The organism is Paraburkholderia jirisanensis, assembly GCF_054782355.1.
The window spans coordinates 778938-893477 of sequence record NZ_BAAGSQ010000033.1; the positions used below are offsets into that span (position 1 = coordinate 778938).

Below are 114540 nucleotides of genomic sequence, written 5' to 3' on the forward strand. Positions count from 1 at the left end.
GGGCTACGTCATCAAGGAATATTTTTTCAATTACTACCATCACACGGCCGACCTCGAGATCAATCTCGGCACCGGCACGCATCGTGTGCTAAATTCCCAATCGGAACCTTGGACAGTGACGCTGGTCGATACCGGCCCCGAAACGATGACGGGCGGTCGCCTCAAGCGTGTCGCGCCGTATCTAGGCGATGAAACATTCTGCCTGACCTACGGCGACGGACTTTCGAACATCGACATTTCCAGCGAAATCGAATTTCACCGCAGACATGGAAAGCTCGCGACAGTAGCGGCAACACAGCCGCCCGGTCGCTTCGGCGTGTTGAATATCGCCGCCGACAATCAGGTCACGAGCTTCGAGGAGAAGCCCACCGACGAAATCGGCTGGATTAACGGCGGCTTCTTCGTGCTCGAACCCAAGGCAATCGACTACGTCGAGAACGATGCGACCTCGTGGGAGCTAGCGCCGTTACGCAATCTTGCTAACGACGGCCAATTGGCGGCATACCATCACCATGGCTTCTGGCAGCCTTGCGACACGTTGCGCGACAAGCGGCAACTGGAAGCGCTTTGGGAAAGCGGCAAGGCGCCGTGGGCCACGTGGAACAAGGCGTGAAGCGCTAACGAACGATTCGACTGAATGAACGCTGATCTGAACAAAGGCACGCGCAAAAAATTGCCGATACGCCAGATTCTTGGTGTGGGCATTTCTATTGTTTGTCTGATACTGGTTTTCCGAAAAGTTGATTTCAACCAGTTGCGTCTGGCACTTGAAGACTTCAGGTGGCACTTTATCGCGCTTGGACTGATGTCTCTTGCCGTCGACTACGCGCTGCGAATCCAGCGCTGGGCCGTGATGCTGCGAGCAGGCGGAGCAACAGTGTCCGGATGGTCGTGCGCCGCGCCGTTTTTGGGTTCGATTACGCTCAACAACGTGCTCCCATTTCGCGCCGGCGATCTCATTCGCGCACTGGTGTTTCCATCTGCCATCGGAGTGCGGCGGGTCACTGCGACGGCCAGTCTGCTGCTTGAGCGGCTTGTCGATATGCTGACGCTGCTGATCAGCCTTGGCATCGGACTATCGCTCAATCCCGTTGGAAAGATGCCTGAATGGCTTGGACGCAGCGTCGTCGCGCTTGCAGTCATCGGTTGCATTGCACTCGTGCTGATCGTTACATTGAACAAGCCGATCGTACGCCTCCTGCACTGGCTTCATGGGCGGTTCTCTCGAGCCAGTCTACAGAAGCTCTCGAACCCATTGCTCGTACTTGCAGACCTGACACGCGACATTGGCGAAATGTCCCGGCCACGCGCACTTATCGCCTTAGCGCTCCTTTCCATGGTCATCTGGGCCGGTGAAACGGGCCTGTTCCTGGCGGTGCTGCGTGGACTCAACATCGATGCAGGTTTTCCGGCTGCCTTGACAATCATGGCGATCGCTACGCTGTCAACCCTTGTACCCTCATCACCTGGTTACGTGGGTCCCTTCCATCTGGCCGCTTACTCCGCGGCGGTAATGTTGGGCGGCTCGGCGGCTGAAGCGGCCAGTTTTGCCGTTTTGGCCCACCTCGGCCTGTGGCTGCCGACGACCCTCGCGGGAAGCATAGCGATTCTCGCCAAGCCAGCACTTTTCAAAGGGCGCGCTAGTACGCAGCCCGATGCATGAATTTTTTCGGATTTCTATCAAATGAGCAACGAACATGATGTGGTCATTGTCGGCGCTGGCTTTACGGGTCTGACGGCTGGCCTTGACCTCACCCGCGCAGGGCGCAAAGTATTGATCATCGAAAGGGACGACGCGCCTGGTGGGCTCGCTGGAACATTCGAATTCAAAAACGGCGTGACGATCGAAAAGTTCTATCATCATTGGTTCAATAATGATGTTTTCGTGCCGGAGCTCGCGCGCGAGTTGGGTATCGAAGACCAGATCGTGACGCTGCCTTCGCGAACCGGAATGTATTTCAACGGCAAGCTGTGGCGTTTGTCCACTCCACTGGATCTGTTGAAATTTTCTCCACTCTCACTTATTGATCGCATCCGTCTTGGCTTGCTTGTGTTCAAAGTTCGCCAGATCAAAGACTGGCGGACCATTGAGCATCTGTCCATCCGGGAATGGCTTGAGCCCCTTTGCGGCAAGAATGTTTTCCGTATCGTCTGGCAACCGCTCATCGAGTCGAAATTCTCGGTGTTTGCCGATGCCGTCAACGCAGTCTGGTTCTGGAAGAAGCTCGTGTTGCGCGGTAGCACGCGTGACAAGCAAGGCGGTGAACAACTCGCGTATTTTAAAGGTGGCTTTGGACGGCTCGCTCAGGCAATGGCCGACGAAATCGTTCGACGTGGCGGCGAAATTCGTTACGGTACGGATGTTACCGGCGTACGCACTCAAAATAGCCGCGTTGTTGCGTTGAACACGCCAGACGGTGCCGTCGTCGCAAAAGAGTATTTGCTGACACCTTCCTTTGCGGTTATCGCAAAGATTTTTGATGGCGCTGCTGACCCGAAATGGCTTGATTCGCTCAAACGGGTGAATTATCTCGGCAACATGTGTCTGGTACTGCAAATGGACCGCAGTCTGTCCGATACATACTGGCTAAACGTGAATGACCCGGGTTTTCCGTTCGTCGGCGTAATTGAACATACGAACTTCGATGCGCCTGAGAATTATGATGGCAAGCACATCGTATTCATCTCACGCTATCTCGCGACGCAAGACCCTGTCTGGTCATACGGAGACAAGGAGTATCTCGATTTTGCGATCGAGCACTTGCAGCGTATGTTTCCCGAATTCAGCGAATCCTGGGTCGAGGAATTCCGCGTTTGGCGTGCAGAATACGCGCAACCCGTTACCGAACGCGATTATTCGAAATACGTACCAGGTCAGGCAACACCTTTCAGTAACGCCACCATTTCCACCATGGCGCAAATCTATCCCGAAGATCGAGGTACGAACTACGCGATCCGCGAAGGGCGCGCAGTTGCCAAAGCGATCAACGCCTGTCTGTAGCAAATATGTGCGCATGACAGCGCGCCACCAAGCGCACCGTCATGCGGCTTTGCCTCTCGCCCGGAAGTGGTAAAGGTCGAATCAAAGAAGCGGCCCCCTGAGATCGAAGCGATGTGCGGAGCGGACGACTACACCGGGACGATGTTCACGTTGCATTCAAAACGACGGGCAATATAGCAGCCATCCCGGCGCCCCTCGACCGAGGTCTGCATGGATACGCCTCGGCAGGCGTAGCGAGGTCTTGACGATGCCTTGGTCAATTGGCCCGACCGCAATTCTATATGCGCCAGTTAAATGCCGTCACAACTCTATTCGTTTCACATCAATTTGATGTCATAATCGGCCGATATCGCTCTTTGACTTACACGCTGCTCTTAATAGTGGGTATCAGCGCTGACTGTTCGGCGCAAGAGAATCGCGTGCATCAGCACGACAAGCAGCTCCTATGATTGCATGCTCTTGACCGACAGGTCTCGAGCGGACGTGCTGCCGAATCATTGAAGAGCTAGAGTACGAAAACTGATATGTGTCGCTGGACGCTGACACACCTGGTCACACGCTTCCGGCGCTGTCGCTTCTTGCGTGCTTTTGCTGATGTATTATTCGCTGACCGCGCCCCTGCGCTCAACTATCAATATGTTCAGGCGCTAAGCCGACCAAAACATGAACGACCCAAAAAAGGGGACACTCGCGCCCACCCTGCTCACGCTTGGCGTGCTCGCCATTCTCCTATTCAAGTTCGGCCGCTACATTCAGGGCAACAGTTACGACTTGATGCAGCACTTCATTCTCGTCGACGAATTGATGAGATACGGAACCGTGCTGCCCGGCGATATTCAGTCGATGTCCTACTATCCAGCAGGATCTCACTGGATCGCGGCGGTTGTCGGCTGGGCTGCCGGCATGTCAGGAATCGTCGCTATCACGTTCGTATCGATCGCGTCTGTCTACTTCTCTTATGTGTTGATCGTGCGCCTCGTCGGTGCGAGTTCTCCTGTGCGTGTGCTTCTGCTGGCAGGCGCTTTCGTCGCGCTTAAATTCACCCGCTCAATGATTGGCTGGGAGGTAGTGCTCAACTATTTCTACTCGCAGCTCGTCACCGATGTGCTCTACTTCGGCATACTGCTATGGCTCGTTCGCACGCGCACGATCTGGCAGCAGGTTGTCGTACTACTCGTGGTCAGCTGGTTCGCGATGTGGGTGCACTCGCTCGCGCCACTTCACCTTCTGGCAACGGGCTGCGTGTTGATGGCCTTCCAGATCATCGAGGCGTGGAGAAAACGCACAGGCATACTCGCACCAGTTACGGCGCTTGTTGCGTTGCTGGCCGGCGCAGCGGTGATCGCGGTCAAAAATCCGGCGTTTCGCGCGATGCGCAACATCTCGACAAACGACGGCTGGCTCACATTCGGCTATAGCAATTTCGCGGCCGTCGCTGTCGTGTGCGGCTTCTTCGGCCTGTGGAACCTGTGGCGCTGCTACCGCGAGCGCGGAGAGCGAACCGACGCTGTCATCGGCTGTGCCATGGTTGCCGCCGTCTGCTTGGTGTTCTTGCAACTCGCGGCGTTAAAGGTCGAAGGCGCAGGGTCGGCTTATGCCGTCAAGAAACACATGTTCATCATCGTGACGCTCGGCATCATGAACGCCGTGCGCGTGTTCGCAGCCTTTATCCCATCTCCGAAATGGCAGATGCCAGCGTGGGCGGTCGCGCCCGTCTTAGCGGGGGCCGCGTCGCTGACCGTGCTGCATAGTTTTTCCACGCCCGTTGGGCCGATTGTGCGCGCGCTGGCATACGCAGACCACGCCATTCGGTACGAGTTGCCAAACTTCAAACCGGGCGATTTCGTCTCTGATGTCGACGGAATTCCTGTGATGGGCAACGTCATGGTGTCGATGGGACCGTTCAAGCATCCGTTCGATGAGCGTGTCAGCTCGTGGGTGGTCGGTACACCAATCAGGGACGCCGCAAAGTTCGCGATGGTTCGCAACACGCCCGTCGTTGATCGGGCATGCAGCACACAATACGCCGCATCGCACGAATACACGATCATCGATCCAGCATGCCTGCGCATCTATCGCCTTGGCGACACCCTAACGTTCAACACGAACGGCACTGGTTGGAACTTCGCATCGAATGGATGGAGTGGCCCAGAATCGTGGGGTAGCTGGACCAACGGAGATGGAGGAATCTTGAACATGACGCTTGCCGATCCGGTGCAAGGACCGCTCATGCTGACGGCTGACGGCATGGTTTACGTGAACGAGAAGCATCCCTCGCAACGCGTTGACATCGTCGTGAACGGCACAAATATCGGAAGCTGGACCTACACGCACGAGGCGCCCACCGGAAGTCGCTCGGTCGAGATTCCCGAAAGCATTGCGCGTTCGGGAAAACTTAACATCGTGTTCAAGGGGATCGACGCTGTGTCGCCGCTGCAACTTGGCGATTCAGAAGATGGTCGCGTGCTCGGGCTCGGCATCAAGTCGATCAGGCTAACAGCGCACTAGCGCACTCGCCTTGCCCTGACGAATCCGTCAGCGTAAATCGATCGCTGGTTGCATTCTGGACGGCGCTCCGATCTCGCCATTCGATGCGAGGCCATGCAGGCCCTCTGTGAAGAGACAGACCATGCATACGCAACATGCGATATACGCATGCCATTGCTCCGTGCCTCGCATCGCAGTTCCAGCCCACTTTGCAACTGGCCGCGAACGCAATGATAGTCACAGCTCGGCAGCTCGAACGAACAGCCGGATTTCCTCGACGAGGCGCGTATCGCCGTTTGGCGTGCGCCACAATTATCTCGCCAGCCAGCGGCCTGCGCGTTATTTACCTCGATGTTTGAGCGTGCCACCCCGAGAACATCGCAAATCCGCTTCACTGGTCGTCCCAGCAAGGAGAAGATATCTCATTCTCCGTGGCCTTCTAGCTGATGTCGCAACGTCTTATCAGCTCTAGCGCACCGCCTAGTTCGAACGCCGACACCACTTCTTCGCTTTCGCTCACCGCCGAGCAGACTGCCGCCCTAATGCAGTTCGCACCGCTGAAACAGTTGATTCAGATTGGTGCGACGCAATCGCCCACCATCGAGACCGTCTCGCCGGCTCCGAACGATCGTCTGCGTCTCATCCACCAACCATCGCCAGCGGCGCTCCGATTGCCGCCAACTTCTCTATTACCTCGCCCCCGTTGTTGGTCATGTACGAATGTAATTGGCCAAATTTTGAGAAATCGTTTGATGTTAAAAGTAGGCACATATGCCATGAACCCATCGATACGATGAGTCACGTACACCGTAATGAAGCCATTGATGACGAGAAATAAATATAAGCCCTTGTTCCCTAAAGAGCTTCCTTGCACAAAATCCCAACTCGCTTACTGAAGCGAAAATAACGACCGCGGCAGATAACAACACCAGGTGCAGCAGTCATGCCCTGCGGTAGCTGAACAAGTCCGCAGCATCGACCGACATCCATCGTCAATTCCACTGCGTGGAAAAATAGCGACGCACCATCTTGAAAGTCCAATTGTCAAACAGGATTTTACACCTTAAACTTGACAATATTTCCAAAGCAAGCCTCATCCGGAATGCCACGGTCGGCTGCCGGTCCTAGGCGAGCGGAGGCATTCATCGGTCGCGATCTTAACAACGAATATGATGGCCATTAGACATATCACTCCGTTTCGCCAATTGGCTAGCGCATACTCTGCGCTCTTGAGCATTAATCACAACATCTTGCAACTTGCTCATTCACAGCGAAAGGCGCTGGGTGAAGTTCGGGATGCGATCTCATCAACCTCCCCACAACAGGAGGTTGATGTACTCCGGCAACAGCTGACGACGCTCGAGCAAACGCTCGATGCACGCATAGCAAGAGCGCTCCGAGAGCATATCTACTTGCCGCAGCCCTCGCACTGGTCCACGGATAAGCCTTTTTTGCCGTTTTCCACTTGCAGTGCTGCAGACTTCTTGCATCCGCGATACGCAGAGATTTGTGGAGTCTTGGACCATGGTTTGCAATTTCATCGCAAACTTTGGGAGTGGATTTTCGTGTTTCATCATCTCGACCAAGCGGGTGTACTGAAAGAGGGAAATCGTGGAATCGGCTTCGGTGTCGGCCAAGAGCGCTTACCATCCGTATTCGCTGCTCGCGGCGTGAGCGTGCTGGCAACTGATGCTCCGCCAGAAATCGGCGTTGCGAGCGGCTGGACGGAAACCGGTCAACACAGCGATAGTCTTGCAGAACTCAAGTTCCCGAAGATTGTCTCGGACGCCATGTTCGAGATGAACGTGTCACATGGTTTTTGCGACATGAACGCGATCGACGACCACTTAACGGGCTTCGACTTCACCTGGTCGTGCTGCAGCTTTGAACATCTTGGCTCGCTAGAAGCCGGTATGCAGTTTGTGATCAACAGCGTCGAACACTCCCTGAAACCCGGGGGTGTCGCCGTCCACACGACAGAATTTAATCTGTCGTCCAACGATGAAACAATCGAAGAAGGCCACACCGTACTTTACCGGCGCCGCGATCTCGAAGAGCTAGTCGAGCGTCTTAGGAAGGCTGGTCACGAAGTTCAGCCATTCGTTGTCGCGCCGGATTCACATTTTTTGGACTTCTACGTCGATCTGCCGCCGTACGCTGATGCACCGCATTTGAAAATTAAATTCGGCCGTCATGTGACGACATCCGCCGGCATAGTGGTACGGAAAAAAAGCTGACGTTTAGCGGTGGACGGCAGCACATGTCCCGCTGCCGTCGCACTCTCGGTATTGCTCAGTCCGTTTCCGAGGGATTATAGGATCGATACAGCCAGCCGGGTCTTTTGCCGCCATCGGGCCCAGTCTTTCTCGCACGAATAAAAATATACTGGCCAAGATCATGCTTGCGATACTCGATCAGATGACCAAACTTTGCCGCATCCAAATGGGCATCGGCCTGATTAAGATGGACATCCGCTGAGAATATTTCATCGGCCGCAAAGCCTAGATATCCAGACCAGCTTTTCCAAATGGCCTCGATAAACGTCCAATTTTCGGATCAAGAACAAACTGCAGTGATAGCTTATTTTGGCTGTCAGCAAGATGCGAATTTGTATCCCAACCAAGCCGAAATAAGCGCCTCGGATACTCGGTGGAAAACGTATTACGACGCCCTTCCGGAGGCGATCCAGCAATGCATTCCGCCCCCGCCGGGCCATGACGTCTGCGGCACGCAGCCTCGCTCAGGTCGTAGCTATAACGTTTGAACTGCGCGGAAATTTGCGCAAGATGCGTTTGCCGGGCAATTCGATGAATCGATAGGTAATTGACGCTAAAGCGATCGTTGCAAACATGAAACCGATTAGGAAAAAGGCGTTCGCATAAGGCATCTTGGTAGCGAGCACCACGCTTATCAAATGAATGGCGAGCTGCAAAGGGAAGTGAACCAAATAGATCGAGTATGATATTGTTCCCAAGTATATGAGTGGGCGAATCCGCAGCAATGCAGTGACCGTTGCGCCGCGCATGGCGCCAATAATAAGTGCTGGGAAACACACCGCGGCTATCGAGAGGTCTGAGTTCGCAGTGAAGTTGCCTTTCGTGCAGTAGTACAAAAATGCGAAAACTGATGCTATGGACATCACATCGCAAAAACCTGCCTTCAATCGGAGACGGGCAACGACGCGCCGATCGAAAGAGTGAAGCGCGACACCCAGAAAGAATCCAACTAGCGTACGAAAAACGTCGTTATCGATTCCGGTAGTAACGGCGTTACTGATTAGTCCATTATGTATAACAATCGACGCGGATAGCACAAAAATAGCAGCCATAATGGTCGATGCAATCTTTCGTGGCGCAACTATTGACATCAAAAAGACCGCGTTGGCGACAAACTCAGTGGATATGGACCACGATGGCGCGTTGTATGAAAACCCGCGCTCGAGCCCAGTTCGATTCAGCAAAAGCAGGTTGAGGGCAAAATCACGCTTGTCATTAAATGTATAGATGAACGCCGGATCATGCAGGCGATTTACGAGGACCCATTGCAGAGTCGCCACAACACACAGCATCGCCAAATGCAGCGGGTAGATGCGGGCAATGCGATCTCTAGCATTGATCAGAAATGCCCCCGCCCTACCGTCGGTCCAGTAAGTTCGTGCCAACACGAAACCAGAGAGCACGAAGAAAAAGTCGACTAGTAAGAGACCATGTCGATAAAAGGGCGCCATTATGTTGGCGAGCGGCGAAGCATTAAAGTGATTCGTGTAATGCCAGCCAATCACGCCTATCGCGGCAAGTGCCCGAAGGCTGTCGAGTTCGGGAAGGCGGGGCTTCGGTTGGCTCATCTGTGGTCTCTGACTGATCAGGTGGGATTTTACGCGAGATAGTGCCGCGCAGCACTATCCGGCGCTTCTGCGTGGTTGAGATTCAGCCAGCGTTCCACATTGACGTGTGACACATGCACTCGCCGATGATGGCGGTGTCTGCACCCATACGGCAAGATAGTCTCGGAATACCTACGCTCTCACAAAATCCACCCGATCTACAGACAGAGAGACTTCCTTTTCGCAAAAAAGACGAAGCTCTGTTCTCGTTTCAATTTTACTTACTGCAAAAGGGATTTCGATGACATCGCCGACGTGACGAGCTAAGTCGATTCCCAATTCACTTAGGATCAGACCTCCATTTCTCGAACACACGTCGAAGCGAGCGGCTCCCGTCTTCGCATCTCCACGTCGAAGGTGAGCGCGGGCCAGCCAACGCCCCTCTGGGATGGTCACATATGGCCCATGGAAACCCCAAGCATTGCTAGCATTGCGAACTATCAACCCCTGATTATCTCGGTGGGCAACAGGACTGAATATCGGCTCCCCGGCGGCGGAATAAGACAAAGATGCAACATCGAACTGGCTAGCCTCCCATACATTCGCAAGGATGGTGTCCGATGAAGGCTTTAACTTCCCCTGCCAACCGGTTAAGCATAGCGCCTGCTCGAAATATTGGACTGAAAATCCCAGTTCCAGCCATCCGTGATTTCGGGTCGCCCAAAGTGCCTCCCCGGATAGCCGTACACCCCACGGCATTGGCAATGCATCAGAGATCGGTTCCCCTGCAAAAAAAACTCTCCCGTTCGGCCTGACCATTTTATGAAGCGCTCTTAGCAATCTCAGATGGTCGTGACAATGATGGAAACACTCGAAGAACAGTACGGCATCAAACGGGGGGCCACCGTATGTCTCTGCCCAAAGAAAATCTGCATTCACAGCATTTATTGAGACGCCCTCTTTTGCAGCGCGCCGCGTGATTAGGTCACAAAACCGTGGTTCGAGATCAACAACTGTTACGTCAAGACCGGCTTTTGCTAAAGCGATTGAAGTGTTTCCCCATCCAGCCCCAAATTCGATAACGCGCGACCCGCGCGGTAAATCCATGGCGCGCAGAATTGAGCCGATTGCAAGATACTGCGTTCCGACGGTCAGAGTTCCACCAATGTTGTACGGATATGGCTGATTTACGGCCTCGTCAACATCAAACGGAATCGACTCGTTTTGCAGGGAGTAAGGTTTCCCAGCTATCTTTTCGTACAACTTCCACTGGAAATCAATGTATTCACCGCTGAAGGGGTCGTCGGGTAGGCCATCTGGCACGACCAACTCGTACTGATTCAATGAGTTGGCCGCCTCCGCGTCATATGTCACCCCCTTCCCGTGCTCGGATAGCATCTGATCGAGTTCGTCGAGTCTTATGGTTTGTTTCATGGGCGGCCGCTTGAACAATTCGGTTGACAGGAATCGCAGATACTACATCAAACGCCGTCGCGTCTGGCTCCGGGATGCTCGCACGATCTCAAGATCGTCAAAAGCTTGATAATCGACATCAATATGCAAAATAAGCTGTCAACATGCGGGCCCCCTTCCACCCTTGGTGCACGTTCACATCGTCGTAATGGCGCGGCTTCGTGAAGGCATAGTTGTACCGCACGACCAGGTGCTTGTACTCGACCGACGCACCAACTAGCGCGCCGACTTCGAGCCGAGGCGAGTGGTGAAAATTCTGCACGGCGCCCGCCGGCCCCCACCATGTCGTGTTGTGCAAGCTGGTGGCGCTGACGTCCCATAGTCACCTTCCGGCATAAAGGAGCCGGGTATTTCCGGCATGTACGCGCCAGCAGAAGTGATCAGAAACGGACATCGTGATGGTTTCAAGAATGGGCCGTCTGGCTGCCGTTTGCAAGGTTGGGAGTATGCCCGGGCAGGTGTCGTGGACTGCGATACGACTTACCGTCCAGCACAAGGCAATATGCGTTGTGAGCATCCGGTCGAGGGTGGCTGAAGCCAGCAGACGGTTGGAAGGAAACGCCTGATCCCACTCGGTCAGGTCAAGGTTGCTGGTGACGATGGTGGAGGCAGTCTCGTAACGCTCGGCGATCAGCTCGTGCAGATCCTCGTCAGCCGGCGGACGAAGCGGCTTGAGCCTGAAGTCGTCGATGATCAGCAGCTCGACGCGCACGAGACTCACAAGCCGGCGCTCATAGGCGCCAGTGGCACACGCAGCATTCAGGCTGGCTGTGAGCTGGGTGCAGGTAGTGAACAGCACATCCGCATCTTGGCGCACCGCGCAGTGGCCCAGCGCCTGCGCCAGATGGCTCTTTCCGGTGCCACAGGGCCCGACGATCAGCACGGGCGCGTGTTCGCCGAGATACCGGCCACCGGCCAGGTCGTGCACGAGTGCGCGGTTCAGCTGCGGCAGCCGCTCGAAGTCGAACTGCTCGAGCGTCTTGCTGGTGCGGAACGCCGGCCGACGCATGCGCAGCGCGAACTTCTTCTGCTCGCGACGCGCCACTTCGTCCTCGATGAGCAACACGAGGAAGTCGACATACGAGAGCTTCGCGTCGATGGCCTGACGGTTGCGCGCCTCGAGCGAATCGAGGATGCCGGACAGGCGCAGCTGCTTCAGGTGCGGGGTAAGGGCAGGCATGGGCTGCATGACGGACTCCTTGAGTCAGTGACGCGCGTCGGCGTCGGGAGCGAACAGCGATTGCGCGTTGCAGGCGAAACGCGCGCCGGGAACATGGACGGGCTCGCCCGCGGCGCCCGTGTCGTTCAGCGGATGCCGGTCGAAGCCGCCGGCAAGGATGGACTTCACCGTGTGATAGAACGGACTGCCCTGGGCGAGCGCACGCGCGCAGGCCGCTTCAAGGCGAAGCGCGCCCGTAGGTGTGCTGCAGACGCATGACGCCCTGTGCGGCACGCAGGCGCTCGAGAATGTGATCGGACAGCAGCAGGTCGATGAGTCCGGTGCACGCGGGGCCAACGCGGATGGCCAGCTCGAGGCACCACTGCCGGTCGTGTGCTAGAAACGCGAGGGCCTCGGGCGGCAGGTGATCGCGTACCGTCAGGCGTTCACCAGGGTGGCGGCCCCGCACATGGGAGGCGACCAGCCGGTAGTCGTCATAGAGGCTGACCGAGGCATCGGTCGCACGCAGCCACAGCGTCTTGCCGACCAGCGCAAACGGCGCCGAATACAGCACACGCTGATGGGCGACGTGACAGTCGCGATGCACCGAGACCTTGTGCCGGGTGCCCAGATCGGGCGCGACCGGCGGCAGTGCAGCATGAGTGGCCGCTCGAGCTCGAACAGCGCCAGCGGCGCCTTGCGCGTCGTGCCGTGAGCGATCCAAGGGGAGCTTATCGTGACGCTCACCTTCAGCACCTCAATTTCGAGGTCCCGTTCAGCGACCAACCTCTTCAGCAGATTGTTCTCCAGCTCCAGCGCCTTCAGCCGCTTCACATCATCGCTGACCATCTCGCCGAAACGCTTGCGCCACGCGTAGATCGACGCGTCGCTCACACCGTGGCGCTCCGCCACCTCGGCAATCGGTGCACTATCTGCTTCCCGCAAAATCCTAACAATCCGCTCATCGCTGAATCGACTCTTCTTCATGGCGCGCTCCGCATGGATGCACCATTATCCTAGTCGGCCCAGAACAAATCGTTTTGCGCGAGTCGGTCTTATGCAATTGCACTGCTGGCGGTGGTGCAGCCGAGCAATTCAACAAGAACAAGGGCGTAAAAAAGCCGCAGTTTTCTCGGGATCATGCGCAGGTTGTGACCGGCGCCGCATAGAACCGCATTGATCGCGTCGCCCAGCGCGCCCTTAAGCCAGTTCCGGCCGAGTTTGCCATCGGCCTTCATGTGTCCGATGGCTGGCTCAATGGCACTGCGCCGCCTGATCATCGCGCGCAGCGTGCGGGTGATGCCGCGTCGCAAGCCCGGATCGTAGATCTTCACGCCGTCGATTGCGGCACCCTTGTAGCCGCGATCGACAATGGCGATTTCGGTTCGACGTCGCTCAGGATCGCCGCCTGCTCCAGCGCCTCGGCCAGCGTGTGGCCATCCTACGGGTTGCCCGGCATCGAGCGTGCGCCGACCACCAGTCCTTCCTTATGCGTGGTCGTGATCGACACCTTGACGCCAAATTCGTACGGCGTGCGCGCCTTTCCCTTAGCCAGGCACTCGACTTCCGGTGCATGCAGCGCGTAGAGCTTGTTTTTGTCCTTCTGCTTTTGCGACAGGATCCGCCTTGTGCGGCCAATCAGTTCCTGCAATGCCGTGCTGTGGCGATCGGCCCACCATGCGTCGAACTACGCTTCTTCAAGAACATCGTCGTCCTCGCAACGTAAGGGGTGTGCCAGTCGGACAATCTCACCCGTCGCGACAAGGCGCGACGAAGCTCCCGTTCTCACATGGATCGAAACTCAGCTACGTGCATCTACTGGTACCCAAGCTTCGTACCATCGTGCTTCCAGCAGAACACTCTTGATCTGCTCTGCGCTTTCCGCCCAAGTAAGCCATGGCATACCCGTCGAGACAGGTGCCTGCCCTACTCCGTGTAGGCGAATCCATCCTTTGACAGCGTCAGCCAACGCCTCGGCCGAATCTCCGCTGAAATAATATGCATGTTCCCCCGCCACCTCTCGGAAAACGGGCATATCACGCGTGATAATTGGCAAACCTTTCTGCGCGGCCTCAATAAGCGGCAGCCCAAAACCCTCGCCATTAGAGGCAGTCAGCAGAACCGTCGAAGCCTCATAGACCAGTTCAAGGAATTCGTCGCTCGCGTCCTGCATCCAGAAAAGGTGTTTATTCTGCTCTTGATGCTGCTCAAGCTTCGTCGCAAAATCAGCCAAGCCCCACCCGGCTTTTCCGACAATGGCGAAATTGACATCGATATTCTCCGCCCAAAGCCTCTCAAACGCGGCGACAGCCTGAATGTGACCCTTGCGCGGCTCGACCGTGCCCACCATTAAAATGGTCGGCCTGGACCGCAGTGCTTGCAGGATCCGATCTGCGTCAGGCGGCAAGCCCTTCGACGGCTGACTGCTTTCGATGTCAGCGCCCAGATGAAAATAGCCGAGCTTAAGATCACGTAGGCGATTGACAGGCGCAGTATCGAGCCACAAGCGCAAATCATCGGCGACCGCACGCGAAATGCCGATCAAGCCATCCGACACATGCGAAATAGTCTTGAGCCACGGCGGGAAACATAAGGCGATAACTTCGGGGAACCAGTCTGGATGCATGACCGGAAGCAGATCGTAAACGACGAAATAGATCTTCACTCCGCGCCGACGTTGCTGAACAAACCACTGCTCTGCGGGCGGCACGCAATCTGCCACGAGGTCAAGGCCAAGGTAGATATCACCCTGCTGCGTGTCCAGCCATTCGTCAGCGTCGTCGACAGGCGTCTGCCCTACCCCGACCGTACGCCAGAACTCGTTGGCGTACCGATACGCCATCACGCTTCGATCCAGCCTGACGGGTCGAACTTGCCAGCCCGGCGGCGGCATCTTCAACAACTGAAGCAAAATAGACCGTGTGACACGCTGAATGCCCGATTTCGCGTCGACATGGCACAGTACGGACACGTCGACGAGTAACTGAGGAACCCGCCCCGCTCTCTGGTTGGCAGCGATTGCAGCCGCACTCACGAGAAAGTCGCCCTCAGTGGACGGCAGACCAATCTTCCCCAAGGCATCGATCAGACGACGATAACGGCTCGTTGCAGGCACATTCACATCCGTTGGCGCTCTCGATGCCGCAGGATCACTGAGCGCCTCCCTTGCCGCGCGGGATGCAAATGCTTCTTCAAATGCCTTCAGCGCGCGCTGACCTGTCTTGTCCCAAGAAAACTTGCTAGCACGCTCGATGGCGTTTTCGCGCAACGAGTGCCAGAACGTTTCGTCGACAAGCGCCCGTTGCATCATTCTCGTTATCTGCGACAAGTCCAGAGGATCAAACAGCGCATCTTCACGACAGATGACTTCCGGAATACTTGTGGTACCTGATCCGATTACCGCTGCACCGCACGCCATCGCCTCTAGTGCAGGGAGGCCAAAACCCTCGTGCAGCGACGGGAAGACAAACAGTTGACAAAGGTTGTATAACGCAATGAGCTCTTTGTCTGAAACATAGGCGGCAAGTACAAGCTCATCTTGCGAAAGGCCATTTGACTTCGCCAGTTGATACAATTTTTCCGAATTGGATTCGGTCGCCTGGCAAACCATGAATAGCTGATACTGCTTTCGCAATTCAGCAGGCAAACGCGAGTATGCGACGATCAACCCGTCCAGGTTTTTGCGTGGCTCGACGATGCCCGTGGTCATCACGAAAGGACGCGTGATGCCGAATTTAACGAGGAGCGCCTCTCGCTCAGCTTCAGCGAGCTCGATTGGCTTGAACGCATCGGAAACGGCGGTCGAGATATTGGTTATCCGTTCGCGCGGGACGCCCAGTTCAGTCGCAGCCTCTTCGCCGCAATACGCCGATATCCCGAGCAAAACGTTGGCGCGCTTAAGCGCCTCAATCTTTCGCATGTAGTGCTGCTTGAAACCCGCATCGATCAGATACTTGTCAGGGTTCAGATACGGGATCAAATCGTACAGCGTCACCGCTGTCAGCGTTTCGGGATAGAGCCTTTTGATCGACGTGACGGAGTTGTCGACATAGCCTTCGAAGAGGCTGCTGATATGAACAATGTCGGGCTCCAGTTCGGCAACCGCATGTTCTCGAATCATTTCTGCGGCACTGGCGCGCCAATCGTCGATTCCTCGGTACAGCGTCAACGGCGGCAACGAAAAGACGGCAATGCGATCTGCCGGTAATAGATCGACGAACGCGTGTCGAATTATCTCAACGGAGTCGGGAAACAGGTCGTTCAGAACAATCCAAACTTCGTGATCCCCCGCATTGCGCACAATGGCCTTAGCCAAAGCCATGCTATAACGTCCAATTCCTCGCAATCTGCTAACAGACTGGCAACCCTGTAAGTCCAAAACGATTCGCATAGTTGTTCTGGCGAATATTAATTAGTTATTGATGTCTGATTTCTTGGACTGCAACAAATCCTGATAGACCGTCTGCGCTCGCGCGGTCAATTGCTCAACCGATTCGACGGCCACCGTCGCAGGCGCGGCACCGAGCGCCTCGTTTCCGGCGATGCCCACCAGTCTTGCACGCAGTCCAGGATAACGTCGCAGCGTGTCCGCCACACGCTGCTTCAACGTCGGATGAGCATGTAAAAAAGTTGCTCCGCGAACCAGCACAGGGCGAGCTACGCGCTTGACGCCTTGTCGCGAGAAGCCCACCGACTTCATGCTACCGATCACTCTACGAATGGGCCCGGTTATCCGCCATGATGTGCTGTTCATCAGTGCATCCACCTGCTGACGCGCGGTGTTTGCAGTTACCTCTGCAGACGCGGCGCGTGCCTGAGCATCGACGGCAACCGCCTTCAGTTCAATCGAAGCCCGTTCGGAGCTACGCAACGACTCCTCTGCGGTTCGAAGCTTTTCGCGCCACAGCACTGCTTCCTTTTCTGCCTCAAGAACTCTCTCTATCAACGCATTCACGTCTTCCTCCTCGTCCTTTGAGACTGATAGTGGAGAAGCGCTCACGAGTGACTCGGCGATTTTTATCAGGTCGGAATCCTGATTTTTGAAAGCAATGATCGCATAGTCCGGCGCCTGCATCAGATTCTGATCCAACGCGGACACGACATTGTTGATAACTGTTGCACCCAGCAACTCGCCCGGCATGAGCCGCAGATTATTCTCCACTTCGCCTTTGTTGACAGGCACGACAACAACCCGTCCAAACCCAGAATACTCGGCAGCAAAACTAAGCAGCAACGATGGGATAGGCCGTTCGTGCGTTGGGTCGAGATAGAAAGTGCACGCACCCACAACCAGATTCGCCGGATTAGGTGTCTCTAGCAAAATGGCACCGCCATCATCCACGACCCTATGCGCTTCCTTAAGAAATTCCAGCAACTGGGTAAATCCAAGATGCTCGACGACGTGAAACGCACTGACTAGAGCATAGGCACCATCCGGTTGTGAGCGCAAGTGCTGCATCGCATCGGCTGCGAACACCGAAAGCCCCCTATCGACGCCCGCCCGCACGAAGTCCTCGTTCAGATCGAGCCCCTCAGCGGGCACACCACGCTCTGACAGCAACTCCAGCCACTCTGCACGGCCACAGCCAACATCTAGCATCTTTTTCGGGATACGGGCCGCGAGAGCCTCAACGATCGGCAAGTAAATCCTCTGGCGCCGTTTTATGACGTCTCGATCGCCGCGGAAGCGGTCTTCCAGTGCGCGGTAAAAATCATCCGTGACCATAGCGTGCCCGACTCTTCCTAATCCTGATAATGTTCGACGGTGAGCGTCGGCTCCAACCATGCGCAACCGACGAACCTCTTTCTTGACATGTTTAGTACCTGGAACACTACCGCAAGATCACGCCACTCGTAGTTCTGGCCAACGTGTGAGTGGCCTGCGTGCAATGCCGTCGCTATCGAATACGATCCTTCGCCCAGATTCATCGGAAAAAGAAACTGATATCGCATCCGATCGCCAGCCACTAGCGACGTAGCGGAGCGTTCCAAATGATGGGTGTTTGTTCCAAAGATCGATTGACCAAGCCGGTCTTTTATCATGTAACCGAGCACCAGTTCCTTGATATCTGCATGCACAGCAACATCGATTTCCAGCCTGACAGGACTGCCCACATCAATAACTTCAGCGGGCGTACCTTGTGCATCCACAATGCGAATGCTTGCAATTGATGCTTCCCCCGATCCCGACACCGTCTGCGATTTACCTTCGCTTGTCGTGAGCTGACGCACTGAGAGTGCTTCCTTGTCAGCTAGCAGCGCGTTGTAATAGTCAAAGATTTCTTCCGGTGGACCTTGTTTGACGAGCCTTCCTGCATTCAGCAGGATCGCCTTGTCGCAGATCGCCTGAATTGAAGACTTGTCGTGAGATACGATCAGCAGCGTCGTACCCGCTTCGCGGTACGCTCTGATCCGGTCGAAACTCTTGTGCTGGAAATATGCATCTCCAACCGACAAGGCTTCGTCGATGATCAGAATATCCGGTCGATTGAACGTAGCTACGCTGAACGCGAGCCGCATCTGCATCCCACTCGAGTACACACGCACTGGTTGATCGATGGCATCGCCGATCTCGGCGAAATCCTCAATCTGCTGCATATGCGCGTTGATCTCATCTACGGAATGGCCGAGCAGCTGCCCGGCCATAAGCACATTCTGGCGCCCGGTAAAGTCCGGATGAAATCCCATCCCGAGTTCGAGCATCGCCGCCACGCGCCCCGTCATTGCAATCGTGCCGCTTGTCGGTTGCGTCGTTCCGGTGATCATCTTGAGAAGCGTGCTTTTGCCGGCACCATTGATGCCCACAAGGCCCACCGCCTCGCCTTGCTCGACCTCGAAGCTTACGTCCTGCAGCACCCATTTCGTTTTATGGCGAGTGATCGGAACAGGCGAAAGCCACTCCAGCAGTCGGCCGAATCGCGAAGGGTACTGCTTATAGGCCTTAGCAACCTTTTGTACGGAAATACTGCCCATTTGCTCTTGATCCGCGTATCTACGTGGCTTGCGCTGTCGACACACTGTGTCGACGCGCCACATATGTTCTTTGACCACCACTCAGCGTGTAGCCGTGACGCGCTGCCCGTCGCCGCTTGGCTGTTGCAAGCCATGCGCCCCTCGCTTGAACAGCTTATGAGGAACGCACTTCAGCCTTTGACCATCCAGTCGATAGTCGAGCGAATATTGATCGGTTGCACATGGGGAACAACAGCGTGCAATTTCTTCGAAGAACCAACGAGAATCTTGACTTCGTTCTCTCGCACAAACGCCGGATTCACCCGAACCTCAAGGTCATGACCTGACGCTTCGCGAGCCATTTGCAGCACTTCCTGCAGCGTATAAGGCTGTCCGCTGCAGATGTTCACCACTTCCGATGCGACGTCCGATTCAAGCAAGGCGCGATAAAACCGCGCCACGGTCCGCACATCGGAGAAGTCTCGAGCAACGTCGAGGTTGCCCAGTTCGATAACCGGGCGACGATCGACAAAGTGCGAAACGATCTTCGGGATCAAAAAGCGGGACGACTGTCCCCGCCCCGTGTAGTTGAAAGGACGCACCATCACGATGGGCAACCGATCAAACCACGTCCTGACCAGGCTTTCCATCGCCAGCTTGCTTGCGGCGTAGTGGTTGACCGGCGCGGGAATCACACTCTCGTCGATCACACCGCCAGCGTTGCCGTACACATTGGCGCTGCTCACTACGAGAACCTTCTCGGGACGATGTCCAACGTCCGCGCACGCCTGTAGCAGATTCAACGTCCCGATCACGTTAACGTGATACATATCCAGCGGAACGTCATGTGCGACGAAGCTGATCGCCGCGAGATGAACGATAAATCTCGGGCGGACCTCCTCGATTACCTTGCGGCAGTCTGCCAGCGACGTGATATCGAGTTGGCGTTCCGATTCGCCAGCGACTTCACCAACGCTGGTTCCCAATACGGTGCATCCGGCGCGCACCAGCTCGTCGCGAACATATGCTCCAGTAAAGCCATTCGCGCCAGTGATCAGAACGTTGTGCATGGCGGCTTAGAACGAGAAGCCAATCTTGTTTCGCTGCAAATCCGACTCGACCATCAATTTGCAAAGCTCTTCAAGTGACGTCTTCGCCTCCCAGCCGAGTTCCGCCTTCGCCTTCGACGCGTCACCGATCAGCAACTCGACCTCAGCCGGCCGGTAAAACTTCGGATTCACACGAATCAGAACCTTGCCGTTCGACGCGTCCACGCCCTCTTCGCGCTCCGCCTCGCCACGCCACTTGATCTCGATGCCAACCGCGCGAAACGCCATCGACACGAAATCGCGAACTGTCTCCGTCCGGTTGGTTGCGAGCACATACGTGTCCGGCCGCTCGACCTGGAGCATCTTGTACATACCGTCAACGTATTCCTTGGCGAAACCCCAGTCGCGCTTTGCGTCAAGGTTCCCAAGTTCCAACACGTCCAGCTTGCCAAGCGAAATCTTCGCAACGGAATCGGTGATCTTGCGGGTCACAAACTCGCGGCCACGCAGCGGTGACTCGTGATTGAACAGAATGCCGCTCGAGCCGAAAATATCGTATGACTCACGGTAGTTGACCGTGATCCAGTGCGCATACAGCTTCGCAACGCCGTACGGGCTACGCGGATAGAACGGCGTGTCTTCCTTTTGCGGCACCGCTTGAACCTTGCCGAACATCTCGGACGTAGATGCCTGGTAGAAGCGGATCTTGCTGTTGACGATACGAATGGCGTCGAGAACGTTCAACGCACCCACCCCGGTGATCTCGGCGGTAGTACGGGGCTGCTCGAACGAAACGCCAACGAAGCTTTGTGCGGCAAGGTTGTAGACCTCTCGCGGCTCGGCCTTCTCGATAAGGCGAATAGTTGCGCCGAGATCGGTCAGGTCATGCTCGACCAGATGAAGCTTCGGGTGATTCTGGACACCGAGGTCTTCGAGGCGCCAGAAGTTGACCGAACTGGTACGACGGTACGTACCGTAGACGTCGTAGCCGCGCTCCAGCAGCAATTGGGTGAGGTACGCTCCGTCTTGTCCTGTGATGCCAGTCACAACTGCGCTCGTCAATTCCATCTCCTTAGAAAGCTCTCGGTGCGATAACCGCACCGCACGTTGGTAACGCCAGACTCGACAGATTATAGCCGACGCCCTCTTCCTTCCCTCTGAACAAAGGGCGCGCAAACGCGCGCCGCACCTACAGCTCGTCGACCATTTCTGCCGCGTGCCGCCGGAACAGGTGCAAGCCAAACATACATAGCAGCAGCCCCACCACGAACACGGGCCACACCACGCTCCAGTCTGGCCACGCTCGGTTCACGAGAATAGCCTGATAGCCCATGATCAGATCGGCCATCGGATTGAACGCGATCAACGCCCTTGCACGCTCGGGAAGCGCATGCCAGGGGTAGACGACAGGCGTAAACCAAAACCAGAATTGCAGAAAAATCGTCATAAATTGCCCAACGTCGCGAAAAAATACGTTGAGCACGCCAAGCGTGATGCCGAGGCCGATACTGAATACGATCTGAACAATGAGCAGCGGAACAATAGCAATGAACGGCGTACCCGGAAAATTGCCGCTGAAAATCAGAAAAACCGTAAACAAAGAAAAGATAATGACGAAATTAATCAGCGCCGAGATCGTCACGATTACAGGTAACGCGATCCGGGGAAAGCTGAGTTTCTTGAGCAGATTCGCGTGCTCGATGAATACTCCTTGCCCTCGCGACACGATTTCGGCAAACAGCCCCCAGGACAATATGCCTGCACACAGATAAATGCTGTATCCGAACGTGCTTTGAACACCGGGCATGCGCGACTTCATCACTTCCGAAAAAATGACTGTGTACACGAGGATCATCGCGAGAGGCTGCAAGACCAGCCACGCTGCACCAAGCATGCTGGTTCTATAGCGTGTCTGAAACTCGCGCTTTACGCTGCCAATGATGAAGCCCCTGTACCTGAACAGGGCGCTCAAAAGTCCACTCAAGTCAAGTCCTTAATTGAATGTCGCGACGGAAGAAAAACCCAAAACCAACAGGAAGGGACGCCCCGTTCCTGCGACCCGCTATTGTCGGTTACTGTGCGCGTATTGAGCAACTACGGGGCACGAGCGTGGCGGATTATCGCAACGTCGAACCGTCATCCACCGGCTGCAGGCAGCGCTGCAGTTCTGCGTGCCAGTGCGGCGCAGCGATACCAAACACGCTCGCAAGCTTTTCGTTCGACAACCGCGAGTTGGATGGTCGCCGCGCTGGGGCAGAATACTGCGCGGTTGTTATCGGCACGATTTTCGGTGCTGCACTGGGCGATGTGTGTGCAAAGATCGCCTCAGCAAACTCGGCCCAATTCGTAGCGCCCGAAGCTGTCATATGGTAAATGCCCGCGCGTTCCGTCCACCATGGCAATGCTTCGCCGTGCAACGTGGGCGCTGTGCGCAGCATACGCGTTGTCATCTCCGCGATCGTTCTGGACCATGTTGGCGCACCGAACTGATCCGCCACCACGGACAATTCCTGACGCTCAGCGCCGAGACGCATCATGGTAAGCAGGAAGTTCTTGCCGTGCAGACCATATACCCAACTCGTACGCAACACCACCCATGCACCACCCACCTGCTCGATAGCACGCTCCCCAGCCAGCTTGCTCTGTCCGTACACGTTTAGAGGCTGCGGACTGTCGGACTCAACGTATGGGCCGTCTTTCGTACCATCGAAGACGTAGTCGGTTGAATAATGAACGAGCAACGCGCCAACGCGACGTGCCTCTTCTGCGAGAACGCCCGGCGCTATGCCGTTTATCTGCATTGCCAGTTGCGGCTCAGCTTCCGCTTTGTCCACCGCAGTGTAAGCGGCACAATTCAGAATAACCGTAGGCTGGATTTCTGCGATCGCGCGTCGCATTTGCGCGAAATCCGTTAGATCCAACACACGCCTGTCGGCCCCTACGACGATGCCCAACCCGGAACACTGCTCGACCAGCGCGTTGCCCACCTGCCCGGTTGCGCCGGTCACAAGAATGACGGGATTAGTGCGTTGGTTCATAGGTATAAATTGCAGACAGTCCTCAATCCGCCCACTGAATTTACCGGTCACTCGGGCGCCGAGTCCAGATTATAGAGGTGTCTTGCTTACAGTCCGGCCGTAGCTCAAATACGCGATGCCTTCGCGGAGCAGACTGCCACGAACCTGCCCCCCATCAGTAGCGATCGATCTCGGCAAGCCGCTGACCATTCACATCCTTGGTGGCCAGAATTGGAGCCTCGACGATAGGCCATTTGATTGCCACATCCGGATCGTTCCACAGCAGACATCGCTCATGCTCCGGATACCAATAGTCGGTGGTCTTATAGACCAAATCGGCCATATCAGACAGCACTAGAAATCCGTGCGCAAAGCCGGGAGGAATCCAAAGTTGCCGCTTATTGTCCGCGCTCAAATGCTGCCCCGTCCATTTGCCAAAATTCCGGGAGCCTTCACGCATGTCCACCACGGCATCGAACACCTCTCCGCCGATCACCCGCACCAACTTTCCTTGCGCATGTTGAATCTGATAGTGCATTCCCCGCAGCGCATGCTTCACCGATCGCGAATGATTGTCCTGCACAAACTCAACGCCGGCCTGCACGTGCTCCGCAAACTCACGCGCATTGAAGCTTTCCCAAAACAAACCCCGAGCATCACCGAACACCCGCGGCTCGATGACCTTCACTTCAGGCAGCGCCGTCGCGGTTACTGTAATTGCCATACCACCCTGTTCGTCAAAAGATTCTGCAGATATCGACCGTAGTCGTTCTTCGCGAGCGGCGCTGCCAGCCTCAACAACTGCTCCGCATCGATCCAGCCTTGCCGGTACGCGATCTCCTCCGGACACGCAACCACCAGCCCCTGGCGTTTCTGCAGTGTCGCAATGAACATGGCCGCGTCCATCAGCGAGTCGTGCGTGCCGGTGTCGAGCCACGCATAGCCGCGCCCCATGATCTCCACGTTCAGCTTGCCGGCACGCAGATAGTGGGAGTTGACGTCGGTGATCTCATATTCGCCACGCGCCGAAGGCTTGATACTCGCCGCGACGTCGCAGACGTCGCTGTCGTAGAAGTACAGGCCGGTCACCGCATACGACGAACGCGGCTGTGCCGGCTTCTCTTCAATCGATACCGCGCGTAGCTGCGGGTCGAATTCGACCACGCCGTAACGCTGCGGATCGTTCACGTGGTACGCAAACACCGTCGCGCAATCGGTTCGCGCGTTGGCGTGCCGCAACTGCAGCGCGAGGTCGTGGCCATGAAAGATGTTGTCGCCCAGCACCAGCGCGCTCGGTGCGCCGCCGAGGAATTCGCGGCCAATCACGAACGCCTGCGCAAGCCCGTCCGGCGACGGTTGCACCTCATACCGCAACGACATGCCCCACCGCTGGCCGTCGCCCAACATTGCCTCGAAGCGCGGCAAGTCCTGCGGCGTAGAGATGATCAGCACCTCGCGAATGCCCGCCAGCATCAACGTCGACAGCGGGTAGTAGATCATCGGCTTGTCGTACACCGGCAGCAACTGCTTCGAGATCGCATGCGTGATCGGGTAAAGCCGCGTACCCGATCCACCCGCGAGAATAATGCCCTTGCGTTGCATCCCGATTCCGGTCAAACCGCCCCCGCGTAGTGCGTTTCCATCCAGTGCCGATAAGCGCCGCTCGTCACGCCAGCGGTCCATTCGGTATTGGCGAGATACCACAGCACCGTCTTGCGCATGCCGGTCTCGAACGTCTCCGCAGGCCGCCAGCCGAGTTCGCGCTCGATGCGTGTTGCGTCGATTGCATAGCGGCGGTCATGTCCCGGACGGTCCTTCACGAATTCGATTTGTGACGCATACGGTGCACCGGAGACCGATGGCCGCAACTCGTCAAGTGCACTACACAGCGTATGCACGACGTCGATATTCGCCTTCTCGTTCCAGCCGCCGATGTTGTATGTCTCGCCGGGCACACCTTGCTGGAGCACAGTGCGGATTGCCGCGCAGTGATCGCCGACGTACAGCCAGTCGCGCACGTTCTTTCCATCGCCATACACCGGCAGCTTCTTGCCCGCCAACGCATTGATGATGGTCAGCGGAATCAGCTTCTCGGGAAACTGGTAAGGACCGTAGTTGTTCGAGCAGTTCGTCGTGAGTGTGGGCAAACCATAGGTATGGTGATACGCGCGCACCAGATGGTCCGAGGCCGCCTTGCTCGCCGAATAAGGGCTATTCGGTGCGTACGGCGTATGCTCGTTGAAAGCGGCGTCGGTAGCTTCGAGCGAACCGAACACCTCGTCGGTCGAAACGTGCAGAAAGCGGAACGTGTCTTTCGCCGCGCCGCTGAGTCCATTCCAGTAAGCACGGGCTGCCTCGAGCAGCGTAAAGGTGCCGACCACGTTGGTTTGCACGAACTCGCCGGGCCCATCGATCGAGCGGTCGACGTGACTCTCGGCCGCGAAGTGCAGCACGGCACGCGGCTTGTGGGTGGCAAACAGCGCGTCGAGCGTGGCGCGCTCACAGATGTCGGCCTGCACGAAGATGTGCCGCGCATCGCCTTCGAGCGACGCAAGCGTCTGCGCATTCCCCGCGTAGGTCAGTTTGTCGATGTTCACGACTGGCTCGTCGTTCAGGCGCAGCCAGTCCAACACAAAGTTGGCACCGATGAAGCCGGCACCACCGGTCACGATAATCATGCTATCCCCTCGGTTGAGCTCGCCACGCAGTTCGACCGACAAACTCACCACGAACTTTGGTTACTCCCGAGCTCGTGTTGGCCGATGCCAAGGCTTCAAAACAAAGTATTATGTCACGCGATATCGTGCAGTCGACGTGCGCGCAAGGCGATGCGCACGCTCGTGCAGCGAAAGGGCATCGGTACACGTCACGCGAATGGGCACATCGGCATTAGGGCCTGGTCTCTCGCCCGCGTCGGTGCCTTTGCGCACATGAAACGACTCGCAGCAAGCTTATCCGAACCGACTGTAGATGACCATTTTCAAGAGGCCTCCCCCCCTCGCCTTCGGCGACCTCCAAGGCTGCCACACCGAATACAAGCGCCTGCTCGCCAAAGCCGCCCCATCCGACGACACGCCGTTGTGGTTCGCCGGCGACATCGTCAATCGCGGCCCGGGCTCGCTGGCCACGCTGCGCGACCTGATCGCCCTCGGTGAGCGTGCGGTAACCGTCCTCGGCAACCACGATCTGCACCTGCTATCGGTGTCGGCCGGCATCCGCAAGTCGAAAAAAGGCGACACGATCGACGAAATCCTCGCCGCGCCCGACGCGCAGGACCTGCTCGAATGGGTGCGCCATCGCCCGCTCGCGCATTTCGAAAACGACACGCTGCTGGTCCACGCCGGCGTTCCGCCTCAATGGGACGCGACGCTGACCATGGAACTCGCTGACGATCTGCAACGTGCGCTACGCGCGCCGAACTGGAAAGAAACGCTCGCCGGCCTGTACGGCAATGAGCCGAGCCGCTGGAAGTCCGGCCTGAAGGGTATCGACCGCCTGCGTCTGACCTGCACCGCGTTGACCCGCATGCGTTTTTGCAATGCCGACGGCCAGATGGACTTCACGTCGAGCGGCGGCCTCGATTCGGCACCGAACGGCTATATGCCCTGGTTTGAGGTGCCGGGACGACGCACCAGCGACGTTACCGTCGTGTTCGGCCATTGGGCAGCGCTCGGCCTGCTGATGCGCGATAACGTCATTGGGCTCGACTCGGGCTGCGTTTGGGGCAACAAGTTGTCTGCAGTCACACTCACACCCGACCCGGAGCATCGTGCGCTAACCCAGGTGGAATGTGCGGGATGCCGGGCCGCCAACGACGTCGAATAGAATTGCTGCAGAAAATGAATGGGCCGCAGAAGCGACTATGGTTGGCGCGCCAGTTGACCCCGGTTGCACGCACGAGGGTCCAGTTCGATTGTCCGGGCACCGGTACCCGACGCTACAGCGTTGGCAGCGAGTAGCAGCGCCAACCTGCCCACGTCGACGGTCGGTCCGTCGACACTGAATTTGACAGCGGGCGCGGTCCACTCCTTGCACTTCGTATCAATCCAACTTTCTGTTGTCGTAGCCGTGCTGCGATTCAGATTATCGTGAATGACATCGGCGTGAGCACTTGCAGATAGTCCAACGAAAACCAGACTGGCAAGACTGAGTATTTTCATGATCTTTTGCCTTTGGTTCTCGCTGAATAGCAGCAATATTAGCCGATTCGCGTGCGGCGCCCTACTCCTTGATCCGGAGCTCAACGCTCCTGCGCAAGCCCCGGCAACAACCGCGCACAAACCCCCGGCGAATACGCTTCGATCATGTCCTGAATCGGTGCGTGATGCCCATATGCAAACGTCGCGATCAACAGCAAACCAAACGCCGCAAAGCGCGGCTTGAACAGCGGCACCTGCGCGCGCACGAACATGCGCACGAACAGCACCGCGACAGTCGCGCCCAGCAGCCATCCCGCGACTACTTCAGCCACCGTATGCGCATCGTCGAATACGCGCGCAACCGCGGTCAGCGCGCCCACCAGCAGCCCGATGGTTACACCGACGCGCGCATTGCCGCCCAGGCACCGGCATAGCAGCGTGATCGCAACGGTCCACACCGCAGTGGAAAGCGTCGTGTGCCCGCTGATCATCCTGAATCCAATCGACGAGATCTCGACGCCGCAGCCGGCATACAGAATCTTCGTCGCGCCGACCAGCGCCATGCCGGCCGCCAGCAGCAGCATCCAGCGCGCCGCCATATGGCGTGCGGAAAACCACAGCCAGATCGCGCAGGCGGCGGCGATCGGCAATGTCAACGCGGCGTCGCCCACACTGCTCAGGGCGCGCCACAAGTAGAAGTCGGGGTCGAAGGGCATCGCCGCAGTGTAATGCATCGGGCACCGTCACTCTGTGCGGTGCAACACGGCGCCCTTGTTTTGCATGGAGCCGCTGCGCGGGCAGCGGCATGTACAGCCTTACTGCGCGAAAGGCCGGTCTGGCTGAGGCTGGTCTGCCTGCGCGTCCTGTATGTCTTGCGCGTCGCGTATGTCGTTGTCGCGAGTGCCCTGGGCAGCCCCCACCAGCACGCCCCGCGTGTCCCGCCCAGCGCCACCCTGCAACTGCGCGAGCGCCGCGCCCACCACCGCCTGCGCCTCGGCGGCCAGCACACGCCGTTCTGCACCAGGCGCAAGCGCCTCGCCCACATACACATGCGCGGTCAGCGGCGCGCCGCGCAACAGCGCATCAAGCGACTCGCCCAGCGACAGGTCGCCAATATACGCAGGCGCCGTCGACTGTTTACCGTGCGCATCCTCGTAATACAGGCACAGCGGCTGCACCGGCCGCGCAGCCGACACCGCCGCCTGGAACAGGTTCGAGTGAAACGGCAGCAACTCGACGCCATCCGATGTCGTGCCTTCCGGAAACACGCAGATCGCCTCGCCTTGCTCGAGCCGCTGCGCCAGCTCCTGCATGATGCGTTTCGCTTCGCTGCGCTTTTCGCGCTGGATAAACACGGTGCCGAGCTGCGCCGCGAGCCAGCCGACCACCGGCCATTTGCGCACTTCGGCCTTCGATACGAAGTGCGTCGGCCGCCACGCATTGATCACGTAGATATCGATCCACGAGATGTGATTGGCAATGACGAGCACCCCCGCGTCGATCCGCGCGGCATCGTTATGCACGACAAGGCGCATGCCGGCGATCTGCAGAAAACGCAGCGACCACTTGCGGTTCAGTTCGTCGCGCTCGTCTTTCGACGCGCGCGGGAAGCGGGTCGCCACGACCCACATGCCGTACAGCAGGTGGGCCACCAGTCGTATCTTGCAAAGCGCGAGCTTCATCGTCAGGTTCTTCCGTAGGCTTCGCGTCAGCGCTGCTCGAATGCCAGCTGGCCGGACACGACGGTCGCCCGCACCCGTGCCGGCAGTTCGTAGCCGAGGAACGGCGTGTTGTGCCCCTGGCTCTTCAGCGCGCGGGGCTCGACGCGCCAGTGCGCGCCGCGCTCGAACACGCACAGGTCGGCCACGCCGCCCACTTCTATACGGCCCGCTTTGTGCCCTTCATTGAGCTTCAGCACGCTGGCCGGCGCAGAGGTGATGTGCTTTAACGCCTGCGCGAGCGGCAGGCCGGCTTCGTCGGCCCACTTCACCGTCAGCGACAGCAGCAGTTCGAGGCCCGTCGCGCCCGGCGTCGCTTCGGCAAACGGCAGCAGCTTTTCGTCGTCGTCGACGGGCGTGTGGTCCGAGCAGATCGCGTCGATCGTGCCGTCCGCGAGACCGGCGCGAATCGCGTCGCGGTCGCGCTGCGCGCGTAGCGGCGGGTCGAGCCGGTACTGCGCGTCGAAATAACCGATGTCGACGTCGATCAGATGCACGTGGTTGATCGTCACGTCGCAGCTGACCGGCAGCCCTTCGGCTTTCGCCGCCCGCATCAGCTCGATGCCCGCAGCCGACGACAGATGCGACAGATGCACACGCGCACCGGTCACGCGCACCAGTTCGAACATCGTATGCAGCGCGATCGTCTCGGCCGATACCGGCACGCCGGATAGCCCGAGGCGCGAGGCGAGCGGACCGCTCGCCGCCACGCCGCCCTGCGCGAGGTAGGCGTCCTGCGGGCGCAGCCACACGGTGAAGCCGTACGTGCTCGCGTACTGCAGCGCGCGCAGCAGCACCTGGGTGTCGACCACCGGCACGTCTGCCTGCGAGAAGCCGATGCAGCCCGCTTCGGTCAGCTCGACCATCTCGGTGATCACCTGCCCTTTCAGGCCGACCGTCAACGCGCCGAGCGGATACACGTGCGCCTGGTTCAGGTTGCGCGCGCGGAACTTCAGCATTTCGACGAGGCCGGGCTCGTCGAGTACCGGGTCGGTATCGGGTGGGCACACCAGCGTCGTGACGCCGCCGGCGAGCGCCGCGGCCATTTCGGATTCGAGCGTCGCCTTGTGTTCGAAGCCGGGCTCGCGCAATCGCGCGGACAGGTCGACGAGACCTGGCGTGACCATCAGCCCGTGTGCATCGATCGTCTTGGCCGCGTGGAACTCGGCCGGCGCGCTGCCCAACGCGACGATCTTGCCCGCCGCGATAAATACGTCCTGCTGTGTCTCGGTGCCTGCCACCGGATCGATCAGCGTGCCGCCTTGAATGTGAATCTTCATGCGCTGCCTTCTTCTGCGTTGTCTGTTGCGTGCTGAATGTCTGTTGCTGCTGCGCTTTGCATGCCGTAGCGTCGGGCTTCGATCGTTGCGGGCGCGGCCGATCGTTGATCGTTGCGCGCGCAATCAGTCGTGGTTGCCCGCGACGATGCCCATCACCGCCATGCGCACCGCAATGCCGAACGTCACCTGGTTCAGGATCACCGATTGCGGGCCATCCGCCACCTGCGAATCGATCTCGACGCCGCGGTTCATCGGCCCCGGATGCATGACGATCGCGTCGGGCTTCGCCAGCGCGAGGCGCTCCGGCGTCAGGCCCCAGCTCTTGAAATACTCCTGCGCCGAAGGCAGCAGCGCACCGCTCATGCGCTCGTTCTGCAGGCGCAGCATGATGATCACGTCGACGTCTTTCAGCCCTTCGTCGAGGTTATGGAACACGCGCACGCCCATTTGCTCGAGGCCGCCCGGCAGCAGCGTGCGCGGGCCGATCGCGCGCACTTCCGGCACGCCGAGCGTGGTCAGTGCGTGGATGTCCGAGCGCGCCACGCGCGAGTGCAGGATGTCGCCGACGATCGCCACGCGCAGGTTCGTAAAATCGCGTTTGTAGTGGCGGATCGTGTACATGTCGAGCAGGCCTTGCGTCGGGTGCGCGTGGCGCCCGTCGCCGGCGTTGATCACGTGCACGTGCGGCGCGCAATGTTCGGCGATCAGATACGGCGCGCCGCTCGATGCATGACGCACCACGAACATGTCCGCATGCATCGCCGACAGGTTGTTGATCGTATCGAGCAGCGATTCGCCCTTGCTGGTCGACGACGCGTTGATGTTCAGGTTCAGCACGTCGGCCGACAGCCGTTTGGCGGCGATCTCGAAGGTGGTGCGGGTGCGCGTCGAGTTCTCGAAGAACAGGTTGAACACCGACTTGCCGCGCAACAGCGGCACCTTCTTCACTTCGCGGTCGGTCACGCTGACGAACTGGTCGGCGGTATCGAGAATGTGCGTGACGATCGCGCGCGGCAGGCCTTCGATCGTCAGCAGATGTTTGAGCTCGCCGTTCTTCGTGAGCTGCGGGTTGCCTTTCAGGAAGCCGAAGCGAAATCGCTCGGCGGCCTCGGCTTGGGAGGTTGAATCCTGATTGACCGGATTAGGCTTGTTCATCGTGTTCCTGAATCAGACGTGCCAATGTGCTTGAGGCTTTGTTGCTTGACGCATTGTTGCTTGAGGCATTGGCATGCGTTACGCGATAGTGCGCGTCGGCGCCCTTGCCGTGAATTGCATGGCGCCCGACGTAAAAGCGCGTGCTCAATCGGCACGCGCTTCGGTATGAAACGTGAAATGCTGATCGCCCGCGTCGCCGTGGCGCGCGAGCACCAGCGTCGCATCGGCCGGCACATCCACCTCCGCGCCGACGAAGCGCGCCGCCACCGGCAGCTCGCGCCCGCCGCGGTCCGCGAGCACCGCGAGTTCCACCGCGGCCGGCCGGCCGTAGTCGTACAGCTCGTTCAAGGCCGCGCGCACGGTGCGACCGGTATACAGCACGTCGTCTACCAATACGATGCGGCGGTTGTCGACCTCGAATGGCAGCGAGGTGGGACTCGCCTGCGTGTGCAGGCCCTTTTTCGCATAGTCGTCGCGATGCAGTGCGACGTTGACCACGCCGAAGCTCGGCAGGTTCAGGTCGCGCGCCAGACGCTCGGCAAGCCATGCGCCGCCGCTGTAGATACCGGCAAGCACGGCGCCGTGCGGGCCGGCCGCGGGACCTTGCAGGCCCTCGCCGTATGCGGCGCGAATCTGTTCGAGCACGGCGCGATACAGCGCCTCCGCGTCAATGGAACTCATGTTCGTCGCTCAGTGTTGGGGCTCAGGGCCGGCCGACAGGCCGTCCAGATATTGCTGCAGGATAATGCAGGCCGCTTCGGCATCGAGCATGTCGGCGCGCGCCGTGCCCGCGCGTACGCTCGATTCGGCATCGACCGACGAGTAGCGCTCGTCGACCCAGCTTACCGGCAGATTGAAACGGCCATTCAGTTGATTACCGAAACGTTTGGCCTGCTGCGTCATTGCGTGCGGCGTGCCGTCCGGATGCATCGGCAAGCCGACCACCAGCGCGTCCGGCCGCCACTCGCCGATCAGCTTGGCTAGCTCAGCGAAACGATATTCGCGGTTGCGGTTCGGCACGACCACGAGCGGCCGTGCGCTTTTTGTCAGGGAATTGCCAACCGCCACGCCGATGCGTTTCTCGCCGTAGTCGAACGCAAGCAGCGTCGACTCACGTCCGGGCGCACCGCTCATGCGTGGCCCGCCTCGCCGGAGAGCATCGACAGCGACACGCCGAGCAGCGCGAGCGCGGCTTCGAAACGGTCTTCAGCCGGCACGTCGAAGACGATCTTCGGGTCGGATTCGACCGTCAGCCAGCCGTTCTTCGAGATCTCTTCCTCGAGCTGGCCCGCGCCCCAGCCGGCATGGCCGAGCGTCAGCAGGAAGCGCTCCGGGCCCTTGCCGTTGGCGACCGCTTCGAGCACGTCTTTCGACGTGGTCATCTCGAGCCCGCCCGGCACCTGCATCGACGACGTGTAGCCGCTGCCCTGGCCCGCGTCGTGCAGCACGAAGCCGCGCTCGGTTTGCACCGGGCCGCCGAAGTACACGGGGACATGCAGCAGAGGTTCGATTTCCAGCTTCAGATCGATGCGGTTGAACAGCGCTTCCAGATCGATATCCGTGGGCCGGTTGATCACGAGACCGAGAGCGCCGCGCTCGCTGTGATCGCAAAGGTAGATCACCGTTCCCGAAAAGGTCGGATCCGCCATGTTGGGCATGGCGATCAGGAACTGGTTGGTGAGGTTGATGCGATCGGAACTCTTGGACATAGGTCAAATTCTAGCAAAGACGAGTGGAAGTGCAGACAGCGCGCATTGCGTGCGCCCCATGCCGCGCCAAGGCCGATGCGCGCACTCCACGAACCGCAGCTCACACTGCACTCTATCACGCCCTTACGGGTCGCCGACGCGCCGTCTGCGGCATGCCGCACGCTGCGTGTACGGTGTTGCTGGCGAGCCTTTTCGGGCTATGCGGTTTGTGCGTGTTGCACGCGGGTGTTGCACGTGTGTTGCACGTGTGTTGCCCGTGTGCCGCACGTGTGTTGCACGAAGGCATCACGCGGCGCTGCCGCCCTGCTCGATCGCGCGTGTCAACGCGCCCAGTGCGCTGCCCGATTGCGGCGGCGCAATGCCCGCCGCGATCTGGTGCAGCATCGCGCGCAGCGCCTGCGCGGCATGCTCGAGCGCGACCGCGGCGGGTGCTGCCACCACCACGTGCGCGCGCACAGCCGGCGTCGTTACGCCCGCATGCGCGCGCCGGCGCCACGCAAGCCCGAGCGCATCGGCCAGCAACGCCACGTGCCCGAGCCCGAGCGCATCGGCCGATGCACCGAGCCGGAATGCGGCATCCCCGGCCTGCAACGCTGCGCCGGGGTCGGCCTTTTGTGGGTTATCGGCAGCTTGCGCGTGTTCCGATAGGGCGGCGATCGATGCATCTGCGGTTTGCAGGAAATCTTCGTATGCGAACGCGTTGACCGTCACCGCGCCGAGGTCGCGGGTAGCGGCCGCAGGCGATGATGCTGCAAGCGTTTCCACCTGGGCGGCGCCCGCCTGCGCCGCGCCCGCCTCCCATAACGCTTCGGATGCCGGTGTGCCGGCTACGTGCCAGGCCACCGTCAGACCATAGTCGCGCAGTAGATCGACATGCTCGGTGTCTTCAGCCGCGGCGCCGAACAACGCGTAGTCGCGCCACAACAGCGCGAGCGCCGTGCGCACCAGCGAACGCGGCGCCAACGTGATGCCGTGCGCCTGATCGGCCAGCGCGAGGTTGCACCTTGCGAACAGGCGCCGCGCATCCGCGTCGCCGGCCAGGTAACCGCTCACGCGCAGCGCGCGGGCGCAACCCGCGGCAAGACGCCAGAAGTCGTAAGGATCGGGGCCGGTGAGCTGCGCAAAACAGCTCTCCAGTTCGTCCAGCGCGGCCGATAACACCAGCGTTGCGGCCGACATCGCGCCGCCATCGGTTTGCGCACGCAGTACCGGCAGCAGCGCACCTTCATAGCGCGCCCGCAGATGGGCAAGACGCTGCGCGGGTTGTGCGTGCAGCGTGACAGGCGGAATCGGACGGCCGGCCAGCGCGAGATCTTCGAGTGCGACGGTAAAGCCGGGCGTGTGTTGCGCGACCTGCGCCGACAGCTGGCGATAATGCGCATAGAGCGATGGCGAGCACGCCAGCTCGCGCAGGTTGCGCCGCTGCAACGCCGCTGCGAAGGCTTCGAGCGCCGCGCCGAACACCGCGCGTAACGCGCTCTGCCCAGCCTGCTGGTCGGCGGCGAGCGGTGCGGCCAGTAGCAGCGCATCGGCGAAGCGCAGCGCCGCAAGCCAGCCCGCTGCGCGTAGCGCATGCACGGCATGCAGCAACGGCAGCGCGGTGTCGTGCTGTTCGCGATAAGCAGCGATTGCATCGGCGAGCGCGCGCTCCGCTGCGCGCACTGCGCCGCCGCGGGGATTTGGTAAAGCTTCGAGAATGTTGCCGGACGCGGGTGTTGGTGTCATGGGCATGTTTGGAGGCGCTCGCAGAGGCGCTGGCAGAGGCGCTCGCGGTATCGATTGCGACATCTATCGCAGCAGCAACATCGCCGCATCGATCGCATTATCCGCTTGCGGTCATGCCGACAGACCGAACCCGGGCTGCCTCGCTGTTACGCGCGTTGCTCGGGTTCCGCTCAGGCCGCCACTCAAACCACCGTTATGACCGGCCGGTCTGCCGCATTGAATACCGACGACCTGCGCCCGGAAAACCTGCCGACGAAGCATGCAGACCACGCACGCCCACGCCCCATGCCGACGAAACCAGCCGGCAACGAGCGGTCAGATCTGGACCATCTCGAAGTCTTCCTTACGCGCGCCGCATTCAGGGCAAGTCCAGTTGATCGGGACATCTTCCCAGCGCGTACCCGGCGCGATTCCCTCTTCTGGCAAGCCGGCTTCTTCGTCGTAAATCCAGCCGCAGATCAGGCACATCCAGCTTCTATATTCCATTCTTGTTCGCGTCGAAAAGTCCGTGGAAACGGGAGCCATGATGGTACCGTGTTGCCGCCCCCATGCCTAGCGATTGAAGTGCCAGAAGCGCTGTAAAAGCAGCCATTTTGCATCGCACGTTGCACCCGGTCGGCAGCCCGGCATTTTGTCCGCCCACAAGTACGCGGCGCATGCAAAAAAATGCCCCGGCCTATGATAAAGCCGCATAATTGAGGCGGCCGCGCGACAAGCGGCCCCTCTCTGTTCTCAATTACAGTGCGCCACCTTTCATGCCCAGCGAGACTCCCCCGATCGTTCTCACTTTCGGCCTTTCCGACCCCACGGGTGGGTCCGGCCTGCAAGCCGACCTGTTGACGCTTGCCAGCATGGGCTGCCACGGCGTCACCGTGCTGACCGGCTATACGGTGCGCGATTCGGCCAACTGCGACGAAGTGACCGCCCTCGACCCGGAAGTCGTCGCGACCCAGGCGCGCATGCTGCTGGAAGACATGCCGATCGCCGCCTTCAAGGTGGGCGCCGCGACACGTGCCGAAGTGGTCAGTGCGATCGCCGAAGTCGTGGCCGACTACGACGACATCCCGCTGATTCTCGCCCCCGATTTCACACTGGACGACGAGCACGTACTCGCCGCCGACGAATTGCGCGAGACGATTGCCGACCTGCTGGCGCCGCAAACCACCTTGCTGGTCGCCGATCACGCCACCTTGCTCGCACTCGCCCAGCCGGACGGCGATGCTGAAGCGCCAACGCTGGACGCGGCGATTTCTCATCTACTGTCGCAAGGTTGCGAGTACATCCTTTCGATGGAAACCGGTACGCACCGGCTCGTCAACACGCTGTACTGCGAGGAAGGCCAGTTGCGCCAGGACCTGTGGGATCGCGGCCCGCAGCGCGTGACCGGCATGACCGACACGTTGGGCGCGGCGATCGCGGCATTGCTGGCCAACGGCCAGGAGCCAGCCGAGGCGGTGCGCGAAGCGCAGGAGTATCTGTTCCAGGCGATGCAGAACGCGTTCCGCCCTGGGATGGGCGCCTATCTGCCGGACCGCTTTTTCTGGGCACGCGACAACGACGAAGATGCCCCGCCGGCGGACGCCAAAGGCGCAGCGCCAGGCGAAGCCAGGCACTGAAGCAGCGAGCCGTCGTTCGATACGGCACCAACGCCCGCGCATAAAAAAACCCGCATCGCTGCGGGTTTTTTCTTTGAGGGGCACGCCTCGCGGCGCGCCCCTCTCATGCATTTCGACGTAAAGCCGAAATTACATGTCCATGCCCATGCCGCCCATGCCGCCCGGCATACCGCCGGCAGCCGGTGCATCTTCCTTCGGCAGTTCGCAAACAGCAGCGTCCGTCGTCAGCAGCAGGCCAGCGACCGAAGCGGCGTTTTGCAGCGCCGTACGCGTCACCTTGGTCGGGTCGACCACGCCTGCTTCGACCATGTCGACGTATTCGCCGGTCGCTGCGTTGTAGCCGTAGTTGCCCTTGCCTGCCGACACAGCAGCCACCACGACGCTGGCTTCTTCGCCACCGTTCGCGACGATCTGACGCAGCGGCTCTTCCATCGCGCGCAGCACGATCTTGATACCTGCGTCTTGATCAGCGTTGTCGCCCTTCACGCCAGCGATTGCCGCGCGAGCGCGGATCAGTGCAACGCCGCCGCCTGCCACGATGCCTTCTTCAACGGCTGCGCGCGTAGCGTGCAGTGCGTCTTCGACACGTGCCTTCTTTTCCTTCATTTCGACTTCGGTCGCAGCGCCAACCTTGATCACTGCCACGCCGCCGGCCAGCTTGGCCACGCGTTCTTGCAGCTTTTCACGGTCGTAATCGGACGTTGCTTCGTCGATCTGCGTGCGCACTTGCTTCACGCGCGCTTCGATGCTTGCTGCTTCGCCAGCGCCGTCGATGATCGTGGTGTTTTCCTTACCCACTTCGATGCGCTTTGCTTGACCCAGCTCAGCCAGCGTTGCCTTTTCGAGCGACAGGCCGGTTTCTTCTGCGATCACCTGGCCGCCGGTCAGGATCGCGATGTCTTCCAGCATCGCCTTGCGACGGTCGCCGAAGCCCGGAGCCTTCACAGCAACCGTCTTCAGGATGCCGCGGATGTTGTTGACCACCAGCGTAGCCAGCGCTTCGCCTTCGACGTCTTCAGCGATGATCAGCAGCGGACGGCCAGCCTTGGCGACTTGCTCGAGTACCGGCAGCAGATCGCGGATGTTCGAAACCTTCTTGTCGTGCAGCAGCACGAACGGGTTTTCGAGCACGGCAACTTGCTTGTCCGGGTTGTTGATGAAGTACGGCGACAGGTAGCCGCGGTCGAACTGCATACCTTCAACCACGTCCAGCTCGTCTTGCAGCGACTTGCCGTCTTCGACGGTGATCACGCCTTCCTTGCCGACCTTGTCCATCGCTTCAGCGATACGATCGCCGATCGACGAATCGCTGTTCGCCGAAATCGCGCCAACCTGAGCGATTTCCTTGTTGGTCGTGCACGGCTTGCTGATCTTGCGCAGTTCTTCGATTGCGGCAGCCACGGCCTTGTCGATACCGCGCTTCAGGTCCATCGGGTTCATGCCCGATGCGACGTACTTCATGCCTTCGCGAACGATCGACTGAGCCAGCACGGTTGCCGTCGTCGTGCCGTCGCCGGCGTTGTCGCTGGTCTTGGAAGCGACTTCCTTGACCATTTGTGCGCCCATGTTCTGGAGCTTGTCTTTCAGCTCGATTTCCTTCGCGACCGAGACACCGTCTTTGGTGATCGTCGGGCCGCCGAAGCTGCGCTCGAGCACCACGTTACGACCCTTCGGGCCCAGCGTGACTTTGACTGCATTGGCGAGAATGTTCACGCCTTCGACCATCTTGGAACGTGCGGAATCGCCGAACACGACGTCTTTAGCTGCCATCTTCTAACTCCTTGAATTCTCTTGAATGAACTGGACGCGAACTTACTTGTTCACCACAGCCATGATGTCTTCTTCACGCATTACCAGCAGTTCCTGACCATCCACCTTGACGGATTGGCCAGCGTACTTGCCGAACAGCACGCGGTCGCCGACCTTCACGTCGAGCGCGATCTGGCTGCCTTTGTCGTCGCGCTTACCCGGGCCGACTGCGAGGATTTCGCCTTGATCCGGCTTTTCCGCTGCGGCTTCGGGGATCACGATGCCCGAAGCGGTCTTGGTTTCCTGATCCAGACGCTTGACGATCACGCGATCATGCAAAGGACGAAGGTTCATACATACTCCTCTCTTGAATTGAGACTGAAGAACGCTGAGGAAAACCCAACCGGCGAACCCGGCCAGGCAAATTTGTTAGCACTCGCGTGCGGTGAGTGCTAATTATATGGAGGGGCAGTGACAAATTCAAGAAGCGTCGTCAGGGTTGACTGACGGCTGGGGGCGTACAAGCTTGGACTTTGCGCGCTTTAGCCTGAGCCTCGCGGTTGCGGTCAAGGCCTGCAGAAAAGCGGCTTTTCTTAACAAAAACATCGACTTAATATCGGCCCGAGGGCACGTGGCGGCACTGCGCCGACGAGCCCGCCAATCTACTCACTGCTACGCCGGGCCGGCCGCTACGTCGCGAGGCACCCAGGAAAAACCCTGACCGGCGCCAAGCTTACGGATACCCTACCACCATGAATTCCCGGAAGGGCTGTAGTGGTCCATCCAGTCGTACTGGCCGCGATCGTCGGGCCACGCCCAACGCCGCGAACCGGTGCTATCCGCTGTTTCACCTGCAACGGGCCGTGGTACGGCCGGGGTTGCCGACGAATCGCTTTCGATACCGTCTTTAAAACTTGAACCGTCTTTCATCATAAAACTCCGGACACTTGATATTTGCCGCTCTACGAGGCGATATCGCGGGACAACTTTGGCGGCACTCGATCTCCGCGACCTTGCACCTGGTCGTCGCTTGCACGTTGCCCCCAGCGCTGGGCAAGAACTGAACAGGTCATCAGCTGAATCTGGTGGAACAACATGACGGGCAGCACAATCAGGCCGGCATGAGAACCGAAGAATATTTTCGCCATCGATATACCGGCCGCCATGCTCTTCTTGGATCCGCAAAAGATAATCGTGGTGCGGTCCGCATCGGAAAATCCCAACAGCTTGCTGGCGTATGTCGTTATCAAAAGCGCCATGGCCAGCAATATCGCGTCGATCAGGATGACGCTGGCGAGCGACCGGACCGACAGCATGTGCCACAGGCCCCCGTTGACAGCCTCGCTGAACGCCACATAGACAATCAATACGATCGAGCCCTGATCGACAAACTGAAGGAGCCGCTTGCGCGCGTCTATCCATTTGCCGATAGAGCCGCGCAGCAATTGCCCAAGGGCAAATGGCACGAACAGCTGGAGTGTGATGTCGCCTATCACGTGCAGTGACGAGCCGCCATTTTTTGCCTGACTGCTCACAACCAGACTCACCAGCGCAGGGGTAACGAAGATCCCAAGCAAACTGGATGCGGAAGCACTGCAAACCGCTGCCGGGACATTTCCCTTCGCCATCGACGTGAACGCAATGGAAGATTGCACCGTTGAAGGCAAGGTACAGAGAAATAGCACACCCAGATATAACCAGGGCTGTACCAGTCCTCCGAGAATGGGGTGCAGCGCCACGCCAAGGAGCGGGAAAAGTACAAACGTGCTGCAAAAGACGGCAGCATGAAGCTTCCAGTTGGTGGCGCCGGCGACTATTGCTTCCCGCGAAAGCTTTGCACCGTGCAGAAAGAACAGCAACGCAATCGCCGCATCCGTCACGCCATTAAACACAACTGCCGCCGAACCGCGGCACGGAATAAGCGTAGCGATGACAACCGTACACACGAGGGCCAGCGTGAACTTGTCTGGAAGCAGTTTGCGGAGCGCCATTTCTTGTCCTTGACGAAGAGTTGTTGTCCATCACGCCGCCCCACACTGACGTCACCCTTGAGATCATCTGGCCGGCACGAAAACAGGGTACGGCCGGTTTGACGTTCAATCAATTAACCCGGCCAGCGAACCATTACACCGGGTGTCGTGGCGAGGCGAGGATCGAACCAATGACGGAAGGTGCGCAGGACGAGGGGAAACCGGACGCAAGAGGTACGCGGCAATGCGGCGGACGGATTGCCGTCCTCCGTGCGCGCCCATCCAGCTATCTGAAGTGATTGCGAAACGTCACCGCCGCAATGACCGCCACGCAAGGCAGCAGCAGCAACGCGCCCCACGGCAAATCGTTACGCTCGATCACGACGAACCAGTACATCCAGGCTGCGCCGAGTGCGAGCACGCCGAGGCCGATCACCCAGGTCAGCGCATAGAGAACAGCGGGCGATGGCCTTTTGGCCGATTTATTTTTTCCCGGTGTGGTGGGCATCGTAATTTCTGTGTTGAGGCGTGAATACGGGAGACCAAGAGGGCAAAGCATTGGGCAACTGCAGCGCAGCCAGACTGAAACCGTGCGTACGTCTTGTCGACGGCCAACGCCTGCGCGGCGCCCGCCCCATGGGCTCGCAATCCACCAAGATTACCCGAAGACCCCCCACCCCGCCATTTCTCTCTTCCACCGAATCGCGCCCGTCGCCAGCTTCGGTTTTTACGAACCGGCGCTGCGTTGTTTACAGATTTATTCGATCTGCCGACACCCCGACACTAGAGCCTCCCAACCACCGCGGAACTGATCCGCTCAAGGAGCCGCACCATGCGCACCTATCCTCGCAACAGCCCTGAAGCCGCTGCCCGCATCGTCGCCCTGGCGCTGACCGCCGACGGCCACGTGTGCAGTTCGGAAGATCGCGCGCTCGACCGGCTCAACGTCTCGCGCGAGCTTGGGCTGGCGCCGGGCGACTTCCCGCGCATCGTCCAGACGTTGTGCGAAGACCGGTCGCTCGCACCGGCGTCGACATGGATCGATGCGTTCGGCGACATCGAACCCGACACACTCGCCACACTGATGAACGAAGTGGACGACCCCGCACTGCGCCGCAAGGTGCTGCGTCTATGCGTGGCGGTCGCGGTAGCCGACGACTATCTGGCGGACGGCGAAATCGCGCTGCTGGCCGCGCTGCTCGAAGCGTGGCGCCCGCACCGCACGGCGATCGCGATGTGAAGCAGTGAAACGCACGCGGCGGCCCGCACCCGCAAGCTCCGCTCAGCCGCGCGCGGCCGCCAGCACCCGCAACGCCAGCGGATGATGCTGGCCGCGCCGCGAGCGGATCGCATGAATCTCTTCCAGCACCCCTTGCGCGCGACCGAGCCAGCGCAGGCCGCGCAGCAGCGACAGATCCTCGGCGCCGAGCTCGGCCAGCGGAAACACTCCCAGCCCGCGCGCGGCAAACACCGCCAGCAACGCGCTGTCCTCAAACTCGCCGACAATGCGCGGCCGGATGCCCTGCGCATCGAACCAGCGATCAAGACGCGCGCGCAGCGCACCATGTCCCGTCGGCAGCAGCACCGGCAAATCCGCCAGGCAATGTGGAAAGTGTTCCTTGGCCGTCTTGCGCACCAGCGCAGCGGGTCCATACCAGTCCACCGGCGACTCCACCAGCCGCTCGCTGGAAAGCCGCAGATCGGTGTTATGCGCCGCCGGCTGGCACGCGAGCACCAGGTCCAGCCGATGCAGCGCCAGTTCCGACAGCAGCTCGCCGTATTCGCCTTCGTGGCATAGCAGCCGCAGCGATGGCGTGTCGAGCACCGGTGCGAGCAGCGCGTGCGCCGCGAGCTTCGAGATGCCGTCAGACAAACCCACCGCGAGCCGCGCGACCGGCTCATTCATCGACTCGCGTACGTCATCGAGCAGTGCCTCGCCGAGATGAAAGATCTGCTCGGCGCGCGCAAACGCGGCCTGGCCCGCCTCGGTCATCGCGACGCCGCGTCCGGACGGCTTCAGCAACTGGCGCCCGAGCGCCTTCTCGAGCTCGCGCACCTGTGCGCTGATGGTCTGCACCGCCATCTCGAGGCGCTCTGCCGCACGGGCAAAGCCACCCTCTTTGACGACGATCCAGAAGTAGTACAGATGGCGAAAGTTCAGCATGCTTTCCTCGCTTCATAAGCTGCGGCGAAACGATCGTTCGACAATCGCTTCCGCTTCTTCAGATGGTGCTTCGAAAAAACCGAAGTAACACTGCGATTATGTCTGATTTGTCCGAAGCGCCAACAGGCCGAAGATGGCGGCTATCGCGCACCGTTCGCGCCCTGTCAACTCATCGATATCCGCACACACATGGACTATCTGCTCGCTCTGGCTGCCGACCCCGCGGTATGGGCAGCCCTTCTCACGCTCGTCGTGATGGAGATCGTGCTCGGCATCGACAACCTGATCTTTATCTCGATCCTCAGCAACAAGCTGCCGCCCGAGAAGCGGGCCCGCACGCAGCGCATCGGCATTCTGTGCGCACTGGTGCTGCGGCTTGCGCTGCTCGGCACGGTTGCATGGATCGCGCGTCTCACCGCGCCTGCGTTCGAACTGTTCGGCCATGCGTTTTCGTGGCGCGACGTGATCCTGCTGGGCGGCGGCCTGTTCCTCGTCTGGAAGGCAACCCACGAAATTCACCAGCACGTCGCGCACGACGATAGCGCGCCCGGCACCACGGCCACTGCGGCCGGCACACTGACCGCGTGGGCCGCGGTCAGCCAGATCCTGCTGCTCGACCTGGTGTTTTCGGTGGACAGCATCATCACCGCGGTCGGCATGACCGAACACGTGCCGATCATGTTTATCGCCGTGATCGCCGCGGTCACTGCGATGTTGTTCGCTGCCCGGCCGCTCGCTGCGTTCATCGATCGCAACCCGACCATCGTGATGCTCGCGCTGAGCTTCCTCGTGGTGATCGGCATGTCGCTGATCGCGGAGGGCTTCGGCACTCACGTCCCTAAAGGCTACATCTACGCGGCGATGACGTTCTCCGCTTTCGTCGAAGGAATGAACATGCTGGCGCGGCGCGCGAGGCTGCGGCGCACGGCACGTGCATCAGAAGCCCCTGAGATTCGCAAGGATAGCGCCGGCAGCGCACCAGAAAACGTCGCCCGCTATGAAACGCAGCGCTGATGCGCGCTCCCGACAGCTTCGGTTTTTACGAACCAGCCCATCGATGAATCCCGGTGTTTCCGCTGCGCACCGGACCGTAGATTGAACGGTATCGCAACTGCAGCGGATGTCCCGCCAAGGAGCAAGAAATGAAGTGTCCCGTTTGCAAAACGCCCGACCTGCTGATGACCGAGCGCCAGTCGATCGAGATCGACTATTGTCCGACCTGCCGCGGCGTGTGGCTCGATCGCGGCGAACTGGACAAGCTGATCGCACAAGTGGGCGATACCCCGGAAACGTTGGCTAACGCACGCTCGCGAGACGACGGCACGCACTATGCTCAGTCACAAGCGGGGCGCCATCATGAAGACCGGCGCGAAGACCGACGAGACGAACGCCGCGAACATGACTATGCGCGCGACCGCTCGCATGACGGTTATCGCAATGAGCACGGCCGCTACCGCAAGAAACGCTCGCTGTTCGACATGTTCGATTTCGACTGAAGTTCGCAACCGGCATCGCGTGCCGGCTGCCAATCTTAAAGCCCTCGAGCTCTAGCCGCCAGGCCCTTGGATCTGGCTAGAGCTTTTTTCCGGCCGGCGTGAGCCGGCCTCTTTTTTGTCTGCTCAATTTGCAAGTTGCGCGCGCAACGTCGCAACTTCAGCCGTTACAGCGTGTCATGCGGCGCGCGCCTCGATGATGAAGAACGGCGTCGCGGTTCGAGTCACGCTCGCCAGACGGAAGCCCGCCGCGGCAAACAACACGTTGAACTCGCCCAGACTGCGCTCCTTGCCGCCGAGCATCACCAGCATGTCGAGGTCCATCAACGGCGCAGGTCCCGGCTTGCCGATTTCATCGAGCAACTGCTCGGCCACCACGAGACGCCCGTCCGCCTGCAGCGCGCGCCGGCAATTCTTCAGGATCTCGATACACGCCGCGTCGTCCCAGTCGTGCAGGATCAGCTTGAGCAGCAACAGGTCGCCCGGCGGAACCGGTGTATCGAAGAAGCTGCCCTGCACCACCGAAAAACGCTGCGACAGATCGAGTTGCCGGGCCGCTTCGGCCGCACCCGGCACGATATGCGGCAGATCGAAAACCACGCCCGCAAGCGCAGGGTTCTGCTGCATCAGCGTATGCACCAGCGTGCCGTTCGCACCGCCCACGTCGACTGCGGTCGCCACCGTGCGCGTATCGATCAGTCGCGCCGCGGCCTGGTTGAATGCCCACGAACTGCTCTTCATCGTTTGCTCGAATGCAGCCGTTTCGCGCGGCGATTTCGCCATGTGTTCCCATGCGCTGCAGCCGAGGGCGGACTCCGCCTGCGGCTGGCCGGTCGCAATCGCATCGCACAGTTGCCCCCACGGCAGCCAGTGGCCCGGTCCACACAGCAGTTCGGCGGCGCCGCGCAGCGAATGCGGATGATCCTTGTGCAACGTGTCGAGCAGCGGCGTCGCCGCGAATTTGCCGTGGCCGTCGTAACTCAAGAGTCCGATCGATGCACACACGCGTAGCAGCCGGAAGGTTGCGCCGGCGTCGATCGCTTCAGCCTCCGCTATTTCGGCTGACGTCGCGCGTCCGTCACGCAGATGCTCGGCGAGCGAATAGCGCGCCGCCGCGTGCACAATCTGGGAAATCTCGAAGCCGATGATCATCTGATACATGCGCGTGAGATCGTCAGCGGAACCGAACATCGACGGCTCTGCTGCGGTTTGCGGCTGCTGTGTTTCGGGCATGAAGATGCGTCCTCTGTCGTTGAGCCTCGTCGGGCCGGCAGCTGGAATGCGGCCGGTTCGGGCCTGCGCCCGTCGCGATCGACAGCGATGGGGCATCGACGACGCAGTGCGCACGCCGTCAGCGCATAGAACAGCCCACCGGGCCGCGATATTCCGGAGCGCCCGTCAAGCGAATCCGGACACACAGTTCGCAATGTTCACGCCGGTCGTGCGATTCCGAAACTTCAGTGCTCGCGCAAAAGCCAATGAAAATGGCGACAGACAGAATGCGGCAAGCCAAAAACACGCACCGGCGCTGCGTGAACATCGCCGGCACCCTGCAGATACAGTTCGGCGCCCGGCGGAGGCGCGACCACCCAACCAACACGCGCCATTTCAATAAAGAGGAGTCGATTGTGAAATTTCCGGTCCAACGCCTGTTCGCATTCCGCTCGCTGGCCGTATGCGCAGCGTTAGCCGCATCGGCTGTCAGCGTCACGACGTTCGCACAAACCACGCAACCGACGGAACACGCGACGCGTGCAAGCATCCGTAAGGCAAACCATCGTCTCGAACACGACGTGCGGGTCGCGCTGAATCACGCGAAGATCGAAACCGCCGACGTGCGGATCGTCGCGCGTACCGGCAAGGTCACGCTGGACGGTACGGTGCCGGACAACAGCATGGTGCAAACGGCAGGCACGACGGCCGGTACGGTGGCCGGTGTGACGTCGGTGCAGAACCAGCTGACGATGCGCGAAAAAGGACATTGATGCGGCACTGATAGAGCGCAGCCTGCGGGCTGCGCTCTACTTTTCGCAAACATAAACAGAACGGTCAAACATTAAACTTGCACGCCATCGCGCAGACTGCCCCGCACGCCGCTAGAATCGGCCGCTCTGTCACCCTGATTCAGGAAGTTGTATGCGCGCGAAACTCAACGGCACCGAGATCTTCTTCGACGTCGACGGCACAGGTCTGCAGTCCGCCGAAGGAAAACTGGTGGACAAGCCCGTTATCTTCGCACTGCATGGCGGTCTCGGCTTCGACCACGGCTATCTGCGCCAGGGTCTCGGGCCGCTGCGCGAGCACGCGCAAATCGTCTACGTCGACTTGCGCGGCCAGGGGCGCTCCGGGCGCCCTGACCTGAGCACCTGCAGCCTCGAACAGATGGCCGACGACGTCGCTGCGCTGTGCGAGTCGCTCGGCATCGAGCGCGCGTTTATGTTCGGCCATTCGGCGGGCGGCTTCGTTGCGATGCACGCAGCGCTGCGTCATCCGCAGCGTGTGGCAGGCTTGATTCTCTGCGGCTCGTCGCCCACCGTGCGCCCGCTGCCGGACGACGAGGGCGAGCCCGCACCATCCCTCGCATCGCGCGCCAGCGCCGACGAACTCGCGCACGCGGCACGCGTTTTCGGCGGCGACGTGACGGCAGAAAGCGTGAGCGCGTTCTTCGATGTAGTCGGTCCGTACTATCTCGCGCCGCCGCATATGCACCTGTTCAAGCCGGTGCTCGAAGCGTCGACGATCACCATCGAAATGATGCAGCACTTCATGCATGCGATCGCACCGGGTTACGACTTGCAGCCATCGCTCGCGCAGATCGCGGCGCCGACCCTCGTGATGGTCGGCCGCTACGACTGGGTCTGTCCGCCGCGGGCCAGCCGCGCAATCGCGCGCGGCATACCCGGGGCGCAACTCGTCGAGTTCAGCGAGTCGGGGCATATGGTGTTCGTTGAACAACCCGCGAAGTTCATCGATGCCGTGACGGCTTTTGTCGCTGCACATCCGGCGAACGAAGGCCACGCGATTAGCGGCTGATATGCGCTTGCGCTGAAGCCGAAGGCGGACGCCCTCAGCCCTCGATCGCCTTCGCCATTTCCGTCGTGCCCTTCCAGCCAAGTCCTGCATAGAGGCTACGCGCGGCCTCGGTCGCATGCAGGATCGCGAACTGCGCGCCGCGCCGTGCAAACTCCGCTTCCGCGAGCTTCATCAGTTGCGCGGCGCGGCCCTGCTTTCTGAACGCAGGCTCCACGTAAACATTCAGCACGTAGCCGCGCTTATCCGTGTGCGGATGCGCCGGATGGGGCGGCCAGTCGATCAGCATCAGCCCGATGCCCGCCACCGCACGTCCGTCCTCCGACACCACATACCCGAAGTACGAGCCATCGTGAAGCCGCGGCTGCAGCCAGCGGCGGAAATGCGCGGTCATCGTGTGCAGCACGTCATCGGCGCTGCCGGCCTCGCGGAACATCTGCTCGCGATGCCGGCACACCAGTTCGAGATCGCCTTGATCCAGCGCGCGAATGTCCATTCGATCCGACTCCTGATAAATATCCGCCACGCGCCACGCGCTCAGGTTGCCGATGCATCCTTGCCGAGCAACTGCGCCGCCAGCAGTTGCGCATGCGGCGCCAGCGCGGCGAAATCGCGCGCGCACAGATGCAGCCGCCGCGCGGCCCACGGTTCGGCAAGCGGCACGATCACCAGCCCCGGCCGGCGCAGCATGTCGGTATAGGCGTGCGACAGGATCGCGATGCCGACGCCCGCCTCCACCATCGCCGCGACATGCTCGATGCCGCGCATGTGAATCCGGTAATGCAGCTGGCGGCCGAGCCGCGACGCGCGTTCGGCCAGATGGGTTTCCAGCGCGGCATCCGCCAGCCCGACGAAATCCTCGTCGAGAATCTCCGCGAACGCCACTGAAGCCGCCGCGCCGACCCGATGCGCGCGGCTTGCGACGACCACCAGCTGGTCTTGCGCAATCGGATGCGTCTGCAACGAAGCGAGATCGGCGATATCGGCAATCACGCCGAGGTCCGCGCGTCCTTCGGCGAGCGCGGGCACCATCTCGGCGCTGCTGCGCTCATCCAGATCGATCGACAGATCGGGGTAGCGGGTCAGAAAGCGCAGCAAATGCGGCGGCAAAAACGTCGCCAGCGCAGCCGTATTCGACAGCAGCCGGATGCGGCCTTTGAGGCCGCTGCCGTAGGTGCGCAGTTCGCCGCGCATCTGTTCGACCTGCTCGAGAATCGCGCGCGCATGCCGCACCAGTGCTTCGCCGGCCGGCGTTGCCTGCACGCCGCGGCGGGTGCGTTCGAGTAGCGGCGCACCGAGTGCCGCTTCCATGCCGGCAATCCGCTCGCTGACCGACGCCAGCGCCAGATGCATCGCCTGCGCGCCTTGCGTGAGACTGCCGCGCTCGACCACCGTCAGAAACAGCCGCATATCGGTCAGATCGAAACGCATGCGTCAGGTCTCCTCGCTGTGCTGGGTGTGCCGGGGGGCTTCGGTTTTGCCGAAGTCTAGCATTGGAATTGCCCGATTGTGACGGCTGGCGCTCGCCGTTAGCATCCGCTCATGCATCCACTCATTCTGGTTTCCGGCGCGGGACTGGTGGCTGGCGCGATGAACGCGCTGGCCGGCGGCGGCTCGTTCGTCAGCCTGCCGGCGCTGATCGCTGCCGGCGTCGCGCCGGTTCAGGCGAACGCGTCGAGCACCGTCGCCTTGTTTCCGGGCGGCGTGGCCAGCGCATGGGCTTACCGCGATGGGCTCGGGCCGGTCGGCTCGGTCGACCTGCGCCCGCTGCTGATCGCGACACTGCTGGGCGGCTTCGCCGGTGCCGTGCTGCTGCTTTGTTGTTCGTCGGCGGTCTTTTCGTTTGCACTGCCATGGCTGCTGCTGATCGCGAGCCTCGCGCTCGCGTTCGGCCGGCGGCTCGGCGAAATACTGCGCAGCCGCTGGCAAATCCGGCCACGCGCGGTACTTGCCGTACAGTTCGCGCTCGGCATATACGGCGGCTATTTCGGCGGCGCCGTAGGGATCATGATGATTGCCGCGTGGGGCTTGCTCGACAAGCGCGACCTGAAAAGCCTGAACGCGCCGCGCACGCTGCTTGTCAGTGCGGCGAACGCGATCGCAGTGCTGACCTTCGTCGTCGCGCAAGCGGTGCAATGGCAGCAGACGCTGGCGATGCTGGTCGCCGCGATCGCCGGCGGCTACGGCGGCGCGCAGATCGGCCGGCGTGCGCCGGCGGGCGTGATTCGCGCGGCCACGTTAGTGCTGACGTTCTGTATCACGCTGGTGTTTTTCGTACGCACTTACGCGCCCGCGCTGCTGCACTGAGCCGCGATGCGCCGAGTGCTTTTGATTCTTTATGCTGCGAGGTTCCCATGTTCTGCGCCCTGCTCGCGACTATCGGTTCACTGGCCATTCTCGCCAGCGTCACCACCCAGGTTTCGCTGCATCTAAAGCATCCGCACCGGTGACGAGCGGCGCGCGCGGCACGGCGCCTGCCATCACGCGATCAGTCGACGTCGGGGCCATCCAGTGACTTGCGCTCGCGCCGTTCTTCGTTGCCGCGGCGCGCGCGCTTACGCTGCTGCGACAGCCGCGTGATGATTTCGCCGGTGGTCGCGCCCGCGGGAATTTCGTTGCGGATCACCTTGGGCACCATCGGCAGGCCCTGGCGTTGCCGGCGCAGTGCTCTCGCGATAGCCGTGCGACATTCTGGGCCGTGGCAATCCCATTCGTCACGCATCTTGTCGCAGTAACGGCACTTTTCCATACGCAAAGTCTACCCGCAAATGCGCGACGGCCGCTGGCGCTCCGCTGCCTGCATGCGGGATATCCGGGCGACTCCCTTCGTCGTACTCTGCGACCACGACTCGCACCGGCGTGCTCCATGCACGCTCAATCTATTCTTATCACCGGTGTCGACGATCGCAGCATCGTTACCCGGTGAAGCGCGCAACGATGTGCGGCCACCAGTACGACTGCGCGAACAGATAGGTCACGACAGCCGTCACCAGCGTCGTCAGGCCCAGCGCGAGCACGGCCACCACGCCGCCGGCCCGGCTGAGCGGCCGCACGGCCTGTCTGCGGATCAACGCTTCCGCAACAATCAGGTTCGGCACGTAGAAAAAGAACGACATCACGACGTCGAACGGCCCCTGGAACGAATGCAGGTGACCCGGGCCATGCACGGCCTTGAGCCAGACGCCGTAGTCCATCCGGTACAGCCACGAGCCGATCGCCAGCGCGAACAGGCGGATCGCCCATGCGCGATGGCGCACGATGCGATGCGCGCGCGCATGGCGCACGGTTTCGACTGAGGCCACGATCATCAACACGCCGTATATCGAGAACCCGACCGTCATCGGCATCCCGCCGACCGTGCCGCTGCGCGCGATATAGGTAAGGCCCCCGATACCGGCAAGCAACGCGGCGGCCGCATAGAACCGGCCGCCCCAACGATGCGCGCCGCTCGCGCCGGCCTCGCGCGCCGTGAAAAACTGGATCGGCCCCAGCAGCAACAACGCCGCGCCAGCGGCCATATGCAGCCCCATCATGCCGGTCGCGACGCCCATCCCGGGCCCGTACAGACGCGGCAACACCGCGTTCCAGTCGTTCATCGAATCGACCACGAGCGCGCCGCAATAAAAGACCGCAATATAGACGGCGAAAAACGCCGCGCTGACCCAGCAGACCACCGCCAATGCCGTACGCATGCGCTGCACGCCGCGATGGCGCGGGCCGGCCGGCAACGCCGCATCGGGCGCGCGCCGCGCGGCCATTAAATGATCTGGTCGAATATCGGACATGTCGGATACCATGCGAGGACAAGGGCGCGCCAGTCTACCGCGTCGGTTTTCAAGCTGCATTAAAGCTGCCACGACACATCGGACGCCGCACGCGGCCGCAATAAAAACCACCTCATTAAAACGGTGATAGCGACATGAACGAGCCGCACACGCCGACCGTCATGCGCGTGCTTCGGGGTTGCCGCGGCGCGCATCGCGCGCACGCACACGGCACACGGCGCGCGCCTGCGGCCCGCAGCCGCAAGGCCTGACGATGGCTAAACGCGATCCGATCCTGCACCGCATCCAGCCGGTGGCCATGACGCCGGCGCGGCGCCGGCTGATCATCGGTGGCATCGTGCTGGCCTTTGCCGTGCTGGCGTGGGCCATCTACATCATCATTGAACCGGCGCTGCATAACCGCATCGTGATCACGACCGGCGCGGACCAGGGCATCTACCGCGGCTTCGCCGACCGCTACGCACCGCTGCTGAAACGCCAGGGCGTGACGCTCGACATTCACGCGTCGTCGGGGTCGGTGGAAAACTACCAGCGCCTCACCGATCCGAACTCGCCCTACGAAGTCGGCTTTATCCAGTCGGGCACGACGAGCCCGAAGGATACCGACAACCTGCAGACCATCGCCGCGGTTTCATACGAACCGATCTGGGTGTTCTACCGCGGCGGCCAGACCATCGACCAGTTGACGCAATTGCGCGGCAAGCGCATTGCGATCGGCGTACCGGGCAGCGGCTTGCAGAACGTTGCGCTGGTGTTGCTGAGCTACAGCGGCATGACACGCGACAACACGCAGCTCGTCGAGATGGATGCCAACGACGCCTACCGTGCGCTCGAGAGCCGCCAGCTCGACGCCGCATTCTTCATCGGCCGGCCCGATGCGCCGATGCAGCAAACCCTGCTGAACAGCGACCTGAAGCTGATGAGCTTCGCGCAAGCCGACGCGCTCGCGCAGAAATTCCCGTCGCTGTCGAAGATCGTGTACCCGCGCGGCTCCACCAGCATCATCAAGGACCTACCGCCGGCGGACATCACGCTGCTGGCCGCCACCGCGCTGCTGGTCGCGAAAGATTCGCTGCATCCTGCGCTGATCTATGTGCTGCTGGCGGCGGCCAAAGCCGTGCATGGCGGCGAAGATTACTTCACGCCGCTTGGCTCATTTCCGAACCTGAAGACCGCCGAATTCCCGCTGTCGGACGAAAGCGAGCGGTATTTCAAATCCGGGCCGCCGTTTCTGCAGCGCTATCTGCCGTTCTGGCTGGCCAGCTTCATCGAGCGGCGCCTGCTGATTCTCGTACCGTTTCTCGCCGTGCTGGCAGGCCTGCTGCAGGCGCTGCCGCGCATGCTGGAAAGCCGCATCAAAAAGCGGCTGATCGTCTGGTACCGCGAACTGAAGTCGCTCGAGGACGAGATCTGGCAGACCCCGAAACCAGACGCGGAACAGCTGGCGCAATGGAACGAAGAGATCGACACCATCGATGCGCACGCGAACCGGATCCCGATGCCGCAACGCTACTTCCAGGATGTATATGCACTGAAACAGGCGATCGGCGTGGTGCGCGAACGCATCGCCTATCTGACGCGCGGTAACGGTGCGTCGTAAGCAATCGGCTTCACCCGCTCGCGTTACTGCGCCCACCCGCATGATTATTCGCAAAACCGCGACAGTGATTTGCGCGCAAACGCTTACGCTCAAGACTCGAACTGGCCTACATTGGCGGCTAACGTATTTGCACATTGCGGTAGCGCAATCGGCAATTGTTTCGAACGATCTCTGAGGTAATGCAATGACCCAATATGTCCAGGCGCTCGTTGTGGTGGGCGCATTAATACTGTACCTGGTGCCTTCGCTGGAAGCAGACGCACGCGAACATGACAATGCGCTTTCAATCACGGTCCTCAATGTGCTGCTGGGCTGGACGGTGATCGGCTGGATCGCGGCGTGGCAGGCAGCGCGCTCGCCGGCCAGTGCGGCACGGCTCGCACATGTAGCACGCAGGGCACGGCTGGCGGTTGCGCGTGCCACCGTCGACCGGATCGTCCGGCACTCGCGTCATTGCGCACCGTTCGCGCAGCACGCCAGCATCCCACAACGGGCATCGCGTGCGGTTTGCTCGAAGTTGTAAAGCTCCACTGCGCCAGATAGCACACAGGTTTCAAAGGCAAAGAGCCAGCAGGATTTCCTGCTGGCTCTTTCTGCGTTTACCGCGCGGCAATGCCACGGCCACTGCGTCCTTCGATGCAGACCAGCCCCGATTTCCGACTCCCGCTCCGAGCTGCAACGACGGCGCGACACACAATGGACACACAAGCGGACACACAAGCGGACACGCAACTGAATCCTCAACGGCGCATGAGCCGAATGAGCAATTCCTCGAGCTTTTCGAGCGTTAAAACTTCGGACTCCGCGTCTTACAGTGGCGGCTCCTCAACACCATTCAAGGAGCCACACGATGAGCCGTATCGCTATCCCCGACATCGCCAGCGCAACCGGCGCGACTGCCGAAGTCTATGCCCAGGTCAAGAAAGCCATCGGCGGTCTGCCGAATCTGTTCGCCGCGGTCGGCGCGCTGTCGCCTGACGCATTGAAGGCCGTGCTGAACGGTGAAAGCGTGCTCGCAGCGAGCACACTGTCGAAGCAGGACGTGGAAACGATCAAGCTGCTTGTCAGCGAGCTGACGGGTTGCGACTACTGTGTCGCCGCACACGTGATGATCGGCAAGATGACGGGCCTCGCACCCGCGACCCTCAAGCAGATCCGCGCGGGCCAGCCGACCGGCGATGCAAAGCGCGATGCGCTGGTGCGCTTCGTGAAGACCCTGCAGCAAACCAGCGGCACGATCAGCGCCGACGAATTCGCGGCGATCAAGGTAGCCGGCTACACCGATGTGCAACTGGTGGACATCACGCTGGCGATCTCGCTGACGATCTTCACGAACACCTTCAACCGCATCAACGATACGGTGCTGGACATGCCCGCAGCCGATTGAGCGACGCGGCCGCTCGCCGCGATCATGAGCATGTACATGAACATGAACGTGAGCGGCTCAACGGCATCGCATGCCTGGCCCAGCAACCTGATCTGCACCAACGCGCGCCGCAAACACGGCGCGCGTTGCTGCGTTCTGGTGCGTTCCGGTGCGTCTGCCGTTCGCGCCAGCACAAGAAGTAGTTCGCCCCTGCACAACACCCGCCATTTTTGACATTCCTATCATGAACCGTCATCGCTGAAGCACGCGTACGCAGTGCGCATCGATCTCTCGCTGCTCTTTTCCACGCTGAATGGAGTTTTACGAAAGATGAAATCCCTGCTTCCCGCCGGTTCCTCCGCCCCGCTCGCCTTTCACACTGAACCCACACGCTTCATCGTCCGCACCGCAGCGGTCATCGCAGCGCTATGCACCACGGCCGCTGCCGAAGCCGCCGCGCCACAGCCGATCGAATTCGTCGAAGCGGTCCACAATCTCGGCTACATCGATCTGTATGTCGGACAGCACGCCGGCATCTTCGAAAAGCACGGCCTCGCGCTACACGTCACCGCCGCGGGCGGCGACACGCAGGCCTTCGCGGCCGTGCTCGGCAAGACCGCGCAATTCGCGGTCGGCGATCCGACGATGGTCGAAATGTCGCGCGAACGCGGCGGCCCCGGCATGGTGATCGGCACGCTGGTGCAGCGCGCGCACTACTTCGGCGTATCGAAGACGGTGGCCGCGCCGATCAAGAATCCGCAAGGCTTCAAAGGGCTGACATTCGTCACGTCGCCCGACCCGAACACAAACTACAGCGTGACCAAGAAGCTGATGCAGGACGCGGGTCTGAAGCTTGGCAGCGATGCAAAGATCGTCGAAGTGAACCCCGGCACCGAAATCGGCGCGATGCTCGCGGGCCGCGCGGATGTCGCGGTCGCCTATCAGCCGAACGTCGCGGCCGCGATTTCGCAAGGTGCGAAGGTCGTATTCGATTTTTCGAGCTACATGGGGCCGTTCTGCAACACCGGCGTGATGGTGCTGCCCGACTATGTGAAAGCGAATCCGCAAGTCGTGCAGGCGCTGATCGATGCGCTCGAAGAGTCCGCGCGTCTCACCTACGCGAAGCCCGATTACGCGAAGGAAGTCGCGCGCGCGGAATTCCCCGACGTGCCCGCCGACGTCGTCAACCGCGCAATCGACATGGAGTTGCAATACAAGATTCCCGCGCAGACCATTCCAGTCGACCCGAAACAGTGGCAAAACCTGATGACGATGCAGAAGTATCTCGGCAACGTGCAGGCGTCGCTAGGCTTCGATGCGGTGATCGACAACCGCTTCGCCGACAAGGCGGCCAAAACCGCGGCGACAGGCACGGGCGCGACGGTCGCCGCGAAGTGACGCGCCCCGTCACGCATCGCGCAAGCGGCACGTCGGCCGCGCCAGGATCGGCTGATGCGGCCGCACGTCGAGCGGCCGATGCGCGCGCCGCCGCGCAAGCAGAGCCGCACGTGCCGCACGCTGCAACCGTGCCGCTTGCCGCACGCGGCGTGGGCAAGAAATACGGCGACGACGAAGCCGCCAACCTCGTGATCGGCGACATTTCGTTCGACTTGCGCGCAGGGGAAATCGTCAGCCTGGTGGGCCCGTCCGGCTGCGGCAAGACCACGCTGCTGAACCTGTTGAGCGGCCTGACCCGCCCAACCCGCGGAGAAGTGCTGTGGCACGGCGCACCGCTCGCGGATGTGCCGCGCGGCATCGGCTACATGCTGCAGAAAGACATGCTGATGTCGTGGCGCACGGCGCTTGCCAACGTAACGCTCGGCCTCGAAATGGCCGGCATGCCGCGCGCGCACCGCGACAAGAAGGCGCTCGCGATGCTCGGCAAGGTCGGCCTTGCGCCTTACTACGACTACTATCCATCGGCCTTGTCCGGCGGCATGCGCCAGCGCGTCGCGCTGGCTCGCACGCTGGTCACCGACCCCGAGGTGCTGCTGCTCGACGAGCCATTCGCCGCGCTCGACTTCCAGACCAAGGTCGTGCTCGAAAGCGACATGGCGCGCCTCGTGCGCAGCGAAGGGCGCTCGGTGCTGCTGATCACACATGATGTAGAAGAAGCCGTATCGCTGTCCGACCGCGTGATCGTGCTGACGCACCGCCCTTCGCGGATTCGCGCGATTCACGACATCCGTCTCGCCGGCGAACGCGGCGACATGATGGCGATGCGCGACGCGCCGGGCTTCGCGGCACGGGTGCGCGAGATCTGGTCGCAACTCGACGTGCGCATGGGCGAACGTTGAACGAGGAGCCACGCGTGCTGAAACCCAATCGCAACGCCACCTACGCGTCGCCCGCCGACACCCGCGACAACCTCGACACCCGCGCCGCGCTGCCCGCGCACGTGCAGCGGCGGCGCCGCCTGCTGCGCCAATGGCGCGGCAAGCTCGGCATCTTCGCGTGCCAGCTGCTGCTGCTCGCGCTGCTGCTCGGACTCTGGCAATACGCCACGTCAAGGCAGACCTTGAACGCGTTCCTGTTCGGTTCGCCGTCGCAGATCTGGGGCTTTCTGGTGCAGATGGAACAGGACGGCAGCCTCGTGCACGACACCGGCGTGACCGGCCTCGAAACGCTGCTCGGCTTCGTCCTGGGCAATGTGATCGGCACGCTGCTCGGTCTTTCGCTGTGGTACTCGCGCTTCGTGTCGAAGGTCGTGCAGCCGTTTATCGTCGCGCTCGGCTCGATTCCGATCGTGGCGCTCGCACCGATCATGATTATCTGGTTCGGCACCGGCATGGCGTCGAAGCTTGCGATGTCGACGCTTTCGGTGGTGGTGGTCGCGCTCGTGATCGCCTACAAAGGCGCCACCGGCATCGACGACGACCAGATCAACCTGATGCGCACACTCGGCGCGGCAAAACGCCAGATCTTCCTGAAACTGGTGATTCCCGCGTCGCTGCGCGACATTTTCGCGGGCCTGAAGCTGACCGTCGGCTTTGCGCTGATCGGCGCGATCATCGGCGAATTCATGTCGTCGTCCGACGGGCTGGGGCACGCGATTTTCAAGGCCGGCAGCCTGTACATCATTCCGAAGGTGTTTGCCGGCGTGGTGGTGACGATCGCGCTTGCGCTGTTCCTGTCGTTTCTGGTCGGACGTCTCGAACGATTTTTGATGCCATGGCACAAGTTCGACTGATCGTGACGTCCGACGTCGCCGCGGAACCACCGCACGACGACGCCAACTACAACGCTATACAGAAAGCCTCTGCATTGACGATAATCGAACGCTTGCCCCGCAACCCGCACCCGGTGTTCGATGCACACAGACCCAGACGCGCCACGCGCGTCGCATGCCTTTCTCGCAGTGGCATTCGCGTTCGTCATCAATATGATGGGCACGACGCTGCCCACGGCGGTCTATCGCTACTATCAGCTGGCTTACGGTTTCACGCCGGCCATCATCACGGTGATTTACGCGAGCTACGCAGTCGGCGTGCTCGGCGCGTTGCTGCTGGTCGGCAACTGGTCCGACCAGCTCGGTCGCAAACGGATGCTGATGGCTGGCCTCGCCGCGTCCGCGGCCTCGGCTGTCGTGTTCATGCTGAGCGACAACCTGGCCGGACTGATGGTGGGACGATTGCTGTCCGGCGTATCGGCCGGCATCTTCACCGGCACCGCCACGGTTGCGGTGATCGAAGCCGCGCCTGCGGCGCGACGTAGCACGGCCACTTTCGCCGCCACCGCGTCCAACATGCTTGGCCTCGGCTGCGGCCCCGTGATCGGCGGGCTGATCGTGCAATACCTGCCGGCGCCGATGCTCGCGCCGTATGCGGTGCATCTTGCGCTGCTGTGCAGCGCGGCGCTGGCAGTGCGCAGCGTGCCGGAAACCGTCCAGGTCGCCGCGCAGCCGAAGTTGCGCGTGCAACGGCTGGCGCTGCCGCGCGAAGTGCGCAGCGTGTTTATGCCGGCTGCGCTGGCGGGTTTCGCGGGCTTCGTCGTGATCGGCTTTTTCACTGCGGTCAGCCCGCAGCTGATGCGTGCCGAACTCGGCTTTCACAGCGATCTCGCGATCGGCTTTGTGGTGTTCCTGCTGTTCGTCAGTTCGGCGCTCGGCCAGGCGCTGCAAGGGCGTCTCGCCGCGCCGTGGAGACTGCCCGCCGGCTGCGCCGGATTGCTCGCAGGCCTCGTGCTGATCGCACTCGCAGTGGCCACCCGCTCGAGCGCCGCCCTCATCGGCGGTGCACTGTTTGCCGGCGCGGGCCAGGGCGCCAGCTTTCGCGCAGGGCTCGGCGACATCACCGCACGCAGTCCGGCCGATGCCCGCGCCGGCGTAACCTCGACGTACTTCGTGGTGCTCTACGTGGCGATCTCGCTGCCCATCGTCGGCCTCGGTGTGGCGGTGCAAATGATCGATATGCGTCACGCCGCCCTGCTGTTCTCGGCGTGCACGGCACTGCTTGTGGTGGTGGCGATGGCCTTGCTGTTACGCAACCGTAATCGCAACAGCACGCAGCCCGATACCAGCGCGATCGGCAAATAGGAAACGCTGCCGCGCAATCCACCCCGCACGCCCGTTGGAAAATGCCGCCATGCGATGCACTTCGCATCGCGCAGGCATTTTTGACGCGGGCCGGCCGGATTCGGCAAATCCGACCTGACCATCCATTAATTTCGCTTTTTTTTCCATTTTTGCCCGCCTAGTCCGCCAGTAGGATCGATCGTCACGGCAACCCGAAACACAAGGCGGTATTCATGACGACAGCCCACGCATTGCCGGCTTCGGCAGCGGCTTCGGCTTCGGCTCAGACGGGCAAGAGCAAATCGCTGAAGATCGATGCGATTCGCTTTATGGCTGCGTTCTGGGTCTTGATGTATCACTTCAAGCCTCCCGCATTCAAGGCGCTGCTGCCGCACAAGCTGGGTTTCATCGGCGGTGCGTTGTGGTCCGGTTCGACGGCGCTGTTCGCCGGGCCCGCAGCGGTGATCGTGTTCTTCGTGATCTCCGGCTACTGCATCCACAACGCATACCACCGGGATGCGGCACTCAAGCCGATCAACTACTACGCATCGCGCTTTATCCGCATTGGCCTGCCGCTGGTGGTTCTGCTGCTGCTGGTCAACCCGCTGCCGACCGGGCAGAACTATGTCGGTTCGGTGCTGTGGTCGCTGTACTGCGAGATGGTGTATTACGCGGTGTACCCGCTGCTGCGCCCGCGCTTTCGCTATATCGGCGATATGGTGGTGCTCAGCGTGCTGGCCGGCGCGGCAATGGTGGCTGCGGTGCGCCTGTTCGGCCATCCGGAGTGCCATAGCTGCGTGTACGAGACGTACCACGTGCCCGGTACGGCCCTGCTCTACGCAGCCGGCTGGATACTCGGCTGCTTTATCGCCGAGACGCAGCGCAACACGTCGCAATTCCGGGTGCCTGGCGCGTACTCGCGCACCACGCTGCTGATGAAGCGCGTGCTCGATGCATGCGTCGCCCGGCTGTCCGGCCACCTGATCGCGTTTCGCTGCGCGATCATGCTGTCGGGCGCGCTGATCATGACCTTGCTGTCCGAGTCGAGCCTGAAGCCGAAATTCATCCCGCTCGTCACGGCCGACGTTTCGCTGCCGATTTTCCAGTTCATCGCGGCCATCTGGATCGCGACCGAAACGGCGACGCCTTCCGACGCGAAACTGTGGTCGAAGCTCGCGGTGCTGGGCGCGTGGTCGTACAGCCTGTACCTGTGCCACAAGATCGCGCTGTCGCTGCTCGAAACCACCACGTTCAACGAGAACGGCCGCTTTGCGTGGTTCGTCGAAGTGGCGCTGGCCTTGGCGATCAGCTACACGTTCTATCGGCTGATCGAAAAGCCGTCGCATCTGATCGCACAGCGGCTGCGCCGCTACACACCGAACTCGCCGACCGCACCGGCGGCGTAAGCATGATGTCTGGCGCGGGCGTGCGCGCGCATGCCCGCGGCGCCGCCTAGCGCGAATCCTTAGGCTGCGCCGCAGCGTCGAGTTTCTCGCGCAGACGGTTTTCCTGTTCGCGCAGTTCGGGCGTCATCTGCGCGCCGAAATCCTCTGCCTCGAAGACCTGCCTGATCTCGATGTCGGAATCGCCCGGCATCGGGTTCGGGCAGCGTTTGACCCATTCGACCGCCTCGTCCATCGAAGCGACCTGCCACAGCCAGAAGCCGGCAATCAGCTCCTTGGTTTCGGCGAACGGCCCGTCGGTCACGCTGCGCGTGCTGCCCGAAAAGCGCACCCGCTTGCCGCGCGCGCTGGGCTGCAGACCTTCACCGGCCTGCATGACGCCCGCCTTCACGAGTTCCTCGTTGTACTTGCCCATTGCCGTGAGCAGTTCGGTGCTGGGCAGCTCGCCAGCTTCGGACTGCTGGGTGGCCTTCACGATTACCATCACACGCATTGCGGTTCTCCTCATTGAACGGGTTGTCGAAGCCGTGCGGCGCCGAGGCATTCGCCTCACCGCGATCGCGCGCCTTTGACATGACGACGCTCCGGTGCGCCCGAAATCGACACAACCGGCAGAAAATATAGACGCCGAGGTGGGAGCGGGAGCGGATTCCAGATGACGCGACGCAACGACAGGTCAGTTTGTGTGGCACGCGGCGCTGCACAGTCCGCCCCCGCGCCACACGACGCGACGGATTTTTCTGCGAACGCCGTTCAAGTAAAAAACCCGCCGCAGCGGCAATGCCCGAACCCCATGGAGAAACAACAATGAGCGCCGCCCCCAAGCCGCGCACCGCGCCGCGGCGCATCAACCGGGATGCCGCGCATTGAGCGGGCGCGACCCCGACGCGGACCTCATCGCCCAGGTCGGCCAGCGCGACCCGGCGGCCGTGCGCACGCTGGTTGCGCGCAAGCTGCCGCGCCTGCTCGCGCTGGCGGTACGCATGCTCGGAGACCGCATGGAAGCCGAAGATGTCGCCCAGGAAGCGTTTCTGCGCATCTGGCAGCATGCGCCGCGCTGGCGCGAAGGCGAGGCGCGCTTCGACACGTGGCTGCACCGCGTCGCGCTGAACCTGTGCTACGACCGCTTGCGCAAGCAACCGGACGAACCCGCCGACGAGCTGCCGGACAGCGCCGATCCCGCCCCGCTGCCCGACGTGCGCCTCGAAGCGCGCTCGCGCGCCGCCCGCGTGCAGGCGGCGCTGGCCGCGCTGCCGGTGCGCCAGCGCGAGGCGCTGGTGCTCAACTATTACCAGGAGCTTTCCAACGTGGAAGCCGCGAGCCTGATGGGCATCACGGTCGATGCGCTGGAAAGCCTGCTCGCGCGCGCCCGCCGCAATCTGCGCGCGCAGCTGGCCGGATCGGATCGACCCGCGGGCCAATCCGCGGCCCAGCCCACCGGCCAGGCCAATACCCGTACGAGGACCTCAGATGACAGCTGAACGCTTTCGCGCCATCGTCGACGCGTACGGCGCCGACCCGAACCGCTGGCCGGCGCAGGAACGCGCCGCCGCTCGAGCCTGGGCGGCGCAACATCGCGCCGCCGCCGACGCGCTGCTTAACGAAGCCGCGCAACTCGATGCGTGGCTGCCGCATGCAACTGTCACCGCGCCGGACCCTGCGCTGGCGCGCCGCATCGCCGCTGCGGCACCGCCCGCGGCGCAGCCGCGCGATCGGCTGGGTCACGATCGGCTGGGTCACGATCGGCCGGGCCGCGATGAGTCGGGCCGCGATCGGTCGGGTCACGATCGGCCGGGCCACGATCGGCCGGGCCACGATCGGCCGGGTCACGATCGGCCGGGTCACGATCGGCCGGGCCGCGATCGGTCGGGTCACGATTGGGCGGGCCGCGATCAGCCGCGCCACGATCAACCGCGCCGCGGCCGGCTGTGGTGGTCGGGCGCCGCGTTTGTCGGCGCGGGCCTCGCGGGCTGCGCAGCCGGCGCGTTCGCGATGTCGCTGCTGTTGCTGCTCGGCGGCGCGCCGGCCCCGGTTGCCGCGCCGCCCGATGCCGCATCGCTCACCACCAGTTTCGGCGGCATGCCCGCCGACTGGAGCGGCGAATGAACCGCTCATGGAAAATCGCGCTGGTCGCGTCGCTGGTGTTGAACGTGTTTCTGCTTGGCGGCATCGCAGGCGGTGCGTGGCAATGGTTTGCGAATCGCAGCCATGCGGCGCAGTCGGCGCAAACCGATGCGCAGCAGCATGCACTCCGGTTTGCCGCGCAGGATCTTTCCGCCGAACGCCAGCAGCAGTTCGCCGCCGCGCTGAAGGAAGCGCGCCGCGACGGCCGGCCGTTCACCCGCGACGGACGCGACGCGCGGCACGACGTGCTGCGGCTGCTCGCGGCACCGCAACTCGACCGGGCCGCGCTCGATGCGGCGCTGGCTCACACCCGCGATGCAGACAACGCGTTGCGTGCGCGCGTCGAGCAAGGCGTGGCCAATTTCGCCGCGACGCTGAGCCCGGATGAGCGCGCGCAGTTTGCGCAAAGCCTGACGCAACGGGGGCAGTGGCGCTTGCCGGCGCAGCCGCGTGCGGCGAGTCAGGCAGCGGGGCAAGGCAAGCCGGCGAGTCAGCAGAATTGAGCCCGCAGAAATCGGCGCCGCCCGCGACGGATTTCCGCACGGTCACCGTATAACGAACATCGACCGCATCGAGGAACGCGCATGAACGAGTCTTCCGCCGCTACGCCGGCCGCGATCGCGCTGAACCGCTTCGGCCTCGGCGCGCAGCCGAACCAGCCGGCGCCGGCCGATCCGAAAGCGTGGCTGCTCGCGCAGTTCGACCGCTATCAGCCGATGCCGCCGGCATGGTCGAACCAGCCGAACTCGGCAGCGCTGGTCGCGGCGTTCGCCGAACAGCGCCGCGCAATCCGCCAGACGACGAAAAACGCACGCGCCACCGACGACCCCGCCTCCGGCGCCACCGCGCAATCCTCCGATGCTTCATCTGCCGCGCAAGCCAACCAGCAAGCCAGGAAAGCACTGCGCGCCGACATCCTCGCCACTTACCGCGACGCCGTGAACGCACGCGTGGACAGCGCGCTCGACACGCCCGCGCCGTTCGTCGAACGGCTGGTGCATTTCTGGGCGAACCACTTCGCCGTATCGACGGAAAAGCAGGAGGTCGCGGTATTGGCCGGCGCGTTCGAAGTGGAAGCGATTCGTCCACACGTGCTGGGCCGTTTCGAAGACATGCTGGTTGCCGCGGAACGCCATCCGGCAATGCAGATCTACCTCGACCAGAACAATTCGGTCGGGCCCGACAGCGTCGCCGCCCTACGCGCGGCGCAGCGCAACCCAGGCCGCGCACGCGGCCTCAACGAAAACCTCGCGCGCGAAATCATGGAGCTGCATACGCTCGGCGCGCGCAGCGGCTACACGCAACAGGACGTCACCGAATTCGCGCGGGCCCTGACCGGCTGGAGCGTCGCTGGTTTGCAGGCGGGTTTGCCGCCACGCAACGGCAGCAACGCGGCAGTGGATACCGCGCCACCACCCGGCGCGTTCACGTTCCGCACGGCGCTACACGAACCCGGCGCACGCACCATCATCGGACGCCGTTACGACGAAGCCGACGACACCCAGGCACTAGCGATCCTGCACGACTTCGCCCACACGCCGGCCACTGCGCACCATATCGCGGACAAGCTGGCGCGGCACTTCGTGTCCGACAACCCGCCGCCCGCGGTGGTGGACCGGCTCGCCGTCACCTTCATGAAGACGAGCGGCGACTTGCCGAGCGTGTACCAGGCGCTGATCGAAAGTCGCGAAGCGTGGTCGGCTAGCGACGTCAAATTCAAGTCCCCGTGGGAATGGACGATTTCCTCACTGCGCGGGCTCGGCTACCGCAACTTCGGCGACCTCGGCAATCTGCAGGCGGCACCGTTGCTCACGCAACTAGGGCAGCCGGTGTGGCGCCCCGGGTCGCCCGCCGGCTACGACGATATCGCTGCGAGCTGGGCCTCGCCGGACGCGCTGCTGCGGCGCGTCGAACTGGCGCAGCGCCTCGCGGCCAGGGTCGGCGACCGGCTCGACGCGCGCGGCCTCGGCGACCAGTTGCTGGCGGGTTCGTTGAGCCAGCCGACCGCCACGGCCGTGGCGCGCGCGGACAGCGGCACGATGGCACTGGCATTACTGCTGGTGTCGCCTGACTTTCAGCGCCGATGAGCGCGATGGAGCCCACCACGATGACCACGACGATTTCCCGCCGGCACTTCATACGCACCGCCGCGGCCGGTGCAGGCGCGCTGCTGATCGCACCGCGCATCGCGTTCGCCAACGCGCGCACCGAGCGCCGCTTCGTGTTCGTGATCCAGCGCGGCGCGGCCGACGGACTGAACATCGTCGTGCCGTACGCGGACCCCGACTACGCCGCGCTGCGCGGCGCACTGACGATCGACACAGCCAACGCCACCAGGCTCGACGGCATGTTCGCGCTGCATCCCGCGCTTGCTTCTACGGCACAGATGTATGCCGCGCATCAGGCGCTGTTCGTGCATGCGGTGGCTTCGCCGTATCGCGACCGCTCGCACTTCGACGGACAAAACGTGCTGGAAACCGGCGGCACCGCGCCGTATCAGCTGAAAGACGGCTGGCTGAACCGGCTTGCCGGATTGCTGCCGCGCGGCCCGGACGCGATCGCGTTTGCACCGTCCGTACCGATGGCGTTGCGCGGCAAGACCGCGGTGACATCGTATGCGCCGTCGACCCTGCCGCCCGCACCGGACGATCTGCTCACCCGCGTCGCGCAGATGTACGAGCACGATGCGCAATTGCATCCGCTATGGGAAGCGGCCACGCAGACGCGCGCGATGGTCGGCGATGCGGCATCGCGCGCGCGCCAGGACGGCGGCGCGCTCGGCAAGTTCGCCGCTGCGCTGCTCGCGCGCGACGATGGTCCGCGCATCGCGATGATCGAGACCGGTGGCTGGGACACGCACAGCGCGCAAACGCAGCGGCTCGCGCAGACGCTGCGCGGGCTCGACGCGATGCTCGCGGCACTGCGCGACGGGCTCGGCGCGCAATGGGACAACACGACCGTGCTGGTCGCCACCGAGTTCGGCCGCACCGCCGCGGCAAACGGCACCGGCGGCACGGATCACGGCACCGGTTCGGCGGCGATGCTGCTCGGCGGTGCGGTGGCCGGTGGACGCGTGGTGGCGGACTGGCCTGGACTGCGTAAAGCCGATCTTTACGAAGGACGCGACCTGAAGCCTACGGCCGGGCTCGATGCGCTGATTGCGGGGGCGGCGGCGGAGAGCCTGCAGCTCGACCCTCAGCGGACGGCGAGCGTGCTGTTCGGGCAGGTTTCAGGACAGCGGCCGATGAGTGGCCTGATTCGCGCATGACAATGGGAAAGCAGATGACGGCGCGCAAGCGTGCCCCACGCAACGCGCAATCGACGCGCATCAAGCATCACGCAACGCACGAAGCATGCAGCGTCGAGCGCAACAACGCGCCGCGCTCGCCCGGTTGCCGTTGCTGCCATTGCTAATGCGGCAGATTGACCTCGCCGGTGTACCTCGGAAGATTGATCTCCACATCGGGATTTTGCTGCAACCCCCGCTCCATCAATTCCTTGATATTGTGCTGCGCCGCCGGACGCTGAACTGACGTAATGAACGAGCTCCATTCCGCCGCCACTTCGGTATTGGAAGGCAACGTCGATGCATTGACCATCTGCTTGATGTCGGCAATCGATTGCTTGTCGAAGCTCGCAATCCGGCGTGCCAGCGTGTCCACGAATTCACCCAGTTCGGCATCCGGCAGCGCGCGGTTCACATAGCCATAGCGCTCGGCAAGCTCACCGGGATAGTCATTGCCGCTCAGCATGACTTCCAGCGCCCGCCCCCTGCCGATCAGGCGGGGCAGCCGCACCATCGGGCCGCCTCCCGGCGTAAAGCCCCCGCCGATTTCGAACTGCGACAGCACGGCTTTTTCGCGGCTCGCAAAGCGCATGTCGCATGCAAGCGCGAGTTCACTGCCGACCCCGCTGGCGCGCCCCCGGATTTCGGCAATCGTCACCACCGCAGAGCGCGTGAGACGCACGAACATATCCGGCAGAGGCGGCAAGCCGGTGGGGCCGGCAGGCATCGCGGTGGTGGTCTCGAGCGGCGGAACGAAGTCGAAATGCGTCTGGAAAAATCCCGGCACGGCACTGTCGAATACGACGACCTTCACGTTCGGGTCGCGCTCTATCTCGGTGACGACATGATTGAGCACCGGAATCGACTTCGGACCGAAGATGTTGAACGGCGGGTTGTCGATCGTGACGCGCCAGTAGTCCGGGGTCACGCGCGTAATGTTGAACTCTTGCTTGTCGCTGGGTTCCATCGTCCGCTCTCCGAATCAACAAAGACATGATGAATTAGAAGACTTTCCACTCAACGCATCCCACAGAAGAAAAATCTAGGATCGGCGCGACGCAGCGCCAACCCCTATCATGGATAAAGAGTTTTGCCTGCGCAGAAAAGATGCTGCGCAGCCCGGCGCGGTCGCTACGCCATTACCGCAGCTGCTCGCGGCACGGGTGCGAACATCATCCCAGGTCACGTTGCCGATATGACCAGCCAGCACGCCCGCTGCGCCGAACCATTCGATGGGTACACCCAAGGCCAGATCGGCGCGACGCCGCGGCTGCCCGGTCGCGACATTATTTTCGGCTGGGTAGAATCACGCACTCGCCGCGCCCGCAGTCGTCGTACGGGCGCGGCCGCCCGCTCAATCCATGACTTCGCATTCGCATGAACACCACCCACGACTGCGCCTGGCTGCTGGCCGCGCCCGGCAGCGAGCCGGCGCAAGCCGGCGTGCGCGTCACCGTCGACGCAGCGGGCCGCATCGCATCGGTTGCGCCAACGCCGGCGTCAGCGCCGCCCCACCCACAGGCGAGCCGCTACGTCGCGCTGCCCGCGCTGACCAACGCGCACGATCACGGCCGCTACTTCCGCAGCTCGAGCGTAGACGCGTTCGACAAGCCGCTTGAAAGCTGGCTGCCGTTTATGGGCCTGATTCCCGGCGTGGACCCGTATCTGAGCGCGGCGGCCGCGTTCGCCCGCTCGGTGCGTCATGGCGTCGCGAACCTGATGGTGCATTACACACGCGTGCAAGGCGGCATGCCCTACGTCGACGAAGCGTGCGCGGTGGCACGCGCGGCGCACGACGTCGGCGTGCGGATCGGTTTTGCGATCGCGTTGCGCGACCGGCAAGGCATCGCGTACTGCGACGACTCCACCGCGCTCGCGGCCGTGCGTGCGCCACTGCGCGATGCCATTGCGGCGCGTCTGAGCGTCAAGGCCGTGCCCGTCGCGCAGCAACTCGCGCTGGTCGACGAAGTCGCGCACAGGGTCGCTGCAGAAGGTTACGCAGCGAATACCACCGTGCAATACGGTCCGACCGGCGTGCAATGGTGCTCGACGCCGTTGCTCGAGGCGATCGCGCAGGCTTCCGCGGATCACAACCGGCCCGTGCATCTGCATCTGCTCGAGACGCGCTATCAGCGCGAATGGGCCGATCGCACGCATCCTGAGGGCATCGTCAGGTTTCTCGACGAACTCGGTTTGCTGAGCCCACGCCTGACGCTCGCACATTGCGTCTTTGCGCGACCGGACGAACTCGCGCTGCTTGCCGAACGCGGCGTGACGATTGCGGTGAACACGAGCTCGAACCTGTATCTGAAGTCCGGCATCGCACCGGTGCCGGAGATGCTGCGACAAGGCTGCCGCGTCGCGCTCGGCCTCGACTGCACCGGCCTCGACGAAGACAACGATGCGCTGCGCGAACTGCGTCTCGCGTATCAGCTGCATCGCGGATGGGGCTTCGACGTGACGATGGACCGCGCGCAGCTATGGGCATTTGCTGCGCAAAATGGCCGGCGCAGCGTGGTCGGCGCAGATCGCGACAGCGCGGAAGGCGGTCTCCTCGTGCCGGGCGCGCCGGCCGATTTCATGTTGCTAGACTGGAATACGCTCAACGACGACGCGCTACTCGACATCGATCCGCTCGACCTCGTGCTCGCACGCGGTAACGGTACACACATCGAGCGAGTGGTGATCGGCGGGCGCAGCGTGGTCGAACAAGGCCGCGTGCAAGGCGTCGACGAACCCGCGCTGCGCACCGAATTGCTAAACCAGATGCGCGCGCGCATCGCCGCACAACCTGCGGTGCGCGACTGGCAAACAACCGTCAATGCACTTGCCGAAGACCTCGGCCCGTTCTATCTGAAAAGCGCGTGGCACGGCTGCTGTTAAAGCGCCGCACTCACTCGCCAGGCTACACCTCACTCCACTCATGACCGACACGACCAGGCCCCACCCCACTACCGATACGCACGCATTCGCGCCGCTCGCCACGCATGGCCGCTTTCCGTATCGCCCGATCACCGATAGCGACACCTTCCGCTGGCCCGGCGGCGCGTCGCTGGCCGTCTATCTCGGCTTCAACATCGAGCATTTCGCGTTTGGCACAGGACTCGGCGCGTCGCTCGGCCCGGTGTCGCCGGAACCCGACGTGCTCAACTACAGCTGGCGTGAGTACGGCAACCGCGTCGGCGTATGGCGCTGCCTCGAACTGTTCGACCAGCTCGAGATGCCGGCCGGCGTCGTGATCAATACGTCGCTATACGATCACTGCCCGGACGTCATCGATGCGTGCGTGGCGCGCGGCGACGAACTGATCGGCCATGGCCATACGAACTCGCAGCGTCAAAGCGCGCTTGGCGAAGAGGCCGAACGCGCGTTGCTGCAGCATTGCAGCGAACGCATCGCCGCGCATACCGGCAAGGCGCCGGCAGGCTGGCTGTCGCCGTGGATCTCGGAGTCGCATGCGACGCCGGATCTGCTGGCCGAAACGGGCTATCGCTATACGCTGAACTGGTGCCACGACGACCGGCCGGTGCGCATGGCGACGCGCGGCGCGCCGCTGTGGTCGATTCCCTACCCGCAGGAACTGAACGATATTCCGATGATCATCGGCCGCCAGCTCGACGGACGCGATTTCGCGGACATGATCATCGACCAGTTCGACGAGATGCGCGAGCAGGCCACCTCAGGCCGCAATCCGCAGGCGTTGGTGATGGGCCTTGCGCTGCATCCGTATCTGGTGGGGCAGCCTTATCGGTTGCGGCATCTGCGTCGGGCGTTGCGGCATATCGTTGCGGCACGCACGCAAGGCGATGTGTGGGTGACGACGCCGGGGGCGATCGCGGAGCATATGGATGCGATGGAGAAAGCAGGACATGTGGGCGGTGCGCAACCCCCGCGTTAAAACCAGCGTCGCACCAGAGCAGCCCGTGCCAGCTAACCGGCACGTCATGGCCACAGCTGCCCGATCACCCACGCAAGCGCAACAGAAGCCGCCGTAATCGCAGCACCCACGTACCCGACCCGATCGAGTCCATACCACGCGATCGTCGCGCCGCCGGCCATTGCACCGAATGCCGTCCCTGCATTGGCCGCGGCAACGTTCAAGGTGCCGGCCAACGCACGCGCAACCGTCGCGGACTTCATCACGCGCACCTGCGACACCGGAAACAGCGCGGTGTACGCGATACCCCAAACTGACAGCACACCGGCCAGCGCCGCCGGCGAGCGCGCCGCGGGCACGGCCGCAGCCATTGCCACGGCCAGCAACGTGGCGAAGAGGATCGTCGCGCGCATCGGGCTGCGGCCCACCAGATGCCCGGCGGCCCAGTTGCCGACCAGTCCGATCGCGCCGAAGCCCATCAGCCACCAGCCCACATACGCGCCCGGAACGTGTGCGATGCGGCCGAGCGTATCGGCAAGATAGGTGTACCCGGTAAAGCTGCCGGTGAACAGCACCACGGACAGCAGCACATTGGCCAGAAACGGCCGATGGCCGAAAATCCGCAGCTGTTCGGCGGCGCGCATGCGCTCCGGGCGCGCGACCGCCGGCATATACGCGATCAGCAGCACCGCCATCAACAGCGAAGCTGCCGCGAGTATCCAGAACGACCCGCGCCAGCCGAGCGGACCCGCCGCGAGCGTGCCGAGCGGCACACCGAACAGCAGCGCAGCCGAGATCCCGAGATAGACTTGCGCGACCGCGCGGCCAGCACGCTCAGGTCCGGCCAGTTGCCCCGCGGTGTCGCTCGCGGTGCCCCAGAATACCGGCAGCGCCATGCCCGGAACGAAGCGCGCGATCGCCAGTACATGCAGATCCGGCGCACAGGCTGCCAACGCGTTGCTCGCCGCAAACACCAGCATGATCGCCGTGAACAGTTTCTTGCGATCTACATGCGCAGTAAGCACGGTAAGGATCGGCCCGCAAACGGTCACCGCCACCGCGAACAGGGTCACCAGTTGGCCGGCCAGCGAAACGGAAATACGCAGGTCCGCGGCCAGCGCAGGCAGCAGGCCTACGATCAGGAATTCCGACGTGACGATCAGGAAAGCGGCGGCCGCCAGTATCGCAATCGGGCCCAGGGCTTTCGCCGCCGCAGCGTCTGACGAACGGGAAACAGTCGCCATGGTTCAGGCGCTGCGCAGCGCGCAGCGCGTGAGCGCATCGCTTTCAGATCTCATCGTTTTCTCCGCTGCTTACGCAAACAGGTCCTGTGCACGGCGCATGAGTGTCGGCGCGAGCAGCCCAGACAAGACGTTTATACGACTGACGCGTGAACCGCACCATCGAGCGACAACGCATGCCTTGCCTCCACGAACGATGCAGGCCGACGCCCATATTCCTTGCAAAGCTGCATCACCCTCGGCACGGTCGCGCTGTCACGCGCCGCGTTGTGCCGAGCGGGCGCCGCGCGGCAGTGGCCGCCCATTTCCAGCGACCACCGGGCCAGTTCGAGTTCGCTCTTGCCTTGCCCCATACCGGACCAGACGGCGTCGGGCGCGAGCCTCTTTAGCGTCTGCACGAAGAACGTAAACGCGTGCCGGTCCGGCGGCACGCCGAGTGCCTGGCCAAAGCAGAAATTCATCCGCAACGGGCCATCCAGTAGCCCTTCGTGCTGCATCGTCGCGGCGCCAAACACCATCGATAGATCGTGTACGTCCAGCAACAGCCTGCTGCGTAGCGGCAGCTTCCTCTCCACCCGAACGCTGCGCAGCAGTACGCGTGCATCGTCGCTGCAGAGAATCGGCAAAGGCACGGACACAAGGTCGGGCGCAAGCTGCGCAAACCCTTCGATCAACACGATCAATTCAGAGACGCTATGCGCTGCGACCTGGAGAATTGCTTGCGGATAAACCTTGCGTATCTCGCCGACAGCACGAACCACGTCGCCGATGTCCACGCCCGCTCGCACGCGACTCACGATCGCGCCGAGATCCAGCACGCTTGCACCTTGCTCAACCGCCGCGTTCATGCAGTCGCGCAGGCCGGGCTTAGCGGATTGCCGGCGAAGCGACGCGCCGTCATCGACGCAACCGATCGGCGCACTGACGATACAAACCGGATTCATCTCTTTGCGCTCGCGTGGTCGCTTGACGGCCGTGACAAGCTTAGTCGATCAGCTGCGCGCGAACCCATTCCAGCTCGCGCGAAACATAGTCGACGATGTCGCCGGTTTTCAGATGATCCGGCAACACATCCCACGTGTAGGTTTCGATCTCGAGGTGCGTGGACAGCGGCAAGGACTTGTGCGCCGCAAGCGCATCTTCGATCGCAAAGCGCGTGGTGCCGAGCACGCCCAGCGCCTCGAGAAAGACCGGTACGTGAAAATGCACGCGCCACTCGCGCGAACCCGGCTCGCGCTGCCATGCGTCGAATGCGTCTTCGAGGTTCAGGAACTTGCGGACCTTGCCCTCCTTCAGCTCGGTGGTCTGCGTCAGGTAGATGGTGTCCGCGAATTTCCGGAGCGCCTCCACGCTCTGCTGCGTGACCTCGGCTACGCGCACCGCCGATGCTTCCTGCAGCTTGAATATCGGCACGCCTGCGTCGACCAGCTGGTTCAGCGAGCTTCCGATATCTTCGCATTCCACTGCCTGATGGCAGATGTCGTACACGATGCCGACATAGCGCCGCAACGCGCCGATCGCTTCCGAGACCGGCATTGCGCCGATTTCAGCCAGTTGACGCGCCGCCCCGCCGCTATGCAGATGTTCGCTGAAGTACGCGATCACGTCTTGCGTGCTCTCGAGATAGCACGCGGGCTCCGGCTCGATCGCCAGCGTCACGCGCTGCCCGGTGCGTCGTTCGAGATCGGCGAGATGCGCGACCATGCTCAGCACGTTGCGGGTCATCACGGCGAGATAGGCGGGGCTGTCCACCTTCGGACGGAACGCGAGCGGCGCGGTTTGAATCGATGGCGAAACGCCGGGCGTAGCCAGTGCCGCGAGAATGTCGGCAACGTTCTTCGTGTATTGCAGCCGTTCTTCGGTGTGCCAGTCCGGCTCGTACACCTGCTCTTTCACCAGCGTGTTCTTGAAGCTGCCGTATACGAACGCATTGGCCGTGTAGACATACAGATCGTTCTCGTCGAAAAAGCGCTTGAGGTCATCGCGCTCCTTCTTGTTTTCGACCAGTTCTTTCGCAGTGGCTGCCGACAGGCGGATCGATACGCCGAACGGCGCATCCGGCGACACGCGCTTCTTTATCGCCGGGAGGTACTTGTGAATACTGTCGCGCAACTGCGTCCAGCTGTCGCCCGGATGCACGAGAGTCGAATAGGAAAGATGCCCAAGTCTGCCGCCCAGATCCATCGAATGTCTCCTTGTGATGTTGTCTGTCGCCGCGCCGAGAAACTCAGCTCGCAGCGTGATAGTCCACCTGATGTCTGGCGATGCGCATCTCGCCCACCAGCGCTTTCACACGTAGATGTTCCGGGTGGCTCGCATACGCGGCCAACGCATCCGGTGAATCGAATTCCGAGTACAGCACGACGTCGCACGCGTAATCGACGTGGCTCATGTCGATGCCGATTTCGAGCAGGCTCATGCCCGGTATTTTTCCGTTGAGCGATTCAAAAGCGCTTTTCACAAACCGCACCGCGTCCTGCTTTTCCGTGGCGGACGATCCGCCGATCCGCCACATGACAATGTGCTTGATCATTTTTTGCCTTTAACTTCCGTATCGGTGATTCGCGCGGCACACTGTTTCCGACGACAAAGCCACCCTGCCTTCGTCATGCGCATGGTGTGGACGACTATAAATGTGCGCCCCCTATGCCGATACCCGCACCAGCAAAAATGTAATTTCCGCCGCGCGGAAAAATAGCTTCACGGTGCGTTCATCGCGGCGGCCGTCTGATCGAAATGCCGCTCACCCAGGGTAAGCCTGATGATTCTTCCGCGTGCCGGAAAAGTCATTTAAGGCACCGTCCCTTCTCATTTCCGTGGGCCGAACCTATCGTTCCGCTGGACCACCCAGACACACGCCAGAACGCACGACGTCGCACTACACCGGTCACGCTCACCGGGTCGCCGCAGGCAACGCCAGATGCTGCGCGGTCAAGCAAGCGAATCGACATACATAACCAATCCGGAGACAAACATGGCATTGAACGCCAAGGCGGCCACCAAAGCGCTGGCATCCCTGCTTTCTGCAAGCCTGCTTTTAAGCGGCGTACTGGGCGCACCATCGGCCGCCGTCGCGGCAACTACCGCGACCGGCAAGATGATCGCCGGCATCGACGAAACCGCTTCCGAATACTGGGCGGAGTATCTGCGCGGCGTCGACGATATTGCGCAATCGGTGGGGAGCAAATCGACGGTGATCGCCGATAACTTCCAGGGCGATCAGTTGCTCGCACAACTCGGCGCGATCTACGCCGGCGGCTGCACCGGCTGTGCGCTCGTCACCAATGCCACGTCGAATGCGTACGTCAAAGCCGTCGTGGACCGCTCCGCGCGCTCCGGCGTGTTCGTCGTGACGGTGTGGAATCGCCCTGAAAACCTGCATCCGTGGGACACCGGCAATAACAAGTGGGTCGCGCATACCTCGTTCGACGGCGTCGAATCCGGCTATCTGCAAGCCAAGGCGTTGTGTACCGCGCTGCACGGCAAAGGGCAGATTGCCGCGATTGAAGGCGTGCCCTCCACGCCACCCGCATTTCAACGCATGGAAGGCCTGAAGAAGGCGCTCGCCGAATGCCCGGGGATGAAGCTGCTCGACACGCAGGTCGGCGACTGGCAGGAAACCAAGGCGCAATCGATCGCGCGGACCTGGCTCGCCCGCTACGGCGATTCGCTGAACGGAATCTTCGCGTCGAACGATGCAATGGCCCGCGGCGCCGTAGCCGCGCTGCGCGAAAAGCAGCTGAACGGAAAGGTGTTCGTCACCGGCTCCGACGGCTCGAAGGTCGGTCTCGACATGGTCAAGAGCGGCGACATGCTGGCCACCATCATGAATGACGGTGTGCTGCAGGGCGCGGTCAGCATGGCGCTGGCCCATGCGGCGGCGGTGGGCGACATCCAGCCGGACAAGCTGACCCAGGCACAGCGCGACTTCTACCTGAAGCAGGAAATCGTCACGAAGGACAACGTCGATCAGTTCCTCGCGCTCAAGGCAAATGCGCCGAAGTACACCTATACGGATATGAAGAAGGACTTCTGGAGCTACTCGGAAGGCCAGATTCCGGTTGGCGTGAACAACGCCAAGTAAGCCTGCTCGTTGCCGGAGACATCATGTCCAATTCACCTAGCGTCAGCGACGAACGCGTGCACTTCGGCAAGAGCCGTGCGCTGTCACGCAAGACTTTGCAGAACATGGGGCCGCTGATCGCGCTCGTGCTGATGGTGCTGGTGTTCCAGGCCGTCACCAGCAGCTTCGTCAGTGCCGGGAATTTCGCGTCGATCCTGGAGGCAGCGGCGGTGCCGTCGATTCTCGCGGTCGGAGCGAGCTTTGTGATCCTGCTCGGCGCGATCGATCTGTCGATGCAGGGCGTCATCGCCGCGGCCAGCATGACACTGTCGCTGCTGGTGGCCAACGGCATCAACGCGAACGATTTCGGCTGCGGCGGCATTCTCATCGCGCTGCTGGTGGGGGTGTTGTTCGGTGCGCTCAATGGTCTGCTGCATGTGTTCGGCCGCACGCCATCGCTGATCGTCACGCTCGGCATGTGGTTTATCGGGCTCGGCGTGGCGGCCGTGCTGTTTCCCGACCGGGTTCCGACGATGCATGATCCGCTTGTGTTGGGGCTGTCTTCGGTACATATCGCCGGGCTTAGCCTGATCGTCTATATTGCCTGCGCGGTGATCGCCGTCGCCTACGCGGTGCTGAAGTACACACGCGTCGGCCGGATGATCTACGCGATCGGCGGCGATGAAGCGATCATCGTCGCGTCCGGGCTGCCGGTGCGCCGCTACAAGCTGTTCGCCTTTGTCGTTTCCGGCGGCGTCGCGGCACTCGGCGGCGTGCTGCTGTCGGCGCAACTCGGCAACGGCAATGCCGACATCGGCGCCGGCCAGCTGTTCCCCGCGATCAGCGCGGCGGTGGTCGGCGGCACCGTGTTGAGCGGCGGACGCGGCGGCGCGCTGCAATCCGCACTCGGCGCGCTGATTCTCGAAGTGCTCAGCAACGGCCTCATCCAGATCGGCGCGGGCCCCTACTCCCGCAACATCATCAGCGGCGCGGTCATTCTCGTTGCGGTCGGCGTGACCAGTTACCACCTGCGCCGCAAACTGAGGGTGGTGAAATGAGCGCGATCCTCGAACTGAAGAACATCAGCAAGCGCTTTGGCCGCGTGGTCGCGCTCGATAACCTGAATCTGCAGTTGAAGGCCGGCGAAGTACTGGGACTGGTGGGCCAGAACGGGTCGGGAAAATCGACATTGATGAAGATGCTCGCCGGCCTGCAAGCGCCGGACTCCGGCGAAATCCTGCTGCGCGGCGAGCCGGTGCGTCTGCGCTCGGCTGCGATGGCCACGTCGCTCGGCATCGGCATGGTGCATCAGGAACAGTCGCTGATTCCGAACCTGACGGTGGCCGAGAACATCTTTATCGACAAGCCGAATCGCGCCACACGCGGCGGGCTATATCGCTGGCCGGCGTTGTATGCGGCCGCGCGCGCGCAGCTCGACAAGATCGGCGTGAAGCTGCGCCCCGATGCGCTGATAGAAGAGCTCAGCTTCGCGGAGCGCCAGCAAGTCGAACTGGCGAAGGTGCTCGCCATCGAGGAACTGGTCGACCATCCGCCGATCATTCTGTTCGACGAACCCACATCGGTGCTCAATCCCGATGAAATCAAGATCCTGTTCCGCGAAATCCAGCGTCTGCGCAGCCGCGCGTCGATCGTGTTCATTTCGCATCGCCTCGACGAGATCCTCTCCGTATCGGACCGCGTGATCGTCTTGACCAATGGTGTCAAAGTTGCCGACGAACAGGTTGCCACGCTCGATCGCGACGAACTGTACCGCCTGATGGTGGGCCACGAACGCAGCGTGAAACCGCGCAAGCCGTCGACGGCAAGCGCGCCCGTGTCCGCAACAGCACGGCTGAAAATCCGCAATCTGTCCGACGGCAACCGCTTCGCCAACCTGAATCTCGACGTCGCGCGCGGCGAAATCGTCGGGCTGGTCGGTGTGCAAGGCTCCGGCGCGGAGGAACTGTGCCGCACGCTGTTCGGCGCGCAAGACGCCGTCAGCGGCGAGATCGTGCTCGACGACGCGCCGGCGCGCGCGCTCAGCCCACGCGAAGCAGTCGGCAACGGCGTCGCCTACCTGCCGTCCAACCGGCGGCTCGAAGGCATGCTGGCGGGGCGCTCGCTGATTCAGAACATGGTCGTCACCTATGGCCTCGAATACGGCCGCAGCCGCTTTCTGGTCGACTATCGCGCCGAAGCCGCCGCCGCCTTGCAATGGATGTCGCGCCTGAAGGTCAAGGCGAGTTCCGGCAACGAACGTATCGAGCGCCTGAGCGGCGGCAACCAGCAGAAGGTCGTGCTCGGCAAATGGCTGATGTCGAAGCAACTCAAGCTGCTGCTGCTCGATCATCCAAGCCGGGGACTCGACCCCGGCGCGCGCGACGATCTGTTCGAAGCGATCCGCGAGCAGGCACGCACCGGTATGTCGATCCTGTTCGTTGCGGACACCAGCGAAGAGGCGCTCGAACTGGCAGACCGCTTGATGGTGCTCAAGGATGGCGAGATCACCGCGAGCTACGACCTCCGGCACGGCGTCGCGCCCAGCCAGGAGGACATTGTCCGGGCGATGGTCTAAACCCTTTGGAGCATCACAACGATGAATACGGTGAATGCGGCACCTGTCGGCGAATCGCTGGCATCCCGGCTCGCTGCCGGCGCCGGCCGCGTACGCGGCCTGATCCCCCTGTTCGTGCTGGTCGTGCTGGTTGCAGGCAGTTCGCTGTTCGCGCCGGGCATGCTGTCGTTCAGCGGCCTGAGCAATTTTCTGATCGATGCGGCGCCGTTGCTGATTCTCGTGATCGGCAGCACGCTGCCGATTCTCGCCGGCAGCATCGATCTGTCCGTTGCGGGCATGGCCGCGCTGGTCGGCGTGCTGATCGTCTACCTGCATCCGCTGTTCGGCGCGTGGACCACCCCGCTCGTGCTGGGCGGCGCGTTCCTGTTCGGCGGCCTGCAGGGCTACGTCCATGCGAAGCTGCAACTGCCGTCGTTCATCACGACGCTGGCAACGCTCAGCATTTTCACCGGCCTCGGCCTGCTGTTGTCGAACGCGACCGCGCTGCCGATTCCCGATGACGACTCGCTGGTCGGCTGGATTGCCGGCACGACCGCGCAGGTGCCGAACTCGATCATCGTGGTGCTCGGGGTCGCGGCGGTCCTCGCGGCGCTGTTGCGCTACACGCGCCTGGGCCGCGACCTCTATGCACTCGGCGCCGGCGAGCGGACTGCGATCATGTCCGGCGTCGACACGCTGCGTGTGCGCTGTCTGGTCTTCGCGCTATCGGCGCTGTGCGCCGGCATCGGCGGCGTGCTGCTGAGTTCGATCACCGGGTTCAGCTCGCCGGGCATCGCGGGCAATCTGCTGCTTCTGTCGATCGTCGGCGTGGTGCTGGGCGGTACGGCGATTTCAGGTGGCGTCGGCGGCCTCGGCGCAGCGCTGGTGGGCGGTGCGATCACCGCATGGCTGCGCGTGATCACCGTGATGATCGGCGTCGCGCCCACCACGCAGAACATCGTATTTGGCGTGATGGCGCTCATCGCGGTTTTGCTGACGACCGACCGCGCCAAGATCGGCATCGTCAAATAGCGTCCCGACTGTCCTGACCCGACCCATCCGACTCGAGTTTGCAATGAGCCACATTGAACCCACCCCGAGCTTCGATCCCGGCGAGATAAATCTGCTGGCCAAAGCGTTGACGCTGTTGCTGAACGAACGCTCACGTGCCTATGAGCTGGCCGCGGAGATTGCGGCTGCAAAAGGCGAATCGATGCCCAGCCACGAAGACTTCGACCTGACGACGATTCTTCGTCTGTCACGGCGGTGCGCCGCTTACGTCGCCGTGCAAGGTGGACGCAAGCACGCGCCGCAGCCGGTCACACGAAAATTCGGCACGTAGTGCAGCGCCCGCCACCGCGAAGCGAGGAGACCGACATGCGACCGGCTTGCACGCACGCGTCCGACGCGCGGCTAGGTCTGGCCCGTATCAAGGCGTACGTCCGGCGTGCGGTCTATTGGCGTGCACGCGCGGAATGCATGTACGCGTTCGACGAAACGCCATCCGGGCGGCCGCAACCGCAAGCGATGCCGCCCCGGATGGTTCAACCTGACGATGGGAGAGACAACATGAATTCGCGCAGACTGGCAGGCAAGGTGGCGATCGTAACCGGCGCCGCGCGAGGCGTAGGACGCGGCATCGTATTGCGACTCGCGCAGGAAGGCGCAACCGTGGTTGCCGCCGATCTCGCATCGTGCGACGCCACCATCGGCGAAGCGATGCAGGCGGTGCCGGCATGCGAGGTTTCCGCCGCAACCGTGAATGTGACCGAAAGCCATTCAGTAGACACGCTAATCGATGCCACGGTTCGCGCACACGGCAGGCTCGATCTGATCGTCAACAACGCAGCCGTCGTACAAACGATGATGCTGACCGCAGATACGCCGGACAGCGAATTCGACCGCATCTACAACGTGAACTTCCGTGGCGTCTTTAACGGCAGCCGCGCCGCGGCACGCGTAATGCGCACCCAGAAGAGCGGCTGCATCATCAACATCGGCTCGTGGTACGCGAAGCAGGGCTTTGCCAACTTCGCGGTCTATTGCGCGACCAAAGCCGCCGTGATGCGGATGACCGAAGCGCTGGCGCTCGAGATGGCGCCGTTCGGCGTACGCGCGAATACGGTGTGCCCCGGCAATACCGAAACCGACATGCTGAAGAAAGCCATGAGAGAAGAAGCGGAACTGCGCGACATCTCCTATGAAGACCAGGTGCAGCATGTGAAGAACAGCATTCCGCTCGGCCGCCTCGGTCGTCCCGAAGACATCGCCGCCGCCATCGTCTATCTGGCCTCGCCGGATGGCGAATATGTGACCGGCGAAGCGTTGAACGTGAACGGCGGCGTGATCTTCTCGTAGCGAAGCGGGACGCGGATCAGGCTGTCCAGAGGCGCTCGTACTCCCGGTCGCGAAACGTGCCGATCAGCAGCTCGACGAAGGTCCGCACTTTCGCGGAAAGATGCTTTCTGCTCGGGTAAGCGAGATTGATCGTCAGACGCGGCAGGTCCCAATCGTCGAGCACGGGAACGAGCCGTCCCGCGATGATGTCGTCGTAGACGATGTATTTGGGCTGCACGAGAATGCCGAGGCCGCATAGTGCGGCAGTTTTCAGCACCTGGCCGTCGTTGGATTCCATCAACCCGTCTACCAGTACCGTCGACTCCTCGTCGCCGCGGCAGAACTTCAGCTCCCGATAGTTCTTCGACAGCGTGTAGTTCAGCACCTTGTGTTCGGCCAGCTGTTCGGGATGCCCGAGCGCCCCTCGCGAACGCAGATATTCCGGCGACGCAGTGAGTATCCGGCGCGTTTCCGCCAGCCTGCGAATCGTAATGGACGAATCGTTCTCGTATTCGCGCGTGCGGATTGCAAGATCGATGCTGTTGTCGATGATGTCGAGATAGCGGTTTGCCGTTTCGACATGCACCGCCACTTCCGGATAAAGACGTGTGTATTCGGGAATCAGCGGCGCAATGTGCAGGATGCTAAAGGACAGCGACGCCGAGATGCGTAAGGTGCCCGTTGGGTTGACATTGCTTGCCTGTGCGGCGGAGTCGGCTTCCTTGGCTTCCTGCAGGATCGCCTTGGCGCGCTCTGCATACTCGCGGCCGATCTCGGTGAAATACAGCCTGCGTGTGCTGCGTTCGACGAGCCGCACGCCTAATCGGTCTTCGAGACTCGACAGATAGCGCGTGGCTGCCGGATTCGACATCCCGAGTGCCTCGGCCGCGCGGCTCAAACTTCCGAGCTCGGCGGTCTTGACCAGCAACTCGAGTTGCGTCCATCGATCCATTCGTCTCCTCAATTCTTCCGGTGGCGGGAAATATCATTTCCGACCGGACTATCGCGGTCTCGATACACGCAATATACCATCAACATCCAGGCTCACAGCGTTGTCTTTAGACATGAGTTGGCCTAAAGACACGCTAGAGAACGCTAAAGAAATACGCCGCCAGGCGCTTAGCCGCAAAGGCACCGTTCATTCCCGGAGGAGACAGATGAAAGCAGTCCGATTTCATGGCAAACGTGACATTCGTGTCGAAGAAGTCGCCGCGCCGCAAAAGCCGCTTGCCGACGATGACGTACTGGTTCGTCCGCTGGTATGCGGCATTTGCGGCACCGACCTGCACGAATATATCGGTGGCCCTATCGTCACGCCGCGCACGCCGCATGCTTACAGCGGCGCAACGCTGCCGCAGATTCTCGGCCACGAATTCTCCGCCGAAGTGCTCGACGTAGGACGCGACGTCAAGCATGTATCCGCTGGCGACCGCGTGTCGGTGCAGCCGCTGGTATCGCCGCGCAACGATTACTTCGGCCGGCGCGGCCTGTTTCATCTAAGCCCCTGCCAGGCTTGCATCGGGCTGTCATGGAAGTGGGGCGGCATGGGCCAGCAAGCGGTCGTGAAAGGGTACAACGCGATTCCCGTGCCGAAGAAGCTGACTGATGCACAGGCGGCCATGCTCGAACCGTCGGCCGTCTCGCTCTATGCGCTCGATCGCGGCCGCGTCACGATGGGCTCGACTGTGCTGATCTCCGGCCTCGGCCCGATCGGCGCGCTCGCGCTGCTCGGCGCCAAAGCAGCAGGCGCATCGAAGATTTTCGTCGCCGAGGTGAACCCGAACCGGCTGCGCAAGGCAGCGGAGCTGGTGCCCGACTGCATCCCGCTCGATCCATCCAGAACCAACCTGCTCGAAGCGATTCGCGACCAGACCGAGGAAGGCGTAGGGGTCGACGCCGCGATCGAATGTGTGGGCCTCGAGAAATCGCTGAATGCGTGCGTGGATGCCGTGCGTCCGCAAGGCGTCGTGGTGCAGGCCGGGCTGCACTCGTCGCCGGCCAGCGTCGACGTGATGAAATGGGCGCTAAAGGACATCACCGTGGAGGCCACCTGGTGCTTCCCGACCTATAGCTTTCCGCGCGTCGCGTCGATGATCGAAAGCGGTGTGTTACCCGTCGAGAAAGTCGCCACTGCGCAGATCGATATGGACCACGTGGTACGCGACGGCTTCGAAGCGCTGCTCGATCCCGCGGGCAATCATTTGAAGATTCTGGTGAACGTCGGCGTTTGAGCGTCACATGCGATACGACACCAGCCACCCTGCTACGGCGAGGCGACTGGTGCCGGCAATCACGCTGTCATGCGTCGTTGGTCAAGGTCACCTTGATACTGCTGCCAGGTTCGACGTTCAGCGCGGCCACCGCGTCCTTGAGATCGAACCGGTGCGTCTGGATCGGCGACAGATCGATGCCGGTCTTCTCGAGAAAGCGGATCGCCGCAGGCCACACACCCGGCGAGCCGATGCAGCCTCGAACCGTCAGATTGCGCATCTGGATCTGGCCCAGATTCGACGCGATCATCCGGTCGATACTGATGCCCACCATCGATACCCGCCCTTCTTCGGCGGCAAATTCGAATACCTTGCCGACCGACGCATCATGACCCGATGCCTCGATCACCAGTTCCGCGCCCTTGCCGCCGGTCAGCGCCCTCACCTGTTCGAGCGCGTCGTCAGCCGGATCGATCACCGCGTCGACCCCGAGCTTCAACGCGGCTTGCCGGCGATGCGCAACCGGATCGATCACGATCACGCGCGCCCCCATGCCGACTGCGGCGGCCGCCGAACACAGCCCGATCGTGCCGCCGCCCGACACCACCACCGTCTCGCTGCCATTGGTGCCACCCGAGCGCACCACCGCGTAGTAGCCGCACGTGAACGGCTCGATCAGCGAACCCGTCGTATCGTCGAGGTCCGCCGGCAGCTTGTGCAGCCACTCCGGCTGAACCGCGAAATATTCGCGGTCAGCGCCATCGAGCGAGAAGCCGAAATGATGCAGGCGTTCCGGCGTTTGCACGACACACTCGCCCACTACGCGATCGCCGACGGCCAGGCCCGACACCGAGCGCCCGACCTCCACGACCTCGCCACACCATTCGTGGCCAGGCGTGACAGGGTACGAGATCGGGATGATGTAGCGGCCGCCGAGCAGTTCATAGTCGGAGTGGCAAATGCCGACCGCACGGGTGCGGATCAACACTTCGGTGTCTTTCATCTGCGGCATCGGCACGTCCTTGACGACCGGCCGACCCGGCGCTTCGAATACGAGAGCCTTCATTGTTGTCTCCAGAATGTTTTGAAAAGGAAACTGTCAGCCGACAGTCACGACCTGCCCGCTCTGTGCCGAAGCGATGATGGCTTCGAGAAGCGCGATGTTGTCGATCATCTCCGTGCCTTTGACCGGATAGTCCGCCTCGCCGCGTACGGCGCGCGCAAACGCCACGAGGTTGTCGCGCACCGGCTCGGCCGGCGCCACATGCGACACGTCGATCGGCATACCGGTGGACGTTTTCGTCACGACCCATCCATCGGGAGACTCCACATGCGCCTTGTCGCGAATGTCGATCCAGCCTTGGGTGCCGAATACCGCAAAGCGCGACACGAACGGCGTGACCAGCGTCGCGCTGACGTAAGCGGTGCCGCCGTTCCTGAAGCGGATGTGCGCACTCATCGTGTCGCCTTGCGGGAACGACGAAGCGAGATTCTCGCAACTGACCCTGACGTCGCGCGCCGGGCCAAGCAGCCGGATCGCGAGGTCGGTCAGATGGATGCCGGTCGCCGTCATGCCCGCCACCGGCGCGTGATTCGCCTGCAAGCGCCAGTTGGCCGGATCGAGACTCAGGAATTTGTCGTGGCTGAAATTCGCTTCGACCTGCAGGATGCGGCCAAGCGAGCCATCGCTTGCCGCTTCCAGCAACTGCGCGACCGGTGGTTCGAAGCGTCGTTCGTGGCCCATGCCGAGCACGAGACCACGCGACCCGCACGCGTTGACCGCGCGCACTGCGCCGGCACGCGTCAATGCCAGCGGCTTCTCGCAGAACACATGTTTGCCCGCGCTGACCGCCTGCTCGATCTGTTCCTCGTGCAAGTCGTGCGGCGTGGCGAGAATCACGGCTTCGACCTGCGGGTCGGCCAGTGCCGCGGCATACCGGTTGTGAAAGCGGATGCCCTGTTCGGTGCAGAACGCGGCCGCTGTGTCGCCGAACGGTTCGACTGCGCAGACCACTTGCAGATCGCACGCCGCGCCTTTGGCCACGGCGACCATCTTGCGTCCCCACCAGCCAAGGCCGACCATCGCTACTTTTACGGGTTCTTTTGCCATCTCGTCTCCTTGATCGATACAACTGGAAAAAGATTAATCGCAGTTGCGATAGACACCAATCGGTCAGTTATCCAGATTGGACATTTGCCGCGATGAACGACTACGAGCTGATACGCATCATCGAATTCACGGACCGCACGCGCGCCCCGTTCATTGCGCATATTCCGGCCATCGCGCCGGATTCCGACTGGCGCATCACGAGCCACCTCGTCAAGGCAAAGCTGCAGCAGCAAGACGTGACGATTTCGCAGTTGATCAAGGTGTCGGGGCTGGCGTATGGAACCGCGCATCGGCGAATCCATCAATTGATCGAGCAAAAGCTGATCGACGTCGCGCCCGCGTCGCCGGGCGGCAAGGCGCATGTATTGATCGCGAGCCGCGAACTGCTTGAACGCTTCGAGAAGCTCGCGCTGCAGGTGAAATCGCTGATCACGACGCTGATCGGCCATCGCGATGACAGCCAGCGCTCGGACCAATACTATTTCGGCGAGCCGCGCGGAATGATCGAGCAGATGTTGCCGCCCGCCGATCTGCTGACGCTGCGCGGCGGCACCGCTAAACGCCTGAAATTCCTGCTGCACGACGATAACTACTTCGCTGCGCTGCGTAACCTGTGGATCGACTTCAGGGCCAATGCGGGAAGCAGCGAAGATTTCCGCCTCGCGAGCTTGCCCGAACTGTACGAGGCGGCGCTTTCGAACAGCGCGAGAAGCGAATCGGAATTCGACATCGTTGCGCTCAACTACCCGTGGCTCGCGGAATTCGTGCGCAAGGAACTGATTGCGCCCATGCACGACGACAGCCATCCGAACTATGCGCGTGCGCGCGACTTCCATCCTGCCGCACTGGAATGCGTGACGCACGAAGGGCGTCTTTACGGGCTGCCAATGTACGTTACGGTGGAGTCTCTGGTGGCACGGCGCGATATCTTCGAAACGAATGCGCTGGCTTATCCGGCGACGCTGGCCGAATTGCTTGCGGTTGCGCGGCGGCTGAACAAACCCCGACGGGGGCAGTATGGGATTGTCTGGAACGCTGCGCGAGGCATGCCGATCGCCAGCGCGTTCATGTTCTTTCTGAATGCGCATGGCGGCGCGATACTCACCGACGACGACGGATGCGAGTGGGGACGATCGACCGCATCGCGGCCCGCGCGCGCCGCACTCGATACGGATGCGGCCCGCGCTACGCTTGCGTTCATGCGGGAGTTGTTAGCGGTCTCGCCACCCGACACGCTTGGCTTCGACTGGGAAGACAGCCTCACCGAATTCATGACGGGACGCTCTGCGCTCTGTTACGCATGGACCATGCGTGCCGCGCGGCTCGAACTCGATCTGCGCTCGAAGGTGAAGGGCATGGTGAAGTTTCTGCCCCATCCGAACCTTCGCGGTGTGCGGCGTACTGCGCCGCTGGGTGGGTTCTTTCTCGCGATACCGAGCAATCTGCCGCCTCGCCGGGCAGCGCTTGCACAACAGGCGTTGCGGTGGCTGACCTCGTCGGAAGCGATGAAATCCAATGCCCGGGATGAGTTGCCGATTGCGCCGCGATTCAGCATGAGTTCGGACCCCGATCTGGACACGATTTCGCCGATCGTCAGTTTCGTCGACACGCTCGCGCGCAACGGTCTGATCTGCAATACGATGCGCCCGTTGACGCCGGTGTACTCGCGGATTGAAGAGATGTTAGGGGTGGACGTGCATGCGGCGCTGTCCGGAATGACGTCGCCGGAAACGATGTTGCGCAATGCGCAGCGCAAGGTACAGGCGCTGCTGCAGGCGGTGGGGTTGGCGGGATGAGACCATCGAGCCTGTTGCAAACGGACGCAGGCCGATGGTCGTCAAGGCGTCAGTTACGCCGGAATAATCCGCTCCGCCTTCAGCCGGTCGAACAACGCAAAAAACGCATCCACGGTGCTCTGATAATTCAGGAACCCTGCTTTGCGGCTCTTCGACATATCGGTCAGCACTTCCATCGGCCGGCCGAGATCGGCATCGGTATGCCACCACGACACGAGCTTGTCGACGTCCGCCTCTTTCAGGTCGAAGCGCCCCGCCACATCCCGCCATTGCTGCGCGGCACCCTGCATACGCGATTCGAGCGGCCGCACCGTTCCATCGAATTGCGCCGCCTCAACCCCAAAGTACCCGGCAATCTGCTCCCACATCCACTTCCAGCGAAACACATCGCCATTCACCACGTTGAATGCCTGATCCCGCGCATTCGGCGACGTGGCCGCCCATTCCAGATGCCGCGCCAGCAGGCGCGCATCGGTCATGTCGGTCACTCCGTTCCACTGCGCAGCCGAGCCCGGAAACACAAACGGCTGCCCGCTAGCCTTGCAAAGCGTCGCGTACACCGCGAGCGTCACGCCCATATTCATCGCGTTGCCCACCGCAAAGCCGATGATGGTATGCGGACGATGCACGCTCCAGCCGAACCCAAAGCGCCGCGCCGCGCCGAACACGCGGTCTTCCTGCTCGTAGTAGAAGTTATCGACCGGCTGCCGTCCCTGCTCTTCGCGAAACGGCGTGATCGGCACCGCGCCCGTCGCATACGCTTCAAACGGCCCGAGGTAGTGCTTGAGCCCCGTCACCAGCGCGACGTGCTCGATGCCGCCTTGCGGCCCCAACGCATCCAGCACGTGCTGCACCATCGCGCCGTTGACGCGGATGTTTTCCTTCTCGGTAGCCTGCCGCGCCCACGCAGTAAAAAACACATGGCTGAACTTCTGCCCGGCCAGCGCCTGCGTGACGGATTCAGCAGACGTGAGATCCGCGGTGATCGGCTCGACCGAGGCCGGTACCGCCGTGCGGCCGCGCGATAGTCCTGCCGCGCGCCAGCCGGTCGAATGCAGCTGGTCGGCCAGATTGCTGCCGACAATGCCGCTTGCGCCAATAATAAGTGCCCGTTTTTCCATGAGAGATAACCAGAAGTAAATAGCTGTCGACACGGGTAGGTTCTGCGACCGCGTTATACCCGTGAACCAAACTGTCTCCGATGATGAAGCGGCCTGAAAGAAGGCCTTTGCGGATCGATCGGGGTCGCCCTATCAACTGCAACAGCAAGCCGCGCGCCTCGCCGGATCTGCAAAAGCCTCAAAAGCCTCAAACGCCTCAAACCCAAGGCCGCCTAAAATCCTTCGAACGAGTCACGCCCCGGCCGTGCACCGTCAAAGGCCAACTGCAGCAGATGACGGATCGCGCGTTGCGACAGCGGCCGCGGGTTGAAATACGGCGCACGCATCGCGATTTCAGCGGCGAGGTCGAGGTCGGCATGCGTCACGCCCAATGCGGCGAGCGACGCTGGCGCGCCAAGCCGCCGCGCGAGATCGTACAACGCTGCGGCAGGATCGTCCGTGGCAAGCGCACGCGCCAGCCGCTCCGACGCCTGCGGCACCGCCGGCAGATTGAACGCCATCGCGTAGGCCAGCACCACAGCGTGCGTTTCCGCATGCGGCAGATTGAACGAGCCGCCAAGCGTATGACAAAGCTTGTGATGCAGCGCCATGCCGACGTTGCCGAGCACCGTGCCGCACAACCACGCGCCGTATTGCGCTTTCTCGCGTGCGGCCAGATCGACAGGGTTCGCGCATAGCTCGGGCAAACTCTGCGCCAGCGCGCGAATGCCCTCTTCCGCGAACATCGACATCACCGGGTTCGCATCCTGCGCATACAAGCCTTCCGCTGCATGCGCGATTGCATTGAGCCCACTGGTCGCGGATAGACCTACCGGCAGCGTCAACGTCAGGCTTGCGTCATAGATCACCGTGCGCGGCAACACGCGATAGCTCTTGCCGGTCTTCTTCTCGTTGCCGGAAGTAAGCCCGTAGATCGGTGTGACTTCGGAGCCCGCGTAAGTGGTGGGTACCGCAACGATCGGCAGCGACGTCTCGAGCGCGATCGCCTTCGCGAGACCCAGCGTCGAACCGCCGCCGGCCGCAATCAGGCCATCGGCCTCGATGCTGCGTGCCGCTTCGACACCCGCTTGCGCGGTTTCCACCGGCACGTGCATCACTGCGCGGTCGAACACCTCCACACAGCGCTCGCCGCCCAGCTTGCGCACGCGGTCCGCGAGAAAGCGCTGCTCCGGCGTGGCGAGTACCAGCGCGCGACGGATGCCGAGCTCGTCGAGCTCTTCGGCGAGGCGCTCGAGCGACCCTGCGCCGAATACGATGCGCGCCGGCCGGCTGACGTAAGTGAACGGAGTCATGATGATCGATTCAGGACAAAGTCGAATTCAAGCGTGCTGAACGGCGTATCCATGCGCGTGCCGTCCGGCGCCTTGCCTTCGGGATGCGAAACCCATTGCGCGATCAGCGACGAGCGCACGCCGAACACCGCATCCGAATCCAGATACGTGTCGCCTTCGCGGAACACGTGCGTCACCAGCCGCTCGTAACCCGGCGCGGTGATCATGAAATGCAGATGCGCGGGCCGCCACGGATGCCGGCCAAGCCCCGACAGCATCGCGCCGACCGGGCCATCGTGCGGAATCGGATACGGCTGCGCGACGATCGAGCGGAAAAAGTAGCGTCCGTCTGCGAGGCTATGCAGCACACCGCGCGCACGGTGCGCATCGTCGCCCTTGTACTGGACGTCGTAGAAGCCTTCCGCGTCGGCTTGCCACACTTCGATGCGCGCGTTCGGCACCGCTTCGCCGTCAGGACCCTTGATCATGCCCGAGACGAAGCACGGCTCGCCGTGTGCGCCGTTCGCAACGTCCGCGCCGTTTTCATACACAGGTGCGTTCTCGACGAAGAACGGCCCGAACACCGTCGCCTCGGTGCAGCCCGCCGGCTTACGGTTGGCCATCGCTGTAACCAGCATCGACAGCCCCAACGTATCCGACAGCAGGATGAACTCCTGGCGCTTGTCGTCGGTGATATGGCCGACCTCGGTCAGGAAGCGAATGCCCTGCTCCCATTCGCCTTCGGTCAGGTTCACTTCACGCGCGAACGCGTGCAGATGGCGCACGAGGCTTTCCACGACTTCCTTCAGCCGTGCATTGGGTGCGTCCACATGGCGTGCGAGTACGGCTTCCGTAATGGTGTGTTCGTCGAGATTACGCATGGCGATACCTGTCTTGAAGGGTTTTATCGGTTATCGACCCGCTTCAGAAATGGCCGGATATCCACACTACGCCAGATACCTGCCGCATTGAACGGATCGTTGCTGTTAAATCGCATCACGTCGGCGATGTCGTCGGCTTCGTACAGAAAGAAGCTGCCGATCATCGTTTCCTGATCGGCGGCCAATAGCGGCCCGGACATCACCATCTTGACCGGCGTGGTGGCCAGATAGGCCTTGTGTGCTTCGTAATGGGCCAGACGCTTTTCCACCATGCCGTCGTGATCGAGGCAGTAAACAGTAAAGTGCATTGCGGTTCCTTAAAAGTTAAATGTTTCGAGTATGGGCTCAATGAGCGATGCCTGCCGCCGCTTCCACTGCGCGCACGATCGAGAAAAAATCCAGCTCCGCGCCGTCGTGCTGCACATAATGGGCAAACTGCTCGCGCACCAGCGCGGCGGCGGCCATCGGTACACCAGCCGCCGTGCCCGCGTCGACCACCAGCGACATATCTTTCAGCATCTGGCTCGACGAAAACGCCGGCGCGAAATTGCGCGCTTTCAGCGGGTCGAGCTTGTATTTGACGAGCGGCGACGCGACCACGCTGTCGCCGATCACGCCCAGCATGTCGTGCCAGTCGAGACCGCCTTTTTCGCCTAGCGTCAGCGCTTCTGCCAGCAGCACGGCGGTCGAGCCGACCAGATGATTGATGGCAAGCTTCAGATAGCGCGCCTGCTCTTGTGCGCCAACGTAGTATTGCCGCGCGGAAAGCGCTTCGAAAGCAGGCAATGCGCGCTGGAACGCGGGCTGCGGGCCGGATGCGAATACCGTCAGCTGCGCTTTCTCGGCGAGCACCGTGCTGCCCGACACCGGCGCGGCCACGTAGTCGATCGCGCGCTCGCGTGCCGCGTCGCGCACGCTCGTCGAAACCGTCGGCGACACCGTGCTCATGTCGATATACACCGCGCCGTCGCGTGCATTCGCGAGCACGCCTTGCGGCCCGAGCGCGACTTTCTGCAACACGTTGTCGTCCGGAATGATCGAGAAGATCAGTTCGCTCGCGGCAGCCAATGCAGCGATGCTGTCCGCCGCCTGTGCACCGCCTGCGGCCAGTTCCGCCGCGCGGCGCGCATCGACGTCGTACACCGTGACGTGAAAGCCGGCCTTGACCAGGTTCGCCACAATCGGCGTACCCATCTTGCCGAGACCGATCCAGCCGATCGTCGGCTTGTGCTGCTGCGTAGTCGTCGTATTCGTACCAGTCATGCAAATCTCCAGCGAATGCGTTAGCGCGTTTGCGGATTGATCAGGATCTTCATCTTGTCGCTGCCTTTGTCGCCCAGCACGTCGAAGCCTTTCGCAACGACGTCGTCGGCATCGATCAGATCGTGAATCAGCTTTTCCACCGGGAATTTGCCGTTCGCGATCATGCCGATGATGCGTGGCCACAACGTGACCGGATAGCACCACGTGCCTTCGATACGGATATCTTTCAGCGACCATTTCATCGGGTCGACGGTTGCGCTGCCGACATGCAGGCCGGCCTGCACCACCGCCCCGGCGGAACGCACCGCGTCGACGCAGGCATTCAACGCATGCTGGTTGCCCGCGCATTCGATGGCGACGTCAACGCCGACGCCTTCGGTCAGATCGCGAATCTTTTGCGGCAGTTCGCCGTCGCTCGGATCGAAAATCTGCGTCGCGACGCCGAAGCTGGCCATCTTCGCGGCGCGCGCGGCGTTCGGCTCGCTGACGAAGATCTGCGATGCGCCCGCTGCGTGACATGCCAGCGCCGCCAGCACGCCGATCGGTCCAGCCCCGGTGATCAGCACGCTCGAACCGACCGTCACGCCGCCGCGGTCCACCGCGTATAGCGCGACCGCAGCCGGCTCGATCAGCGCGCCCTGCTTGTCGCTGACCGTATCGGGCAGACGATTCGCGTGATAGTCGTTCAGCACCGTGTACTCGGCCATGCCGCCGCCGTCCCACGAAAGGCCGACGCAGCCCATCTTCACGCACAGGTGCCGCATGCCGCGCAGGCAGTAATAGCATTCGCCGCATGACGCGAGCGGCATCACCGAAATGCGGTCGCCGGCCTGCACGTTCTTTACGTTCTTGCCGACTTCCACCACTTCCGCGCTGAATTCGTGGCCGAGCACCTGCGGCGCCTTGGCGCCGGTCAGCGCATGTGGCTCGGTCGGCACGACGATCGGGCCGGCCTGGTACTCGTGCAGATCGGTGCCGCAGATGCCGCACCACAGCGGTTTGACGATCATCTGGTTGGCGCCCATGCCGCTCGGGTCGGGCACATTTTCGACACGGATGTCATGCGCGCAATGAAAACGGACTGCTCTCATGGGTGAATCTCCTCCTTGCTGGACGTGCAATGCTGCGCACGTCGTTGCTTTCTCAATGGTGGGTTGCAAGCACGCCGCGCAACGCCTTAACGCCGCCTGCGAATCACGTAGCACGCCGACGCGCCGATGATGATCACGCCCTTCACGACAATCTGCGCCTGCACCGGCATGCCGATCAGCAGCACGATGTTGAACACGACAACCAGAATCGCGGCACCGGCAAGCCCGCCCGCCAGCGTGCCGCGGCCGCCCGACAATGCAAGTCCGCCCATCACCGCGGCAACGATCGAATCGAGTTCGAAGCCGCGCCCGACCCAGTTGTCGACGATGCCGACATAGCCGGACAGCGTGAGGCCGGCAAGCCCCGCTAGCAGCGCACTGATCACGTAGCACACGATGCGCACGGTATCCGGGCTCACGCCGACCAGCCGCGCGGATTCCGGATTGCCGCCGACCATGTACACGCGCCGGCCGAAGGTCGACAGATGCAGCAGCACGCCGAACCCGAGTGCGCACGCGACCAGCATCAACACGTTGACCGGCACACCGCCGATCGCACCGGTGCCTAGCGTGTGAAACAGCGGCGCGACGTTGCCGGATGGCGCGCCTTGCGTGTACGCGAAACGCAGGCCCTGCAGCACGATCGCGGTGGCGAAGGTCGCGAGAAACGGCGACACCTGACGCTTCGTGACCAGCAAGCCGTTGAGGAGCCCCGCGCCGACGCACATCACGAAGGTCGCGCCGAACACCTGCGGCAGCGACGCATTGGTGCCGTCGAATGCGGTGGCGATCACCGCCGCGGTGGCCATTACCGACGCCACCGAGAGATCGAGCCCGCCCACCAGAATCACGAAGATCTGGCCGATCACGACGATGCCGAGCGGCGCGAACTGCACCAGCATGTTGACGACATTGTCGATGCGCAGGAAGGTCGGCGACCACCCGCCAGACACGACGATCAGCAGCACGAGGAACAGGTAAATGCCGTAGCGGCGCGCGAGTTCCAGCGAAAGAAAGCGCGTGAAACCGGGCCGGCGCGACGCAATCGTATTCATGCTGCACCTCGCTTGCGCTGCAGGTTCACCGACACCGCGACGATGATCGCCACGCCCTGCACGATCAGCTGGTAATGCGACGGGATGCCGGCGAAGTTGATCAGGTTGTTCAGCAGGCTCAACAGATACACGCCGAGCAGCGTGCCGATCACGCCGCCGCGCCCGCCGCTCAGCACCGTGCCGCCGACCACCACCGGCGTAATCGAAGCGAGCGTGTAGTTGGCGCCCAGATACGGTTGCCCGGAGCCGAACTGCGCGGCCAGGTAGATGCCGGTGAGCCCGGCGCATAGCGCGCACATCGTGTAGACGAACAGGATCACGCGGGCGCGCGGAATGCCCGACAGCGTGGCCGAGTATTCGTCGTCGCCGACCATGTACACATAACGGCCGAGCCGCACGTTGCGCATGAAGTACGACACGCCCAGGTACAGCAGCACGACGATCGTGGCCGTCACCGGAATGCCGGCATAGCGGCCGTAGGCGAGCGCATCGAAGCCATCCGGTACGTTGCCTGCGGGACCCGTCGAGTAGTACAGGATCGCGCCTTGCAGCACCGCACCCATGCCAAGCGTGACGATCAACGGATGCACGCGCAACCACAACACCAGCAGCCCGTTCGCAAGACCTACCGCCAGCGACAGGACCAGCACCAGCGCGATCGCAGTCGGCCAGCCGCCGTACGGGTTATCCGCGAGACCGGAAGTCAGCGTCGCGGCGACGCTGATCAGCGAGCCCACCGACAGATCGATGCCGCCCGTCAGAATCGCGAGCGTCTGGCCAAGCGCGACGAGCGCGAGGCCGGTGGCCTGCTGATGCACGTTCAGCAGATTCGGTGCTGTCGCAAAGCGGTCGCTGACGGTTGCGCCCGCAACGAGCAGCGCCGCGAGCAGCACCGCCATCACGTACACCGCGCCATGGGGCGCGACATGACGCCTGAAATGCTGGCCAAACGTTCCGGCATTGCCGGCGCTGGCTCCACTAGCCGACCAAAGCATGGGCACCTCCTTGCTGCTGGGTCTGCGCGACGGTCGCGAGCCGCATGATGTCGTGTTCGGTCATCTGCGCGCCGCTCACTTCTCCGCTGATGCGGCCTTCGCGCATTACCAGCACGCGGTCCGACATGCCGATCACTTCCTGCAGTTCCGAGCTGATCATCAGGATGCCGAGGCCGCGGCTGGTCAGCTGCCGCATCATGCGATAGATCTCCGCTTTCGCACCGACGTCGACGCCGCGTGTCGGTTCGTCGAGAATCAGCACGCTGGTGCATACGCGCACCCACCGGCTGATCAGCACCTTCTGCTGGTTGCCGCCGGAAAGCGTCGCAACGCTGCCGCCCGGCCGCGCGCCCGCGATGCCGTATTCGCCGATGGCGGCGACACCCGCCGCCCGCTCCGCGCGCGCGTTCAGCAAGCCGAAGCGTGATACGCGTCCAAGCGTGGTGGCGGTGACGTTCTGCGCGACGTTCAGGTACATCAGCAGACCCTGCGATTTGCGGTCTTCGGTGACGAAACCGAGGCCGGCGCGAATCGCGCTGGCCGGCGACATCCGCGAGCGTTGCGTACCGCGCACTGTCACGCTGCCGCGCTGGGTGCGCAGCGCGCCGAAGATGCCCGACGCCAGTTCGGTACGGCCCGAACCGACCATGCCCGCCAAGCCGACGATCTCGCCGGCGCGCACCTTCAGCGAAGCGTCGAACACGCGGTTGCCGACCTGCAGATCGGTCACATCGAGCAGCACCGGCGCATCGGGCGCAAGCTGCGCTTTCGGCGGATAGATCTCGGCCATTTCGCGGCCCACCATCATCCGCACGAGGCCATCGCGGGTAGTCTCGACCACCCGCTGCGTGCCGATCTTGCGGCCGTCTTTCATCACGGTGACGCGGTCGCATAGCTCGAAGATTTCTTCGAGCCGGTGCGAGATGTAGATAATCGCAACGCCTTTATCGCGCAACACACGCAAGCGCTCGAACAGCAATTGCACTTCCTTGCCGGCAATCACCGCGGTCGGCTCGTCGAGCACCAGCACACGAATCTCGCCCGCCATCGCCTTGGCGATTTCAACCATCTGCTGATCCGCCACCGACAGATTGCCGAGCCGCTCACGCGCATCGAGCGCCACGCCCAGTTCGCTCAACAGCCGCTGTGCGTCGCGGTTCATGCGGCGCTGATCGAGCGTGCCGAAGCGCGTGCGGGGTTCGACACCGGCGAAGATGTTTTGCGCAACCGTCGACTGCGGAAACAGCACCAGTTCCTGATAGATCACGTGAATGCCGCGCCGCTTCGCGTCCGCAGCGGAATCCCAGCGCACAGTCTCGCCGTCGAAACGGATCTCGCCACCATCGGGTACGTAGACGCCGGCGAGCACCTTCATCAACGTCGATTTGCCCGCGCCGTTTTCGCCGACCAGCGCGTGAATCTCGCCGGCACGCACGCTAAACGACACACCGTCGAGGCTCTTCACGCCGGGGAATTCCTTCGTCACCTGCACCAGCTCGATCGTGTCGCGTGGCGGTGGCGCTGCGCTGTCAGTGCGCGCGCTTGTCGTGGGCCCGCTCATTTTTCACCCGGCAGCTTGACCTTGAAGGTCGCCGGGTTGTAACCCGGGCCCATGCCGCCATCGATGATTTCATCGGGCGGGCCCTTCGCATCGACGATCTGGTCGATGTACTGATCGGGGTGCGGCACTGAAGCGGTTTCGTCGCCATGCGTCAGCGCAATTTGCGGGCTGATCTGATAGAGCTTCGGCAGTGGCTGACCGTCGAGCACCTTCAGTGCGACTTCCAGCGCGGTGCGCCCCATCGACGGCGGATAGCCGATTTCGAGCATCGGAATCTTGTATTGCAGCGCGAGTTGCAGCGGGCCGTTCAGATCGGCGGTGGTATGCGGCGGAATCTCACCCGCCTTGAAGCCGGCCGCGGTGAACGCTTCGATCGAACCGGCCACCGGCAGACCATGCGCGCACCACACCGCGTTGATGCTATGACCGTACTTCGCGATCATCGCCTGCATCTGCTGCTTGGCTTTGACCGGGCTCCAGTCCGAGTACACCGTATCGAGCACCTTGATGCCCGGATATTGAGCGAACACCTGGTGCGCCGCCGTCTCGCGGTCGGCACTGACGCTCGAACCGGCCTGCCCCGCCAGCATGATCACGTTGCCCTTGCCGTGCAGCTTCTCGACGATCCATTGCGCCCACAGGCGGCCCATCATCGCATCCGAACCGGTGACGAACGATACGAAGTTATCCGATGCAATGCGCCGGTCGACCATCACCACCGGAATGCCCTGCTTCATCGCACGCGTGACCACCGGGTCGAGCGCCTTCTGCGTATTCGCGCTGACGATCAGCAGATCGACGCCGCGCGAGATCAGGTCCTGAATGTCGGCGGCCTGCTTCGCGTCGTCCATGTTGCCGTTGGTGATGATCAGCTGTTTGATCACGTCCGGGTGTTCGGAAGCCGCTTTCATCAACGATTGCTGCATCACGACACGCCAGCTGTCGCCGAGACCCGCGTTCGAAAAGCCGATCACGTACGGGGCTTTCTTCTTGAACTTCGCGTTGTCGGAGAACGGAATCTGCACCGCCGGATTGAACAGGAAGGTGCGCGCTGCGCCGGTGTAATCGGCACGCGCGTTAAGCGCGGGGAAAAGAAACGCTGACGCCAGCAGCAGCGCACAGGCACGCAAAATCGAACGACGCATGGTTGTCTCCATCGATGTCTGTATATGTCGCGGCACGGTATGCGTTTTTGCTGCAGTGCGATCTATAATCGCTTGCCTTGTGGATCGCACAATGCGCACGATTCGCATGTTTGCGCATGACCCGGCCGACGACGCAAATGTGGCATGATCGAAACCGCGCATCTAGCAATTGCGATTACTAGTAATGGCAGTAACAGGGAAGTCTCAGGAGGCGTGCATGGAGAAGCAGCAGCGCTTGAACGAACTGGCGGATTTCTTACGAACGCGGCGCGCGCGTTTGCGCCCCGAAGACATCGATTTTCCGGCGGGCAGCCGCCGCAAAACGCCGGGCCTGCGGCGCGAGGAAGTGGCCGAACGCGCCGGCATCAGCGTCACGTGGTACGCATGGCTCGAGCAGGGCCGCGAAGTGAACGTGTCGTTCAAGACCGTTGAAAGCCTCGCGAATGCATTGAACCTGTCGCCGCACGAGCGTACCCATCTGTTCGAACTGGCCAATCACTACACGCCGCCCGGGCCGTATCCGATCGCGCAGAATGTCAGCGATACGGTACGCCGCATGATCGATCAGCTCGGCAACATGCCGGCCTATGTGGTGGACGGCAACTGGAATTACGTGACGTGGAACGAAGCGGCCGTGCGGGTTTTCACCGATTTCCGCAAGATGCCCGCGGGCCGCTGCAATCTGCTGTGGTTCACGTTTCAGCACGACGGCGCGCGCACCCTGTTCCGCGGTTGGGATGCGTACGCGAAATGTGTGCTGGCACAATTTCGCGGCGATTACATTTTGCGTCCTTCAGGCGAGGTGTTTTTGCGCGACCTGGTGGAAGAACTCACCGATACCGATACCGACTTCTGCCGCTGGTGGGCCGAACATGAAGTGCTCAAACGCAGCGACTGGCGCAAGGTGATCGAGCATCCGGTGGCGGGTTTGCTTGAGCTGGATGCGCTGTCGCTGGAAGTGCCGGACGCGCCGGGTATGCGCATCATGGTGTATACGCCTGCGCCGTCGACGGATACCGCGCAGCGTATCGATGCGTTGATGAAGACCGCGCAGACTACGGCCAAACCGTTCGAAGCGGCTTCGGTGCTGGCGACGTTTCGTGAGCCGCGTGCGTCGGCGAGAAAGCGCGGTTATTAGGGGGGCGTACGGCGGGCACAACAGCGGCTAGAACAGCGACAGCGGTGCCTTGACGTCGTTCTCCGCGAAACGCGCAAGGCGTAGCGGTCGCATGTCGAACTGCGGCTGGCCAGTCACGATCCAGTCAGCGATCGTCTTGCCGACCACCGGCCCCATCGCGAAGCCATGGCCGCAAAAACCGGTGGCCACCGCAAGCCCACGTATCGAGGTTTGCGCGTCGATCACCGGAATCCCATCGGGCAATACATCGATCGCGCCGGCCCAGCGGTCGACGATCGTCGTTTCGCGTTGCTCCGGAAATGCCGTGTGCAACGCATCAAGCGCACGCCGCAGGCTCTTTTCGTTCGGCATGAGCCGCGGTTCGCGCAGGTGTATCGCAGCACCATTCGCCGCGGCTTCCGAACCCGGCAGGCGCTGCAGCAGATCGGCCACGCATGCGCCATTCAGATTGAAGCGAAACGACTTGCGGTGTGCCCACAGCGACGGCAAATACCATTGCAGCGCGCGCAGATGGCCGAGCGTCATGTCGACGTCGACCTGCGCTTCGTCGGCGATATTGAATGTGCCGTCGACACGCTGCCGGAAGCCAATGCCCTGCACGATCGTCGATGCGCCGGTCAAGGCAGGCCCCGCGCTGGTTCGCGCGACGGTGCCGCGCACCTGATGCTGCGGCAGCGCGATGCCGACCGTCTTGAGCAGCCTGAACGACGACACGCCCGCGGCGCAGACTACCGTGCCGGTCTTCACATAACCCTGTTCCGTTTCGAGGCCTACCACCTGCCCCGCCGCCACGTCGATCGCGCGTGCACCGCAGCCTTCGACGATCTGCACGCCCAGTTCGCGCGCACGAGCGGCAAACGCGGCCGCGACACGGGTCGGCTCCGCCTGGCCATCGCTTGCGGTGTAGATCGCGCCGAACTGACGCAACTGGTAGCCCGGCAGCTTGCCGAGCACTTCGCGCTGCGACAGCATCACGGTATCGAGCCCGAACTGTCGCGCGACCGGCAGCCACGCTTCATACGCGTCGCGTTCGGCCGCATCGTTGGCCAGATACAGGCAGCCTTCGTTGCGCCAGCCCAGATCGGCCTGCAGTTCGTGCTCGAGGGTTCGCCACAGGCCGATGCTCGCCTGCATCAGCGGCACTTCGGCTTCATCGCGGCATTGCTGGCGCACGAAGCCCCATGCACGCGACGACTGTTGGCCGGCCACCGTGCTTTTATCGATTACCAGCACTTTCTTGCCAGCTTTGGCAAGAAAGTAGGCGCTCGCGCACCCCATCAAACCGGCGCCGACGATGGCGACGTCGACCTGCTGCGGCAAGCGGTGTAGTTGCGCGGGAGCGGGAGCCTGGATGGAAGCGTGCGATGCAGTCATCGTGATCGAATGCGCGTGGGCAAAATGGAAGCAGCGCGACAGGATAACGAATCTTTCAATGCTTGCGCAAAAAAACGCGCACTACGCAACCGTTCGCTTGACAGCGATGTCAGGAATCGACCGAAGGGATGGGGAAAGACAGAAGAGGTCAAACAGCGGATATCCGGCCGCACAGCACAGCACCGCACCGGACACCCGCTCAACTACGACTACCAAACAACGCGCCTCGCCTGATTAACCCTCAGCCTTCAGCGCCAGACGGAACTTATGCAGCAGCGGTTCCGTATACCCGCTCGGCTGCTCGCGCCCTTCGAACACCAGCGCACAGGCGGCCTTGAACGCCAGCGACTTGTCGTAATCCGGCGCCATCGGCCGATAGTGCGCATCGCCCGCATTCTGCTGGTCGACCACCTTTGCCATGCGGCGGAACGTCTCTTCGACGAACTCGCGGGTCACCACCCCATGACGCAGCCAGTTCGCGATGTGCTGGCTCGAGATGCGCAGCGTCGCACGGTCTTCCATCAGGCCGACGTTGTTGATGTCCGGCACCTTCGAGCAACCGACGCCCTGATCGATCCAGCGCACCACGTAGCCGAGAATGCCTTGCGCGTTGTTCTCGACTTCCTGGCGCTTTTCGTCGTCGCTCCAGTTGGCCGATTCGGCTACCGGCACGGTCAGCAGGCCGCCGAGCAGTTCGTCGCGCACGCTGGCGTACGACGTCTGTTCGAGCTGCTTCTGCACGGCCTGCACGTCCACCATGTGGTAATGCAGCGCATGCAGCGTCGCTGCAGTCGGCGACGGCACCCACGCCGTGTTCGCGCCTGCCTTCGGATGGACGATCTTCTGTTCGAGCATCGCGGCCATCAGGTCCGGCATCGCCCACATGCCCTTGCCGATCTGCGAGCGGCCACGCAGGCCCGCAGCGAGACCCGCCAGCACGTTGCTGCGTTCGTACGCGGCAATCCACGCGGTCGACTTCATATCGCCCTTGCGCAGCATCGGGCCCGCTTCCATCGACGTATGCATCTCGTCGCCGGTGCGGTCGAGGAAGCCGGTGTTGATGAACGCGACGCGCGCCGACGCTTGTGCGATACATGCCAGCAGATTCACGCTGGTGCGGCGCTCTTCGTCCATGATGCCCATCTTCATCGCGTTGCGCGGCAGGCCGAGCAGGTCTTCGACGCGCCCGAACAGCTCGTTCGCAAACGCCACTTCGGCCGGGCCATGCATCTTCGGCTTCACGATATAGATCGAGCCGGTGCGCGAGTTCAGCTTGTGCGTGCGATCGTGCAGCGCGCACAGCGTGGTCAGCACCGCATCGAGAATGCCTTCCGGAATCTCGTTGCCGTCGCGATCGACGATGGCCGGATTGGTCATCAGATGGCCGACGTTGCGAATGAACAGCAGCGAGCGGCCATGCAGCTTCACCGGCGAACCGTTCGCGCCCGTGTATTCGCGGTCCGCGTTCAGCTTGCGCGTGAAGGTCTTGCCGCCTTTCGATACTTCCTCGGTCAGCGTGCCGTTCATCAGGCCGAGCCAGTTGCGGTACAACGCCACCTTGTCGTCGGCATCCACCGCGGCCACCGAGTCTTCGCAGTCGATGATCGTCGTTACCGCCGCTTCGACCAGCACGTCCTTCACGCCGGCCGCATCGGTCTTGCCGATCGAATCGGTGGCGTCGATCTGGATTTCGAAGTGCAGGCCGTTGTGCTTGAGCAGCACCGCCGTCGGCGCTGCCGCTTCGCCGTGATAGCCGATGAACTGTGCCGGGTCGCCCAGCGTCGTGCTGCCGTTTTTCAGCGTGATGCTCAGTTTGCCTTGCTCGATTGCATAGCGCGTCGCGTCGCTATGCGAACCGTTCGCGAGCGGCGCCGCTTCGTCGAGGAACGCACGTGCCCGCGCGATCACACGCGCGCCGCGCACCGGGTTGAAGCTCGCGGTCTTTTCGGCGCCATCGGTTTCGGCAATCGCATCGGTGCCGTACAGCGCGTCGTACAGGCTGCCCCAGCGCGCATTCGCTGCGTTCAGCGCGTAACGCGGGTTCGACAGCGGCACCACCAGCTGCGGGCCGGCCTGCTCGGCGATTTCGGTGTCGACGTTGTCGGTGGTCGCGGCCACGCTGGCCGGCGGCGCCACGATATAGCCGATGCTCTCGAGAAACGCGCGGTACGCAATCGAATTGCGGATCGGGCCCGGGTTGGCGCGGTGCCAGGTGTCGATTTCCTGCTGCAGCCGGTCGCGTTCGGCCAGCAGCGCGCGGTTTTTCGGTGCGAGCTCGTGCACGAGCTGATCGAAGCCGCTCCAGAACGCGGCGCTCTGTACGCCGGTGCCCGGCAGCACTTCGGTTTCGACGAACTGGTCGAGCTGGGCGGCGACGCGCAGGCCGCCGCGTTGGGTCATCTGGGTCATTTTCGGTGCTTCCTGTCTGTCTGCTTTCTTTGATATGGGAGGCTGTGCAGGCGGCTTGCCGATGGCTTCGCCCCTGTGCAACAACCTGCGCCGGCTCAGTTCAGGCTCTGCGCGCCCGCGCGAGCCACCTGCGCATCCTGCTCGGCCTTGACGCCTGACACGCCGACCGCGCCCACCACGTGGCCGTCGACGATCACCGGTACGCCGCCTTCGAGCGCGCCCGCGAGCGGCGCGCTGAGGAACGCGGTGCGTCCGCCATTGATCATGTCTTCATACTGTTTCGACTCGCGGCGGCCGAGCGCGGCGGTGCGGGCCTTTTCCGCGGCGATGTAGCTGCCGATCGGCGCACAGCCGTCGAGGCGCAGCAGCGCGAGCGGATGACCGCCGTCGTCGACCACCGAGATCGTGACTGCCCATTTGTTCTGCTCGGCTTCTTTGCGGGCGGCTTCGAGAATACGCGTCGTCTCGGCCACCGATAGCGTGGGCTTGTTCAACATATTCAGTTTCCTTTCGAATGCAGGTTGGCTGGTCTCGAACCGGACGGGGCGTCATGCAGGCCGCACGCGCTGGCAAAACTAGGGGCAACCGGCGTTCCCAAGGGATCGAACGGGGATTCGAGTGACTGCTGGACCGGGAACGGGTTGCCCGCGTCGCAGCGCCTGGGCTGAGGCGACATGCACGCGGTTCGCTGCCGAGGGTACCACTTCGAAACGCGACGCGCGCGGCGAGTGTGCGGATCGGGGCATGGGGTAGCTGATACAGTGGCCGATCCGGTGGCTCATCCCGCAGCTGATCGCGGGCCAATTCGGTGGTCAATTCCACGGCAATCGCGACGCAGACCGGCGCTGGGTCGGCGCTGGGTTGGCATGGCGTTGGCGCCGATCCTTTGCCGCACCGATCTTCTCGTGCGCAACGATTTGGTGCGCCGCCGGTCTACAGTGGGCTGCCGTGGCGGCGCTTACCGCGCGCCGCGGCGCATACAACTTCCTTTCATTGCGGCGCATCTTACGCGCCTTTCCCGAGGTGAAGGATGGACCAGATCGAACACTATTCCCTGTTTATCGGCGGCGCATGGGTGCCCTCTTCCGGCGATGCACGCCTGACGATCCGTAACCCGGCTACCGGCGCCACCGTCGCGACCGTGCCCGACGCCAACGACGCCGACATCGACCGCGCCGTCGACGCCGCCGCTGCAGCCTTTCCGGCATGGAGCCGGCGCACCGCGGTGGAGCGCGCGGACTTCCTGCTGCGCCTGAACGAGTTGGTGCGCCGCGACCTCGAGCGGCTCGCACGCCTGTTGACCCAGGAGGTCGGCAAGCCGATCCGCGAAGCGCGCGGCGAAGTCGACTTTGCGACGCAGCTGATCCGCTTTGCCGCGGAAAACACGCGCCGCATCGAAGGCGATATCGTGCCGGGCAGCCGACCCGGCGAAAAAATCCTGATCGACAAGCTGCCGCACGGTGTGATCGGTGCAATCTCCGCGTGGAATTTCCCGATCGCGCTGCTGGCGCGCAAGGTTGCGCCGGCGATTGCGGCGGGCAATACGATCGTGTTGAAGCCGCACGAGCTGACGCCGGTCGCATCGCTCGAATTCGGCAAGCTGATCGCCGAAGCCGGCATACCGGCGGGCGTGGTGAATATCGTCAGCGGTGCGATTCCGGCGGGGCAACGCCTCGTGACGAACCCGACCGTCAAGCTGATCACGATGACCGGCAGCACCGCCGCGGGCAAGAAGATCATGGCCGCAGCCGCGCCCACGCTGAAAGAAGTGCGGCTCGAACTCGGCGGCAAGGCGCCGTTCATCGTGCTCGACGATGCAGACCTCGAAAAGGCCGCGACGGCAGCCGTCGAAGCGCGCTTTCTGAACGCCGGCCAGGTTTGCACCTGCAATGAGCGCACGTATGTGCACGAGAAGGTGTACGACCGCTTCCTCGAACTGCTGACGCAGAAAATCAGCGCGATCAAGGTTGGCGACCCCAGCGACGAAGCCACCGAAATGGGCCCGAAAGTCAGCGCTGCCGAACTCGAAAAAGTCGACGCGATGGTCGCGAAGGCGGTTCAGCAAGGCGCGCAGGTGCGCATCGGCGGCAGCCGCTTTACCGGTGCGCTGTTCGAGCGCGGCCACTTCTATCAGCCCACTTTGCTCACCGGCATCACGCACGAGATGGACATCGTGCATGCCGAGGTCTTCGGGCCGGTGGTCTCGGTGATCAAGATCAAGGACTTCGACGAAGCGCTGAAGCTGGCTAACGATTCGAACTATGGCTTGTCTGCGTATCTGTTCACGAACGACCTCAGCGTGCTGTTGCGCACGACGGCCGAACTCAATTTCGGCGAGATCTATGTGAACCGCTCGCTGGGTGAAGCGCCGCAGGGCTTTCACCACGGGTATGGCGATAGCGGGCTGGGCGGCGAGGATGGCAAGTACGGGCTTGAAGCGTATGTGCGCACGAAGACGGTTTATCTGAATGCGTGATCGTGCGGATCTGCTTGCTGTGATCTTGTTGTTGACTAGCTGATCCACAACGTGGCAAACAAAAGCGAAGCTGTTGCTGGCTTCGCTTCGTTTGCCGCTTTTGCTGTGTTCGCGGCTTTTTCGGCTTCTATCGCTTTTGCTGCTTTTGCTGCTTTTTCTGTTTCGTTGCCACGCCGACTTCAGTGCGCCTTCAACCGCTCGATCGCGAATCGCGCCATCGTGCGCAGCGTCTTTGCATCCACTCCTGCGCGGGCGCCTAATTGCAGGCTTTGCATCGTCATCAGCACAAACCCCGCGGCCTCGCGCGTATCCATCTTCGTATCGAGCTCGCCATTGGCCTGACCTTCGGCGATGCGCAGCGCCACACGTTTTTGCAGCATCGGCCCTGCTTTGGCACGCAGCGCGACGAGCTCAGCGTCGCCATTGCCGAACTCGCAGGTAGCGTTGACGCCGAAGCAACCCAGCTCGCGCGTCGGGCCATGATCGGGTGCGAGGCCAAACAGCAGCGCCTCGAGTCCGGCCACCACCGACGCGCCGCTCGCCAGCCTCTCAATATGCTCCGCGATGCTATGCAACTGGTAGCGCAGCATCGCTTCGAGGTAAAGCTTGCGCTTGTCGCCGAACGCGTTGTACAGGCTCTGCCGGCCGATATTCATCGCAGCCAGCAGGTCTTCTGTGGAGGCGCCGGCATAGCCCTTCGCCCAGAATACGTGCGTAGCACGCTCTAGCGCCTCATCCCGATCGAATTCACGTGGTCTTACCATGGCAGCAATCGTAGCGATTGTGGATTACCCGGTCAATAACTTCGTGGTCCGCGATGCAGGACGCGTTCATTCGGATATCGTCTGCTGACCGAACATCTTGCGATAGTAAACCTCGCCCGCCTGCAGATGCGTGTTGAAACGAAAGCCGCGTGCAAGCATGTCGTCCATGTCGGCGCGGGTGATCTTCATCACGTAGCTGTGTTCGGTGGTGACGAGGCGGCACGTGCCGTCCGCCTGTGCGGCGCTGAACCATTTGCCGGCATCCGCGTGGCCAGCCGGATAGACGCCGTGATTCGTCTCGACCCGCCAGCCGCCGTCGAGCAGGATCCAGATGTCGTCCTTCGGCTCGCTGCCGCTCGCGCAATCGACGATCACGGTGCGGGCCTTGGCCTCCCATTCCTGCGAATGGTCGATAGTCCAGCGCAACTGCACCGTGTCGAGGCCGGTGAAAAATGGGGTTTTGCGCAACAGATGCAAATAGGTAATGGACGCTTTCATTTTTGGGTTTCCTGGTGCTGCAAGGTCGACTGCCGACGCATTGCGCTGGCTGCATCCGGCAACCAGTGCGAGCGCGGCGAGCAGCGCGCCGCAAGCAATATGGCTCAATTTCATGGAGATTGCAGGGAAGGTGACGCGACTCCCGCGCCGACAGGACCCATGATGAACCATTCCATATGAGGCATCATTACGTTCAGATTGCGAAATTAATTCCAATCACGTCAACAATTCACCATGAATGCGTGCACGGGACGAGTCGGAATTGGCTGCCAGATATGACAGGCGTGCTGTCGTGGGACGCCGCTGCGGGGCGCAGTGATCGGCTATTGCGGGGCGGGGGCACGCAGCCGCGCGTGCGGATTGCGGGAAAGGCGGCGTGCCGCGCCGGACGATTCGGCCGGAACGGTCGGTCGATACGGCAAGCATGCGCGCGGCCCGTATCGGCGGGCCCGCGGCACGCTTCATTACTGCATACGTCGCTACTTCTGCTTCGGCTTCATCAGCACCTTGATCGAGTCGAGCGAATTGGCGATCCTGATCGCCTCATCCCACTCTTCCAGCGAGAAGCCGTGCGTGACGATGCCCTTCGACGTGACCAGTCCGCGCGCGAGCAGGTCGATCGCGATCGGATAGCAATACGGCCCCAGGTGCGCGCCGCGCACGTCGAGTTCCTTGCGGTCGCCGATGATCGACCAGTCAACGGTGGTATCGCTGCCGAACACCGAAAACTCGACGAAGCGCCCGAGTTTGCGGATCAGGTCGAGCCCCTGGTTGACGCCCGCCGGTGCCCCGGTCGTTTCGATATACACGTCGCAACCGTACTGGCCGGTCAGCGACTTGATGATGGCCAATGCATCTTCGTTTTTCGGATTGATCGTGACGTCCGCGCCATATTCGCGCGCCAGCGCGAGCCGCTCGTCAACCAGATCGATCACTACCAGCTTCTTCGGCGTCTTCAGATGCGCGACCTGCGTCATCATCAAACCGAGCGGTCCCGCGCCGGCGATCACCACCACATCGTCGAGCTGGATCTCGCCGCGATTGACCGTATGAATCGCGCACGCAAGCGGCTCGATGATCGCCGCATCTTCCAGCGATACGCCATCGGGAATCTTGTGCACGATCGCCGTCGGCGGAAAACGCATGTATTCGGCCATGCCGCCATCCGCCACCTCACGCTGGAAGCCGAAGATGTTGTGCACTTCGCACATCCAGTACTGGCCTGATTTGCAGTAGCGGCATTTCGCGCACGGCACGATCTGTTCGGCGATCACGCGGTCGCCAGGCTGCACGCCGAAATGCTCGGCCGCGCCGTCGCCGAGTTCCTCGACGTAGCCGAAGAACTCGTGGCCCGGAATCACCGGTGCTTTCACCCACGGGTTCGGGCCGCCCCAGAACATCTTCGCGCCCGACCAGCATTTGCAGTCGCTCGCACAGATGCCGCACGCCGCGATGCGGATCACCAGTTCGTTGCGGCCCGCGCGCGGCCGCGCGACCTGTTCGACGCGATAGTCCTTCGGCGCGCGGCAGACGATCGCGGTCATCTGCGATGCGGTGTTCGGAGGGGTGCTCATAATGGCCTCGCCGTAGGGTGATGATGGATTGAAGCGCTGCAGCAACCGATGCGCCGCTCACTCGAGCACGATCTGCACCTTCACGTCGGTCGGTTTGCCGCTCGCGGCTTCTTCGAATGCCTTGATGCCGTCCGCGAACGCAAACGAGCGCGAGATAAACGGCTTCACGTCGATGCGGCCCGACGCAATCAACTGGATCGCGCGCGGAAAAATATTGGCGTAGCGGAACACCGATTCGACTCGCGCTTCCTTGATCTGCAGCCCGACCACATCGAGCGGCACCGGGTTCTGCGGCATGCCGACCAGCACGAGGCAACCGCCGGGGCATAGCAGGTCGAGAATGCCGTTAAATGCCTTGTCGCTGCCGCTCGCCTCGAACACGATGTTCGCGCCCCAGCCGTCGGTGAGCTCTGCGATCACATCGTTGACACGTGTGTCGCGAATGTTCACCGCGGTTACACCCGGCGTCTTGCCGATCAGTTCGAGCTTTTCCGGCACCATATCGCAGACGATCACACGGCTGCAGCCGCCCGCCAGCGCTGCGAGCACGCACATCATGCCGATCGTGCCGGCGCCGAGCACCACCGCGACGTCGCCCGGTTTGATCTGCGCTTTCTTCGCCGCCTGCAGCCCGATCGACAGCGGCTCGACGATCGCGCCTTCCGCAAAGCTCACGTTGTCCGGCAGCTTGAACGTGAACGCGGCCGGATGCACGACGAACGGTGCGAGGCACCCATGCACCGGCGGCGTGGCCCAGAAGCGCACTTTAGGGTCGAGGTTATAGAGGCCTTCACGCGACGCGCGCGATTCCATATCGGGTACGCCCGGCTCCATGCACACACGGTCGCCGACTTTCAGATGCTGCACTTCGTCGCCGACCTGCACCACCGTGCCCGCCGCTTCATGGCCGAGCACCATCGGCTCGTTGACGACAAACGGCCCGATCCGCCCGTGCTGATAGTAATGAATGTCGCTGCCGCAAATGCCGACCGTATTGATCCGGATGCGTACATCGCGCGGCCCGACCGCCTGCGGCAAGCTGAACGGCCGCAAGCTGATACGCCGCACACTTTCGAGAACCAGGGCTTCCATGTGTCGTTCCTTTGCTAGATTGGGTTCGCTTCAGCCGGCCTGAAAACCACCGTCGACGGTCAGGCTCGTGCCGCTTACCATGCTCGAATCGTCCGACAGCAGATACGCGATCGTGCGCGCCGCCTCGACGGGTTGAATGAAACGCTGCAGCGGAATGCGTGCGAGCATCGGGCCGGATTTGGCCGGATCGCTCCACGCTTTCTCCGCCATCGGCGTCAGCGTGACGGCCGGATTGACCGTGTTCACGCGTATGCCGTGCGGACCGAGTTCGACGGCCATCACACGTGACAGACCGTCGAGCGCCGCCTTCGATGCGCAATACGCCGCATGCAGCGGAAAACCAACCTGCGCCGAAATGCTCGACACGTTGACGATCGCACCACGCACGCCGCGCGCGATCATGCTGCGCGCGCATTCCTGCACGACGATCAGCGCTGCGCGCACGTTGACTGCCATCGTCAGATCGAATGCTTCGACCGTGGTGTCAAGAAACGGCTGCAGTTCGACGATGCCCGCGCAATTGACCAGCAGATCGACCGGCTGCGCGGCGCGTGCGGCGTCGAGCGCGGCGGCTGGATCGGCGAGATCGGCCGCGATCACGGTGCAGCCGATTTCGGCTTTCAGCGTTTCGAGATCCGCTGCGGAGCGGCTCAATGCAATTACATGTGCACCGCGCTGCGCGAGCAACTGCGCAGTCGCCCGGCCAATACCTTTGCCGGCGCCGGTAACCAGTGCGGTCTTGCCGGTGAATTCGCGATTGCGGTCGGTATCGGGCATCGTGTCGGGGCCTTCGGGTTTTCTTCAGCGATTCTCTTAACGCGCGTCGCACAAACGGCGCGCCGTGTCTTCATCGGTGACCAGCACGTGTGCATACCCGGCGCGCAGCGCGGCCTGCGTCACCTGGAATTTCTTCGCGCCGCCCGATACCAGCACGACGTGGCCGATCTTGCGCAGATCGTCGAGCGTGATCGCCACCGTGCGGCGATTCAACGGATGGTCGATCGGTTCGCCGTTTTCATCCATGAAATGCCCGAGCAGATCGCCTACTGCACCGGCCTTGCGCAACGTGCGCAGATCGTCGGGCTTGCTGATGCCGTACGTCACTACCAGCGATTCAGTCAGATCGCCGCATGTGAGCAGCGCCAGATCCGCGTTGCACGCCAGCTCGTACGTGGCACGCACCGTCTCCTCCTGCAGAAACAGATCGCGCGCTTTCTGGCTGCCCACATAAATCGGCGCGGCAAACAGATAACCATCCGCATGCCACATCGTCGCGAAGTCGGACACGATGTCGAACGTGTTGATGCTCGGACAATGCGACAGCCCGCCTTGCAGCGACACCGCATTCAGGCCGCGATACGCGCGCTGCGGCATCGCGCGCAGCACCGCGCGTATCGTGCGGCCCCAGCCGATGCCGATCGTGCTGTCGTCTTCGATATGACCGGCCAGATAGTTCGCCGCACCGATGCCGAGGCCAGCCATATTCGCTTCCGGGTTCGCGCCCGTCGGCACCACCACCGCCGCCTGCAGCCCGAAGCGCGCAACGAGTCGCTCTTCCAGCGCGATGCACGGCGTAATGCGGCTGTTGATCGTGATCTGCACGAGTCCGGACTCGCGGCCCGCGGCCAGCAGCCGGTTCACGCGCACCCGGTTGCTGCCGATCACCTGCGCGATTTCCTGCTGCGTCAGGTTGCCGATGTAGTAATGCCATGCAACGCGTGCCTGCAGTTCTTCTTCGGTATCGATCGTGCTGTCCGCTTCCAGCATCATGACGGGCGGGGCTGTTTTGCTCATAGTAGGTATCGCCTCGAATCAAAGTGACGGCGTCTTATACCAGAACGTCACTTCACCGCACCCATCGTGAGCCCCTGCACGAGCCTTCCGGACACGAGCAGCGCGAACACGACCATCGGCAGGACGATCAGCGTGCCGGTCGCCATGATTTCGCCCCACGGCAGCTCGTAGCCGCTCATATAGCTGGTCGCGGCCACCGGCGACGTAATCGCGTCGGTACGCGTCAGCACGAGCGCGTACAGCAGATCGTTCCACGAAAAAATAAACGCGAAGATCGCCGACACGACGATGCCCGGCATCGCCAGCGGCAGGTTGATGCGCCAGAAAATCCGCCACGGCGACGCGCCATCGAGGCGCGCGGCTTCGTCGAGTTCGACCGGGATGTTACGGAACTGATCGGTACAGATCCAGATCACGATCGGCAGCGAGAACGTGATGTACAGCAGGATCAGCACGATATGCGTATCGACGAGGCCAAGCTTCGTCGCGATCAGGAAGAACGGCACCGCGAGCACGACTGGACTCACCATCCGGTTCGAGATGAACCAGAACCACAGGTCTTCCTTGCCGCGAAATTCGTAGCGCGCGAGCGCATAGGCCGCCGGTGCGCCGAGCAGGATCGACAGAACCGTCGTGCTGCTCGCGACGATCAGCGAATTCAGCAGGCTGCTGCCTACGTCATGCGTGAACAGCGCTTCGCCGTAGTGCGCGAAAGTTGGATGGAAGATCCATTTCGGCGGATACGCGAGCGCATCGGCCTGGCTTTTGAGGCTGGTCGTCACCATCCAGTAGAACGGAAACACCGACGACATGAATACCACCAGCAGCCCCAGAAAATGCCAGAACGTCACGGCGTGGCGTGCATTGCGCGAGCGGCGCGCGCGCGCAGTAAGCCCGACGGCGCGCGGCACCGCGCCGCCCGCAGATGGCGTTGACGGTACGTTCACGTAGCCTCCCGATACACAAAACGGATATACAGACGCGACAGCACGATGGTCAGGATCAGCAGCAGCACCGCCTGCGCGGACGCCATGCCCTGATCGAACAGACGGAAACCCACGCGCTGGATGTACACGCTGATGAACTCGGTCGCGGTGCCGGGGCCGCCGCGCGTCATCGTGAAGACTGCATCGAACATTTTCAGCATGTCGGCGGAGCGCAGGATCAGGATCGCGGTCAAGCCCGGCAGCAGATACGGTCGCTGCAGATGCCACAGAATCTTGCTCCACTTCGGTGTTTCGAGGCGCGCGGCCTCTTCTGCTTCCTTCGGCACCATCGCGAGGCCGGCAAGCATGATCAGCGCGCAGAACGGCGTCCACTGCCAGATATCCATGATCATCACCGACACGAACGCGAGCGTCGGATCGGCCAGCCAGTCCTGCGGCGCAATGCCGATAAAGCCAGTCAGGTAGTTCGCCACGCCGAACTGCCGGTTGAAGATCAGCCGGCCGATCAGGCCGACCACCGCATAGGTGGTCGCCATCGGAATCACGAGGCTCACACGGGCGGCCGCACGCATCCACGGCAAGGCCGTGCGATGCAGCATCAATGCTGCGAACAGACCGAGCGCGACCTCGATCGGCAAGGTCACGCACAGGAACAGCGCAGTGCGGCCGAGCGCGCCCCAGAACGACGGGTCGGTCAGCGTCGCGATGTAGTTGTCGAACCAGATGAACGGCGTACCCGACGCGAGATCCGCAAGCTTGTACTGATGAAACGAGTTGTATAGCGCAAGCAGCGTCGGGTAAACGCCGATCGCCGCCAACGTGAAGATTGCCGGGATCAAAAACCAGAACGCGGGCGATCCCGGCAGCCGGAACCGCGCGCGCCGCGGCGCGGCGGCACGCACTGCCTTGCGCGCCGCGCCTTCATCGCTTCGTACTGTGCCGTTCAACATCGAGCCTCCTCGGTGCACCTGCAACTTACTTCAGCAGCGCTTTCTTGCCGCTGTAGTAGCCCGCCTTGTTCAGGATGTCTTCGGTTTTCGAACCGATGGTCTGTGCGCCCTCTTTCACCGACACCTGGCCCAGCATGATCTTCGTCCCCCACTCGCCGATCACTTCGGAAATCGCCGGCCATTCCGGGAAACGCGGCCGGTAGTCAGGCACACCGCCCTGCCACGATTCGACCATCGGCTTCACAAACGGGTACTTGTCCTGCACGGCCTTGTCCTGGTACAGCGCCATGCGTGCCGGCACGCCGCCCGCTTCGAGATACGGTTTGGCCATTTCCTCGGACGTGATCCACTGGATAAACAGCCACGACGCCGCCTGCTTCTTCGGATTCGCCTTCGCATTGACCGCCAGCGAGAAGCCGCCGAGCGCCGGCTTCAAACCCGCCGGCCCCTTCGGTTCGGTGCTGATCGCAAGGCAATTGCCGATCTTCGATTTGCTCGGATCGGTCAGCGTCGGATAGAACGCGGACCATTCGGTAATCATCGCCACCTGGCCTTGCGCGAGCGCATTGACCGCTTCCGCGTGATCGAAATCGACGATGCCCGGCGGCATGTACTTCATCAGCTTCTGCCGGTATTCGAGGCCCGCCTGCGATTGCGGCGACATCAGGTTCGACTTGAACTTCGGGTCGAGCAGCGAACCGCCGTTTGGCCACAGCACGCGCATGAAGCTGTCTGCGGATTGTGTTTCGCCGCGCCGCGATTGCAGCGCGAACGCAAACTGGTTCTTGCTCGCGTTGGTGAGTTTCGGCGCGTACACGTTGAGCAATTCGTCCCACGTCTTCGGCGGCTCGCTAAAGCCCGCGTCCTTCAACATGCACTTGTTGTAGAACATCAGGCCCGAGTAGTTATCGAACGGCAGGCCGTACGCGACCTTGTCCCACGAGCCAAACGAATCGAGCAGGATCGGGAAGAACCCTGGCAGGTTCAGTTTCGGATCGGCGAGCTTCGGGTTGTCGGTGAAGGTCTTCAGCGGCACCAGCCACTTGTTGCTGGCGAATTCGCCGATCCACACGACGTCGACCAGCACCACGTCCATGTCGCCGCCGCCGACGAAATTCAGTACTTCTTTCTCACGCGTGTTCTCGTACGGAATGACTTCCCACTTCACGGTAATGCCGGTTTCCTTTTCGAACTGAGGAATCAGCTTCTGGGCGGCCTTGTAGCCGGGGCGGTCGAGAAAGATCGCCTTGATCGTGGTGCCCGAATACGGCTGCGCGGCCTCTTTCAAGGTCCACGCGCCCGCGTTTGCGGTAGCCAGTAGCGACGCGGTGGCCGCGGTGGCGATCATCAACGCTATCGCGGTGGGCTTAAAGCGCTTTTTCATTGCCTGTCTCCTGGATTTTTCTTGAGCTTTCGATGCAATGCGACACCTGCCAGAACCTGCTGATCCGCACAAACCCGAACACGCTGCGAACGCTTTCGATCCCGCTGTCGCTGCGCCGCGTTTCACTTGTAATTTGCGTTTTACAAATGTATATTTTGGCCCACACCTGTTGTCAAGAGAAATATCGCAAGCACGTCATGTTGCATTGCGAAGCAACGCAGCCGTCGCGCACCGTGCGCGCAGCATGCATCCGGTCAAAGGCAAGGCATACGCAGGAGACACGTATGAGCGCCGTTCATTTGCAGCAGATCCGCAAAGCGTTCGCCGGCACTGAGGTTCTGAAGGGTGTCGATATCGAAGTGAACGAGCACGAGTTCCTCGTGTTCGTCGGCCCGTCCGGGTGCGGAAAATCGACGCTGCTGCGCAGCATTGCGGGCCTCGAGCGCATCGATTCGGGTAGCGTGCTGATCGAGGGCGAGGACGTCACCGAGCTTGAACCGTCGCAACGCGGTGTCGCGATGGTGTTTCAGTCGTACGCGTTGTACCCGCATATGTCGGTGTACGAAAACATCGCGTTCGGGCTGCGCATGCTGAAGCTGCCCGAAGCGCAGATCAAGGAACGCGTGCAGCGCGCCGCGGAAATCCTGCAGATCGGCCAGTTGCTCGAGCGGCGCCCGCGTGCGCTGTCGGGCGGGCAGCGGCAGCGTGTGGCGATCGGCCGCTCGATCGTGCGCGAGCCGAAGGTGTTCCTGTTCGACGAGCCGCTATCCAACCTCGATGCGGCACTGCGCGTGCAGATGCGGCTCGAACTGATCAAGCTGCACAAGCAGCTGAACGCCACGATGATCTACGTGACGCACGATCAGACCGAAGCGATGACGATGGCCGACCGCATCGTCGTGTTGAACTACGGCAAGGTCGAGCAGATCGGCTCGCCGCTCGATCTGTACCGCACGCCGCGCAACCGCTTCGTGGCCGGCTTTATCGGCTCACCGAAGATGAACTTTCTTGACGTGCGTGTACAGAATGCGGACGCATCAGGCGTGACGATCGAAATGCCAGGCAGTGCGCCGTTGCGGGTGCCGGTATCGGGCGAAGCAGTTGAAATCGGGCAAACGCTGACGCTCGGCATTCGTCCCGAGCATTTCGCCGAAGCCGCGAATGGCGGCGCGGACGGCGTGTTGTCCGGCGACGTGATGGTGATCGAGCATCTGGGTAGCGAAACGCTGCTGCATGTGCGTCTGGCCGACGAGCGCGTGATTCAGGTGAAGGGTTCCGGCGAATCAACCGCGGTCGACGGCCAGAGAATCAACGCCGGATTCAATTTACGGCACGTGCATCTGTTCCGCGAGGACGGCCGTGCGCTGGATCGCAGGCAGGCCGTGCCGGAGACGGCGAGCGTCAAATAACGCACGCTGGTCGGCGTGCTTATCTGCGTGCTTATCCAAGCAGCTCGGAAATCTCGATCAGGTTCAGATCCGGATCGCGCAGATACACCGAACGGATTTTCTGCGTCGCGCCGGTCCGCTCGACCGGCCCTTCGATGATCGGCCAGTTGCATGCGGCCAGATGCGCGATCACGTTATCGAGCGGCACCGAGGCGATAAAACACAGGTCCAGCGCGCCCGGCACCGGCAGGTGCGCCTTTGGCTCGAACTCGCTGCCGCGCACGTGCAGATTGATCTTCTGGCTGCCGTAGCGGAACGCGACGCGCCCGCCGGCGAAGGTTTCGAGTTTCATCTGCAGCACGCGGGTGTAAAAATCCTGCGTCGCTTGCGGGTCGACACAGGTCAGCACCAGATGGTCGAGATGATCGATCATGGTCACAACGCTCCTCGCCGGCGCAGCCGGCTCTATCAAGCACTATCACTCCCTCAGGCGGCCTCAGGCGGCCTCAGCCAGCCTCAAGCCGCCACGCGGATACTCGCCCTGCTACCGCGCGCCACATGCCACGCGCACGCACCACACGCGGCCAGCAACACGAAACCGAAGCCGCACACCGCCGGCCACGCGCCGTGCTGCCAGAACGTGCCGCCCCACGAGCCGAGCACGCTCGAACCGAGATAATACGCAAGCAGATAAAGCGACGTCGCGTGCCCTTTCGAGCCCACCGCAAGCTGCCCGACCCAGCCGCTCGCCACCGAATGCGCGATAAAAAAGCCGCTGGTCAATACGACGATACCGAGCACGATCGGCGCAAGCGGATGCAGCAGCGTCAGCGCCAACCCAAGCGCCATGACCGCCACACCGCCGAGCAGAATCGGCCCACGCCCGCAGCGATCGGCCAGCGCACCGGCAGCAGAAGCCGCGACGATCCCGAACAGATACGCGCAGAAAATCAAGCCGGTCTGCGTCGCGCTCAAACTATACGGCGGCGCCATCAAACGGAAGCCCGCATAGTTGTACACGGTGACGAATACGCCCATCACCAGGCAGCCGACCGCAAACACCGCAGGCAGCACCGATGTACCGAACTGCGCGCGCCACAGCGCCAGATGATGCGCGGGGTTCAACTGCGCACGCCGCACGAAATTGCGCGACGCCGGCAACAGCAGCACGAACGCAACTGCGGCCGCTATGTCGACGATACCGATCGCCAGCATCGCACTGCGCCATGACAGATATTCGCTCATCACGCTCATGCCGACCCGGCCGATCATGCCGCCGAACGCGGTGCCACCTACGTAAAGCCCCATTGCGAGCCCAAGGTCGCGCGGATCGATTTCCTCGGCGAGATAGGCCATCGCGACGGCCGGCACGCCGCCCAACGCAAAACCTTCGAGC

104 protein-coding genes and 4 pseudogenes (2 of these 108 running past the window's edge) are annotated in these 114540 nt (G+C 62.1%); 39 read left to right on the forward strand and 69 right to left on the reverse strand.

Features of this window, described 5'->3' with window-relative positions; all coding sequences use genetic code 11:
• The 5 genes from rfbF to ACYVNQ_RS35505 form a co-directional block, all read left to right on the forward strand.
• On the forward strand, positions 1-613 hold the 3' portion of the coding sequence (gene rfbF / locus ACYVNQ_RS35485) for a glucose-1-phosphate cytidylyltransferase (protein WP_460910044.1). The gene continues 167 nt to the left of window position 1, outside the view; the window shows 613 of its 780 coding nt (coding positions 168-780); its start codon lies off the left edge, out of view; the stop codon is at positions 611-613.
• 24 nt (positions 614-637) lie between these two features.
• Entirely contained in the window at positions 638-1663 is a 1026-nt protein-coding gene (locus tag ACYVNQ_RS35490; RefSeq protein ID WP_460910046.1) for a lysylphosphatidylglycerol synthase transmembrane domain-containing protein, read from the forward strand.
• A gap of 21 nt (positions 1664-1684) precedes the next feature.
• On the forward strand, positions 1685-3001 hold the full coding sequence (locus tag ACYVNQ_RS35495; protein ID WP_460910048.1) for an NAD(P)/FAD-dependent oxidoreductase: 1317 nt from the start codon (positions 1685-1687) through the stop codon (positions 2999-3001).
• A 663-nt stretch (positions 3002-3664) separates the two neighbouring features.
• Positions 3665-5509: a hypothetical protein gene (locus ACYVNQ_RS35500; protein ID WP_460910050.1), complete on the forward strand. Its 1845-nt coding sequence runs from the start codon at positions 3665-3667 to the stop codon at positions 5507-5509.
• 1208 nt (positions 5510-6717) lie between these two features.
• Complete coding sequence (locus ACYVNQ_RS35505; RefSeq protein WP_460910052.1) at positions 6718-7725, forward strand: hypothetical protein; 1008 nt, start codon at positions 6718-6720, stop codon at positions 7723-7725.
• Between the two features lie 503 nt (positions 7726-8228).
• Here the strand turns inward: ACYVNQ_RS35505 and ACYVNQ_RS35510 are convergent.
• From ACYVNQ_RS35510 to rfbB, 17 genes and pseudogenes are all read right to left on the reverse strand, one after another.
• Entirely contained in the window at positions 8229-9332 is a 1104-nt protein-coding gene (locus ACYVNQ_RS35510) for an acyltransferase family protein (RefSeq protein WP_460910054.1), read from the reverse strand.
• A gap of 171 nt (positions 9333-9503) precedes the next feature.
• The gene (locus tag ACYVNQ_RS35515) at positions 9504-10745 is read right to left on the reverse strand and encodes a class I SAM-dependent methyltransferase (protein ID WP_460910056.1); all 1242 of its coding nucleotides are present in this window, start codon (positions 10743-10745) and stop codon (positions 9504-9506) included.
• Between the two features lie 443 nt (positions 10746-11188).
• A pseudogene (gene istB, locus ACYVNQ_RS35520) lies at positions 11189-11973 on the reverse strand (IS21-like element helper ATPase IstB).
• Positions 11974-11988: 15 nt separating this feature from the next.
• Positions 11989-12132, reverse strand: coding sequence for a hypothetical protein (locus ACYVNQ_RS35525; protein WP_460910058.1), 144 nt, complete (start codon positions 12130-12132; stop codon positions 11989-11991).
• A gap of 49 nt (positions 12133-12181) precedes the next feature.
• A complete protein-coding gene (locus tag ACYVNQ_RS35530; protein ID WP_460910060.1) occupies positions 12182-12667 on the reverse strand; it encodes a Mu transposase domain-containing protein in 486 nt (161 codons plus the stop codon).
• A gap of 23 nt (positions 12668-12690) precedes the next feature.
• A pseudogene (locus tag ACYVNQ_RS35535) lies at positions 12691-12930 on the reverse strand (transposase); the annotation flags it as partial.
• Between the two features lie 68 nt (positions 12931-12998).
• Positions 12999-13597 (reverse strand): annotated as a pseudogene (locus ACYVNQ_RS35540) (transposase); the annotation flags it as partial.
• Positions 13598-13744: 147 nt separating this feature from the next.
• The gene (locus ACYVNQ_RS35545; protein WP_460910062.1) at positions 13745-16264 is read right to left on the reverse strand and encodes a glycosyltransferase family 4 protein; all 2520 of its coding nucleotides are present in this window, start codon (positions 16262-16264) and stop codon (positions 13745-13747) included.
• A gap of 90 nt (positions 16265-16354) precedes the next feature.
• Positions 16355-17668: a class I SAM-dependent methyltransferase gene (locus ACYVNQ_RS35550; RefSeq protein WP_460910065.1), complete on the reverse strand. Its 1314-nt coding sequence runs from the start codon at positions 17666-17668 to the stop codon at positions 16355-16357.
• A gap of 17 nt (positions 17669-17685) precedes the next feature.
• Positions 17686-18915, reverse strand: coding sequence for an ABC transporter ATP-binding protein (locus tag ACYVNQ_RS35555; RefSeq protein WP_460910067.1), 1230 nt, complete (start codon positions 18913-18915; stop codon positions 17686-17688).
• Positions 18916-19085: 170 nt separating this feature from the next.
• On the reverse strand, positions 19086-19964 hold the full coding sequence (locus ACYVNQ_RS35560) for an NAD-dependent epimerase/dehydratase family protein (protein ID WP_460910069.1): 879 nt from the start codon (positions 19962-19964) through the stop codon (positions 19086-19088).
• Positions 19965-19970: 6 nt separating this feature from the next.
• Positions 19971-21005 (reverse strand): GDP-mannose 4,6-dehydratase, encoded by a 1035-nt coding sequence (gene gmd, locus ACYVNQ_RS35565; RefSeq protein ID WP_460910071.1) that lies wholly within the window; start codon positions 21003-21005, stop codon positions 19971-19973.
• 127 nt (positions 21006-21132) lie between these two features.
• Positions 21133-21927, reverse strand: a complete 795-nt coding sequence (locus ACYVNQ_RS35570) for an ABC transporter permease (RefSeq protein WP_460910073.1) — start codon at positions 21925-21927, stop codon at positions 21133-21135.
• A gap of 133 nt (positions 21928-22060) precedes the next feature.
• Positions 22061-22981, reverse strand: coding sequence for a dTDP-4-dehydrorhamnose reductase (rfbD, locus tag ACYVNQ_RS35575; protein ID WP_460910075.1), 921 nt, complete (start codon positions 22979-22981; stop codon positions 22061-22063).
• Between the two features lie 154 nt (positions 22982-23135).
• The gene (rfbC, locus tag ACYVNQ_RS35580; RefSeq protein ID WP_460910077.1) at positions 23136-23684 is read right to left on the reverse strand and encodes a dTDP-4-dehydrorhamnose 3,5-epimerase; all 549 of its coding nucleotides are present in this window, start codon (positions 23682-23684) and stop codon (positions 23136-23138) included.
• Complete coding sequence (rfbA, locus tag ACYVNQ_RS35585) at positions 23669-24562, reverse strand: glucose-1-phosphate thymidylyltransferase RfbA (RefSeq protein WP_460910079.1); 894 nt, start codon at positions 24560-24562, stop codon at positions 23669-23671. Before rfbA ends, rfbC begins: the two co-directional genes overlap by 16 nt.
• An 11-nt stretch (positions 24563-24573) precedes the next feature.
• Positions 24574-25638 carry a dTDP-glucose 4,6-dehydratase gene (rfbB, locus tag ACYVNQ_RS35590; RefSeq protein ID WP_460910081.1) on the reverse strand — a complete coding sequence of 355 codons (1065 nt, stop codon included), beginning with the start codon at positions 25636-25638 and terminating at the stop codon, positions 24574-24576.
• Positions 25639-25930: 292 nt separating this feature from the next.
• Here rfbB and ACYVNQ_RS35595 point away from each other — a divergent pair, with 292 nt between their 5' ends.
• Positions 25931-26785 (forward strand): symmetrical bis(5'-nucleosyl)-tetraphosphatase, encoded by an 855-nt coding sequence (locus tag ACYVNQ_RS35595; protein ID WP_460910083.1) that lies wholly within the window; start codon positions 25931-25933, stop codon positions 26783-26785.
• Positions 26786-27200: 415 nt separating this feature from the next.
• On the opposite strand, the gene ACYVNQ_RS35600 is transcribed toward ACYVNQ_RS35595, so the two are convergent.
• From ACYVNQ_RS35600 to ACYVNQ_RS35640, 9 genes are all read right to left on the reverse strand, one after another.
• Complete coding sequence (locus ACYVNQ_RS35600) at positions 27201-27791, reverse strand: phosphatase PAP2 family protein (protein ID WP_460911239.1); 591 nt, start codon at positions 27789-27791, stop codon at positions 27201-27203.
• Between the two features lie 123 nt (positions 27792-27914).
• Positions 27915-28781: a lysophospholipid acyltransferase family protein gene (locus ACYVNQ_RS35605; RefSeq protein WP_460910085.1), complete on the reverse strand. Its 867-nt coding sequence runs from the start codon at positions 28779-28781 to the stop codon at positions 27915-27917.
• A 26-nt stretch (positions 28782-28807) separates the two neighbouring features.
• The gene (locus ACYVNQ_RS35610) at positions 28808-30097 is read right to left on the reverse strand and encodes a dihydroorotase (RefSeq protein WP_460910087.1); all 1290 of its coding nucleotides are present in this window, start codon (positions 30095-30097) and stop codon (positions 28808-28810) included.
• Between the two features lie 123 nt (positions 30098-30220).
• A complete protein-coding gene (locus ACYVNQ_RS35615) occupies positions 30221-31252 on the reverse strand; it encodes an aspartate carbamoyltransferase catalytic subunit (RefSeq protein ID WP_460910089.1) in 1032 nt (343 codons plus the stop codon).
• Between the two features lie 144 nt (positions 31253-31396).
• The gene (gene pyrR / locus ACYVNQ_RS35620; RefSeq protein ID WP_460910091.1) at positions 31397-31933 is read right to left on the reverse strand and encodes a bifunctional pyr operon transcriptional regulator/uracil phosphoribosyltransferase PyrR; all 537 of its coding nucleotides are present in this window, start codon (positions 31931-31933) and stop codon (positions 31397-31399) included.
• A gap of 9 nt (positions 31934-31942) precedes the next feature.
• Positions 31943-32386, reverse strand: coding sequence for a Holliday junction resolvase RuvX (gene ruvX, locus ACYVNQ_RS35625; RefSeq protein ID WP_460910093.1), 444 nt, complete (start codon positions 32384-32386; stop codon positions 31943-31945).
• Complete coding sequence (locus tag ACYVNQ_RS35630) at positions 32383-32961, reverse strand: YqgE/AlgH family protein (RefSeq protein WP_460910096.1); 579 nt, start codon at positions 32959-32961, stop codon at positions 32383-32385. The genes ruvX and ACYVNQ_RS35630 overlap by 4 nt, the downstream gene beginning before the upstream one ends.
• Before the next feature lie 285 nt (positions 32962-33246).
• On the reverse strand, positions 33247-34686 hold the full coding sequence (locus tag ACYVNQ_RS35635) for a hypothetical protein (protein WP_460910098.1): 1440 nt from the start codon (positions 34684-34686) through the stop codon (positions 33247-33249).
• A gap of 315 nt (positions 34687-35001) precedes the next feature.
• Complete coding sequence (locus ACYVNQ_RS35640; RefSeq protein WP_025527884.1) at positions 35002-35172, reverse strand: rubredoxin; 171 nt, start codon at positions 35170-35172, stop codon at positions 35002-35004.
• A gap of 269 nt (positions 35173-35441) precedes the next feature.
• On the opposite strand from ACYVNQ_RS35640, the gene ACYVNQ_RS35645 reads away from it, so the two are divergent.
• A complete protein-coding gene (locus ACYVNQ_RS35645; RefSeq protein WP_460910100.1) occupies positions 35442-36302 on the forward strand; it encodes a hydroxymethylpyrimidine/phosphomethylpyrimidine kinase in 861 nt (286 codons plus the stop codon).
• A 129-nt stretch (positions 36303-36431) separates the two neighbouring features.
• Here ACYVNQ_RS35645 and groL read toward each other — a convergent pair whose 3' ends face one another.
• From groL to ACYVNQ_RS35665, 4 genes are all read right to left on the reverse strand, one after another.
• Complete coding sequence (gene groL, locus ACYVNQ_RS35650) at positions 36432-38072, reverse strand: chaperonin GroEL (protein ID WP_460910102.1); 1641 nt, start codon at positions 38070-38072, stop codon at positions 36432-36434.
• 42 nt (positions 38073-38114) lie between these two features.
• Positions 38115-38405: a co-chaperone GroES gene (gene groES, locus ACYVNQ_RS35655; RefSeq protein WP_460910104.1), complete on the reverse strand. Its 291-nt coding sequence runs from the start codon at positions 38403-38405 to the stop codon at positions 38115-38117.
• Positions 38406-39013: 608 nt separating this feature from the next.
• The gene (locus ACYVNQ_RS35660; RefSeq protein WP_460910106.1) at positions 39014-40042 is read right to left on the reverse strand and encodes a bile acid:sodium symporter family protein; all 1029 of its coding nucleotides are present in this window, start codon (positions 40040-40042) and stop codon (positions 39014-39016) included.
• 265 nt (positions 40043-40307) lie between these two features.
• Positions 40308-40529: a hypothetical protein gene (locus ACYVNQ_RS35665; RefSeq protein ID WP_460910109.1), complete on the reverse strand. Its 222-nt coding sequence runs from the start codon at positions 40527-40529 to the stop codon at positions 40308-40310.
• 324 nt (positions 40530-40853) lie between these two features.
• On the opposite strand from ACYVNQ_RS35665, the gene ACYVNQ_RS35670 reads away from it, so the two are divergent.
• Positions 40854-41261: a TerB family tellurite resistance protein gene (locus tag ACYVNQ_RS35670; protein WP_460910111.1), complete on the forward strand. Its 408-nt coding sequence runs from the start codon at positions 40854-40856 to the stop codon at positions 41259-41261.
• Between the two features lie 42 nt (positions 41262-41303).
• On the opposite strand, the gene ACYVNQ_RS35675 is transcribed toward ACYVNQ_RS35670, so the two are convergent.
• A complete protein-coding gene (locus ACYVNQ_RS35675) occupies positions 41304-42185 on the reverse strand; it encodes a LysR family transcriptional regulator (RefSeq protein WP_460910113.1) in 882 nt (293 codons plus the stop codon).
• Positions 42186-42374: 189 nt separating this feature from the next.
• Between ACYVNQ_RS35675 and ACYVNQ_RS35680 the strand changes: the two genes are divergently transcribed.
• Complete coding sequence (locus ACYVNQ_RS35680; protein ID WP_460910115.1) at positions 42375-43199, forward strand: TerC family protein; 825 nt, start codon at positions 42375-42377, stop codon at positions 43197-43199.
• Between the two features lie 128 nt (positions 43200-43327).
• A complete protein-coding gene (locus tag ACYVNQ_RS35685; protein ID WP_460910117.1) occupies positions 43328-43681 on the forward strand; it encodes a TFIIB-type zinc ribbon-containing protein in 354 nt (117 codons plus the stop codon).
• A 174-nt stretch (positions 43682-43855) separates the two neighbouring features.
• On the opposite strand, the gene ACYVNQ_RS35690 is transcribed toward ACYVNQ_RS35685, so the two are convergent.
• Positions 43856-44911, reverse strand: a complete 1056-nt coding sequence (locus ACYVNQ_RS35690; protein WP_460910119.1) for a methyltransferase — start codon at positions 44909-44911, stop codon at positions 43856-43858.
• A gap of 395 nt (positions 44912-45306) precedes the next feature.
• Between ACYVNQ_RS35690 and ACYVNQ_RS35695 the strand changes: the two genes are divergently transcribed.
• Together ACYVNQ_RS35695 and ACYVNQ_RS35700 are read left to right on the forward strand one after the other, a co-directional pair.
• Positions 45307-45663, forward strand: a complete 357-nt coding sequence (locus ACYVNQ_RS35695) for a BON domain-containing protein (protein ID WP_460910121.1) — start codon at positions 45307-45309, stop codon at positions 45661-45663.
• 151 nt (positions 45664-45814) lie between these two features.
• The gene (locus tag ACYVNQ_RS35700; protein WP_460910123.1) at positions 45815-46711 is read left to right on the forward strand and encodes an alpha/beta fold hydrolase; all 897 of its coding nucleotides are present in this window, start codon (positions 45815-45817) and stop codon (positions 46709-46711) included.
• A 34-nt stretch (positions 46712-46745) separates the two neighbouring features.
• Here ACYVNQ_RS35700 and ACYVNQ_RS35705 read toward each other — a convergent pair whose 3' ends face one another.
• Positions 46746-47204 carry a GNAT family N-acetyltransferase gene (locus tag ACYVNQ_RS35705; RefSeq protein WP_460910125.1) on the reverse strand — a complete coding sequence of 153 codons (459 nt, stop codon included), beginning with the start codon at positions 47202-47204 and terminating at the stop codon, positions 46746-46748.
• A gap of 41 nt (positions 47205-47245) precedes the next feature.
• Positions 47246-48139 carry a LysR substrate-binding domain-containing protein gene (locus tag ACYVNQ_RS35710; RefSeq protein WP_460910127.1) on the reverse strand — a complete coding sequence of 298 codons (894 nt, stop codon included), beginning with the start codon at positions 48137-48139 and terminating at the stop codon, positions 47246-47248.
• A gap of 111 nt (positions 48140-48250) precedes the next feature.
• Between ACYVNQ_RS35710 and ACYVNQ_RS35715 the strand changes: the two genes are divergently transcribed.
• Positions 48251-49015, forward strand: a complete 765-nt coding sequence (locus tag ACYVNQ_RS35715) for a sulfite exporter TauE/SafE family protein (RefSeq protein ID WP_460910129.1) — start codon at positions 48251-48253, stop codon at positions 49013-49015.
• A gap of 181 nt (positions 49016-49196) precedes the next feature.
• Here the strand turns inward: ACYVNQ_RS35715 and ACYVNQ_RS35720 are convergent, their stop codons facing one another.
• Together ACYVNQ_RS35720 and ACYVNQ_RS35725 are read right to left on the reverse strand one after the other, a co-directional pair.
• Positions 49197-49457 carry a hypothetical protein gene (locus tag ACYVNQ_RS35720; RefSeq protein ID WP_460910131.1) on the reverse strand — a complete coding sequence of 87 codons (261 nt, stop codon included), beginning with the start codon at positions 49455-49457 and terminating at the stop codon, positions 49197-49199.
• 166 nt (positions 49458-49623) lie between these two features.
• Positions 49624-50493: a DUF2306 domain-containing protein gene (locus ACYVNQ_RS35725; RefSeq protein WP_460910133.1), complete on the reverse strand. Its 870-nt coding sequence runs from the start codon at positions 50491-50493 to the stop codon at positions 49624-49626.
• A gap of 253 nt (positions 50494-50746) precedes the next feature.
• Between ACYVNQ_RS35725 and ACYVNQ_RS35730 the strand changes: the two genes are divergently transcribed.
• The 8 genes from ACYVNQ_RS35730 to ACYVNQ_RS35765 all read left to right on the forward strand — a co-directional run bounded on the left by ACYVNQ_RS35730 (position 50747) and on the right by ACYVNQ_RS35765 (position 59378).
• Positions 50747-52093 carry a TAXI family TRAP transporter solute-binding subunit gene (locus ACYVNQ_RS35730; protein ID WP_460910135.1) on the forward strand — a complete coding sequence of 449 codons (1347 nt, stop codon included), beginning with the start codon at positions 50747-50749 and terminating at the stop codon, positions 52091-52093.
• Between the two features lie 184 nt (positions 52094-52277).
• A complete protein-coding gene (locus ACYVNQ_RS35735; RefSeq protein ID WP_460910137.1) occupies positions 52278-52616 on the forward strand; it encodes a superinfection immunity protein in 339 nt (112 codons plus the stop codon).
• Positions 52617-52943: 327 nt separating this feature from the next.
• Positions 52944-53480 (forward strand): carboxymuconolactone decarboxylase family protein, encoded by a 537-nt coding sequence (locus tag ACYVNQ_RS35740; protein WP_460910139.1) that lies wholly within the window; start codon positions 52944-52946, stop codon positions 53478-53480.
• A 309-nt stretch (positions 53481-53789) separates the two neighbouring features.
• Complete coding sequence (locus ACYVNQ_RS35745) at positions 53790-54857, forward strand: ABC transporter substrate-binding protein (protein WP_460910141.1); 1068 nt, start codon at positions 53790-53792, stop codon at positions 54855-54857.
• Entirely contained in the window at positions 54854-55756 is a 903-nt protein-coding gene (locus ACYVNQ_RS35750) for an ABC transporter ATP-binding protein (protein WP_460910144.1), read from the forward strand. Before ACYVNQ_RS35745 ends, ACYVNQ_RS35750 begins: the two co-directional genes overlap by 4 nt.
• Before the next feature lie 14 nt (positions 55757-55770).
• Entirely contained in the window at positions 55771-56649 is an 879-nt protein-coding gene (locus ACYVNQ_RS35755; protein WP_460910146.1) for an ABC transporter permease, read from the forward strand.
• A gap of 120 nt (positions 56650-56769) precedes the next feature.
• Positions 56770-57993: an MFS transporter gene (locus ACYVNQ_RS35760; RefSeq protein WP_460910148.1), complete on the forward strand. Its 1224-nt coding sequence runs from the start codon at positions 56770-56772 to the stop codon at positions 57991-57993.
• A 212-nt stretch (positions 57994-58205) separates the two neighbouring features.
• Positions 58206-59378: an acyltransferase family protein gene (locus ACYVNQ_RS35765; protein WP_460910150.1), complete on the forward strand. Its 1173-nt coding sequence runs from the start codon at positions 58206-58208 to the stop codon at positions 59376-59378.
• A gap of 46 nt (positions 59379-59424) precedes the next feature.
• On the opposite strand, the gene ACYVNQ_RS35770 is transcribed toward ACYVNQ_RS35765, so the two are convergent.
• A complete protein-coding gene (locus ACYVNQ_RS35770; protein ID WP_460910152.1) occupies positions 59425-59868 on the reverse strand; it encodes a YciI family protein in 444 nt (147 codons plus the stop codon).
• Between the two features lie 340 nt (positions 59869-60208).
• On the opposite strand from ACYVNQ_RS35770, the pseudogene ACYVNQ_RS35775 reads away from it, so the two are divergent.
• The 5 genes and pseudogenes from ACYVNQ_RS35775 to ACYVNQ_RS35795 all read left to right on the forward strand — a co-directional run.
• Positions 60209-60856, forward strand: a pseudogene (locus ACYVNQ_RS35775) (RNA polymerase sigma factor); the annotation flags it as partial.
• Positions 60846-61481, forward strand: coding sequence for a hypothetical protein (locus ACYVNQ_RS35780; protein WP_460910154.1), 636 nt, complete (start codon positions 60846-60848; stop codon positions 61479-61481). The pseudogene ACYVNQ_RS35775 and the gene ACYVNQ_RS35780, both read left to right, overlap by 11 nt.
• Positions 61478-62002 carry a periplasmic heavy metal sensor gene (locus ACYVNQ_RS35785; RefSeq protein ID WP_460910156.1) on the forward strand — a complete coding sequence of 175 codons (525 nt, stop codon included), beginning with the start codon at positions 61478-61480 and terminating at the stop codon, positions 62000-62002. Before ACYVNQ_RS35780 ends, ACYVNQ_RS35785 begins: the two co-directional genes overlap by 4 nt.
• A gap of 81 nt (positions 62003-62083) precedes the next feature.
• On the forward strand, positions 62084-63586 hold the full coding sequence (locus ACYVNQ_RS35790) for a DUF1800 domain-containing protein (protein ID WP_460910158.1): 1503 nt from the start codon (positions 62084-62086) through the stop codon (positions 63584-63586).
• Between the two features lie 20 nt (positions 63587-63606).
• The gene (locus tag ACYVNQ_RS35795) at positions 63607-64767 is read left to right on the forward strand and encodes a DUF1501 domain-containing protein (RefSeq protein ID WP_460910160.1); all 1161 of its coding nucleotides are present in this window, start codon (positions 63607-63609) and stop codon (positions 64765-64767) included.
• A gap of 142 nt (positions 64768-64909) precedes the next feature.
• Here the strand turns inward: ACYVNQ_RS35795 and ACYVNQ_RS35800 are convergent, their stop codons facing one another.
• A complete protein-coding gene (locus ACYVNQ_RS35800) occupies positions 64910-65752 on the reverse strand; it encodes an enoyl-CoA hydratase/isomerase family protein (protein ID WP_460910162.1) in 843 nt (280 codons plus the stop codon).
• A 410-nt stretch (positions 65753-66162) separates the two neighbouring features.
• Here ACYVNQ_RS35800 and ACYVNQ_RS35805 point away from each other — a divergent pair, with 410 nt between their 5' ends.
• Entirely contained in the window at positions 66163-67668 is a 1506-nt protein-coding gene (locus ACYVNQ_RS35805) for an amidohydrolase family protein (protein ID WP_460910164.1), read from the forward strand.
• A gap of 40 nt (positions 67669-67708) precedes the next feature.
• Positions 67709-68683 (forward strand): polysaccharide deacetylase family protein, encoded by a 975-nt coding sequence (locus ACYVNQ_RS35810; RefSeq protein ID WP_460910166.1) that lies wholly within the window; start codon positions 67709-67711, stop codon positions 68681-68683.
• Between the two features lie 44 nt (positions 68684-68727).
• On the opposite strand, the gene ACYVNQ_RS35815 is transcribed toward ACYVNQ_RS35810, so the two are convergent.
• The 4 genes from ACYVNQ_RS35815 to ACYVNQ_RS35830 form a co-directional block, all read right to left on the reverse strand.
• On the reverse strand, positions 68728-69906 hold the full coding sequence (locus ACYVNQ_RS35815) for an MFS transporter (protein WP_460910168.1): 1179 nt from the start codon (positions 69904-69906) through the stop codon (positions 68728-68730).
• Positions 69907-70037: 131 nt separating this feature from the next.
• On the reverse strand, positions 70038-70847 hold the full coding sequence (locus tag ACYVNQ_RS35820) for a 3-keto-5-aminohexanoate cleavage protein (RefSeq protein ID WP_460910170.1): 810 nt from the start codon (positions 70845-70847) through the stop codon (positions 70038-70040).
• A 40-nt stretch (positions 70848-70887) separates the two neighbouring features.
• Positions 70888-72087, reverse strand: coding sequence for a metabolite traffic protein EboE (gene eboE, locus ACYVNQ_RS35825; protein ID WP_460910173.1), 1200 nt, complete (start codon positions 72085-72087; stop codon positions 70888-70890).
• 43 nt (positions 72088-72130) lie between these two features.
• Positions 72131-72436 (reverse strand): Dabb family protein, encoded by a 306-nt coding sequence (locus ACYVNQ_RS35830; protein WP_460910175.1) that lies wholly within the window; start codon positions 72434-72436, stop codon positions 72131-72133.
• A gap of 441 nt (positions 72437-72877) precedes the next feature.
• On the opposite strand from ACYVNQ_RS35830, the gene ACYVNQ_RS35835 reads away from it, so the two are divergent.
• The 6 genes from ACYVNQ_RS35835 to ACYVNQ_RS35860 all read left to right on the forward strand — a co-directional run bounded on the left by ACYVNQ_RS35835 (position 72878) and on the right by ACYVNQ_RS35860 (position 78878).
• Positions 72878-73987 (forward strand): sugar ABC transporter substrate-binding protein, encoded by a 1110-nt coding sequence (locus ACYVNQ_RS35835; protein ID WP_460910177.1) that lies wholly within the window; start codon positions 72878-72880, stop codon positions 73985-73987.
• A 23-nt stretch (positions 73988-74010) separates the two neighbouring features.
• Complete coding sequence (locus ACYVNQ_RS35840; protein ID WP_460910179.1) at positions 74011-75024, forward strand: ABC transporter permease; 1014 nt, start codon at positions 74011-74013, stop codon at positions 75022-75024.
• Entirely contained in the window at positions 75021-76541 is a 1521-nt protein-coding gene (locus ACYVNQ_RS35845) for a sugar ABC transporter ATP-binding protein (RefSeq protein ID WP_460910181.1), read from the forward strand. Before ACYVNQ_RS35840 ends, ACYVNQ_RS35845 begins: the two co-directional genes overlap by 4 nt.
• 21 nt (positions 76542-76562) lie before the next feature.
• Complete coding sequence (locus ACYVNQ_RS35850; protein WP_460910183.1) at positions 76563-77552, forward strand: ABC transporter permease; 990 nt, start codon at positions 76563-76565, stop codon at positions 77550-77552.
• A gap of 43 nt (positions 77553-77595) precedes the next feature.
• Positions 77596-77862, forward strand: coding sequence for a hypothetical protein (locus ACYVNQ_RS35855; RefSeq protein WP_460910185.1), 267 nt, complete (start codon positions 77596-77598; stop codon positions 77860-77862).
• Positions 77863-78089: 227 nt separating this feature from the next.
• A complete protein-coding gene (locus ACYVNQ_RS35860) occupies positions 78090-78878 on the forward strand; it encodes an SDR family NAD(P)-dependent oxidoreductase (RefSeq protein ID WP_460910187.1) in 789 nt (262 codons plus the stop codon).
• A gap of 16 nt (positions 78879-78894) precedes the next feature.
• On the opposite strand, the gene ACYVNQ_RS35865 is transcribed toward ACYVNQ_RS35860, so the two are convergent.
• Complete coding sequence (locus ACYVNQ_RS35865; RefSeq protein WP_460910189.1) at positions 78895-79809, reverse strand: LysR family transcriptional regulator; 915 nt, start codon at positions 79807-79809, stop codon at positions 78895-78897.
• Positions 79810-80014: 205 nt separating this feature from the next.
• Between ACYVNQ_RS35865 and ACYVNQ_RS35870 the strand changes: the two genes are divergently transcribed.
• A complete protein-coding gene (locus ACYVNQ_RS35870) occupies positions 80015-81088 on the forward strand; it encodes a zinc-binding dehydrogenase (RefSeq protein ID WP_460910191.1) in 1074 nt (357 codons plus the stop codon).
• 67 nt (positions 81089-81155) lie between these two features.
• Here the strand turns inward: ACYVNQ_RS35870 and ACYVNQ_RS35875 are convergent, their stop codons facing one another.
• Both ACYVNQ_RS35875 and ACYVNQ_RS35880 read right to left on the reverse strand, forming a co-directional pair.
• Complete coding sequence (locus ACYVNQ_RS35875; protein WP_460910193.1) at positions 81156-82133, reverse strand: zinc-dependent alcohol dehydrogenase; 978 nt, start codon at positions 82131-82133, stop codon at positions 81156-81158.
• Between the two features lie 33 nt (positions 82134-82166).
• The gene (locus ACYVNQ_RS35880; RefSeq protein ID WP_460910195.1) at positions 82167-83177 is read right to left on the reverse strand and encodes a Gfo/Idh/MocA family protein; all 1011 of its coding nucleotides are present in this window, start codon (positions 83175-83177) and stop codon (positions 82167-82169) included.
• A 92-nt stretch (positions 83178-83269) separates the two neighbouring features.
• Here ACYVNQ_RS35880 and ACYVNQ_RS35885 point away from each other — a divergent pair, with 92 nt between their 5' ends.
• Positions 83270-84973, forward strand: a complete 1704-nt coding sequence (locus tag ACYVNQ_RS35885; RefSeq protein ID WP_460910197.1) for an extracellular solute-binding protein — start codon at positions 83270-83272, stop codon at positions 84971-84973.
• 53 nt (positions 84974-85026) lie between these two features.
• On the opposite strand, the gene ACYVNQ_RS35890 is transcribed toward ACYVNQ_RS35885, so the two are convergent.
• The 10 genes from ACYVNQ_RS35890 to ACYVNQ_RS35935 all read right to left on the reverse strand — a co-directional run bounded on the left by ACYVNQ_RS35890 (position 85027) and on the right by ACYVNQ_RS35935 (position 95356).
• Positions 85027-86094, reverse strand: a complete 1068-nt coding sequence (locus tag ACYVNQ_RS35890) for an SDR family oxidoreductase (RefSeq protein ID WP_460910199.1) — start codon at positions 86092-86094, stop codon at positions 85027-85029.
• A gap of 212 nt (positions 86095-86306) precedes the next feature.
• Positions 86307-87386, reverse strand: coding sequence for a maleylacetate reductase (locus tag ACYVNQ_RS35895; RefSeq protein WP_460910202.1), 1080 nt, complete (start codon positions 87384-87386; stop codon positions 86307-86309).
• A complete protein-coding gene (locus ACYVNQ_RS35900) occupies positions 87383-88246 on the reverse strand; it encodes an intradiol ring-cleavage dioxygenase (RefSeq protein ID WP_460910204.1) in 864 nt (287 codons plus the stop codon). The genes ACYVNQ_RS35895 and ACYVNQ_RS35900 overlap by 4 nt, the downstream gene beginning before the upstream one ends.
• Before the next feature lie 23 nt (positions 88247-88269).
• The gene (locus ACYVNQ_RS35905) at positions 88270-88554 is read right to left on the reverse strand and encodes a YciI family protein (protein WP_460910206.1); all 285 of its coding nucleotides are present in this window, start codon (positions 88552-88554) and stop codon (positions 88270-88272) included.
• Between the two features lie 37 nt (positions 88555-88591).
• Positions 88592-89509 (reverse strand): NAD(P)-dependent oxidoreductase, encoded by a 918-nt coding sequence (locus ACYVNQ_RS35910; RefSeq protein WP_460910208.1) that lies wholly within the window; start codon positions 89507-89509, stop codon positions 88592-88594.
• Between the two features lie 20 nt (positions 89510-89529).
• The gene (locus ACYVNQ_RS35915; protein ID WP_460910210.1) at positions 89530-90600 is read right to left on the reverse strand and encodes a 2,3-butanediol dehydrogenase; all 1071 of its coding nucleotides are present in this window, start codon (positions 90598-90600) and stop codon (positions 89530-89532) included.
• 86 nt (positions 90601-90686) lie between these two features.
• Positions 90687-91655 carry an ABC transporter permease gene (locus ACYVNQ_RS35920; protein WP_460910211.1) on the reverse strand — a complete coding sequence of 323 codons (969 nt, stop codon included), beginning with the start codon at positions 91653-91655 and terminating at the stop codon, positions 90687-90689.
• Entirely contained in the window at positions 91652-92650 is a 999-nt protein-coding gene (locus tag ACYVNQ_RS35925) for an ABC transporter permease (protein ID WP_460910213.1), read from the reverse strand. Before ACYVNQ_RS35925 ends, ACYVNQ_RS35920 begins: the two co-directional genes overlap by 4 nt.
• Positions 92634-94211, reverse strand: coding sequence for a sugar ABC transporter ATP-binding protein (locus ACYVNQ_RS35930; RefSeq protein WP_460910215.1), 1578 nt, complete (start codon positions 94209-94211; stop codon positions 92634-92636). The genes ACYVNQ_RS35925 and ACYVNQ_RS35930 overlap by 17 nt, the downstream gene beginning before the upstream one ends.
• Entirely contained in the window at positions 94208-95356 is a 1149-nt protein-coding gene (locus ACYVNQ_RS35935; protein WP_460910217.1) for a substrate-binding domain-containing protein, read from the reverse strand. Before ACYVNQ_RS35935 ends, ACYVNQ_RS35930 begins: the two co-directional genes overlap by 4 nt.
• Positions 95357-95573: 217 nt before the next feature.
• On the opposite strand from ACYVNQ_RS35935, the gene ACYVNQ_RS35940 reads away from it, so the two are divergent.
• Positions 95574-96494, forward strand: a complete 921-nt coding sequence (locus tag ACYVNQ_RS35940) for a helix-turn-helix transcriptional regulator (RefSeq protein ID WP_460910219.1) — start codon at positions 95574-95576, stop codon at positions 96492-96494.
• 27 nt (positions 96495-96521) lie between these two features.
• Here the strand turns inward: ACYVNQ_RS35940 and ACYVNQ_RS35945 are convergent, their stop codons facing one another.
• The 3 genes from ACYVNQ_RS35945 to ACYVNQ_RS35955 form a co-directional block, all read right to left on the reverse strand.
• Entirely contained in the window at positions 96522-97868 is a 1347-nt protein-coding gene (locus tag ACYVNQ_RS35945; RefSeq protein WP_460910220.1) for an NAD(P)/FAD-dependent oxidoreductase, read from the reverse strand.
• 234 nt (positions 97869-98102) lie between these two features.
• Entirely contained in the window at positions 98103-100277 is a 2175-nt protein-coding gene (locus ACYVNQ_RS35950) for a malate synthase G (RefSeq protein WP_460910222.1), read from the reverse strand.
• A 95-nt stretch (positions 100278-100372) separates the two neighbouring features.
• The gene (locus tag ACYVNQ_RS35955; protein WP_460910224.1) at positions 100373-100774 is read right to left on the reverse strand and encodes a heme-binding protein; all 402 of its coding nucleotides are present in this window, start codon (positions 100772-100774) and stop codon (positions 100373-100375) included.
• Between the two features lie 533 nt (positions 100775-101307).
• On the opposite strand from ACYVNQ_RS35955, the gene aldA reads away from it, so the two are divergent.
• Positions 101308-102753 (forward strand): aldehyde dehydrogenase, encoded by a 1446-nt coding sequence (gene aldA, locus ACYVNQ_RS35960; RefSeq protein ID WP_460910226.1) that lies wholly within the window; start codon positions 101308-101310, stop codon positions 102751-102753.
• Between the two features lie 179 nt (positions 102754-102932).
• Here the strand turns inward: aldA and ACYVNQ_RS35965 are convergent, their stop codons facing one another.
• The 9 genes from ACYVNQ_RS35965 to ACYVNQ_RS36005 form a co-directional block, all read right to left on the reverse strand.
• Positions 102933-103517 carry a TetR/AcrR family transcriptional regulator gene (locus ACYVNQ_RS35965; RefSeq protein ID WP_460910228.1) on the reverse strand — a complete coding sequence of 195 codons (585 nt, stop codon included), beginning with the start codon at positions 103515-103517 and terminating at the stop codon, positions 102933-102935.
• 66 nt (positions 103518-103583) lie between these two features.
• Complete coding sequence (locus ACYVNQ_RS35970) at positions 103584-104015, reverse strand: cyclic nucleotide-binding domain-containing protein (RefSeq protein ID WP_460910230.1); 432 nt, start codon at positions 104013-104015, stop codon at positions 103584-103586.
• Positions 104016-104494: 479 nt separating this feature from the next.
• On the reverse strand, positions 104495-105589 hold the full coding sequence (locus ACYVNQ_RS35975) for an alcohol dehydrogenase catalytic domain-containing protein (RefSeq protein WP_460910232.1): 1095 nt from the start codon (positions 105587-105589) through the stop codon (positions 104495-104497).
• Positions 105590-105646: 57 nt separating this feature from the next.
• The gene (locus ACYVNQ_RS35980) at positions 105647-106681 is read right to left on the reverse strand and encodes an NAD(P)-dependent alcohol dehydrogenase (RefSeq protein WP_460910234.1); all 1035 of its coding nucleotides are present in this window, start codon (positions 106679-106681) and stop codon (positions 105647-105649) included.
• Positions 106682-106711: 30 nt separating this feature from the next.
• A complete protein-coding gene (locus tag ACYVNQ_RS35985) occupies positions 106712-107458 on the reverse strand; it encodes an SDR family oxidoreductase (protein WP_460910236.1) in 747 nt (248 codons plus the stop codon).
• A gap of 36 nt (positions 107459-107494) precedes the next feature.
• Positions 107495-108475: a sugar-binding transcriptional regulator gene (locus ACYVNQ_RS35990; protein WP_460910238.1), complete on the reverse strand. Its 981-nt coding sequence runs from the start codon at positions 108473-108475 to the stop codon at positions 107495-107497.
• A gap of 47 nt (positions 108476-108522) precedes the next feature.
• Entirely contained in the window at positions 108523-109422 is a 900-nt protein-coding gene (locus ACYVNQ_RS35995; RefSeq protein ID WP_460910240.1) for a carbohydrate ABC transporter permease, read from the reverse strand.
• The gene (locus ACYVNQ_RS36000; RefSeq protein ID WP_460910242.1) at positions 109419-110372 is read right to left on the reverse strand and encodes a carbohydrate ABC transporter permease; all 954 of its coding nucleotides are present in this window, start codon (positions 110370-110372) and stop codon (positions 109419-109421) included. The genes ACYVNQ_RS35995 and ACYVNQ_RS36000 overlap by 4 nt, the downstream gene beginning before the upstream one ends.
• Before the next feature lie 25 nt (positions 110373-110397).
• Positions 110398-111756, reverse strand: a complete 1359-nt coding sequence (locus tag ACYVNQ_RS36005) for an ABC transporter substrate-binding protein (RefSeq protein ID WP_460910244.1) — start codon at positions 111754-111756, stop codon at positions 110398-110400.
• A gap of 284 nt (positions 111757-112040) precedes the next feature.
• Between ACYVNQ_RS36005 and ACYVNQ_RS36010 the strand changes: the two genes are divergently transcribed.
• Entirely contained in the window at positions 112041-113165 is a 1125-nt protein-coding gene (locus ACYVNQ_RS36010) for an ABC transporter ATP-binding protein (protein WP_460910246.1), read from the forward strand.
• 31 nt (positions 113166-113196) lie between these two features.
• Here ACYVNQ_RS36010 and ACYVNQ_RS36015 read toward each other — a convergent pair whose 3' ends face one another.
• Positions 113197-113583, reverse strand: coding sequence for a VOC family protein (locus ACYVNQ_RS36015; RefSeq protein WP_460910248.1), 387 nt, complete (start codon positions 113581-113583; stop codon positions 113197-113199).
• A gap of 77 nt (positions 113584-113660) precedes the next feature.
• On the reverse strand, positions 113661-114540 hold the 3' portion of the coding sequence (locus ACYVNQ_RS36020) for an MFS transporter (RefSeq protein WP_460910250.1). It continues 407 nt past the right edge of the window; 880 of the gene's 1287 nt are visible here — the last part of the coding sequence; the start codon falls outside the window, past its right edge; it ends in the stop codon at positions 113661-113663.

Bases quoted from the DNA above. Each gene is read 5' to 3' on its own strand.
- ACYVNQ_RS35885 (WP_460910197.1), top strand. From the start codon at position 83,270: ATGAACGACTACGAGCTGATACGCATCATCGAATTCACGGACCGCACG.
- ACYVNQ_RS35880 (WP_460910195.1), bottom strand. From the start codon at position 83,177: ATGGCAAAAGAACCCGTAAAAGTAGCGATGGTCGGCCTTGGCTGGTGG.
- ACYVNQ_RS35735 (WP_460910137.1), top strand. From the start codon at position 52,278: ATGACCCAATATGTCCAGGCGCTCGTTGTGGTGGGCGCATTAATACTG.
- ACYVNQ_RS35820 (WP_460910170.1), bottom strand. From the start codon at position 70,847: ATGAATCCGGTTTGTATCGTCAGTGCGCCGATCGGTTGCGTCGATGAC.
- ACYVNQ_RS35615 (WP_460910089.1), bottom strand. From the start codon at position 31,252: ATGAACAAGCCTAATCCGGTCAATCAGGATTCAACCTCCCAAGCCGAG.
- ACYVNQ_RS35890 (WP_460910199.1), bottom strand. From the start codon at position 86,094: ATGGAAAAACGGGCACTTATTATTGGCGCAAGCGGCATTGTCGGCAGC.
- ACYVNQ_RS36005 (WP_460910244.1), bottom strand. From the start codon at position 111,756: ATGAAAAAGCGCTTTAAGCCCACCGCGATAGCGTTGATGATCGCCACC.
- ACYVNQ_RS35510 (WP_460910054.1), bottom strand. From the start codon at position 9,332: ATGAGCCAACCGAAGCCCCGCCTTCCCGAACTCGACAGCCTTCGGGCA.
- ACYVNQ_RS35860 (WP_460910187.1), top strand. From the start codon at position 78,090: ATGAATTCGCGCAGACTGGCAGGCAAGGTGGCGATCGTAACCGGCGCC.
- ACYVNQ_RS35705 (WP_460910125.1), bottom strand. From the start codon at position 47,204: ATGGACATTCGCGCGCTGGATCAAGGCGATCTCGAACTGGTGTGCCGG.
- ACYVNQ_RS35970 (WP_460910230.1), bottom strand. From the start codon at position 104,015: ATGAAAGCGTCCATTACCTATTTGCATCTGTTGCGCAAAACCCCATTT.
- rfbA (WP_460910079.1), bottom strand. From the start codon at position 24,562: ATGCAACGCAAGGGCATTATTCTCGCGGGTGGATCGGGTACGCGGCTT.
- ACYVNQ_RS35845 (WP_460910181.1), top strand. From the start codon at position 75,021: ATGAGCGCGATCCTCGAACTGAAGAACATCAGCAAGCGCTTTGGCCGC.
- ACYVNQ_RS35785 (WP_460910156.1), top strand. From the start codon at position 61,478: ATGAACCGCTCATGGAAAATCGCGCTGGTCGCGTCGCTGGTGTTGAAC.
- ACYVNQ_RS36000 (WP_460910242.1), bottom strand. From the start codon at position 110,372: ATGTTGAACGGCACAGTACGAAGCGATGAAGGCGCGGCGCGCAAGGCA.
- ACYVNQ_RS35490 (WP_460910046.1), top strand. From the start codon at position 638: ATGAACGCTGATCTGAACAAAGGCACGCGCAAAAAATTGCCGATACGC.
- ACYVNQ_RS35800 (WP_460910162.1), bottom strand. From the start codon at position 65,752: ATGGAACCCAGCGACAAGCAAGAGTTCAACATTACGCGCGTGACCCCG.
- ACYVNQ_RS35850 (WP_460910183.1), top strand. From the start codon at position 76,563: ATGAATACGGTGAATGCGGCACCTGTCGGCGAATCGCTGGCATCCCGG.
- pyrR (WP_460910091.1), bottom strand. From the start codon at position 31,933: ATGAGTTCCATTGACGCGGAGGCGCTGTATCGCGCCGTGCTCGAACAG.
- ACYVNQ_RS35500 (WP_460910050.1), top strand. From the start codon at position 3,665: ATGAACGACCCAAAAAAGGGGACACTCGCGCCCACCCTGCTCACGCTT.
- ACYVNQ_RS35680 (WP_460910115.1), top strand. From the start codon at position 42,375: ATGGACTATCTGCTCGCTCTGGCTGCCGACCCCGCGGTATGGGCAGCC.
- ACYVNQ_RS35495 (WP_460910048.1), top strand. From the start codon at position 1,685: ATGAGCAACGAACATGATGTGGTCATTGTCGGCGCTGGCTTTACGGGT.
- ACYVNQ_RS35610 (WP_460910087.1), bottom strand. From the start codon at position 30,097: ATGAAGATTCACATTCAAGGCGGCACGCTGATCGATCCGGTGGCAGGC.
- ACYVNQ_RS35865 (WP_460910189.1), bottom strand. From the start codon at position 79,809: ATGGATCGATGGACGCAACTCGAGTTGCTGGTCAAGACCGCCGAGCTC.
- ACYVNQ_RS35810 (WP_460910166.1), top strand. From the start codon at position 67,709: ATGACCGACACGACCAGGCCCCACCCCACTACCGATACGCACGCATTC.
- ACYVNQ_RS35835 (WP_460910177.1), top strand. From the start codon at position 72,878: ATGGCATTGAACGCCAAGGCGGCCACCAAAGCGCTGGCATCCCTGCTT.
- ACYVNQ_RS35710 (WP_460910127.1), bottom strand. From the start codon at position 48,139: ATGCGTTTCGATCTGACCGATATGCGGCTGTTTCTGACGGTGGTCGAG.
- ACYVNQ_RS35965 (WP_460910228.1), bottom strand. From the start codon at position 103,517: ATGGTAAGACCACGTGAATTCGATCGGGATGAGGCGCTAGAGCGTGCT.
- ACYVNQ_RS35870 (WP_460910191.1), top strand. From the start codon at position 80,015: ATGAAAGCAGTCCGATTTCATGGCAAACGTGACATTCGTGTCGAAGAA.
- ACYVNQ_RS35770 (WP_460910152.1), bottom strand. From the start codon at position 59,868: ATGCGTGTGATGGTAATCGTGAAGGCCACCCAGCAGTCCGAAGCTGGC.
- ACYVNQ_RS35790 (WP_460910158.1), top strand. From the start codon at position 62,084: ATGAACGAGTCTTCCGCCGCTACGCCGGCCGCGATCGCGCTGAACCGC.
- ACYVNQ_RS35665 (WP_460910109.1), bottom strand. From the start codon at position 40,529: ATGCCCACCACACCGGGAAAAAATAAATCGGCCAAAAGGCCATCGCCC.
- rfbB (WP_460910081.1), bottom strand. From the start codon at position 25,638: ATGATTATCGTGACCGGTGGTGCCGGCTTCATCGGTGCCAACTTTGTG.
- ACYVNQ_RS35720 (WP_460910131.1), bottom strand. From the start codon at position 49,457: ATGGAAAAGTGCCGTTACTGCGACAAGATGCGTGACGAATGGGATTGC.
- ACYVNQ_RS35635 (WP_460910098.1), bottom strand. From the start codon at position 34,686: ATGACACCAACACCCGCGTCCGGCAACATTCTCGAAGCTTTACCAAAT.
- groES (WP_460910104.1), bottom strand. From the start codon at position 38,405: ATGAACCTTCGTCCTTTGCATGATCGCGTGATCGTCAAGCGTCTGGAT.
- ACYVNQ_RS35905 (WP_460910206.1), bottom strand. From the start codon at position 88,554: ATGCACTTTACTGTTTACTGCCTCGATCACGACGGCATGGTGGAAAAG.
- rfbC (WP_460910077.1), bottom strand. From the start codon at position 23,684: ATGGCAATTACAGTAACCGCGACGGCGCTGCCTGAAGTGAAGGTCATC.
- ACYVNQ_RS35550 (WP_460910065.1), bottom strand. From the start codon at position 17,668: ATGGTCACGGATGATTTTTACCGCGCACTGGAAGACCGCTTCCGCGGC.
- ACYVNQ_RS35955 (WP_460910224.1), bottom strand. From the start codon at position 100,774: ATGTTGAACAAGCCCACGCTATCGGTGGCCGAGACGACGCGTATTCTC.
- ACYVNQ_RS35910 (WP_460910208.1), bottom strand. From the start codon at position 89,509: ATGACTGGTACGAATACGACGACTACGCAGCAGCACAAGCCGACGATC.
- ACYVNQ_RS35985 (WP_460910236.1), bottom strand. From the start codon at position 107,458: ATGCCCGATACCGACCGCAATCGCGAATTCACCGGCAAGACCGCACTG.
- ACYVNQ_RS35545 (WP_460910062.1), bottom strand. From the start codon at position 16,264: ATGGCTTTGGCTAAGGCCATTGTGCGCAATGCGGGGGATCACGAAGTT.
- ACYVNQ_RS35935 (WP_460910217.1), bottom strand. From the start codon at position 95,356: ATGCGTCGTTCGATTTTGCGTGCCTGTGCGCTGCTGCTGGCGTCAGCG.
- ACYVNQ_RS35725 (WP_460910133.1), bottom strand. From the start codon at position 50,493: ATGTCCGATATTCGACCAGATCATTTAATGGCCGCGCGGCGCGCGCCC.
- ACYVNQ_RS35920 (WP_460910211.1), bottom strand. From the start codon at position 91,655: ATGAATACGATTGCGTCGCGCCGGCCCGGTTTCACGCGCTTTCTTTCG.
- ACYVNQ_RS35945 (WP_460910220.1), bottom strand. From the start codon at position 97,868: ATGACTGCATCGCACGCTTCCATCCAGGCTCCCGCTCCCGCGCAACTA.
- ACYVNQ_RS35840 (WP_460910179.1), top strand. From the start codon at position 74,011: ATGTCCAATTCACCTAGCGTCAGCGACGAACGCGTGCACTTCGGCAAG.
- ACYVNQ_RS35875 (WP_460910193.1), bottom strand. From the start codon at position 82,133: ATGAAGGCTCTCGTATTCGAAGCGCCGGGTCGGCCGGTCGTCAAGGAC.
- ACYVNQ_RS35975 (WP_460910232.1), bottom strand. From the start codon at position 105,589: ATGAGCACCCCTCCGAACACCGCATCGCAGATGACCGCGATCGTCTGC.
- ACYVNQ_RS35915 (WP_460910210.1), bottom strand. From the start codon at position 90,600: ATGAGAGCAGTCCGTTTTCATTGCGCGCATGACATCCGTGTCGAAAAT.
- ACYVNQ_RS35740 (WP_460910139.1), top strand. From the start codon at position 52,944: ATGAGCCGTATCGCTATCCCCGACATCGCCAGCGCAACCGGCGCGACT.
- ACYVNQ_RS36010 (WP_460910246.1), top strand. From the start codon at position 112,041: ATGAGCGCCGTTCATTTGCAGCAGATCCGCAAAGCGTTCGCCGGCACT.
- ACYVNQ_RS35690 (WP_460910119.1), bottom strand. From the start codon at position 44,911: ATGCCCGAAACACAGCAGCCGCAAACCGCAGCAGAGCCGTCGATGTTC.
- ACYVNQ_RS35900 (WP_460910204.1), bottom strand. From the start codon at position 88,246: ATGCGTAATCTCGACGAACACACCATTACGGAAGCCGTACTCGCACGC.
- ruvX (WP_460910093.1), bottom strand. From the start codon at position 32,386: ATGAGCGGTGCGCCCGGACGTGAGTCGACGCTGCTTGCGTTCGACTAC.
- ACYVNQ_RS35990 (WP_460910238.1), bottom strand. From the start codon at position 108,475: ATGAGCAAAACAGCCCCGCCCGTCATGATGCTGGAAGCGGACAGCACG.
- ACYVNQ_RS35515 (WP_460910056.1), bottom strand. From the start codon at position 10,745: ATGAAACAAACCATAAGACTCGACGAACTCGATCAGATGCTATCCGAG.
- ACYVNQ_RS35745 (WP_460910141.1), top strand. From the start codon at position 53,790: ATGAAATCCCTGCTTCCCGCCGGTTCCTCCGCCCCGCTCGCCTTTCAC.
- ACYVNQ_RS35815 (WP_460910168.1), bottom strand. From the start codon at position 69,906: ATGGCGACTGTTTCCCGTTCGTCAGACGCTGCGGCGGCGAAAGCCCTG.
- ACYVNQ_RS35640 (WP_025527884.1), bottom strand. From the start codon at position 35,172: ATGGAATATAGAAGCTGGATGTGCCTGATCTGCGGCTGGATTTACGAC.
- ACYVNQ_RS35795 (WP_460910160.1), top strand. From the start codon at position 63,607: ATGACCACGACGATTTCCCGCCGGCACTTCATACGCACCGCCGCGGCC.
- ACYVNQ_RS35830 (WP_460910175.1), bottom strand. From the start codon at position 72,436: ATGATCAAGCACATTGTCATGTGGCGGATCGGCGGATCGTCCGCCACG.
- ACYVNQ_RS35660 (WP_460910106.1), bottom strand. From the start codon at position 40,042: ATGGCGCTCCGCAAACTGCTTCCAGACAAGTTCACGCTGGCCCTCGTG.
- ACYVNQ_RS35805 (WP_460910164.1), top strand. From the start codon at position 66,163: ATGAACACCACCCACGACTGCGCCTGGCTGCTGGCCGCGCCCGGCAGC.
- ACYVNQ_RS35715 (WP_460910129.1), top strand. From the start codon at position 48,251: ATGCATCCACTCATTCTGGTTTCCGGCGCGGGACTGGTGGCTGGCGCG.
- ACYVNQ_RS35645 (WP_460910100.1), top strand. From the start codon at position 35,442: ATGCCCAGCGAGACTCCCCCGATCGTTCTCACTTTCGGCCTTTCCGAC.
- ACYVNQ_RS35895 (WP_460910202.1), bottom strand. From the start codon at position 87,386: ATGACTCCGTTCACTTACGTCAGCCGGCCGGCGCGCATCGTATTCGGC.
- groL (WP_460910102.1), bottom strand. From the start codon at position 38,072: ATGGCAGCTAAAGACGTCGTGTTCGGCGATTCCGCACGTTCCAAGATG.
- ACYVNQ_RS35760 (WP_460910148.1), top strand. From the start codon at position 56,770: ATGCACACAGACCCAGACGCGCCACGCGCGTCGCATGCCTTTCTCGCA.
- ACYVNQ_RS35855 (WP_460910185.1), top strand. From the start codon at position 77,596: ATGAGCCACATTGAACCCACCCCGAGCTTCGATCCCGGCGAGATAAAT.
- ACYVNQ_RS35630 (WP_460910096.1), bottom strand. From the start codon at position 32,961: ATGTCCAAGAGTTCCGATCGCATCAACCTCACCAACCAGTTCCTGATC.
- ACYVNQ_RS35980 (WP_460910234.1), bottom strand. From the start codon at position 106,681: ATGGAAGCCCTGGTTCTCGAAAGTGTGCGGCGTATCAGCTTGCGGCCG.
- ACYVNQ_RS35730 (WP_460910135.1), top strand. From the start codon at position 50,747: ATGGCTAAACGCGATCCGATCCTGCACCGCATCCAGCCGGTGGCCATG.
- eboE (WP_460910173.1), bottom strand. From the start codon at position 72,087: ATGGATCTGGGCGGCAGACTTGGGCATCTTTCCTATTCGACTCTCGTG.
- ACYVNQ_RS35950 (WP_460910222.1), bottom strand. From the start codon at position 100,277: ATGACCCAGATGACCCAACGCGGCGGCCTGCGCGTCGCCGCCCAGCTC.
- ACYVNQ_RS35765 (WP_460910150.1), top strand. From the start codon at position 58,206: ATGACGACAGCCCACGCATTGCCGGCTTCGGCAGCGGCTTCGGCTTCG.
- ACYVNQ_RS35780 (WP_460910154.1), top strand. From the start codon at position 60,846: ATGACAGCTGAACGCTTTCGCGCCATCGTCGACGCGTACGGCGCCGAC.
- ACYVNQ_RS35560 (WP_460910069.1), bottom strand. From the start codon at position 19,964: ATGCACAACGTTCTGATCACTGGCGCGAATGGCTTTACTGGAGCATAT.
- ACYVNQ_RS35930 (WP_460910215.1), bottom strand. From the start codon at position 94,211: ATGAGCGGGCCCACGACAAGCGCGCGCACTGACAGCGCAGCGCCACCG.
- ACYVNQ_RS35700 (WP_460910123.1), top strand. From the start codon at position 45,815: ATGCGCGCGAAACTCAACGGCACCGAGATCTTCTTCGACGTCGACGGC.
- ACYVNQ_RS35605 (WP_460910085.1), bottom strand. From the start codon at position 28,781: ATGAAGCTCGCGCTTTGCAAGATACGACTGGTGGCCCACCTGCTGTAC.
- rfbD (WP_460910075.1), bottom strand. From the start codon at position 22,981: ATGAACCAACGCACTAATCCCGTCATTCTTGTGACCGGCGCAACCGGG.
- ACYVNQ_RS35670 (WP_460910111.1), top strand. From the start codon at position 40,854: ATGCGCACCTATCCTCGCAACAGCCCTGAAGCCGCTGCCCGCATCGTC.
- aldA (WP_460910226.1), top strand. From the start codon at position 101,308: ATGGACCAGATCGAACACTATTCCCTGTTTATCGGCGGCGCATGGGTG.
- ACYVNQ_RS35675 (WP_460910113.1), bottom strand. From the start codon at position 42,185: ATGCTGAACTTTCGCCATCTGTACTACTTCTGGATCGTCGTCAAAGAG.
- ACYVNQ_RS35595 (WP_460910083.1), top strand. From the start codon at position 25,931: ATGACCATTTTCAAGAGGCCTCCCCCCCTCGCCTTCGGCGACCTCCAA.
- ACYVNQ_RS35925 (WP_460910213.1), bottom strand. From the start codon at position 92,650: ATGCTTTGGTCGGCTAGTGGAGCCAGCGCCGGCAATGCCGGAACGTTT.
- ACYVNQ_RS35555 (WP_460910067.1), bottom strand. From the start codon at position 18,915: ATGGGCAGTATTTCCGTACAAAAGGTTGCTAAGGCCTATAAGCAGTAC.
- ACYVNQ_RS35685 (WP_460910117.1), top strand. From the start codon at position 43,328: ATGAAGTGTCCCGTTTGCAAAACGCCCGACCTGCTGATGACCGAGCGC.
- ACYVNQ_RS35940 (WP_460910219.1), top strand. From the start codon at position 95,574: ATGGAGAAGCAGCAGCGCTTGAACGAACTGGCGGATTTCTTACGAACG.